The organism is Halomonas sp. BDJS001 (assembly GCF_026104355.1).
Taxonomy (GTDB): domain Bacteria; phylum Pseudomonadota; class Gammaproteobacteria; order Pseudomonadales; family Halomonadaceae; genus Vreelandella.
The window spans coordinates 4724055-4837860 of record NZ_CP110535.1 but is presented as its reverse complement, the minus strand read 5'-3'; the positions used below and the strand labels follow the sequence as shown (position 1 = coordinate 4837860).

111 protein-coding genes and 3 pseudogenes (2 of these 114 only partly in view) are annotated in these 113806 nt (G+C 55.0%); 82 read left to right on the top strand and 32 right to left on the bottom strand.

The window, feature by feature from the left end; all coding sequences use genetic code 11:
- The 3 genes from OM794_RS22555 to OM794_RS22545 all read left to right on the top strand — a co-directional run.
- Nucleotides 1-533, top strand: the 3' portion of a protein-coding gene (locus OM794_RS22555) for a Bug family tripartite tricarboxylate transporter substrate binding protein (RefSeq protein WP_226249115.1). It extends 454 nt beyond the left edge of the window; the window shows 533 of its 987 coding nt (coding positions 455-987); its start codon lies off the left edge, out of view; it ends in the stop codon at nucleotides 531-533.
- A gap of 76 nt (nucleotides 534-609) precedes the next feature.
- Nucleotides 610-1116, top strand: coding sequence for a tripartite tricarboxylate transporter TctB family protein (locus OM794_RS22550; protein ID WP_226249116.1), 507 nt, complete (start codon nucleotides 610-612; stop codon nucleotides 1114-1116).
- Between the two features lie 27 nt (nucleotides 1117-1143).
- Nucleotides 1144-2649 carry a tripartite tricarboxylate transporter permease gene (locus tag OM794_RS22545; RefSeq protein ID WP_226249117.1) on the top strand — a complete coding sequence of 502 codons (1506 nt, stop codon included), beginning with the start codon at nucleotides 1144-1146 and terminating at the stop codon, nucleotides 2647-2649.
- Nucleotide 2650: 1 nt separating this feature from the next.
- On the opposite strand, the gene OM794_RS22540 is transcribed toward OM794_RS22545, so the two are convergent.
- The 6 genes and pseudogenes from OM794_RS22540 to OM794_RS22515 form a co-directional block, all read right to left on the bottom strand.
- A complete protein-coding gene (locus OM794_RS22540; RefSeq protein WP_226249118.1) occupies nucleotides 2651-3379 on the bottom strand; it encodes an SDR family NAD(P)-dependent oxidoreductase in 729 nt (242 codons plus the stop codon).
- A gap of 29 nt (nucleotides 3380-3408) precedes the next feature.
- Complete coding sequence (locus tag OM794_RS22535; RefSeq protein WP_226249119.1) at nucleotides 3409-4359, bottom strand: AEC family transporter; 951 nt, start codon at nucleotides 4357-4359, stop codon at nucleotides 3409-3411.
- 462 nt (nucleotides 4360-4821) lie between these two features.
- Nucleotides 4822-5541, bottom strand: a complete 720-nt coding sequence (locus tag OM794_RS22530; RefSeq protein ID WP_265154099.1) for a GntR family transcriptional regulator — start codon at nucleotides 5539-5541, stop codon at nucleotides 4822-4824.
- Nucleotides 5541-7051, bottom strand: a pseudogene (locus OM794_RS22525) (tripartite tricarboxylate transporter permease). The gene OM794_RS22530 and the pseudogene OM794_RS22525 overlap by 1 nt, the downstream one beginning before the upstream one ends.
- A gap of 12 nt (nucleotides 7052-7063) precedes the next feature.
- A complete protein-coding gene (locus OM794_RS22520; RefSeq protein ID WP_226249122.1) occupies nucleotides 7064-7525 on the bottom strand; it encodes a tripartite tricarboxylate transporter TctB family protein in 462 nt (153 codons plus the stop codon).
- A 54-nt stretch (nucleotides 7526-7579) separates the two neighbouring features.
- Nucleotides 7580-8674, bottom strand: coding sequence for a Bug family tripartite tricarboxylate transporter substrate binding protein (locus tag OM794_RS22515; protein ID WP_226249124.1), 1095 nt, complete (start codon nucleotides 8672-8674; stop codon nucleotides 7580-7582).
- A 319-nt stretch (nucleotides 8675-8993) separates the two neighbouring features.
- Between OM794_RS22515 and OM794_RS22510 the strand changes: the two genes are divergently transcribed.
- The 6 genes from OM794_RS22510 (at nucleotide 8994) to OM794_RS22485 (ending at nucleotide 14488) form a co-directional block, all read left to right on the top strand.
- Entirely contained in the window at nucleotides 8994-9494 is a 501-nt protein-coding gene (locus OM794_RS22510; RefSeq protein WP_226249125.1) for a TRAP transporter small permease, read from the top strand.
- A complete protein-coding gene (locus OM794_RS22505) occupies nucleotides 9491-10771 on the top strand; it encodes a TRAP transporter large permease (protein ID WP_226249126.1) in 1281 nt (426 codons plus the stop codon). Before OM794_RS22510 ends, OM794_RS22505 begins: the two co-directional genes overlap by 4 nt.
- Nucleotides 10772-10839: 68 nt before the next feature.
- Nucleotides 10840-11853: a TRAP transporter substrate-binding protein DctP gene (gene dctP / locus OM794_RS22500; protein WP_226249128.1), complete on the top strand. Its 1014-nt coding sequence runs from the start codon at nucleotides 10840-10842 to the stop codon at nucleotides 11851-11853.
- Between the two features lie 14 nt (nucleotides 11854-11867).
- Nucleotides 11868-12572 carry an SDR family NAD(P)-dependent oxidoreductase gene (locus tag OM794_RS22495; RefSeq protein WP_226249129.1) on the top strand — a complete coding sequence of 235 codons (705 nt, stop codon included), beginning with the start codon at nucleotides 11868-11870 and terminating at the stop codon, nucleotides 12570-12572.
- Between the two features lie 48 nt (nucleotides 12573-12620).
- Nucleotides 12621-13505: an isocitrate lyase/PEP mutase family protein gene (locus OM794_RS22490; RefSeq protein ID WP_226249130.1), complete on the top strand. Its 885-nt coding sequence runs from the start codon at nucleotides 12621-12623 to the stop codon at nucleotides 13503-13505.
- On the top strand, nucleotides 13502-14488 hold the full coding sequence (locus tag OM794_RS22485; RefSeq protein WP_226249131.1) for a C-terminal binding protein: 987 nt from the start codon (nucleotides 13502-13504) through the stop codon (nucleotides 14486-14488). The genes OM794_RS22490 and OM794_RS22485 overlap by 4 nt, the downstream gene beginning before the upstream one ends.
- On the opposite strand, the gene OM794_RS22480 is transcribed toward OM794_RS22485, so the two are convergent.
- Entirely contained in the window at nucleotides 14478-15191 is a 714-nt protein-coding gene (locus OM794_RS22480) for a GntR family transcriptional regulator (RefSeq protein WP_226249133.1), read from the bottom strand. The genes OM794_RS22485 and OM794_RS22480 overlap by 11 nt on opposite strands.
- Before the next feature lie 107 nt (nucleotides 15192-15298).
- Here OM794_RS22480 and OM794_RS22475 point away from each other — a divergent pair, with 107 nt between their 5' ends.
- Complete coding sequence (locus tag OM794_RS22475; protein WP_226249134.1) at nucleotides 15299-16093, top strand: SDR family NAD(P)-dependent oxidoreductase; 795 nt, start codon at nucleotides 15299-15301, stop codon at nucleotides 16091-16093.
- A gap of 125 nt (nucleotides 16094-16218) precedes the next feature.
- On the opposite strand, the gene OM794_RS22470 is transcribed toward OM794_RS22475, so the two are convergent.
- The 5 genes from OM794_RS22470 to OM794_RS22450 form a co-directional block, all read right to left on the bottom strand.
- Complete coding sequence (locus tag OM794_RS22470; RefSeq protein WP_226249135.1) at nucleotides 16219-17097, bottom strand: shikimate dehydrogenase family protein; 879 nt, start codon at nucleotides 17095-17097, stop codon at nucleotides 16219-16221.
- Nucleotides 17094-18965: a bifunctional sugar phosphate isomerase/epimerase/4-hydroxyphenylpyruvate dioxygenase family protein gene (locus OM794_RS22465; protein ID WP_226249137.1), complete on the bottom strand. Its 1872-nt coding sequence runs from the start codon at nucleotides 18963-18965 to the stop codon at nucleotides 17094-17096. Before OM794_RS22465 ends, OM794_RS22470 begins: the two co-directional genes overlap by 4 nt.
- A 28-nt stretch (nucleotides 18966-18993) precedes the next feature.
- Nucleotides 18994-20259, bottom strand: coding sequence for a TRAP transporter large permease (locus tag OM794_RS22460; protein ID WP_009286280.1), 1266 nt, complete (start codon nucleotides 20257-20259; stop codon nucleotides 18994-18996).
- Nucleotides 20256-20753, bottom strand: coding sequence for a TRAP transporter small permease (locus OM794_RS22455; RefSeq protein WP_226249138.1), 498 nt, complete (start codon nucleotides 20751-20753; stop codon nucleotides 20256-20258). The genes OM794_RS22460 and OM794_RS22455 overlap by 4 nt, the downstream gene beginning before the upstream one ends.
- Before the next feature lie 87 nt (nucleotides 20754-20840).
- Complete coding sequence (locus tag OM794_RS22450) at nucleotides 20841-21887, bottom strand: DctP family TRAP transporter solute-binding subunit (protein WP_226249139.1); 1047 nt, start codon at nucleotides 21885-21887, stop codon at nucleotides 20841-20843.
- A 167-nt stretch (nucleotides 21888-22054) separates the two neighbouring features.
- Here OM794_RS22450 and OM794_RS22445 point away from each other — a divergent pair, with 167 nt between their 5' ends.
- The 9 genes from OM794_RS22445 to pcaG all read left to right on the top strand — a co-directional run bounded on the left by OM794_RS22445 (nucleotide 22055) and on the right by pcaG (nucleotide 30906).
- Nucleotides 22055-22720, top strand: a complete 666-nt coding sequence (locus OM794_RS22445; RefSeq protein WP_226249140.1) for a TetR/AcrR family transcriptional regulator — start codon at nucleotides 22055-22057, stop codon at nucleotides 22718-22720.
- A gap of 197 nt (nucleotides 22721-22917) precedes the next feature.
- Entirely contained in the window at nucleotides 22918-24246 is a 1329-nt protein-coding gene (locus OM794_RS22440) for an adenylosuccinate lyase family protein (RefSeq protein WP_226249141.1), read from the top strand.
- Between the two features lie 175 nt (nucleotides 24247-24421).
- Nucleotides 24422-25255: a CoA transferase subunit A gene (locus tag OM794_RS22435; RefSeq protein ID WP_226249143.1), complete on the top strand. Its 834-nt coding sequence runs from the start codon at nucleotides 24422-24424 to the stop codon at nucleotides 25253-25255.
- Nucleotides 25255-26028 carry a CoA-transferase subunit beta gene (locus OM794_RS22430; RefSeq protein ID WP_226249145.1) on the top strand — a complete coding sequence of 258 codons (774 nt, stop codon included), beginning with the start codon at nucleotides 25255-25257 and terminating at the stop codon, nucleotides 26026-26028. Before OM794_RS22435 ends, OM794_RS22430 begins: the two co-directional genes overlap by 1 nt.
- 26 nt (nucleotides 26029-26054) lie before the next feature.
- Complete coding sequence (pcaF, locus tag OM794_RS22425) at nucleotides 26055-27257, top strand: 3-oxoadipyl-CoA thiolase (protein WP_226249368.1); 1203 nt, start codon at nucleotides 26055-26057, stop codon at nucleotides 27255-27257.
- A gap of 11 nt (nucleotides 27258-27268) precedes the next feature.
- Nucleotides 27269-28438: an alpha/beta fold hydrolase gene (locus OM794_RS22420; protein WP_141440268.1), complete on the top strand. Its 1170-nt coding sequence runs from the start codon at nucleotides 27269-27271 to the stop codon at nucleotides 28436-28438.
- A gap of 66 nt (nucleotides 28439-28504) precedes the next feature.
- Nucleotides 28505-29437: a pca operon transcription factor PcaQ gene (gene pcaQ / locus OM794_RS22415; protein ID WP_226249146.1), complete on the top strand. Its 933-nt coding sequence runs from the start codon at nucleotides 28505-28507 to the stop codon at nucleotides 29435-29437.
- Between the two features lie 88 nt (nucleotides 29438-29525).
- Entirely contained in the window at nucleotides 29526-30257 is a 732-nt protein-coding gene (gene pcaH, locus OM794_RS22410) for a protocatechuate 3,4-dioxygenase subunit beta (protein ID WP_226249148.1), read from the top strand.
- A gap of 16 nt (nucleotides 30258-30273) precedes the next feature.
- Nucleotides 30274-30906 carry a protocatechuate 3,4-dioxygenase subunit alpha gene (pcaG, locus tag OM794_RS22405; RefSeq protein WP_226249149.1) on the top strand — a complete coding sequence of 211 codons (633 nt, stop codon included), beginning with the start codon at nucleotides 30274-30276 and terminating at the stop codon, nucleotides 30904-30906.
- Nucleotides 30907-30913: 7 nt separating this feature from the next.
- Here pcaG and OM794_RS22400 read toward each other — a convergent pair whose 3' ends face one another.
- From OM794_RS22400 to OM794_RS22345, 12 genes are all read right to left on the bottom strand, one after another.
- On the bottom strand, nucleotides 30914-31864 hold the full coding sequence (locus OM794_RS22400) for an AEC family transporter (RefSeq protein ID WP_226249150.1): 951 nt from the start codon (nucleotides 31862-31864) through the stop codon (nucleotides 30914-30916).
- A 33-nt stretch (nucleotides 31865-31897) separates the two neighbouring features.
- On the bottom strand, nucleotides 31898-32767 hold the full coding sequence (locus tag OM794_RS22395) for a shikimate dehydrogenase (RefSeq protein WP_226249151.1): 870 nt from the start codon (nucleotides 32765-32767) through the stop codon (nucleotides 31898-31900).
- Nucleotides 32767-33213, bottom strand: a complete 447-nt coding sequence (gene aroQ, locus OM794_RS22390; protein WP_226249152.1) for a type II 3-dehydroquinate dehydratase — start codon at nucleotides 33211-33213, stop codon at nucleotides 32767-32769. The genes OM794_RS22395 and aroQ overlap by 1 nt, the downstream gene beginning before the upstream one ends.
- A 32-nt stretch (nucleotides 33214-33245) precedes the next feature.
- Nucleotides 33246-35021, bottom strand: coding sequence for a sugar phosphate isomerase/epimerase and 4-hydroxyphenylpyruvate domain-containing protein (locus OM794_RS22385; protein WP_226249153.1), 1776 nt, complete (start codon nucleotides 35019-35021; stop codon nucleotides 33246-33248).
- Between the two features lie 80 nt (nucleotides 35022-35101).
- Nucleotides 35102-35845 (bottom strand): GntR family transcriptional regulator, encoded by a 744-nt coding sequence (locus tag OM794_RS22380; protein WP_226249155.1) that lies wholly within the window; start codon nucleotides 35843-35845, stop codon nucleotides 35102-35104.
- Between the two features lie 92 nt (nucleotides 35846-35937).
- The gene (locus OM794_RS22375) at nucleotides 35938-36894 is read right to left on the bottom strand and encodes a VOC family protein (protein WP_226249157.1); all 957 of its coding nucleotides are present in this window, start codon (nucleotides 36892-36894) and stop codon (nucleotides 35938-35940) included.
- 64 nt (nucleotides 36895-36958) lie between these two features.
- Nucleotides 36959-37966 (bottom strand): 4-hydroxy-2-oxovalerate aldolase, encoded by a 1008-nt coding sequence (gene dmpG / locus OM794_RS22370; RefSeq protein ID WP_226249160.1) that lies wholly within the window; start codon nucleotides 37964-37966, stop codon nucleotides 36959-36961.
- Nucleotides 37967-37977: 11 nt separating this feature from the next.
- Entirely contained in the window at nucleotides 37978-38919 is a 942-nt protein-coding gene (locus OM794_RS22365) for an acetaldehyde dehydrogenase (acetylating) (protein ID WP_226249162.1), read from the bottom strand.
- A gap of 10 nt (nucleotides 38920-38929) precedes the next feature.
- Nucleotides 38930-39130, bottom strand: coding sequence for a 4-oxalocrotonate tautomerase family protein (locus OM794_RS22360; RefSeq protein ID WP_226249164.1), 201 nt, complete (start codon nucleotides 39128-39130; stop codon nucleotides 38930-38932).
- Between the two features lie 2 nt (nucleotides 39131-39132).
- Nucleotides 39133-39900 (bottom strand): 2-keto-4-pentenoate hydratase, encoded by a 768-nt coding sequence (locus OM794_RS22355; protein ID WP_226249167.1) that lies wholly within the window; start codon nucleotides 39898-39900, stop codon nucleotides 39133-39135.
- Entirely contained in the window at nucleotides 39897-40706 is an 810-nt protein-coding gene (locus OM794_RS22350) for a 2-keto-4-pentenoate hydratase (RefSeq protein WP_319001067.1), read from the bottom strand. The genes OM794_RS22355 and OM794_RS22350 overlap by 4 nt, the downstream gene beginning before the upstream one ends.
- 14 nt (nucleotides 40707-40720) lie before the next feature.
- The gene (locus OM794_RS22345) at nucleotides 40721-41185 is read right to left on the bottom strand and encodes a carboxymuconolactone decarboxylase family protein (protein ID WP_226249171.1); all 465 of its coding nucleotides are present in this window, start codon (nucleotides 41183-41185) and stop codon (nucleotides 40721-40723) included.
- 372 nt (nucleotides 41186-41557) lie between these two features.
- On the opposite strand from OM794_RS22345, the gene dctP (OM794_RS22340) reads away from it, so the two are divergent.
- From dctP (OM794_RS22340) to OM794_RS22290, 11 genes and pseudogenes are all read left to right on the top strand, one after another.
- Entirely contained in the window at nucleotides 41558-42568 is a 1011-nt protein-coding gene (gene dctP / locus OM794_RS22340; protein ID WP_226249172.1) for a TRAP transporter substrate-binding protein DctP, read from the top strand.
- Between the two features lie 68 nt (nucleotides 42569-42636).
- On the top strand, nucleotides 42637-43191 hold the full coding sequence (locus OM794_RS22335; RefSeq protein ID WP_226249173.1) for a TRAP transporter small permease: 555 nt from the start codon (nucleotides 42637-42639) through the stop codon (nucleotides 43189-43191).
- Nucleotides 43192-44463: a TRAP transporter large permease gene (locus OM794_RS22330; RefSeq protein ID WP_226249174.1), complete on the top strand. Its 1272-nt coding sequence runs from the start codon at nucleotides 43192-43194 to the stop codon at nucleotides 44461-44463.
- Nucleotides 44464-44479: 16 nt separating this feature from the next.
- A pseudogene (locus OM794_RS22325) lies at nucleotides 44480-44735 on the top strand (protocatechuate 3,4-dioxygenase subunit alpha); the annotation flags it as partial.
- Nucleotides 44736-45161: 426 nt separating this feature from the next.
- A complete protein-coding gene (gene tssI, locus OM794_RS22320) occupies nucleotides 45162-47126 on the top strand; it encodes a type VI secretion system tip protein VgrG (RefSeq protein WP_226249175.1) in 1965 nt (654 codons plus the stop codon).
- 3 nt (nucleotides 47127-47129) lie between these two features.
- Complete coding sequence (locus tag OM794_RS22315; protein WP_226249176.1) at nucleotides 47130-48488, top strand: DUF4123 domain-containing protein; 1359 nt, start codon at nucleotides 47130-47132, stop codon at nucleotides 48486-48488.
- Nucleotides 48485-50416, top strand: a complete 1932-nt coding sequence (locus OM794_RS22310) for a hypothetical protein (RefSeq protein WP_226249177.1) — start codon at nucleotides 48485-48487, stop codon at nucleotides 50414-50416. The genes OM794_RS22315 and OM794_RS22310 overlap by 4 nt, the downstream gene beginning before the upstream one ends.
- 172 nt (nucleotides 50417-50588) lie before the next feature.
- A complete protein-coding gene (locus tag OM794_RS22305) occupies nucleotides 50589-51323 on the top strand; it encodes a hypothetical protein (protein ID WP_265154083.1) in 735 nt (244 codons plus the stop codon).
- Complete coding sequence (locus tag OM794_RS22300; protein ID WP_226249179.1) at nucleotides 51320-51583, top strand: PAAR domain-containing protein; 264 nt, start codon at nucleotides 51320-51322, stop codon at nucleotides 51581-51583. The genes OM794_RS22305 and OM794_RS22300 overlap by 4 nt, the downstream gene beginning before the upstream one ends.
- 141 nt (nucleotides 51584-51724) lie before the next feature.
- Nucleotides 51725-52234 (top strand): DUF3592 domain-containing protein, encoded by a 510-nt coding sequence (locus tag OM794_RS22295; RefSeq protein WP_226249180.1) that lies wholly within the window; start codon nucleotides 51725-51727, stop codon nucleotides 52232-52234.
- 183 nt (nucleotides 52235-52417) lie between these two features.
- Nucleotides 52418-53233: a hypothetical protein gene (locus OM794_RS22290; protein ID WP_226249181.1), complete on the top strand. Its 816-nt coding sequence runs from the start codon at nucleotides 52418-52420 to the stop codon at nucleotides 53231-53233.
- A 281-nt stretch (nucleotides 53234-53514) separates the two neighbouring features.
- Here the strand turns inward: OM794_RS22290 and OM794_RS22285 are convergent, their stop codons facing one another.
- From OM794_RS22285 to OM794_RS22275, 3 genes are all read right to left on the bottom strand, one after another.
- The gene (locus OM794_RS22285; protein WP_265154082.1) at nucleotides 53515-54537 is read right to left on the bottom strand and encodes a TRAP transporter substrate-binding protein; all 1023 of its coding nucleotides are present in this window, start codon (nucleotides 54535-54537) and stop codon (nucleotides 53515-53517) included.
- Between the two features lie 81 nt (nucleotides 54538-54618).
- A complete protein-coding gene (locus OM794_RS22280; RefSeq protein WP_226249182.1) occupies nucleotides 54619-55587 on the bottom strand; it encodes a PDR/VanB family oxidoreductase in 969 nt (322 codons plus the stop codon).
- Nucleotides 55584-56651, bottom strand: a complete 1068-nt coding sequence (locus OM794_RS22275; RefSeq protein WP_226249183.1) for an aromatic ring-hydroxylating oxygenase subunit alpha — start codon at nucleotides 56649-56651, stop codon at nucleotides 55584-55586. Before OM794_RS22275 ends, OM794_RS22280 begins: the two co-directional genes overlap by 4 nt.
- Nucleotides 56652-56792: 141 nt before the next feature.
- On the opposite strand from OM794_RS22275, the gene OM794_RS22270 reads away from it, so the two are divergent.
- Together OM794_RS22270 and OM794_RS22265 are read left to right on the top strand one after the other, a co-directional pair.
- Nucleotides 56793-57467 carry a GntR family transcriptional regulator gene (locus OM794_RS22270; protein ID WP_265154080.1) on the top strand — a complete coding sequence of 225 codons (675 nt, stop codon included), beginning with the start codon at nucleotides 56793-56795 and terminating at the stop codon, nucleotides 57465-57467.
- A 217-nt stretch (nucleotides 57468-57684) separates the two neighbouring features.
- Complete coding sequence (locus OM794_RS22265; protein WP_226249186.1) at nucleotides 57685-58878, top strand: DcaP family trimeric outer membrane transporter; 1194 nt, start codon at nucleotides 57685-57687, stop codon at nucleotides 58876-58878.
- 109 nt (nucleotides 58879-58987) lie between these two features.
- Here OM794_RS22265 and OM794_RS22260 read toward each other — a convergent pair whose 3' ends face one another.
- A complete protein-coding gene (locus tag OM794_RS22260; RefSeq protein WP_226249187.1) occupies nucleotides 58988-60796 on the bottom strand; it encodes a feruloyl-CoA synthase in 1809 nt (602 codons plus the stop codon).
- A gap of 142 nt (nucleotides 60797-60938) precedes the next feature.
- Between OM794_RS22260 and OM794_RS22255 the strand changes: the two genes are divergently transcribed.
- From OM794_RS22255 to OM794_RS22205, 11 genes are all read left to right on the top strand, one after another.
- Nucleotides 60939-61442, top strand: coding sequence for a MarR family winged helix-turn-helix transcriptional regulator (locus OM794_RS22255; RefSeq protein WP_226249188.1), 504 nt, complete (start codon nucleotides 60939-60941; stop codon nucleotides 61440-61442).
- A 153-nt stretch (nucleotides 61443-61595) separates the two neighbouring features.
- Nucleotides 61596-62255 carry a TRAP transporter small permease gene (locus OM794_RS22250; protein WP_226249189.1) on the top strand — a complete coding sequence of 220 codons (660 nt, stop codon included), beginning with the start codon at nucleotides 61596-61598 and terminating at the stop codon, nucleotides 62253-62255.
- Nucleotides 62255-63574, top strand: a complete 1320-nt coding sequence (locus tag OM794_RS22245) for a TRAP transporter large permease (RefSeq protein WP_226249190.1) — start codon at nucleotides 62255-62257, stop codon at nucleotides 63572-63574. Before OM794_RS22250 ends, OM794_RS22245 begins: the two co-directional genes overlap by 1 nt.
- Before the next feature lie 15 nt (nucleotides 63575-63589).
- Nucleotides 63590-64066, top strand: coding sequence for a DUF3237 domain-containing protein (locus OM794_RS22240; protein ID WP_226249191.1), 477 nt, complete (start codon nucleotides 63590-63592; stop codon nucleotides 64064-64066).
- A 57-nt stretch (nucleotides 64067-64123) separates the two neighbouring features.
- Entirely contained in the window at nucleotides 64124-65191 is a 1068-nt protein-coding gene (locus tag OM794_RS22235) for a TRAP transporter substrate-binding protein (protein WP_226249192.1), read from the top strand.
- Between the two features lie 55 nt (nucleotides 65192-65246).
- Nucleotides 65247-66077 (top strand): p-hydroxycinnamoyl CoA hydratase/lyase, encoded by an 831-nt coding sequence (locus OM794_RS22230; RefSeq protein WP_226249193.1) that lies wholly within the window; start codon nucleotides 65247-65249, stop codon nucleotides 66075-66077.
- 43 nt (nucleotides 66078-66120) lie between these two features.
- Nucleotides 66121-67572, top strand: coding sequence for an aldehyde dehydrogenase (locus OM794_RS22225; protein WP_413229653.1), 1452 nt, complete (start codon nucleotides 66121-66123; stop codon nucleotides 67570-67572).
- A gap of 55 nt (nucleotides 67573-67627) precedes the next feature.
- A complete protein-coding gene (locus OM794_RS22220) occupies nucleotides 67628-68674 on the top strand; it encodes a TRAP transporter substrate-binding protein (protein ID WP_265154079.1) in 1047 nt (348 codons plus the stop codon).
- 347 nt (nucleotides 68675-69021) lie between these two features.
- Nucleotides 69022-70047, top strand: a complete 1026-nt coding sequence (locus OM794_RS22215; protein ID WP_226249195.1) for a TRAP transporter substrate-binding protein — start codon at nucleotides 69022-69024, stop codon at nucleotides 70045-70047.
- Between the two features lie 12 nt (nucleotides 70048-70059).
- Nucleotides 70060-70587, top strand: coding sequence for a TRAP transporter small permease subunit (locus tag OM794_RS22210; RefSeq protein WP_226249196.1), 528 nt, complete (start codon nucleotides 70060-70062; stop codon nucleotides 70585-70587).
- Entirely contained in the window at nucleotides 70577-71866 is a 1290-nt protein-coding gene (locus tag OM794_RS22205) for a TRAP transporter large permease (RefSeq protein ID WP_226249197.1), read from the top strand. Before OM794_RS22210 ends, OM794_RS22205 begins: the two co-directional genes overlap by 11 nt.
- A gap of 6 nt (nucleotides 71867-71872) precedes the next feature.
- Here the strand turns inward: OM794_RS22205 and OM794_RS22200 are convergent, their stop codons facing one another.
- Nucleotides 71873-72775 (bottom strand): helix-turn-helix domain-containing protein, encoded by a 903-nt coding sequence (locus OM794_RS22200; RefSeq protein WP_226249198.1) that lies wholly within the window; start codon nucleotides 72773-72775, stop codon nucleotides 71873-71875.
- Between the two features lie 147 nt (nucleotides 72776-72922).
- Between OM794_RS22200 and pobA the strand changes: the two genes are divergently transcribed.
- The 19 genes from pobA to OM794_RS22105 all read left to right on the top strand — a co-directional run bounded on the left by pobA (nucleotide 72923) and on the right by OM794_RS22105 (nucleotide 90326).
- Nucleotides 72923-74107: a 4-hydroxybenzoate 3-monooxygenase gene (pobA, locus tag OM794_RS22195; protein ID WP_226249199.1), complete on the top strand. Its 1185-nt coding sequence runs from the start codon at nucleotides 72923-72925 to the stop codon at nucleotides 74105-74107.
- Nucleotides 74108-74528: 421 nt separating this feature from the next.
- Nucleotides 74529-75569, top strand: coding sequence for a TRAP transporter substrate-binding protein (locus OM794_RS22190; protein ID WP_226249200.1), 1041 nt, complete (start codon nucleotides 74529-74531; stop codon nucleotides 75567-75569).
- A 73-nt stretch (nucleotides 75570-75642) separates the two neighbouring features.
- Nucleotides 75643-76119, top strand: a complete 477-nt coding sequence (locus tag OM794_RS22185) for a TRAP transporter small permease (RefSeq protein WP_226249201.1) — start codon at nucleotides 75643-75645, stop codon at nucleotides 76117-76119.
- Nucleotides 76116-77405: a TRAP transporter large permease gene (locus OM794_RS22180; RefSeq protein WP_226249202.1), complete on the top strand. Its 1290-nt coding sequence runs from the start codon at nucleotides 76116-76118 to the stop codon at nucleotides 77403-77405. Before OM794_RS22185 ends, OM794_RS22180 begins: the two co-directional genes overlap by 4 nt.
- A gap of 83 nt (nucleotides 77406-77488) precedes the next feature.
- Nucleotides 77489-78646: an amidase gene (locus OM794_RS22175; RefSeq protein ID WP_226249203.1), complete on the top strand. Its 1158-nt coding sequence runs from the start codon at nucleotides 77489-77491 to the stop codon at nucleotides 78644-78646.
- Nucleotides 78630-79775 (top strand): acyl-CoA dehydrogenase family protein, encoded by a 1146-nt coding sequence (locus OM794_RS22170; protein ID WP_226249204.1) that lies wholly within the window; start codon nucleotides 78630-78632, stop codon nucleotides 79773-79775. Before OM794_RS22175 ends, OM794_RS22170 begins: the two co-directional genes overlap by 17 nt.
- Before the next feature lie 36 nt (nucleotides 79776-79811).
- On the top strand, nucleotides 79812-80156 hold the full coding sequence (locus tag OM794_RS22165; protein WP_226249205.1) for an IacB protein: 345 nt from the start codon (nucleotides 79812-79814) through the stop codon (nucleotides 80154-80156).
- Between the two features lie 36 nt (nucleotides 80157-80192).
- Entirely contained in the window at nucleotides 80193-81467 is a 1275-nt protein-coding gene (locus OM794_RS22160) for an aromatic ring-hydroxylating oxygenase subunit alpha (RefSeq protein ID WP_226249206.1), read from the top strand.
- 5 nt (nucleotides 81468-81472) lie between these two features.
- A complete protein-coding gene (locus OM794_RS22155) occupies nucleotides 81473-81958 on the top strand; it encodes an aromatic-ring-hydroxylating dioxygenase subunit beta (protein WP_226249207.1) in 486 nt (161 codons plus the stop codon).
- A complete protein-coding gene (locus tag OM794_RS22150; RefSeq protein WP_226249208.1) occupies nucleotides 81958-82716 on the top strand; it encodes an SDR family NAD(P)-dependent oxidoreductase in 759 nt (252 codons plus the stop codon). The genes OM794_RS22155 and OM794_RS22150 overlap by 1 nt, the downstream gene beginning before the upstream one ends.
- Before the next feature lie 16 nt (nucleotides 82717-82732).
- A complete protein-coding gene (locus OM794_RS22145) occupies nucleotides 82733-83689 on the top strand; it encodes a PDR/VanB family oxidoreductase (protein WP_226249209.1) in 957 nt (318 codons plus the stop codon).
- 24 nt (nucleotides 83690-83713) lie between these two features.
- Nucleotides 83714-84262, top strand: a complete 549-nt coding sequence (locus OM794_RS22140; protein WP_226249210.1) for a TRAP transporter small permease subunit — start codon at nucleotides 83714-83716, stop codon at nucleotides 84260-84262.
- Nucleotides 84255-85580, top strand: coding sequence for a TRAP transporter large permease (locus tag OM794_RS22135; RefSeq protein ID WP_265154078.1), 1326 nt, complete (start codon nucleotides 84255-84257; stop codon nucleotides 85578-85580). The genes OM794_RS22140 and OM794_RS22135 overlap by 8 nt, the downstream gene beginning before the upstream one ends.
- 61 nt (nucleotides 85581-85641) lie before the next feature.
- On the top strand, nucleotides 85642-86670 hold the full coding sequence (locus OM794_RS22130; RefSeq protein ID WP_226249211.1) for a TRAP transporter substrate-binding protein: 1029 nt from the start codon (nucleotides 85642-85644) through the stop codon (nucleotides 86668-86670).
- Between the two features lie 43 nt (nucleotides 86671-86713).
- Nucleotides 86714-86905 carry a 2-hydroxymuconate tautomerase gene (locus tag OM794_RS22125; RefSeq protein WP_088700097.1) on the top strand — a complete coding sequence of 64 codons (192 nt, stop codon included), beginning with the start codon at nucleotides 86714-86716 and terminating at the stop codon, nucleotides 86903-86905.
- A gap of 36 nt (nucleotides 86906-86941) precedes the next feature.
- Nucleotides 86942-87874, top strand: coding sequence for a flavin reductase (locus OM794_RS22120; RefSeq protein WP_226249212.1), 933 nt, complete (start codon nucleotides 86942-86944; stop codon nucleotides 87872-87874).
- Between the two features lie 50 nt (nucleotides 87875-87924).
- Nucleotides 87925-88491, top strand: a complete 567-nt coding sequence (locus OM794_RS22115; protein ID WP_226249213.1) for a nuclear transport factor 2 family protein — start codon at nucleotides 87925-87927, stop codon at nucleotides 88489-88491.
- 11 nt (nucleotides 88492-88502) lie between these two features.
- On the top strand, nucleotides 88503-89543 hold the full coding sequence (locus OM794_RS22110) for a ketopantoate reductase family protein (protein ID WP_226249214.1): 1041 nt from the start codon (nucleotides 88503-88505) through the stop codon (nucleotides 89541-89543).
- A complete protein-coding gene (locus OM794_RS22105; RefSeq protein WP_226249215.1) occupies nucleotides 89544-90326 on the top strand; it encodes a class II aldolase/adducin family protein in 783 nt (260 codons plus the stop codon). It abuts the gene before it with no gap.
- 59 nt (nucleotides 90327-90385) lie between these two features.
- Here the strand turns inward: OM794_RS22105 and OM794_RS22100 are convergent, their stop codons facing one another.
- A complete protein-coding gene (locus OM794_RS22100; RefSeq protein WP_226249216.1) occupies nucleotides 90386-91423 on the bottom strand; it encodes a TRAP transporter substrate-binding protein in 1038 nt (345 codons plus the stop codon).
- Between the two features lie 521 nt (nucleotides 91424-91944).
- Here OM794_RS22100 and OM794_RS22095 point away from each other — a divergent pair.
- The 3 genes from OM794_RS22095 to OM794_RS22085 all read left to right on the top strand — a co-directional run bounded on the left by OM794_RS22095 (nucleotide 91945) and on the right by OM794_RS22085 (nucleotide 95189).
- Nucleotides 91945-93051: an NAD/NADP-dependent octopine/nopaline dehydrogenase family protein gene (locus tag OM794_RS22095; protein ID WP_226249217.1), complete on the top strand. Its 1107-nt coding sequence runs from the start codon at nucleotides 91945-91947 to the stop codon at nucleotides 93049-93051.
- Nucleotides 93052-93075: 24 nt separating this feature from the next.
- Nucleotides 93076-94053: a 3-hydroxybutyryl-CoA dehydrogenase gene (locus tag OM794_RS22090; protein ID WP_226249218.1), complete on the top strand. Its 978-nt coding sequence runs from the start codon at nucleotides 93076-93078 to the stop codon at nucleotides 94051-94053.
- A 71-nt stretch (nucleotides 94054-94124) separates the two neighbouring features.
- Entirely contained in the window at nucleotides 94125-95189 is a 1065-nt protein-coding gene (locus OM794_RS22085) for a TRAP transporter substrate-binding protein (protein WP_226249219.1), read from the top strand.
- A 23-nt stretch (nucleotides 95190-95212) separates the two neighbouring features.
- Here OM794_RS22085 and OM794_RS22080 read toward each other — a convergent pair whose 3' ends face one another.
- Nucleotides 95213-96229, bottom strand: coding sequence for an AraC family transcriptional regulator (locus OM794_RS22080; protein WP_226249220.1), 1017 nt, complete (start codon nucleotides 96227-96229; stop codon nucleotides 95213-95215).
- A 169-nt stretch (nucleotides 96230-96398) separates the two neighbouring features.
- Between OM794_RS22080 and OM794_RS22075 the strand changes: the two genes are divergently transcribed.
- From OM794_RS22075 to OM794_RS22055, 5 genes and pseudogenes are all read left to right on the top strand, one after another.
- Nucleotides 96399-96875, top strand: coding sequence for a MarR family winged helix-turn-helix transcriptional regulator (locus OM794_RS22075; protein ID WP_226249221.1), 477 nt, complete (start codon nucleotides 96399-96401; stop codon nucleotides 96873-96875).
- Between the two features lie 430 nt (nucleotides 96876-97305).
- Nucleotides 97306-98808, top strand: coding sequence for an SLC13 family permease (locus OM794_RS22070; protein ID WP_226249222.1), 1503 nt, complete (start codon nucleotides 97306-97308; stop codon nucleotides 98806-98808).
- Nucleotides 98809-98850: 42 nt separating this feature from the next.
- Nucleotides 98851-99141: pseudogene (locus OM794_RS22065) on the top strand (3-keto-5-aminohexanoate cleavage protein); the annotation flags it as partial.
- A 74-nt stretch (nucleotides 99142-99215) separates the two neighbouring features.
- On the top strand, nucleotides 99216-99728 hold the full coding sequence (locus OM794_RS22060; protein WP_265154074.1) for a 3-keto-5-aminohexanoate cleavage protein: 513 nt from the start codon (nucleotides 99216-99218) through the stop codon (nucleotides 99726-99728).
- A 38-nt stretch (nucleotides 99729-99766) separates the two neighbouring features.
- Nucleotides 99767-100174 carry a nuclear transport factor 2 family protein gene (locus OM794_RS22055; protein ID WP_226249223.1) on the top strand — a complete coding sequence of 136 codons (408 nt, stop codon included), beginning with the start codon at nucleotides 99767-99769 and terminating at the stop codon, nucleotides 100172-100174.
- Nucleotides 100175-100207: 33 nt separating this feature from the next.
- Here the strand turns inward: OM794_RS22055 and OM794_RS22050 are convergent, their stop codons facing one another.
- Nucleotides 100208-101113: a LysR family transcriptional regulator gene (locus tag OM794_RS22050; RefSeq protein ID WP_226249224.1), complete on the bottom strand. Its 906-nt coding sequence runs from the start codon at nucleotides 101111-101113 to the stop codon at nucleotides 100208-100210.
- A gap of 203 nt (nucleotides 101114-101316) precedes the next feature.
- Between OM794_RS22050 and salA the strand changes: the two genes are divergently transcribed.
- The 12 genes from salA to OM794_RS21990 form a co-directional block, all read left to right on the top strand.
- Nucleotides 101317-102606, top strand: a complete 1290-nt coding sequence (gene salA / locus OM794_RS22045) for a salicylate 1-monooxygenase (protein WP_226249225.1) — start codon at nucleotides 101317-101319, stop codon at nucleotides 102604-102606.
- A gap of 385 nt (nucleotides 102607-102991) precedes the next feature.
- A complete protein-coding gene (locus tag OM794_RS22040) occupies nucleotides 102992-104110 on the top strand; it encodes a muconate/chloromuconate family cycloisomerase (protein WP_226249226.1) in 1119 nt (372 codons plus the stop codon).
- Between the two features lie 58 nt (nucleotides 104111-104168).
- Entirely contained in the window at nucleotides 104169-104459 is a 291-nt protein-coding gene (gene catC / locus OM794_RS22035; protein ID WP_226249227.1) for a muconolactone Delta-isomerase, read from the top strand.
- Nucleotides 104460-104525: 66 nt separating this feature from the next.
- Nucleotides 104526-105500, top strand: a complete 975-nt coding sequence (gene catA, locus OM794_RS22030) for a catechol 1,2-dioxygenase (protein ID WP_265154073.1) — start codon at nucleotides 104526-104528, stop codon at nucleotides 105498-105500.
- 89 nt (nucleotides 105501-105589) lie between these two features.
- Nucleotides 105590-106957 (top strand): Rieske 2Fe-2S domain-containing protein, encoded by a 1368-nt coding sequence (locus OM794_RS22025; protein ID WP_226251488.1) that lies wholly within the window; start codon nucleotides 105590-105592, stop codon nucleotides 106955-106957.
- 36 nt (nucleotides 106958-106993) lie between these two features.
- Nucleotides 106994-107482: a benzoate 1,2-dioxygenase small subunit gene (gene benB, locus OM794_RS22020; RefSeq protein ID WP_226251489.1), complete on the top strand. Its 489-nt coding sequence runs from the start codon at nucleotides 106994-106996 to the stop codon at nucleotides 107480-107482.
- A 24-nt stretch (nucleotides 107483-107506) separates the two neighbouring features.
- Nucleotides 107507-108529, top strand: a complete 1023-nt coding sequence (gene benC, locus OM794_RS22015) for a benzoate 1,2-dioxygenase electron transfer component BenC (RefSeq protein ID WP_264168029.1) — start codon at nucleotides 107507-107509, stop codon at nucleotides 108527-108529.
- Nucleotides 108526-109326, top strand: a complete 801-nt coding sequence (gene benD, locus OM794_RS22010) for a benzoate diol dehydrogenase BenD (protein WP_226251490.1) — start codon at nucleotides 108526-108528, stop codon at nucleotides 109324-109326. Before benC ends, benD begins: the two co-directional genes overlap by 4 nt.
- Nucleotides 109327-109400: 74 nt before the next feature.
- The gene (locus tag OM794_RS22005; RefSeq protein ID WP_226251491.1) at nucleotides 109401-110645 is read left to right on the top strand and encodes a benzoate/H(+) symporter BenE family transporter; all 1245 of its coding nucleotides are present in this window, start codon (nucleotides 109401-109403) and stop codon (nucleotides 110643-110645) included.
- Between the two features lie 521 nt (nucleotides 110646-111166).
- Nucleotides 111167-112141, top strand: a complete 975-nt coding sequence (gene catA, locus OM794_RS22000; protein WP_265154069.1) for a catechol 1,2-dioxygenase — start codon at nucleotides 111167-111169, stop codon at nucleotides 112139-112141.
- A gap of 200 nt (nucleotides 112142-112341) precedes the next feature.
- Nucleotides 112342-113514, top strand: coding sequence for an ABC transporter substrate-binding protein (locus OM794_RS21995; RefSeq protein ID WP_265154067.1), 1173 nt, complete (start codon nucleotides 112342-112344; stop codon nucleotides 113512-113514).
- Nucleotides 113515-113579: 65 nt separating this feature from the next.
- Nucleotides 113580-113806, top strand: the start of a protein-coding gene (locus OM794_RS21990; RefSeq protein ID WP_027958003.1) for a branched-chain amino acid ABC transporter permease. It continues 634 nt past the right edge of the window; the window shows 227 of its 861 coding nt (coding positions 1-227); it begins with the start codon at nucleotides 113580-113582; the stop codon falls past the right edge of the window.

The window sequence follows — 113806 nt, the reverse complement described above, 5'->3', positions numbered from 1 at the left end:
AGGAAGAGAACATGACCTTCAGCCACAGTGGCGTGGGCAGTTCCATCCATATGTCCGGTGAGCTATTCAAGACGTTGACTGAAACCAATATGACGGCAGTGCCTTTTGCTGGCAGCGGTGCGGCGCTTCCTGCGCTCTTAGGGGGCGATGTCGATGTCTCCTTTGAGAACATGCCAACCGTCCTGTCACATATTCGCTCGGGTGATTTGCGCGCTCTAGCGGTTACCTCTGCTGAGCGGTCAGAGTATTTGCCTGATGTACCCACGTTATCGGAAGTGGGCGAGTACAACCTCGACCAGTTCGTCACGACGGCATGGTTTGGCCTGGTGGCACACAGCTCTTTCCCTGAAGAAGCGCAAAGCGTTATGCAGGATGCCCTTGCTAAGGTGATGGAGCGTGAAGAGTTTTTGGACTTTGCTGATCAGCTGGGCGCCGAGCCGGGTCAGGTGTCTGGCGAAGAGTTCAAGCAGTTCATTGCCGATGAAGTAGAACGTTGGAAAGGCGTTGCACAGCAGGCCGGTATTAGCCAGTAATTAAGACGTCTTCCGTCAAACACAGAGGCGAGGGCCGCTACCCTCGCCTCTCTTGTGTCTCCAGGAGAAGGCCGCGATGACACCTTCGGGTTCCAAGCGCAGAGTAAAAATAAAAGATACCAGCGATCTTATCACCGGCATCGTATTGCTGGGGTTTGCCATCGTGTTGGTCTTTTATCTGGTACCCAACTATATAAACGAACCGCCGATCCTACAAAACCCAATGATGTCGCCGCGGTGGCTGCCGACGATTATCGGCTGGCTGATCCTGCTGTTTTCGGTTCTGCTTATTCTTCAGGCCTGCATTGTGGAACAGAGAGCCGAGGAGGATGAGCGGGCGATTGAGAAAGGCTCCACGCGGCGTTTCGTGCTAATGGTGTTGTCTCTGGTGATATATGTTGCCTTGTTTGAGGTGATAGGCGCCGTGTTCTGCGGTATTTTGGCAACGTTAGTACTTTTCGTAGCACACCCGGTTCGCACTTGGTGGGTATATAGCCTGGCATTTCTGTTTCCTATTATTGTGACGCTCTTATTTGTAGAAGTAATGAACGTGCCACTACCGATAATGCCGCTCGGTTTCTGATTCGCTACTTATTTTTCTAGGTGTCCTATGGAAAACTTTTCGGAAGTCGTTGGCATATTCTTTAGCCTGGATAACTTTCTGGCTATCGCCGTAGGTGTGGTGATTGGCGTAGTGGTGGGTTCCATCCCTGGTTTAACCGCCACCATGGCGGTGGCCTTGGCACTCCCGTTTACCTTCTCCATGCAGCCGGTTGCCGCTATCCTGCTGCTGGTAGGCATCTATAAGGGTGGGATGTACGGTGGCTCGATTACTGCCATTCTGATTAGAACCCCGGGCTCCCCCGCCTCGGCCTGTACGTTGTTAGACGGCTACCCGATGGCCCAGCAGGGGCATGCAAAAAAAGCGCTAAAGGCTGCGCTTTACTCATCGGTGATTGCCGATTTTATCTCCAACATAGCGTTGATCTTTTTTGCCGCCTACTTGGCCAAAATTGCGCTGAACTTCGGGGCACCCGAATTTTTCTGGCTGATCTGTTTTTCTCTCACCATTATCATCTCGCTAGCCAGCGGCTCTATGATCAAGGGCCTGATGGCAGCGCTGCTAGGCATTTTGTTATCCATGGTAGGGTTGGATGAGGTCTTCGGTTCCCAGCGGCTGACCTTCGACAGCTACAACCTGATGGACAGCATCTCCTTTATCCCCCTATTGATCGGCCTGTTTGCGATTCCAGAAATCATCGAGTTTTATCGTAAGAAAGCGATCCCGCATATTAAGGCGAAGGCGAGTGGTGCTGGTTTGGCTTTCTCTGAGCTCAAGCGTTGTATGAAAAGCATTGTGCGAGGTAGCTTAATTGGCGTGATTATTGGCGCTATCCCCGGCACCGGGGCGACGGCGGCAGCGTTCATCTCCTACAGCGATGCGCGTCGGCGCTCTCCCAGCAGAGCAAATTTCGGCAAGGGCGAGGTAGAAGGGGTGGCCGCGGCTGAGGCCGGTAACAATGGCGTTGCCGGGGCAACGCTAATTCCGCTGTTATCGCTCGGTATTCCAGGGGATGTCATTACCGCTATTATCCTGGGGGCTTTTATGGTGCACGGGTTAACCCCTGGCCCACTTATGTTCCAGGAAAACCTATCGCTGATCTATGCACTGTTTCTGGGGATTATGTGCAGCTCGGTCATCCTGCTGGTGGTGGGTAACGTTGCCATCAAGTACTTCTCGTTAATTGCTGATATCCCCAAGTCAATTCTCTTTCCTATCGTCTTGATGTTCTGTGTTTACGGCGCCTATGCGGTCAATAACGCCACGTTCGACGTGTGGCTGATGCTGGCTTTTGGGGTGTTGGGATATATCTTCAATCGTGTCGCCATACCGGCGGCGCCGTTTCTGATTGGCTTCATTCTGGGGCCGATGTTCGAAGACAACCTGCGCCGTTCTCTGCTTATCGGCTCCAACGACCTGTCGATCTTTGTGCGTGGGCCGATTACCTGGGCCTTCATCGCCCTGACGGTGGGATCTATCGGCCTGGCGGTTTATCGCTTTGCCGCATCGCGCCGTGGCGCGCGGGATAGCACTGACGAGTCACGCCAAAACTGATTTAACCGACCGTCACTCCGCCGCAAACAAACAGCGTCTGGCCGGTAATGAAGCCGCTGCGCTCATCGCAAAAGAAGCTAACCGCCTGGGCGACGTCTTCCGGCTGGCCCATACGCTGTAGCGGAATGTTATCGATGATACGGCGGGCGCGCTCAGAGTCAGGCGGGTTATTTTGCCAGAAAGCGCTGGTGGCGATAGGGCCGGGTGCCACGCAGTTGACCGTAATACCGTGCTCAGCAAGCTCCAGCGCCCAGGTGCGGGCCATGGATTGCAGTGCCCCCTTTGTCGCACTGTAAATAGTGCGCGCCTCTTTACCGAGCACCACACGGCTGGCATTCATGACGATACGGCCCATGCCCTGTGCCTTTATAGTGGGCAGTAGCGCTTGAGTGCAGACCAGCGCCGAGCGCACGTTCAGATGCATGAGCTTATCGAAGTCCTCAAGCCGTGCCTCTTCAAGCAGCGCTGGTGCCACAATACCCACATTATTGATCAGCCGGGACACCGCATATCGTTCGGCGATTTCCTCCATCACCCGGCGAGTCGCGTTGGCGTCGGCAAGGTCGACTTGGTAGGCGTCTTCTTGTAAAGAGTCGGCCTCCGGCGCGACGATGTCCGCCACGATAACGCGATAGCCATCCTGCTGGAGACGCAAAGCAATGGCTTGGCCGATGTTTCTCGCTCCGCCGGTTACCACGGCGCAGTCCTGCAGATCAGAGTGTTGGTACATGTTTGTTTTTCTCCGTACACCTTTGCTATTTAAAACGCCATGAGCCCTGACAGTGTCATTAGCCAGATAATCAAGCTAAGGGTAAAGAAAGAGGCTACTGTCGCCACCAGCATTGCCGCAGCGCTTACGCCGCCTAAACCATAGCGTTGGCCAAACAGGGGGTAAATGCTGATCATCGGCGCGGCAGCAAATAGCAATGCACCGGCCATATAAAGTGGATCAACGCCTGGAACAAAATAGAAGGCGATGAGGATGAGCAGGGGGTGAATAAACAGTTTGCCGATGACAATTTGACCTACATTGCTCGCCATACCTTTAACCTGCAAGCCAAACAGCGCGCCGCCGATCACAAACAGCGCCGCTGGGCCCGCCGCTTCGGCGAGCATATTGATGGCTTTAAACAGCGGTGCGGGAATCTTAACGCCGGAAACGGCCAGGCAAATGCCGATCATCAAGCCTACCAGCACCGGGTTTTTGATGAGGCTAAGGGCTGTCTGCTTAACTGTTTTCCATACGCTAGCACCTTGGTGGTTACCCATTTCGGCCAGAATCAGTGCTGCGGGAAGAACCAGCAAGTTCTCAACGAGCATATTGAGCGCTAACAGCACCGCCGCGGGCGAACCGATGATCATGGCGGCCACGGGGTAACCCACAAAGCCGCTATTGGCGGCCGCCATGCCGAGCGCCTGCATGGCGCTGGCGTTGAGTGGTTGGCGCTGTAGTTTTAAGCAGAGCAGTAACCCTGCACCGAAAACGGCGATAGAGCCCAGCCCGTAAGCCACCAGATAGTTGAGCTTGAAAACCTCTTCGAGAGGTCGCTGTGTGAGCGCGCGGATCACCAGCGCGGGCAGTGCGCAGTAGAGCACAAAGACGCCCACTCCCTGCATCTGTTCGCGCTGGATAATGCCACTCCATCTCGCTATATACCCTAAGCCAATAAGTAGGAATATGGGCGTGGTAATCCCAAGTATAGCGAGCATGGCGGCCCCTTAGCGCATGAAGGCAAATAATTAAGTTCGAATGACGAATAATTGTACGCTATTTCTCTGGCGCTTCATGGCATAGAGTGAGCAGAAGGCGAGACAAGTTGCTCGATATGGTGAGTACGCAGCGGTAAACATGTGGATCGATCTATTCAGTGGCGATGCAATCGGTGTCTTCAGCCCGCAAACGGTCAAGGCCAAACCGAAGCATCTTGAGTAATGCCGTCAGTTTCTGCTTCCAAAGGCTGTTGTGCGGTTACCGCACAAAGGCATTCGGAGCGCCCTGCCCTTGTACCCTTCACGCCGCACCAGCTCAAAGAAGAACGCCTGACGGCCGGGTTGGGTATACAGCTGATGGAAGTCACCGTCGCTGCCCTGATCAAAGAAAATGTGATCCGCTTGCATCTATATTGCGTTTCTAGAATATTACCGAGTAAAAAATGCATGGTTACCATGTCTCTACTTCTTTTCCTGAAGCGTTACACCTTTCAACGTTGGTTTTTTATTGCTGCTTTGGATAGCCAGTGCTTTCAGATAAACATTTTGTGTACGCATTATGTGTTCATGAAGTGTTTCTTCAAATTCAGATATTTTATTTTCTTTTAAGTGGTTAACCATTGATAAGTGTTCTCTAAAGCTTATTGTCCTTAGCTCACTTTGTGGAGAAGTGATAGATAATCGTAAAGCCGCAATGCGGCTATTGACTAAGTTGAACGCGTTGTTCAAGTACTTATTGTCACAGTATTCAAAAAACGTTTGATGATACGATGTGTCTAGATTTGAATATTCCGAGGTGTTATTGCTATCCATGGCAATGTGCATTTTTTGAGCAATATATGATAGTGACTTTATTAATTTTATCGGGTTTTTATAAAAACTACGTTTTGCCGCTTGTAGCTCTACCATAAACCGAAAATCACAAATATCTACTACATCTTGATTGTTTGGTTTGAACACAAAGCTGCCCCGTTTAGGTTTTACGGTGACGAGGCCAACGGTCTGAAGCCTTGCTAGCGCATCCCTAATAGGGGTTCTACTGACGCCTAGTTTTAATGAAAGTGCCTCTTCAGAGATCTTTTCACCTAGGGCGAAATCACCATTTATAATAGCTAGTTGAAGCTTCTCAGTCACTATGTCAGTTAATGATTGAACGGCTCCGATATGGAGTTTTTGGCTCATTATAAGCACTCGCTACGTTGCGTGTTTCTGTACTTCCGAAAAAGCCCAAGCAGTAAAGGTAGAAACCATACGCAAAGTGTAATGACGCCAAGTGTTGCTGCTATAGGGCGTGAGAAAAATTCAAGAAAATTACCATCACTTTTTATGAGAGAGGTAATTAAGTTGCTTTCAAGCATTGGCCCCATAACAATACCCAGGATAGCAGGTGCGACAGGAAAACCATTCTCTTCCATAAAGTAAGCTAGCAACCCTAATAACAGCATAATCACAATTCCTGTATAGGTGTTGTCGATAGCATAAGAGCCAGCAATAGCAAATATCAAAATGAAAGGTATTAAGATTGACTTTTGTACCTGTAAAAGGCGACGTGAAATTAAGATGGCAATCAGGCCGAGAGGAATGATTAATAAATTTGCAACTATGAAAGTGATAAATATAGCCGTTACTTCTACACCTTTAGTAATAAATACCAACGGTCCAGGGTTGAGTCCCTTGGCATACAGAACGCCGATGACAATTGCGGTGATTGAATCCCCAGGAATACCGAATACCATCGCGGGCACATAAGCACCAGAAAGTGAAGAGTTATTAGCTGAGCACGCATCGACTAATCCTTCATCATGGCCTGAGCCGTATTTTTCGGGATGCCGAGACATCTTTTTGGATACAGCGTATGAGATCCAGCTTCCAATGTCGGAACCAGCACCAGGCAGAATACCGACCGCGTTGCCTATCGCGGAGCCACGCACGATATTAAGCTTATACTTATATAGTGTTTTGCCTAGCCCAGAGAAGAGAGAGCGCACACTGACATGTACCGGTGCTTCTGGGCTTGAGTCTTTATAAACGATTGTGCGAATAATTTCAGGAATAGCAAACATGCCAATTAAGGCAGGCACAAAGGCAACGCCGGAAAGAACCGCATCTATGCCAAACACAAAGCGTGGATGTCCCGCGGTTGAGTCGAGGCCAATGATGGCAATAAAAAGTCCTATGCCTAGTGAAAGCAAACTTTTCAGTATTGATCCACTACCTAGCATCACCGCTGCCGTCAACCCGAGCAGTGCCAGCCAAAAATACTCTGTAGAGGTAAAATTTAACGATACTAAGGCAAGCTTAGGTGCCGTGAAAATGAGTATTAATGAGCCAAAGACACCACCAAAAGCAGCACAAAAAACCGATATGCCAAGGGCATGACCTACTTTACCTTTAACGGCGAGACCATTCATGTCATTAACATAGGCAGCGGATGCAGCTGTGCCAGGAATTCTTAGTAAGGCGGTAGGAATGTCAGACGCAAAAATTGCCATAGCAGCTGTTGTAACAATGGCAGCGATGGCTGGCACTGGATCCATAAAAAAGTAATGGGTACCAATATTGCGGTCGCCATTGTGGCTGAAAGGCCAGGAATAGCACCAACGAATAGGCCAAATAATGCACTAGCGAAAATAACGCTGAGAGTTGTGTAGTTAAAGACTAAGGGGAAGGCGCTCGCAATATTATCAATCATTTTTAATATTCTCTAAATAAATGATCCCGGGGGAAGAGGAACATGAAGTTGATGCGATAGCAGATAATAAACCAGCATCACAAAAGCCGCAGAAACCCCAAGGATGAATGGCTTACGATGCCCTTCTAACCATAGTAATGCGATGACCAGTATGATTCCCCCTAATACAAAACCAATAGTTTCAATCCAAAGAGCGAATAACATGCTACCCACGATGACGACTGAGAAGCTTAGTATGCGTGCTTTTTTAAACCATCCTTCATTGATTTTTAATAAGGGCGTTTTTTTACTCGATCTGAAATGTCGAATAGCAATTAAAATACCTCCAAGAAGAAAGCCACTACCAATTAAAGTCGGGAACGTAGAAGGGCCTACCATTTGGCCTGGCATCTCGGGGAACGTGTTAGCATGATAAATGATTAACAAGCCAAAAAGAATAAATGCTGTTCCCAGTATTGCATCATTGAATTTCATACGATGATTACCCAAGATTAAAAAGGGTACATTAAATTTAATGTACCCTTCGTGTTATTCTATAATGCCCAAGGATTTTAATGTATTGCCTATGTTTTGGTCAGAGGCTTCCATAAAACCTACGAAGTCATCGCCTTCCAGCCATAAGGTTTCATAGCCGCGATTTTCCATAAACTCCAGATAAGTCGGGTCGCTTACCACGGCGCTCATACTTTCTTGCAGTTTTTCAATGATCGCCTCGTCGACCCCGGCGGGTGCCACTAAACCGCGCCAAGAGCCAAAAGACCAATCCAGCCCTGTGGCTTCTTCAAACGTAGGCAGGTCAGGTGATGCCGGAGATCTTTCGGTATTAAGTAACACGAGCGGCTTGATGAGCCCTGCGTCCATCAGTGCACGTGCCTCTGGCATTGAAGCGGCAGCAAAGTCAATGCCTCCTGCTGCGAGATCTTGGAGACCCGGTGCAGCACCCTCAGACGGAACCCAGGCAACCTTATCAGCAGGTATATCCGAAGCTAACAGCATCCCTGCAGCCGCAATATGATTGACGCCCCCTTGTGCGGAGCCACTGGCTTTCAATTCGCGATGGCTGGATGAGCGAATAGTGCTTAATAAGTCTTCGATGTTTTCATAGGCACTTCTGGATGAGACAAAAATGGCAGCAGGGTCAGCGTTATAAAGCCCAATAGGTGAAAAGTCTTGATAAGTGAGTTCAGTCAGGCCTTGATAATGCATGCCGCCGATCTCTAGCGTGGCGACCCCGATGGTATAGCCATCGGCTTCAGCATTGGCAATCGCTGAGTGGCCCACAACCCCAGAGCCGCCCGTGCGGTTAATGACGGGAACCGGTACGCCCAGATTTTCTTTTAGCAATACGGCAATCATACGTGCCGTGGCGTCCGTACCGCCGCCTGCTCCCCAGGGAACAATTAGGTTGATTGGCTTATCCGGCCAACTATCGGCTTGCAGTGGTGATGATGCAAGAACCATCAAGGAGGCAAAACTGAGTACTTGGCATAGGCGGCTTTTCTTGAAACGAGTCATCACATGCTCCCACGTTGTTATCGATATTTTGTTGTATGTAACACGCAACACTTCAGTGCAAAAGGCGACGCGCGTCAAGCTTTTATGGCTGTTTTCTGCCTTATTCAAAAGTATATGCTCTGCATAAAATATTGTTTTTTATAAATTTTTAATTTCATGTTTGCGGTCATTGATAGATTTCGTTGTACTGCATTGCGCTTTACGTGCAGCACAGCGCTCTCCCCACGCCAACAACCAGCCTCCCTACTTCCCCATCAAGCCGAATAGGCGCGAGCGTCAGTATTGCTATCGCCTGGCTAAGTTTTTCAGCGCTAGTAAAAATTTTTCTTGACGGTGTCTGTCTCTATTGTTGTATGTTGTATGTAACATTTTACAAAAACAAAATGACAGTGTGCTTCAGGCACCTGTTCTTGGATTTGGAGGAGCTATGTCCAAAGCAGTCGATCTGATTTTCCGCGCAGTCGATGTCGCGCTCGTGGCGTTGCTCGCCGGTATGACGGCAATGGTGTTTCTAAATGTGGTGCTGCGCTACGGTTTTGGGTCTGGCATTGATGTCTCCGATGAGCTCTCGCGCTTCTTCTTTGTCTGGCTGATCTTTTTAGGGGCTGTTGCCGCCATGCATCGCAATATGCATATCGGTTTTGATCTGGCGATTATGCTGGCACCGGTGCCGCTGCGAAGAGCGATGCTGGCATTGGCCAATGGGCTGATTGTGGCGGTTTGCGCGCTACTCATGACGGGGTCGATACAGCAATTCAATATCAATGCTACGAATATTGCCCCTGTGACGCGTCTACCCATGATCTGGGTGTTTGGTGCGGTAATTCCGATGTCCGGGGTTATCGGGTTAATCGCTGCTCTTCGCATGGTGGGCTATGCGAGTGGTCGCTTGACCCACTTGCCACGTGCTGGCGAGGTAGCGTCATGATTCTGGGGATTTTTGTTGGAACCTTGGCAGCTACGCTTGCACTGGGCGTTCCTGTCGCCTTCGCACTGCTGATATGTGCGGCAATGATGGGGTGGGCGCTTGATCTATTTGATCCGCAAATTATTTCACAGCAGTTGGTGCTGGGAGCCAACAACTTTTCGCTGTTAGCCATTCCGTTCTTCTTATTGGCGGGTGAGCTGATGAACGCGGGCGGTATGTCTAAGCGGATCATCGCCTTTGCAATTGCCTTTGTTGGTCATTTGCGTGGTGGCTTAGGGATCGTGGCCATCTTTGCGGCCATTATTTTGGCCTCATTGTCAGGCTCTGCCGCCGCCGATACGGCTGCTTTAATCGCCATCATGTTGCCTATGATGCGCGCGTCAGGGCACCACGAGGCACGCTCCGTCGGGCTTTTGTCGGCGGGCGGCGTTATAGCACCGATTATTCCCCCCTCTATTGCCTACATTATCTTTGCGGTTGTAACCAACCTGTCGATTACTCAGCTTTTTCTCGCGGGGATTGTTCCGGGCATCATGATGGGGCTAGGCGCGATGGTGGCTTGGCTCATTGTGGCGCGACGCGACAATGTTGAGCCGTTGCCGCGACAGGGCTGGGGAGTGCGCCTGCGAGAGACTCGCCGAGCTATTTGGTCACTTGGCATGCCTGTCATCATCCTGGGTGGCATTCGGTTTGGCATTGTCACCCCTACCGAGGCGGCTGTTATTGCTGCTGTTTATGCCGTCTTTGTCGGCATGGTTATCCACCGTGAGTTAAAAGTTAGCCAGCTATTTGAGGTCTTCCGTAATGCGGCGCTCACCACCGCTGTAGTGATGCTGTTGGCCGCCGCTGCGCTGGCAACCGCCTGGTTTATCACCATCGCTGATTTGTCAGGCCTTGTGCTGGATTTGGTGGGTCCCCTGGTGGAATCGCCGCGCCTTCTATTAGTCGTGATCATGGTCGTAGTACTTCTCGTCGGCACCATGTTGGATATGGGCCCAACAATTCTTATTTTGGCACCGGTGTTGCTACCCGTTGTCGTTGAGGCGGGAATCAATCCGGTTTACTTCGGCGTTATTTTTGTGGTCAACACCGCCATAGGGCTAGTGACACCTCCCGTGGGGATCGTACTGAGCGTTGCATCGGGTGTCTCTGGCGTGCCGCTGCACCACGTGGCGAGGGGGGCCGCGCCTTTCTTGGCCGCACAAGTAACGGTGTTGGCACTGCTGGTTGCTTTTCCGCAAATCGTGCTCTGGCCGCTAGAGTGGTTGTCTCGCTGACACCGTCAACGCAACCTAGAAGTGGTAAGTAAATACCTAGTAAAAACAATTAATAAGGAAAAATTGTTATGAAAAAGCTAACTTTTTTAGCCTCCTCTGCGCTGGTAGGCATTACAGCGCTAACGCCTGCCATGGCTCAAGATTTTGGTAGTCATACCTTCCGTGTATCGAACGGCGCGGCGCAAGACCACCCGGTGTCTACCGGCATCGATGCGATGTCCTCTTGTTTGCAAGAAGGCTCGGGTGGGCAGATGAAGCTACGCGCCTTCTATTCAGGCCAGTTGGGGGATGATGCCCAGGCGACGCAGTCAGTGCGCTCAGGCTCTATTGACATGGTGGTCGCAGGGGCTGATGCGTTGGCCGGTATTGAGCCAGCAATGGGTGTTTTCAGCTTACCTTTCCTATTTGATAATTTTGACGAGGTTGATCAAGTCATGACCGGTTCCTACGCCGATGATTTGGCGGAGAAAATGGCCGGGCACCAGTTGGTGATGTTATCCATTTGGGAAAATGGTTTCCGCCATGCCACCAATTCAGTTCATCCCATTGAGAGCGTCGCAGATTTTGATGGCTTGAATATCCGCGTGATTCAAAACCCGATCTATCTGGCTACTTTCCGTGCGTTGGGTGCCAACCCTGTGCCGATGTCTTTCGGTGAAGTGTTTACCGCGCTGGAAACCGGGGCAGTCGATGGTATGGAAAATCCATTGCCATTGATTCAGTCGCAGCGTTTTTATGAGGTTCAGGACTATGTCACGTTGACCCAGCATGCCTACTCGCCCTTGCCGGTGCTGATCTCAGAACGCAAATGGAATGAGCTAAATGAGGCTGAGCAAGCATTGATGCGCGACTGTGCCGTCTCAGCCCGTGAGCCACAGGTTCAACGCGCACGAGAAGCCGTGGATGAAGCACGTGCTGCGCTGGAATCAGAAGGCATGTCGTTTACCAAACTCAGTGATGAGGCGATGGCCGAACTACGCGATAGCGTGCGGTCAGTTTATCAGACCAGCCGTGACAGTTTAGGCGGTGACAATGTTGACCAGTTAATGGAGCAGCTGAATACGATTCGGTCAGGTAACTGATGCAGGAGAAGATGATGGTTCAACCCACTGTACTCATTACAGGAGCTGCCGCTGGTATTGGTCGTGCTATTGCAACGCGCCTTGTTGAACGAGGGGCAAGGGTGCTGCTCTGGGATGTATCGGCCGATGCCTTGGAAAAGGCTTGTATCGAGCTAGGCGCTGCGGCACGTGGAGAGGTCGTCGATATTGCCGATGCAGCCTCCATTGCTGAGGCGGATCTCGTCACTTGGCGTCCAACGCACCTCGTCAATAATGCCGGCATTTTGGGCCAAAAGCGCGACTGGGCTGGTCTGGAGGCGAGTGAAATTGATCGCTTGCTGCGCATCAATGTGACGGGGCCGATGCTGGTGACAAAGGCCTTTCTAAAGGCGCGGGATGAGGGCGCTACCGGTGCAATCGTCAATATGGCCTCCATCGCTGGTGAGAACGGTGGTGCGCCTGGCTTTGCAGCTTATGGTGCTTCCAAAGGCGCGCTGTTGGCACTGACCCGTGCCATGTCACGCGACTTAGCCCCCGACATCCGTGTCAATGCATTAGCGCCCGGCATTATTCAGACGGCTATGCAAACAGGGGCTCCAGGCGGTGCCGCGAGTGCTGAGTCAATACCCTTGGGGCGTTCTGGCAGTGCCGACGAGGTGGCCACTGCCGCTGAATGGTTATTGCTGGATGCCCCATATACCACCGGCGAGGTGCTGCGCATTGCCGGAGGGCGGCGCTAACACTGACACGCTGCCACAAAAGCCCTTTACGAAAAAAAAGGTATCCCAATGACGGAAAAAACACCGATCACTCGGGCATCGCTGCTTAAATCAATGATTGCCAGGGGCGATATTATCGCTGCTCCTGGTGCACCAGACTCTCTATCGGCGCGCTTGGTCGAACGAGCAGGCTTCCCCGCTATTTATATGACGGGCTTTGGTGCCACTGCCAGTCGTTTGGGGATGCCCGATATTGGGCTTTTATCCCAGACTGAGATGACCGAGCACGCTCGTAATATGGTGCGCGCTGTCAATATCCCTATCATCGCCGATGCCGATACCGGCTATGGCGGGCCAAACAACATTTACCGCACCGTGCAGGAATATCTGCAAGCCGGGGTCGCCGCGATCCATTTGGAGGATCAAGAGGCGCCTAAACGCTGTGGCCAGCGAGCGGGTGTACGCTTGATCGATGCCGATGCCAATGTACGACGTTTAAAAGGCGCCATCGCCGCACGTGGTAGCCAAGATATGCTGATCATTGGTCGCACTGATGCGATGCCTGCCGCAGGATCCGAGGAAGCGATTCGCCGGGCGAAAATGTATCAGGATGCTGGGGTCGACCTGGTGTTTGTCGATGGCATTAAAACCATCGCTGAAATTGAGGCCGTCGCTAAATCTGTCGAAGGGCCTAAGGTAGTGTCGATCGTGGATGGCAACGAAACGGTCAAGCTGAACCAGGCGGTACTGCAGGAGATGGGTTTCTCGGTCGTTTTCTATGCAGTCACCCTGCTGTTTACGGCGAGCAAGGCCATGGAAAACGCGCTGGTTCGCCTGCGCGAGGATGGTACCCCAGCAAATGTCGGTGATCAGCATAATTACAGTCAGTTCACCGAGATCGTGAACCAAGACTTCTTCAACGCTTTTGATGACCAATATGGAGCGCGTTCATGACCCCCAAGATTGTTGTTACCGATTTTGAATTTCCCGATTTAGCGCCTGAGCGAGCGGTCATTGAAGCGGCTGGCTTCCAGTTAATTGAAGCTCAGTGCAAGACAGAAGCCGAGGCCATCGCTGCCTGTGCTGATGCGGATGCCATCATTAATCAGTATTGCCAACTGTCTGCTGGGGTGATCGACAAGTTAGAGCGTTGTCAGGTTATCTCGCGTTACGGTATTGGGCTGAACACTATTGATGTACCTCGTGCGACCGAATCTGGCATTTATGTTGCCAATGTACCCGACGGCTCATTGGAAGAAGTATCGGATCATGCCATTGCACTTATGATGGCGCTGAAAAGAGGCATTGCTACCTATGATCGCGCCTTGAGAGCAGGTACATGGGACTACACCGTTGCCAAACCACTATCGCGGTTACGTGGGCAAACATTGGGATTTCTTAGCTTCGGCCAAATTGCCCAGCGTATGGCTCACAAAATGGCGAATTTTGGGCTGCGTATTATTGCGCATGACCCATACACCGATGCCGCTGTCGCCAAGGCCGCCGGTGTTGAGCTGGTGGACTACGACAAGCTAATCGTTGAATGCGATATCTTGTCAGTACATGTTCCGCTAACGGATGAAACCCGGCACATGATTTCAGATGCACAGTTTGCGGCGATGAAGCCCACGGCACTAATACTGAATACCGCCCGCGGCCCAGTGGTTGACGAGGGTGCGCTGGTGCGTGCACTGAAAGGTGGCCAAATTGCAGGTGCAGGGCTCGATGTGTTTGAAGTCGAACCGATTGGTGCTGATCACCCGCTATTATCGCTGCCCAATGTTATTACTAGCCCGCATTGCGCTTGGTATTCGGAAGGCAGCGAGCTCGAGATTCGCTCGAAGACTGCGCAGAATATCGTCGACGTATTGCAGGGACGTGAGCCGACTTATCTCGCTAATCCCTCCGTCCGCGATATTCTTCGCGCTAAAGCCTGACGGAGGATCGAGCCGGCGCAGAGGCATCATGATTCGTTTCGGATAAGCGTTCGACGGCAACGAGTTGAGTGCGGTGAACATGCGTTTTCAGCACTCTCTCAAACCTAGCCATATCCTGTTGTTTTAGCGCCTCGATGATGTCGCCATGTTCAGTAAAGCTGGCCTCACGGCGCTCTTCCCTGGCTGCTGTCAGTACGGTGCGGATTGTTGCTAGCCGTGCTTCGACCAGCGTATAGGCGTCCTGTACCAATGCGTTGGAACAGTGTTGGAAGAAGGCTTTGTGAAAAGCGGTATCTAGCGCGGCATAGCGTCGGGTGTCAGCGTTTTTATGAGCGATGGCCATTTCATCGAACAGCCCTTGAAGAGCTTGAATCAACGTCTCACCGCCGCCGCGCATGGCAAGGGTGCAGGCTTCACGCTCTAGCATTTCGCGGTATTCGCATAGCTGGCCTATGTCGATGATCGTAGGGTTAAACACAAAACTGCCTCGCTTGGGACGTATTTCAACCAAGCCTGTAAATTGCAGTGCATTTAATGCATCGCGCACCGGCGAACGGCTGACACCAAACGTTTCGGCGAGCGATTCTTCTGAGATTTTCTCACCTAAGGTGAACTCACCAGACACAATAGCATCACGAATCCGTTCCATAACAAGTGTTGCCAGGGACTGAGGGCGCTGAATCTTAAGAGGTTTGGGAGCCATAGGTATTCCGCACTGTGGTGGTGACTGCATCTAGTATGTAAAGTACCACACACAGTAAATCTAAATATAGTTGCGTGATGTTTGCTTCATAGTGGGATCCATTTTGTATGAATACTATAGATAAAGAGCTAAACAATATGGTTGCCATCATTACCGGGGCCGGTGGTGGCATTGGCGAGGCACTTGCTTATGAGTTAGGTCAGTGTGGCGCGCGTATGGTGCTGGGCGACCTAACCTCCCCCGAGGAGTTAGCCGTTAAACTCCGAGCGTTTGGAATTGAGTGCCGTGCCTGTGTGCTAGATGTGACAGACGCAGCCTCCATCGCATCGGTCGTTGAGGCTGAGGAGCGGGTCGATATTTTAGTTAATAATGCGGGGATTATGCAGCCAAAGATCGCCGATCATCATGAGCAGGATGTGGCCTTACTGCCTCGCATGCTGGATGTGCATGTTGGCGGTGCATCGCTGATGGCTTCGGCTGTATTGCCCGGAATGAGTCAGCGCGGTAGTGGGCGAATCATCAATATTGGCTCGGTCATCGGGCACGTGGGCCTACAGCGTCGCACGGCCTACTCGGTAGCTAAATCAGCGATTGGAGGGTTAACGCGCGGCTTAGCGCTAGAGTATGGGCGCCGAGGTATTACCGTCAACACTGTTTCGCCCGGCTATACACTAACTGAACCCCTACGTCGCAAGATGGCGGCAGGCACGCTGGATTATGCGCTTTTTGCAGAACGAAGTGCAGTGGGCCGTTGGGCTGATCCGACGGAAATCGCTCGTGTCGTTAGGTTTCTAGCGGAACCGAGTTCTGGTTTTATCACCGGCGCTGATTGGCTGGTTGATGGTGGCTACGCAATCAATGGTAATCCTGGTGAGTCCCTTGGCCCTCTGTCAATACAGTAGCTCTATTTATCAGCTTTTCTGATAGTCAGCTCCTGCCAACTGACTATCAGTGTGAATGAGCTATAGTCGCTCAACATATACGTTATTTCAGCGCTTATGTTGAGAGCCATCACATGGCAACAACTTCATGTTATGGAGCCAGTCTGTGGTACGACTAACTGCTCGATATAGTGCATACGCAGCGGTATCACATGCGGATCGATCTGTTCAGGAGTGATGCAATCGGCGGTGAAAAAACGAAACGCATCCACGCCCTGGAACACAAATAGATCAACACCCGAAAGTGTTTTGGCGCCCGCCTGGTGTGCGGCGCTTAACAGCTCGGTGTGGGCGGGGATGTAGACAGCATCGAAGACCCAATGTTGGGCACCCAACCCGGCGGTATCGATGGGGCAGCCGGGGTGGTTGATATGGCCAATGGGGGAGCAGTTCACCACGCCCTGCCAATGAGGCAGTTCCTGCTGCGCCTGCTCTGGGGTAATACGCGCTGCGTTGATGCCCATGGCGTTAAGGTCGCGGCTGAGGCTCTCTGCCCGGGCAGCGTCATGTTCAAGAATATGGATGTGGCTAACGGCAAGCTCTCCCAGCGCGCACGCCACTGCACGCCCAACGCCACCGGCACCAATCAGCAGTACCTCACCCGCGGGCTGTTCGCCGAAAGAGTGGCGGTAGGCGCTGATAAAACCGGTGTAATCGGTGTTTTCAGCGCGTAGACCGCTCTCATCGAACAGCAATGTGTTGGCGGTACCTACCCGGCGCACCCCTTCACCGCGGATATCGGCCAGCTGTGCGGCTTTCTCCTTAAAAGGGAAGGTGACATTGGTGCCCCGGTAGCCCTCACTGCGCAGTGCTTGAATAGCGCTGGGAAAGTCAAAACCCGTCACCCCCAGGCTATCGACTAAATCGTAGCGTACCGGCACTCCCAATGATGCCCCCAAGCGCTCATGGAGATCGGGAGATTGTGATTTTGCGATACCCTCGCCTACCAGTCCCAGTTTGATCATGCTTGGCTCTCTCCCTTGTCTTGATGACGACTGCTAATAGCCGCTTCCAAACGCTGTTGTGCGGTGACGCGCACAAAGGCATTCGGCGCACCCAGCCCTTGGTAACCTTCACGCTGCACCAGCTCGAAGAAGAACGCTTTACTGCCGGGCTGGGTGTACAACTGATGGAAGTCGCCGTCGCTGTCCTGATCAAAGAGGATGTGGTGTTCTTGCATCCATTGCAGGGTTTGCGCCGGAAGGTCGAAGCGCGCGGCCAGGTCGCGGTAGTAGTTGCCGGGAATCGGCAGTACCGGCGTGCCCGCCTGCTGCAGTGCTGCGCTGGTATCGCGCATGGCGTTGGTGCGCAGGGCAACATGATGAACCCCCGAGCCACCGTACTGGCGTACAAAACGGTTGCTGGCGGTATCCGGTGAGGCGCTGGCGTTAAGTGCAAGGCGAAAGCGGCCGTTGTCGTTCTGCAGCACTTGGCTCTGGATCAGCCCGCGGGGATCGGTGACATCGAAGGAGGGCGTTGGCGCCAGCTGGAAAATAGCGCGGTACTGCAGCATCAGCGAGAGGTAGTCGTGGTAGGAGAGCGCCACGCTGATATGGTCGATATCCACCAGCGAACCTTGGGGAACCGGCTGTACATCGACAGGGAACTCGCGATCCCAGGTACGACTTAGCTGCGAGTCGTCGATAATATAGGAGAGGCTGCCATCCACATTGCGCAGCGCACTCATGCGGTGGCTGGCGCCCACTTCTTCAGGTTCGACAATATCGTAGCCAAGTTTGTCTGCACGTTTAAACGCTTCGTAGGCGTTGCCCACGCGCAGACCAATCGCCGTTACTGCGGTGGCATCACGTCCTGGCGTACGGCCGGTAAAGCTCGATTCGGCATTGAGCACCAGGTTGACGTCGCCCGCGGCCCAGCGTTCGGCATTAAGCGTGTGGTGACGCCCTACGCAAGCCATGCCCAGGGCGCTGAGCAGCTCGCGCAGCGTCGCTAAATCCGCAGGCTCAACGGCGATCTCCAGAAAGGCGACCGACTCGATTGGCTGCGGCGCGGGGATACCGCTATCGCCCTGCATGCTGCGTAGCAGGTTGTAGGAGCGCAGCCCGTCACGAGCAGTCTGGTCGCTGTGGCCCATGCGGAAAACATCGTTAAAGATCTCGTGGGAGAGCGGGCCGTCGTAGCGGGTCTCCTCCAGCATGGCCATGAATTTATCCATCTGCAGCTCGCCCTGGCCAGGGAAGCAGCGGTAGTGGCGACTCCACGACAGGTGATCCATAGAGAGACGCGGCGCATCGGCGGTCTGCACCAGAAATATGCGATCCCCCGGAATGCGGCCAACGGTGCCCAGCTCGGTCTGGCGTGAAAAGATATGAAAGGTATCCAATACCAAGCCGACATTAGGGTGAGCAGCACGGCGCACCACTTCCCAGCTGTCGCGGTAGTCATGAATATGGCGGCCCCAGGCCAGCGCCTCATAGGCCACGCGCAGGTTACGCCGCGCGGCACGCTCGCCGAGCTCATAGTAGTCATCAGCGGCGCGGCTCAATCCCGGTAGCGAATCAGGGTGGACGGTACTGCACGCCATAAGCAGATCCGTACCCAGCTCCTCCATCAGGTCAAACTTATGCTCGGCGCGATCGAAAGCCCGCTCCCGTGCGCGGCCCTGCAGGCCTTCAAAATCACGAAACGGCTGAAGTGTGACCAGCTTAAGGCCGCGGGCGCGAATCAACTCACCTGCCTCCCGCGGTGTACCGGTGAACGCCGTTAGGTCATTTTCAAACAGCTCCAGCCCCTCAAAGCCTGCCTGGGCAATGGCATCTACCTTCTCTTCCAGCGAGCCGCTTAAGCAAACCGTGGCAATGGATGAGTACATGGCATTACGCTCCTTGCATTGAGTAACATCAGTAACCCGCCAGGCGTGGCAGGAAGGTGACTAGCGCGGGGACGAAGGTAATCAGCAGCAGAATCAAAAACTGCACGCCCAGCATCGGCAGAATGCGGCGAATAATCGGCCCCATACCCACGCCGGAGACGGAGTCGGCGACAAATAGGCAGAGACCCATGGGCGGCGTGATCAGCCCCATCATCAGGTTGAAGATCACCACGATGCCGAAGTGTAGCGGGTCGATACCCAGTGCCATGGCGATGGGGTGGAGAATCGGTACCAGTACCAAAATGGCCGCGATGCCTTCCAAAAACAGCCCCACCACCAGTAGCAGAAGAATGACGGCAATCAGGAATGTCCACTGGGTATCGATGCTCATCAGCGCCCACTCGGTGAGCATGTTGGGCACTCGCTCGAAGGTTAGTACCCAGTTGGCGGCCGCAACGGCCCCCATGATGACCATAATCACTGCGCTGTCGCGCATGGCCCGGGCGAAGATACCGGGCAGGTTAACCAGCTTGATATTGCGGTACAGCACCACGCCTAGAATCAGCGCATAGACCACGGCAAAGGCCGCCGCCTCGGTGGGCGTGACGATACCGGCAAGAATGGCACCGACCACAAACACCGGCATCAGCGCGGGCAGCAGGCCGTGGAGAAGGGCGTGGCGGCGCGACTGCTGTTTTGACTGGGTGGCGCCAAGGTCACCGGCGAAAAAGTAGACGTAGATGGAGAGCCCCAGCGCCAGCAAAAAGCCCGGCACGATACCGGCCAAAAACAGCCCCGGTACCGACACGCCAGACACTGTGAGTGCGTAGATAATCACCGGAATACTCGGCGGAATAATCGGGCCAATCACCGACGAAGCAGCGGTAAGCGCGGCGGCAAAATCCCGGGGGTAGCCCTCTTTCTCCATCGACGGTATAAACACCCGCCCAAGCGCGGAGGTATCGGCAATCGCCGAGCCGGAAAGACCCGCAAAAATCACCGAGGCCCAGATATTCACGTGCGCCAGCCCGGCTTTAAGACGGCCGACGATAGCGGTGGCCAGGTTTATAATCCGGTGGGTGATACCCGCTTCGTTCATCAGCTCGCCGGCTAGAATGAACAGTGGTATGGCCAGTAGTGGGAAAGACTCCATGCCGCCGAAAAACTGCTGGGAGACGATGCGGATGTGGTAGGGCAAATCGCCGGTGCTCATCAGCACCGTCAGCGAACCGAGGATGGCAAAAGCAAACGGCACGCCAAGCAGCACAAGGGCTAAAAGCAGTATAAAAATCATGAGGAGACCTCCTCACTGGTGTGCTGGCTCAAGCGCTGAGCGCCCATTACCAGTGCAGAGAGGCTGAGCAGCCCGCCGCCAATCAGCATGGAGGCTTGAAACAGCCACATCGGCATTCCCGTACTTGACGAGGTGCGACCTCCGCGCGCGGCGATAAATTCAACGGCTGACCACATCAAGCCAATGCCCACCACGAGCACCACCAGGTCAACGGCCACGGCCTGCCAGCGCACCCAGCGCGGCGGCAGTAAACGTCGAATAAGGTCAAAGCCGATATGCTTGTCCTGAAGGTATGCCCAGGACATGCCAAACATCAGGCCGTAAATCATCAAATAGATGGCGGTGTCTTCTCCCCAGGTAATGGAGCCGCCAAAGGTGTATCGCGCAAAGGCATTGCCTGCGACCAGCAGAAAAATCAGCACCATGGCAAGCCCTGCCAAGCTGCCATTGAACAGGATCAGACCGCGGTGTAACCGGGCGAGAAGAGGAGACATAAGAGCACCTTCGATCGATAGTCAGGCACGCAGGGTTGCGAGTGAACCTTCGAAGGCCCACTCGCAAGCGCTTTGGTTCGGCGGGGATTAGAAGCGTGCGGAAGCCTCTTCCACAGCGGAAGAAAGGCGCTCGATCCACTCTGCGTCATCGCCAAGTTCTTCGGTCAGGTACGCCTGAACCGGTGGCTGGGCGGCTTCGCGGAAGGCCTCCATCTGCTCAGCAGTGGGCTGGGTGATCTCCATACCCTCTGCTTCCAGTTTGGTGATCCCCTCTGCCGAATTGAACTGCTGAATGGCGCGGCCGGTAGTGCCGGCGACCACAGCGGCGCGCTTCACCGCGGCTTGTTCCTCTTCGCTAAGCGACTGGAATATCTCATCGTTAATCAACAGGTGATCGACACCGTAAACGTGGCGATCCAGGGTCAAGTAATCCTGAAACTCATAGAAGTTATTGCCGTAGATCACCGAGATGGGGTTCTCCTGGCCATCGACTACGCCGGTGGCAAGGGCTGTGGGTACTTCACCCCAGGCGATGCCCTGAGGCTCTCCACCTAAAGCACTGACCATTTCCAGGTAGAGCGGAATAGTCTGCACGCGGAACTTAAGCCCCTGCATATCCTCAGGCGAGTTGATCGGGCGCACGGAGTTGGTGAAGTGGCGGAAGCCGGTTTCGCCGTAAGCCAGCGTGCGTAGGCCCGTCTGTTGCAAGCAGTGTTCGGCCAGTGCGGTACCAAACTCGCCGTCCATCACCTGCCATGCTACTGGCGCGGACGGAAAGGTGTACGGTATATCCGTCACAGCAACCGCTGGGCAAAAATTGGCGTAGGCGCCGGAGACCATTGCAATACTGATGGTGCCATCCTGGGCGCCTTCAATCAGCTCGGTTTCTCCCCCTAGCGAGCCCGCGGGATAGAGCTCTACGGTGAGATCCGTTTCGGCTTCCACCAGGTTTTTAAACACTTGTCCCGCCGCGCCTTTTTTCGAAGTAGTCCAGTCATCTGGGTCAACGTGGGCGAAGCGGAGCGTCTGCGCAGAGGCGTTTGCGGCAGTCACTAGCGCGGCAGCGGCGATGGCGGCTGCTAGCGTGCGCTTCATGGACGTTTGTTTTAGTGCAAACAGTGGGTGTAGAGACATTGTTGTTGTCCTCTTATCGGGCCGTTGTCATGGGGCTGGAGAAGCCTTCAGTCTTGGCGTGCTTGGCTCTTCCATCCTTTCCCGAGCAACAATGTACGAAATGGTACGTTCAGTCAAGCTATGGCATACTAGACAAAAGACGACCACGACAATAAAAGGCACGCTCTATGACAGCCCCTTCGACCAAGACCAGCCCCTCTGCCACTCGGCGACGGCGTAAAAATGACCCCGAATCCGTGCGCGCCGATATTCTTGCGGTGGCTACCCGGGAATTCTCAGAAAAAGGCCTCTCTGGCGCCCGTATCGATGAGATCGCCGAGAAAACCCGCGCCTCCAAGCGCATGATTTACTACTACTTTAATGATAAAGAGACGCTCTACCTGCACACTCTGGAGGCCGCCTACCAGAAAGTGCGCCTGCAGGAGGCTGAGCTGGATCTTGACCACCTGGCCCCGCTTGAAGCGCTAAGCAGACTGGTGCGGTTTACCTTTTGTCATCACGCCAAAAATCCTGACTTTATTCGCCTGGTCATGATTGAAAATATTCATCATGGCCGCTTTTTGGCGCAGTCAGCGTTGATTCAATCACTCAATGCTGGGGTGATTGATGTGCTCACCAACGTTTATAGCCGCGGTGTAGAGGAGGGTTGTTTTCGCGAAGGCCTGGATCCTCGGGAACTGCACTGGCTGATTAGCGCGCTGTCTTTTTTCAATGTCTCAAACCAGCATACTTTTTCGCGGATTTTTGATTGGCACCAAGCCGCGCCTGAGAACCAGCAAAAATTAGAGGAGCATGTTACCGAGATGGTGCTGCGTTACGTGCGCCCTGACTAGTCACGCCTTAATTGCGTGCAAAAGACCGCTCATGTGGATCCACAAGCATACCTTTCGAAATAGGGCGACGTTGGTGAGTTCACACCTACCTACTTAACGTATAGTTCGAATAGCGAACATGTGTACAAATTTTGTCTTGAGCCATGCTTATAAGCTATTTTTGAGCTCTGGATAGCGTTAATAGGAAGCCTACCGCCATGCCCTCTGCATTTTTAAAACACCCCTTTATGAGCCAGCGAGCCGTTGCCGAGTGCGACGATGACGCCATGGTACGTGCCATGTTGACCTTTGAGTTGGCCCTAGCGGAAGTGCAAGAAGCCAGCGGAGCCGTACCTGACGGGATTAGCCAGCAAATGCGTGAGCAGCTTGAGCACGCCAACTTGTCTGTTTCTGAGATCGCCGATGGCATCGCCAGCGGTGGCAATGTAGCGATTCCTTTCGTCAAGCAGAGTCGTGCGCTGCTTGCCGATGAGCACAAACGCTACTGGCACCAGGGGGCGACGAGTCAGGACGTAGTCGACTCCGCGCTGATGCTGCTGCTTAAGCCACGCTTGGCGGCGCTGGATGAGTTACTGCTGCGCTGTCGATCGGCGGCGTTAAAGCTAATGGACACTCACATCGACACGCCCATGGTGGGGCGCACCCTGATGCAGCAGGCGCTGCCGATCACCTTTGGAGTGAAGGTAGCCCACTGGGCAATCGCCCTGGAGCAGAGCCGTCGCCGTTTAGGTGAGGTGGAGCTGCCCGTTCAGTTTGGTGGTGCGGTGGGCGTGCACTCGGGGTGGGATAATCTCGGGCTAGAGTGGATGGATGCGCTGGCCGAACGGTTAGGCTTGGCGGTGCCGGTGTTGCCCTGGCATACCGACCGCTACCCCATTCATGCCCTTGGCACGGCATTAGACGCGGTCGCCGGGGCTGCCGAGAAAATCGCCCTGGATGTGTCTCTGCTCACCCAAACCGAAGTGGGTGAGGTGGCGGAGCCTTCGGCGCCGGGGATGGGGGAGTCCTCCTCCATGCCCCATAAGCGTAACCCGGTACGCAGCGCGCTGATTCGTGGCGCCGCGCGGCAGGTGCATGGCCACACCAGCGTGTTGATCAACGCTGCCGCCCAGCCACTGGAGCGTGGATTGGGCGAGTGGCATGCGGAGTGGGCGCCGCTGCTGGAGAGCGCTCTGCTGGTAGAGGGTGCGCTAGAGCAAGTGGCGATGCTGCTGGAGGGGCTTGAGGTATACCCCGACAACATGTGGCGCAACCTGGCGGCCACCGGTGGCGGCATTATGGCCGAGCCAGTCGCACGCTTGCTGGCGCCTATACTAGGCGTGGAGAAAGCCAAAGCGGTTAGCGCGGAAGCGGCAGAAACCTCACGCCGGAAAGCACGCCCCTACTCAGAGGTGTTGGCCGAGCATCCTGATGTAAAAGAGGCCGTAGACCCCGAGGCGCTGCGTAATGCCTGCGACCCCGCTTTATACCTTGGTAGCAGCGCCGCCCAGGTCACTCGTGCCAAAAAATGGTTAGCAGCGCAATAAGCGTATTTAAAAACAAAGCGTTAAGTTTAGGTTTGGCGTGGTGGGTGGATTCAGCAGGGTAATTAGGTAAGCACCAATGGGTTTGACCCTATTAGCGTTCAGCAGTAGATTGTTCGTATAGAGGATCTATGTTCGCTTAGCGAACATTTCTGCTAACCGTTAAGAGGCACCCATCATGGCCGAGTTTCTCAGCTTGCATGACGCGGTAGCGCGCTACGTCGAAGACGGCGCCACCGTGGCCATGGAAGGTTTTACCCATCTAATTCCGTTTGCCGCCGGTCACGAAGTGATCCGCCAGAAGAAGAGTGACCTGACGCTGATCCGCATGACCCCCGATATTATTTACGATCAAATGATCGGTGCAGGTTGTGCCAAACAAGTCATCTTCTCCTGGGGCGGTAACCCCGGTGTCGGCTCGCTGCACCGCCTGCGTGATGCGGTTGAGAAGGGCTGGCCGCGCAAGATCGAGATTCTGGAGCACAGCCACGCGGCCATGGCCTGCGCCTTTGAAGCGGGCGCCGCCGGACTGCCGCTGGCGGTTTTTCGCGGCTATATCGGCAGCGAGCTGCCCAGCGTCAACGATCAAATAAAATTCATCGAGTGCCCGTTTACCGGCGAACGCTTGTCCGCCGTGCCGTCGGTGCGCCCGGACGTCTCGATTATTCACGCCCAGCGGGCGGATCGTCAGGGCAACGTGCTGGTAGAAGGTATCGTTGGTGTGCAGAAAGAGGCGGTACTGGCGGCCAAACACAGTATCGTCACGGTGGAGGAGATCGTCGATGACCTCAACGCCCACCCCAACGCCTGTGTGATTCCCAGTTGGGCTATCAGCGCCATCGCGGTAGCCGAGAAAGGCGCGCTGCCCTCCTATACCCACGGCTATTACGGCCGCAGCAACCGCTTCTATAAAGAGTGGGATGCCATCGCCCGCGATCGCGACACCTTTACCCAATGGCTCGACGACAACGTCTTTAACGCTGTCCAAAATCATGCAGGGGAGAACAGCTAATGAGTCTCGAATATACCTCTTCTGAAATGATGTCGGTGACCGCCGCGCGGGCGCTGGAGAATGGCATGACCTGCTTTGTGGGTATCGGGCTGCCCTCGGAAGCCGCCAACCTGGCACGGCTGACCCACGCACCCGATGTAGTACTGATTTACGAGTCCGGCACGCTGCAGACCAAGCCCGATATTCTGCCGCTCTCCATCGGCGACGGTGAACTATGTGAATCAGCGCTGACCACCGTGGCGGTGCCGGAGATGTTCCGCTACTGGCTCCAGGGCGGCAAAGTCGATGTGGGCTTTTTAGGTACCGCGCAAATCGACCGCTTTGCTAACCTTAACACCACGCTGATCGGCGATTACAAAGCGCCCAAGGTTCGTCTGCCGGGCGGCGGCGGTGCGCCGGAAATTGCCACCAACGCCGGTGAAGTCTTTATCACCCTGAAGCACTCCAAGCGCGCTTTTGTAAAAGATGTCGATTTCGTCACCACGCTAGGCTTTGGCCGCGACGGCAAAGGGCGCGATAACGTACCTAATATCGGCAAAGGCCCCACCCGGGTAATCACTGACCTGTGCGTGATGAAGCCCGACCCTGAGACTAAAGAGCTGGTAGTCGTCTCTCTGCACCCTGGCGTTAGCCGTGAAGACGTCATTGACGCCACCGGCTGGGAAATCCGCTTTGCCGAGCAGCTTGAGAGTACCCCAGAGCCCAGCGAAAACGAGCTGACGTTTTTGCGCGAGCTCAAAGCACGCACTGAACGGGCCCACGCGGACGCATAAAGGAGCTAGTTATGAGCGATGTTGTGATGCAAGACGTCTTTCTATGTCATCCCCGCCGCACCGCCGTGGGACGTTTTGGTGGCACTCTGGCCAGCGTGCGCCCGGATGATTTCGCCGCGATGATTTTTAAAGCCGTACTGGCAGAAGCGCCGGATCTCGACCCTGCTGCCATTGAAGAAGTCTTTATGGGCTGCGCCAACCAGGCCGGTGAAGATAACCGCAATGTAGCAAGGATGTCGTCGCTGCTGGCGGGCATTCCTACCTCGGTGCCCGGCACGACCATGAACCGCCTGTGCGGCTCGGGTATGGACGCGGTGGGTACCGCGTTTCGTGCCATTAAAGCCGGTGAAATGGAGTTGGCGCTGGCAGGGGGCGTGGAGTCCATGTCCCGCGCGCCCTACGTGATGGGCAAGGCCGATAGCGCTTTCGCCCGTAGTCAAAAACTCGAAGACACCACCATTGGCTGGCGCTTGGTCAACCCGCTGATGAAGAAAACCTACGGCATTGATTCCATGCCGGAAACGGCAGAAAACGTCGCCGAGCAGTTCTCTATCTCTCGTGAAGACCAGGATGCTTTTGCCCTGCGCTCCCAGCAGAAAGCCGCTGCCGCTCAAAAGGTGGGGCGTTTTGCCCAGGAAATCACCGCCATTGAGATTCCCCGCCGTAAGCAGGAACCGCTGATCTTTGACCAGGATGAGCACCTGCGGGAAACCACCCTGGAAAAACTGGCCGGTTTACCTACTCCCTTCCGGGAGGGCGGCAGCGTGACCGCAGGCAATGCCTCTGGCGTCAACGATGGCGCGGCAGCCATGCTGGTAGCCAGTGAAGCAGCGGTCAAACAGCACGGTCTTAAACCGATGGCGAAAATTATCGGCATGGCCACGGCTGGCGTCGAGCCGCGCATCATGGGCTACGGGCCGGTGCCAGCAGTGCAGAAACTGCTTAAGCGCACCGGCATCTCGATGGATGAGATTGATGTATTCGAGTTTAACGAGGCGTTTGCCGCCCAGGCGCTGGCCTGTATGCGCGACCTGGGCCTTAAAGACGATGATCCCCGCGTGAACCCCAACGGCGGCGCGATTGCCCTGGGGCACCCGCTAGGCATGTCCGGTGCGCGTCTGTTGATGACCGCTGCCCATGAGCTGCAAAACAGCGGCAAGCGCTATGCGCTGTGCACCATGTGCGTGGGTGTGGGGCAGGGCATCGCCACACTGATTGAGCGCGTTTAACGGAGGTAGTCATGGCATTTCATACCATCAATGGCCGCAGTGTGGCTTACCGCCTGCTCGGCGCAGAAGTGAACCCGCTGGTCGTGCTGGCGCACCCTTTGGGCATGAGCCAGGCAGTATGGGATGACGTGATTCCCGCACTGCTGCCCCGCTATCGGGTGCTGACCTGGGATCTCCCCGGCCACGGTGCCAGCCAGGCGGTTAGCGGTGAGCAGATCACCCCCGCTGATTTAGCCGCTGAGGCTCTGGCATTGGTAGAGCTGGCGGGCGCGCAGCGCTTTCACTTTGCCGGTACGTCCATTGGCGGTGTGGTGGGGCAGCAGTTGATTGCCGAGCATAGCGACCGTCTGTTCTCTGTCACATTGACCAACACTGGCGCGGTGATTGGTAATCCTGATCTGTGGAATACCCGCGCGGGTCGTGTACGTCAGGAAAGTTTGGCGGCAATGTCTGAAGAGATCGTACCGCGCTGGTTTGCCCCGGCAGCCTTTGAGGCCAGCCCGGCGCTGAAAGCAGGCTGGTGTACACAGATGGGCCGTGGTGACGATGAGTCTTACGCCCAGCTGTGTGAAATGCTTGGCCGCGATACCTTTACTGGCAAGCTCTCAGGTAAGAGCACGAAAGTGCAGCTGTTTGGCGGCAGTGAGGATATGGCCACGCCGCCTGCAACGCTGGAAGCCCTGGCGGCAGAACTCGATGGCGCACCGCTGGAGATTTTTGACGGCGTCGGCCACGTGCCTGCGGTAGAGGCCCCCGCGCTGTTCGCACAAAAGCTCCTCGCCGTGCTGGCAACGGATCTGGGCGATGTGGCCAACCATGGCGTGGCTTACGCCACTGGCCTGGAAACCCGCAAGCAGGTATTGGGAGAAGAGCATGTAGCGCGCTCTACCGCCAACGCCAACAGCCTGGACGCTCCCTTCCAGCAGATGATTACCCGCTTGGCCTGGGGCGAGCTGTGGAGCAACGACGACTTAACCCGCCGTGAACGCAGCATGATCACTACCGGGATTCTCGCTGCCCTTGGCCGTGAAGAGCTAACGCTGCACTTAAAAACCGCTAAACGGATTGGCCTAACGGAAGCCGAGCTGCGCCAAGTACTGATGCACGTGGCGATTTATGGCGGCGTTCCGGCGGCCAACCACGCCTTTGCCCTTGCCAAAGAGCTGGGTTGGGGCGAGTAAAGCACCACTCGCTGTACGTGTGCGGACAGGGTATCCTCATAACCAAAGGGTTATTGTGAGGGTGTTATGCTCAACGCGCGGATAAAGCTACGCCACTTGCAGGCGTTTCTCGAAGTGGCGCGGCAGCGAAGTTTTGCCCGCGCCGCTGAAAGTCTCGCCATTACTCAGCCGGGTATCTCCAAAACCATTCGTGAGCTGGAGGATACCCTCGCTGTCCAGCTATTCGAGCGCACTCCCCGTGGTGTTTCCCTTACCCAGGCTGGGCTGACACTGCTGCGACATGCAGGCCCCGCAGTGCGCGCCCTGGAGGAGGGCGTGGATGCTATTCAGGCCGTTCAAACCGGCTCTCATTGGTTACGCGTAGGCACGCTATCAACGGTTGAGAGTCGTCTTTTACCTGAAGCTCTGCGCCGTTGGCAGAGGAGTACCATCACCGAACGAGGTGCACAGGTGGTTACCGGCACCAGCGCCTTTCTGCTTTCGCGTTTGCGCCGCGGTGAGCTGGATGTGGTGGTAGGCCGCATGACAGAAGCGCGCGAAATTCATGATCTGAGCTTTGAACACCTTTATTACGAACGTCTCCAGCTAGTGGTTCGCGCAGACCACCCGTTACTGTTTGAACAGGCGCCAGGTGCCGATAAGCTCTGCGCCTACCCCTGGATTGTGCCGCCGCCGCAAACCACGCTCCGCCAACAAGTCGATAGCTTTTTTGTACGTCATGGGCTCACGCTGCCTGCCAAGCGCATTGAGACACTGTCGCTAGCGCTGGGACAGCGTTATGCGCTTACCGGCGATGCTATTTGGGTGGCGCCGGAAGAGGCGGTGCGCTCAGCCCTAGGGCGCAGAGAGCTCTGCGAACTCGCCCTGCCCTTAGAGCTCCATGGCGGTTCCGTCGGGGCATGTATCAACCGTTCACTGCGTCCTACTCTGGCGACTGAAACGTTCTGCGAAGTGTTACGGGAAGTGGCTGCCGACGTTGTCAAAGGACATAACCTATAGGTTATGAGGGGTGGATAAGTTATTAATTGGCAGGTGGTGGATTAACCATGACACTAATACCGTCTGTTTCAATCCTTGAGATACCTGTATGCCAAATGACAATAAACGCTTTGTGACCCGTGACCGTAACTGGCATCCGCCTGCCTACGCGCCCGGTTATAAAACTTCGGTCGCGCGCTCCCCCCAACAGGCGCTGGTGAGCATGCAACAGCCCACCGCATCTGAGTTGACCGGCCCGGATTTCAGCCACCTGCGCATGGGACCCCACGATAATGACCTGCTGCTGAACTTTCGCCAGGATGCGAGCCAGGGCGGGCTCCCCCAGGGTGAGCGAATTATCATGTTTGGCCGGGTGGTCGATCAGTTTGGTAAGCCGATACCCCACACCCTGGTTGAGATGTGGCAGGCCAACGCAGGCGGCCGCTACCGGCATAAAAACGATAAGTACCTGGCACCGCTAGACCCTAACTTTGGCGGTGTAGGGCGTTGTTTAACCGATGAACAGGGGATGTACCGCTTCCGTACCATCAAGCCCGGCCCCTACCCTTGGCCCAACGATATGAACAGTTGGCGGCCTGCGCATATTCACGTCTCAGTCACCGGGCCTTCAATTTCTACCCGGCTGATTACCCAGATGTACTTTGAAGGCGACCCGCTGATTCCTCTCTGCCCGATCGTGCATACGCTGAAAGATCCGCTTGCGGTGGAAACCATGATTGGGCGGCTCGATATGGCCCACAGCAAGCCGATGGATTGCCTCGCCTATCGCTTTGATGTGGTGGTGCGCGGCGAACTGCAGACCTATTTTGAAAACCAATAAGGGCAGGGGATAGATGATGAATCAGCCTAACAGCCAGCCGACCAGCGACCTGATGCTACGTGAAACCGCCTCGCAAACCGCTGGCCCCTATGTGCATATCGGGCTTGCGCTTGCCGCTGCGGGTAACCCCGTGCGCGATGAAGAGATCTGGAATGAGATGGCCAAGCCCGATGCCAAGGGTGAACACATCGAAGTGGTAGGTACCGTGATCGACGGCAACGGCGATCTGGTGCGTGATGCCTTTATTGAGGCGTGGCAAGCCGATGCCAACGGCGACTATCAGGTCGATTACGACCTTAAAAAACCGTTCAACAGCTTTGGGCGCACCGCCACAACGTTTGATCGCGGCAGCGAGTGGTCGCTGACCACCATCAAGCCGGGGGCGGTCAAGCACCCCAGCGGCCAGCTAATGGCGCCGCATATCAACCTCACCCTGTTTGCCCGTGGAGTGAATATTCACCTGCAAACGCGGCTTTATTTCGACGACGAGGCCGAAGCCAACGCCCAGTGCCCGGTGCTCTCGCGCATTGAGTCACCTGCGCGCCGCCAAACGCTCATCGCCAAACGCGAAGAGGCCGACGGCAAGGTGCGCTATCGATTGGATATCCGCTTGCAGGGGGAGGGCGAAACGGTATTTTTTGATTTTTGATCGCCTGTTAACCTACAAAGTATTGACTGTGCTGCATTAACCAAATTGCTAAGCTGAGGGTGAAAAAGGAAACAAGGGTGGCCGCCAGCAAAGTAGCTGCGGTGAGGCCTTCCTGGCCGAAGCGTTGGCCGAAGATAGGGTAGATACTAAGCATAGGGGCGCAGGCGATGAGCACGGCAGCAGTTACCAGAGGCGGGTCGACCGCAGGTAACAGCATAAACATCGTTAGGATTAGAAGCGGGTGAAGGATTAGCTTGCCGATCACCACCTGACTGATGTCGGCTGTCATGCCATTAGCCTTGAGACCGTGCAAGTTGCCTCCGATCACGAACAGAGCCATGGGGGCAGCGACTTGGGCCAGCAAATCGACCACCCGGTAAATTATCAGCGGCAAACCGGCACCGCTTGCCGAAAGGCTGGTGCCTATTAAAATGGCGAGGATTATCGGATTGAGTGCAAGCCGCATAGCGGTTTGCCTGAGAATCGTTAATGGCCGGGTGCCTGATTGGGAACCGGCCTCGGCGAGCGCTAGGGCGAGAGGGATCATTAACAGGTTCTCAATGATCATGTTCAGCGCCAAGGCCACCACGGCAGGCGAACCCAGTACCATCGCCGCCACCGGATAGCCGATGAAGCCACTATTGGCCACCGACATGCCTAGGGCATAAAGGGCACTGTCCGCTAGGGATTTGCGCCGCCAACGGCGAGCCACCCAGATAGCGGCGACGAACAGCACCAGCGAGCCAAGGCCAACGGCTAGAAAGTAGTAGAGGGAAAAAACCTCTCCCAGGGGACGCTGAGCTAGGGCGCGCAGGATCAGCGCCGGGATGGCAAACTGGATCACAAAAGTGCCGATGCCCTGAACCTGTGCCCGGTCGATGAGGCCTCTCGCTTTGGACAGGTAGCCCAGCCCGACCAGCATGAACAGGGGAGAGGTAATGCCAAAAATCTCCAGCATGGGCGCTCCTTGTAGTAGCAGCAGGTTGAGGCATTAGTCTTCCGGTGCGGCGAGCTGCTGAAAATGCGCCGCCATGCGGGCGACGTCGGCGGTTCTGCCGCTAATCAGTTCAAAGGCCTTAACCGCCTGAAACAACGCCATGTTGGTGCCGTCCATGGTGGTGCAGCCCAACGCACTGGCTTTGCGCAGCAGCTCGGTCTGCATCGGAAAGTAAATTATGTCGGCAACCCAGAGGTCAGCACGCAGCAGGGCTTCAGGAACCGGCATGCCGGGTAGCTTGGCCATGCCCACTGGCGTGGCGTTAACCAGGCCATCAGCGGTGTGCATTTCGGTGGTCAGGTCTTCGCCGAGACGAGCTCGCCCCACGCCAAAACGCCTCTCAAGGGAGACAATCAACTCGCTTGCCTTACGAGCATCGGTATCGAATATCACCAGAGTCTCGACACCCTGCTCCAGCAAGGCATTGGCGACGGCGGCTCCGGCACCGCCAGCCCCCGTTTGTACGACCCGTCGGCGTGGTTGCTGGCCCAGGTTGCGCTGGAAGGCTTCCCCGAAGCCGGTGCAGTCGGTGTTGTGGCCGATCAGCTTTTCCCCCCGGATGACCACAGTATTTACCGCGCCGATGGCGCTCGCTTCGTTCGAGAGCTCGTCGAGATAGGGAAGGATTGTTTGCTTGCAGGGGAAGGTAATATTGAGGCCGTCGAAGGCGCTCAGGCGCACGGCATGCAGTATCTCTGGTAGTGCCTCAGCCTTAAGCCTCAAGGAGTCAAGGTCGATTAGCTTGTAGACATAGGCCAGCCCTTGGCGGCGGCCCTCTTCCATGTGCAGGTCGGGTGTCTTGGATTGTTGGATGCCTGCGCCGATAAGGCCCACCAGTATGGAACGGCCGTTGATAGCGCTCATTAGGCGATCTCCTGCAGTCGCTTGGCGAAGTACTCGATGGCAAGCGCATAGCCGTGGGTGCCCAGCCCACAGATCACCCCGACGGCCACGTCGGAAACGTAGGAGTGGTGGCGGAAGGGTTCACGCTTGTGCACATTGGAGATGTGCACCTCGATAATCGGCAGCTCGGAGGCCAGGATGGCATCGCGGATAGCCACTGAGGTATGTGTCCAGGCTGCCGGGTTGAGCACTACGCCAGCCACCTGGCCTCGGGCTTGATGCAGCCAGTCGATCAATTCGCCTTCATGGTTAGTTTGGCGGAAGTCGATAGACAAACCACAGGCCTCGCCTTGACGCTGGCAGAGAGCACCTACGTCAGCCAACGTTTCGTGGCCATAGAGCTCTGGCTGGCGGGTACCGAGCATGTTGATATTTGGACCGTTGAGGATCAGTAGAGTGTCAGTCATGCGTATCTCCTGATTAGAAAAATGGTATGTCTTCAAGCGTTGAAGGCGCGGTATTCACCGATTTCAAGCATGAGGTGGTCATTGCCGGGAATGGCCAGCCGCAAGAATGTATAGTGACGATCCCCGCAGCGCTCGTATCGAAGGCCATGCTCTTCGAACAGGCTCCGTTCCCATTCGGGCAAAGCCTGGTGAGCCGCTAGGTCGTGGTAGTAGTTGGCGGACGTCTGTTCCGTAGCCACTCCTGCCGCCCTTAGGCGCTGGGAGGTGGCTACCACATCGTCAACCTCCAGGCGCAGTGCCACGCAAGTGCCCTGCTCTGCGAGATCCGCCGAGGGTATCAGGGCGCGACCGGTCGATGTGTCAGCATGGGTCGACGTCTCCAGAGCGATCTCCACCTCTCCGGCGGCGGCGTGCCAGCAGCGACGATTGACTACTCCCCGGGGCTCGTGACGCACGCACGAGCTTGCCGTGGGCAGGCCCAGCAGGTGGCGCCAGATGCCGGATTCACTCTCCAGCAGGCTACGGGGCAAGGCAAAGGCTGCCCCGCTCAGCCGACAGTCCGAACTCATTGGGCGTGGGGCGGATTCGAAGCGCCCCTCAGTGCTGGTTTCTGGGCCAAAGCGCAATACAATGCCTGCGGGGGTCGTCAATAGGTACCCGCCCCCGGCATCGTCACCCCGAGTAGCCTGACCGAAGTCTTCCAGGCGCATTAGCAGGTGCTGGGGGCTGGCGCAGTCGAGGCCCAGCACCTGCACCGTGACGGCCTCTGCGTCGTGCGTCTCATGCAGGTAGACATAGAACCCCTTTCCGGCGAAACGGGTGATGGGGGCTTGGCGATGCAGGCTTGCCTCGGCTAAGCCCAGGATGCCGAATAAGGTTTCAACGGCCTTTAAATGAACCGGTGGTACGGCGAGTTCGAGTCTGGCGAAACCGCTAAGGGAAGGGGGCTCTGGCGGTTGAAACAGCGGACGCCCGGTCTTATTCGGCACCTGGGCGTCGGCCTGCAGTCGCTCCTCTAACCACAGCAGCGACTGGCGAGCGGCCCGGGCAGTGGGGCCAGACGGAGCGGCGCGGAATTCATCGTTGAACATCTCCAGTGACAGCGGGCCACTGTAGCCAGCCTTGAGCACCGCAGCGACAAATCCGGTTATGTCGTATTCACCGAGGCCGGGAAAGGAGCGCCGCGCGCGGCTGTACCAGGGGGGGCGGGTACTTTCCCGCGGTGCGTCAGAAAGCTGTAGAAAGAAAATTTTCTCTCCGGGCAGCTTGGCGATGGGGGTGATGTCGTCGTCCAGAGCCAGGCTGTGGTAGCTGTCGAGGATCAACCCGAGGTTGGGGTGATCAGCGTCCTTGATGGCGGCCCAGGCTTGGCTGAAGCGGTCGATAGCACTGCCCCAGGAGAGTGCCTCGAAGCCCACCCGTAGCCCTCTGGAGGCGGCCCGCTCGGCCAGGCAGTGGAGCTGCTCGCTCACCACCGCCGGGTCACCGGAGACGCCGGGCTGGGCGTTGGAGCAGACCAACATTAGTTCCACTCCGAGCTGTTCCATCAGGTCAAACTTGTGCTCGACGCGCACCAGATTGCGCTCCAACTGCTCGGGGCTGACACCCTCGAAGTCACGAAAAGGCTGGAAGATTTCGATCGTCAGACCCAGATCTTCGGCCATTTGGCGGATCTCGGCGGGACGGCCAGGGAAGCCTAGTAGGTCGTTCTCGAACAACTCAAAGCCGTCGAAGCCTGCGGCGGCGATGGCCTGGAGTTTTTCCGGCAGCGTACCTGAGAGGGATAGTGTGGCGATGGAGTGGCGCATGAGGATCTCCCTGCAGGCGGGCTAAAGCCCGTCCGCATCGTGGGTGTTGGTTACAGAGAGTGCCGCCTGGTGGTAGAGGCTCAGTCCGGCTGTACGTTGAGCTCTTCGTCTCGCTGCCGGGCCAGCATGGTGCGAATGTTATCCGTGGTGCGCTGAGTATGCTGGGCCAGCAAGACACAGGCTAGATCGGCATTGCGTTCCAGGGTGGCCTCTACGATTGCCGCGTGTTCGCTGCGCGTATCCCGGTCGAAAGGATTTTTCTTGAGGTAGAGGCGGCGGTAGCGGTCGTTAAGGTCGTGAAGCGTTCGGCAGTAGTTGATTAGCAGAGGCATGTCACAAGCTGCGAGCAGCTTGAGGTGGAATTGACGATGGGCCTCCTCCCATACCTCCTGCTGGTCTAAGGTCATGCCATCGGTGCGCTTGATGCTATCCAGCTCGTACTGGGCGGCTATGATGCCTGCCTCCCAGCGGCGGTCGCCCTTGTTGATCGCCTCGCGCAGTGCCAGTCCTTCAAAATGGATGCGCAACTTGGCGATCTCTTCAAGGTTCTTCTCAGACACCGGCATGACTCGATAACCACGCTTGTCCTCAATCAGTACCAGACCCTCGGCACCCAGGCGCGACAACGCCTCACGCAGCGGGCTCCGGCTGATCGACAGGTTCAACTTTTTACGCAGAGCATCCAGTCGCAGTTTGTCACCCGGAGGAAGTTCACCACTCAGTATGGCACCACGCAGTCGTTGAACTAATGAGGTGGCCAGGGTTACTCCTTCCTCTGGCTCTGTCATGCTGTTCACCATATGAAACTCCGACGTCACTGGCATGATGATGCTCCGATAGAACAAAAATTACGTTCACTATACCGTACCTAGCCACCGGTCTTTAACGAGATGCCTTTTGGGGACGAGGATGCACTTCAGAGCGGTGGCGTAGCATGCTGATGGAAGCTTGGCGGGCACTCCAGCCCCCAAGCGGTGGAGCGACCTTTCGTTTCGGTTCCCCAGGTGACTGGTTTCCAGTCCGGTTCGAAGATATGGAAACCACCGGAAAACACCTCGATGCGGTTACCGCCCGGCTCGTAGACATAGAGAAAGAAGCCCTGCGTGCGTGAGTGCTTGGCCGGCCCGAACTCAATGAAAACATCGTTCTCCATGAATATCTCGGCGGCGCGTAGTACGTCTTCGCGATTTTCGGCCATGTAGGCCAAGTGATGAAGACGGCCGCTAACACCTGCCGCGGGTTCCTTGGTGATCGCCAGGTCGTGGGCCTTGTTCATCAGGCTCATCCAGGCGCCCACCTCCTCGCCCTGGCCCCCCGGAATCAAGTGCTCACGCAGCTTGAAACCCATGGTTTCGGCGGCGAAGCTACGCATCTCGACCACGTCTTGGGCAAGCAAATTGATGTGGTCGATGTGGGCCACGGCCACTCCACGGCCGTGAAATTTTTGGGGCTGATTGGGCAGATAAGAGCGTTTCTCCTCCGGGGCCTGGTACTTCTCGGACTCGAAGTAGAGTTCCATCTCATGGCCGCCGACGCCGTTGAAGCGATAAGCCTTACCGTGGCCCACGTCACCATCAATCCAGCGCCCCTGAATGCCTTGGGCCTCCAGGGCGGCGACACGGCGCTCCAGGGCTTGTGGGCTCATGGCTCTCCAGCCCACGTGACCGAGCCCGGCTTGAGGGGAGGCGGTGAGCTTCAGTGTGGTGAGGTCATGGTCGCCCCAAGCGCGCAGGTAGGCGCTGTCGCCTTCGGTGGCAACCAAATCGAGGCCGTAGACCTCGGTGAAAAAGTGCAGGCTTTCGTCAAACTTTGGGGTGAGCAGTTCGGCGTGGCCCAGCTTGGCGACATCGTGGATGGGTTCCTGATAGCGCATCTCTTCTCCTCCTGTAATGTGGTAGGTCATTCGTCTTATTATTGTTAGCAAACTTGCCGGGCAATTATTGACGGGACATGTCCAATGCTACGTCGACGATCATGTCTTCCTGCCCACCAACCATCTTGCGCCGTCCCAGCTCCACCAGGATGTCCACGGTTTTTAGGCCGTAGCGCGCCGCGGCTACCTCGGCGTGGCGCAGGAAGCTGGAATAGACGCCAGCATAGCCCAGTGCCAGAGTCTCTCGGTCGACGCGCACCGGCCGATCCTGAAGGGGGCGCACGATGTCGTCGGCGGCGTCCATCAAGGTGTAGAGATCGCAGCCGTGCTCCCAGCCCAGGCGGTCGGCAGTGGCGATGAACACTTCAATCGGCGCATTGCCAGCACCGGCACCCATGCCGGCCAGGCTGGCATCTACCCGGTCGCAGCCCTCCTCCACGGCGACGATGGAGTTGGCTACGCCCAAGCTCAAATTGTGGTGAGCATGAATACCTGTTTGGGTCGATGGGTCTAGCGAATCCTTTAGGGCCCGCACACGATCGCGTACTCCATCCATGGTCAGCGCACCACCGGAGTCCACTACGTAAATAGTTTGGGCCCCGTAGCTCTCCATCAGTTTGGCCTGCTCGGCCAACCCTTGGGGGGGCTGCATATGGCTCATCATCAGAAACCCCACCGTGTCCATACCCAGTTTGCGAGCATGCTCGATATGCTGGCGTGAGACATCTGCTTCCGTGCAGTGAGTGGCTATTCGAGCTCCCCGGGCTCCGGCGGCGTAGGCGGCGTCCAGGTCGTGCACCGTGCCTATCCCTGGCAGCAGTAGCGTGGTAATCATTGCGTGATCAACCACCTCAGCCACTGCTTCGATCCATTCAAGGTCGGTGTGTGCGCCAAAACCGTAGTTGAAGCTAGAGCCCTGCAGACCATCACCATGGGCGACTTCGATTGAGTCGACCCGTGCCGTGTCAAGCGCACGGGCGATGCGCCGGGCATCGTCGAGACTGTACTGGTGGCGCACAGCGTGGCTGCCGTCACGCAGGGTAACGTCGGAGATGTAAAGTTTCTTGCTCATAGGTGCTCTCCTCAGGCGGTGGTAGCCAGCAGACGGGTCTCGGCTAGATGCTCAGCGCAGGCTTTGGCGGCGGAGGTCATGATATCCAGGTTGCCAGCGTAGGCGGGCAAGTAGTGGGCGGCCCCTTCGACTTCGAGATAGATCGAGGTCTTGAGGCCGCTGACCTTACCGATGCCTGGTACATTGAGCGGAGACTCGGTAGGAATCACCTCGAACTGTACCTGTTGCTTGAGGCGATAGCCGGGGACATACCGCTGCACGGTAGTGACCATCTGCTCGATGGAGGCCTTGATAGTGGCTTCGTCTGCGAGCTCGGAGAGCACGAATATGGAGTCGCGCATCAACATCGGCGGCTCGGCGGGGTTAAGGATGATGATCGCCTTGCCACGCTCGGCCCCGCCGCACACTTCGATCGCTTTCGAGGTGGTCTCGGTGAACTCGTCGATATTGGCTCGGGTGCCAGGCCCGGCGGAGCGGCTGGACATGGATGCGACGATCTCGGCGTAGTGCACACGGGCAACCCGGGAGACGGAGGCGACCAGGGGAATGGTGGCCTGACCACCACAGGTGACCATGTTGATGTTAGGGGCATCCAGGTGCTCGTCCAGATTGATGGCCGGTATTACATAGGGGCCAATGGCCGCCGGAGTCAGGTCGATCACCTTGATGCCTCGGGCCTTTAGCAGCTCGCTGTGTAGCTTATGGGCGCCAGCGGAGGTGGCGTCGAAGGCGATCTTGATGGCATCGATGTTGTCCATGGACAGCAGGCCTTCGATGCCTCCGTCAGTGGTGGGCACGCCGAATGCCTCGGCGCGCGCCAGGCCGTCGCTGGCCGGGTCGATGCCGACCATTGCCCCCATCTCCAAGAACTGGCCGTGGCGGAGGATCTTGATCATCAGGTCGGTGCCGATGTTGCCGGATCCGATGATGGCGACCTTGATTTTCTGACTCATGATGGTGACCTCACTGCTGCCGTGCGCGGCGTTGCTGCATGGTTTCCCCACTGACACCCCAGTGGGTGGCAGGGTACTCCTGAACCAGCACCCGAACGCTCTCCAGAGGGGCGTCCAGGCTCTCGCTGATGGCGTGGGAAACGCTTTCGATTAGCTTTTGCTTCTTCTCTGCGTCGCGGCCTTCGATGATGTTGATGGTGGCGATTGGCATGGTTACTCCTCTACGTGGAAACCGAGGCTACCCAGTTGCTGCATCTCTAAGCGCACGTATTGGCCGGGCTTAAGCCACTCGGCGGCGGTGGCGCCGCCGGCCAGTACGATGTCTCCAGCGCGCAGTGGTTCGCCAGCCTGGGCGGCCAGGCGCGCCGCGGCGACCAGCGAACGGATGGGGTTGCCGAGGATGGCGGCGGTAGAGCCGACATGGCTGGCCTTGCCGTCGAAGCTCATGGCCAGCCCCAGATTGGTAAAATCGAGCCTGGGGTCGCCCCAATCGCCCACCACGAAGCCGGTGGAGGAGGCGTTGTCGGCGATCACGTCGGGAAGCGAGAACTTGAAGTCGCGGTAGCGTGAATCAATGATTTCCAGTGCTGGGGCGATGGCCTCAATGGCCCCCAGGGCCTCGGCGGCGGTGACCCGCTCCGGCAGATCTCGACGAAGCAAGAAGGCTAGCTCCGGCTCTACTCGCGGGTGCACATAGTTGGCGAGACTGATAGTTGTGTTCTCTTCAATGCGCATGGCGCTGGTCAGGCGTCCCCAGATCACGTCGTCGATGCCCATCTGGATCATTTTGGCGCGGCTGGTAAAGCCCATTTTCATGCCCACCCGAGTCTCGCCGCGCTGCAGGCGCTGCTGGATTGACGCCGCCTGAATGGCATAGGCCTCTTCCAGCGATATTCGCGATTCGGGGTCGATCTGTTCCACGGCGCTGGCGGTGCGGGCCGCTTCGTCGAGCCGAATTGCGTGCTGTTGAATCTCGCTCATGCCGCCACCTCGTCACTCATTGCTTGTTCAAAGACGGCCTGAACGCTGCCAAGACCGTTGATGCGGGCCTCAATCACGTCGCCTGGCTGCACCGCCACCATGGGGCCCAGGGCACCGGAGAGCACCAGGTCGCCAGCTCTCAGTGGCTGACCAAGCTCGACCATCTTGCGGGCCAGCCACAATACGGCATTGAGCGGGTTGCCCAGGCAGGCCTGTCCGGCACCTACCGAGACCGGTTCACCACGACGCTCCATGACCATGCCACACATGGTCAGGTCGAGGTCTTCCAAGCGGCGGGGGGTTGTGCCCAGCACATAGGCTCCGGACGAGGCGTTGTCGGCTATGGTGTCGACAATACCAATGTTCCAATCGGCGATACGACTTCCAACTACCTCGATGGCAGCCACGGCGTGGTCAATGGCGCGAATTACATCCACTTGAGTGGGATTGGACATGGCCAGATCCTGGCCCAGTACGAAGGCGACTTCGGCCTCCACTTTGGGCTGGTGAAGGCGTGACCAAGGAATTGGCTCGCCGTTGCCATAGCCCATGTCATCAAACAGGACGCCGTAATCAGGCTGGTCAACACCCAGCTGAGCTTGAACTGCTCGTGATGTAAGGCCGATCTTTCGGCCGACAATGCGCTGTCCAGCTGCGAGTCGTGCCTCGGTGTTGTGCTGCTGGATGGCATAGGCCGAGGCGATGTCGAGACCCTCGAACCGCTCACGCAGCGGCTCGATAAAGTTGCCGCAGGTGGCAGCATTGAGCAGTTGATGGGCAATCTGCTGCAGAGTTTCCGGCGTCATAGTGCGCTCCCGGCTTATTGCTCGTTAATAGAATCTGTGGCCTGTTCAGCCTCGTGGGCGGCTACGCTGGCCAGCATGTGGGCACCGCGATTGGCGGCTGGTAGGCCGCGGAACAGAAAGCAAAGATTGATCGTGGCCTGGAGTTCATCCCAGCTGGCACCACACCGGCGAGCAGCGATGCAGTGGGTCTGAGCGGCATCGTTGCCAGCCATCAGCAGCATGCCGAACAGGATGACCTGAACCATCTTCGGCTCTAGGTGTGGAGTATCCATAGCGTAACTGCGCATTTTCTCCTGCATCTCGACCATGGCGGGATCCATAACACCGGTAGTGCCGAAGCGGGCTTCAATGCGTGGGGGCACAAAGCCGAGCAGGTCGAGATAAGGCTGTTGGTGGGTATTGATGGCATCTTTTTGAGCGGCGCTTGCCAAGCCCATGGCTTGACCAATGACGTCCAAGTCGAGTCGAGGTGATGTCATTACTGTGACTCCCGTGGGTGTAAAAAAGCGGCAAAAATATATTTGCATGCAAATGGATGTTGATTAGAAATTAGCGCTATGTTCCCAGAGTGTCAATGGTATTTTATAAAAGTAGTATAGGAGCGTAATAAAAAGCCATATAAACAACTTGTTGCGCGGAAATACTGTTTTTTGAAAATGAAGTAGGCAGAAGGGCTAGACAATAGTCTATGTGATGTTGACCTTTCAGGCGTTGAGGACTAGGTTTTTCGTTATCGTTATTTTTGCTTTTGCATACAAAAAATCATAAAAGCAATTGATGATGATTAACTCTACCCTGGCAGACCATTCGCCCGGGGCCGACGGTTCATAAAAACAATGAGGAAGAAGACGATGAAATCAATGCTCTGGAAAACGGCCATGCTGGGAACCAGCTTGATGCTTGGCGTGAGTGCAGCAGCCCAGGCCGACGCTATTCGTTTCGCGCACGTAGATCCCGACGATTGGCAGAGTTCCAAGAAGGGAGCAGCCGCGCATATGTTCAAGAATATCGTCGAGGCCGAGACTGACCACACAGTGGACATCTACCCAGCAGGCTCGCTAGGCGATGAAAATGAACTGGTTCAGCAGGCCATGGATGGCATGACTCAGGTAGTGATGGTTTCGGGAGGTATGTCGCAGATCTGTCCGGCCGCGAGTGTGCTGGATATTCCCTATATCTTCGAAACCCCGTTAGTCGCCTGGAAGGTGCTTGATGGTGAGTTCGGCGATGCCCTCGCCCAACACTGCCTGGATCAAACCGGGCTGCGAACCCTGGGTTACGGTGAAACCGGCGTGCGACACTTCACCAACAGTGTGCGAGAGATCCGCACCCCGGATGATATGGCGGGCCTTAAGTTCAGGGTTCAGGATATCCCGCTCTACGTTGAGATGGTAAAGGGACTGGGTGGTGAGCCGACACCAATCGCCTGGTCCGAAGTACCAACAGCCCTCTCTACTGGTGTTGTCGACGGTCACGAGAATCCAGTTGGCACCATTTACAACAACAACCTGCATGAACTCCAGGATTACATGACTCTGGATGGTCACGTCTACGCAGCTGATTTTCTGGTAATCAATGACGATTACTTCCAGGGGCTTTCTAAAGAAGATCAGGAAATAATTACTCGAGCGGGTGTGATGGCCGGCATCATGGGACGCTCTATCCAGCAGTTCACCACTGCTCAGGGACTAAAGGCAGTGCAGGAAGAGGGAATGCAGGTCTATAGCCCGACACCTGAGGAGCTTGAGCTATTCCGTGAGCGAGCACAGCCACCGGTCATCGAATGGCTCGAGAGCGACTTGGGTGATGATGCCGAGTGGGTCACGCGACTGCAGGAAGCTATCGCCAACGCCACTGAGTAAGCACGCTTACCGTGCCGGCTTCGGGTCGGCACGGCTTTATGACCCGTAACTATGGAGTAGCTATCGTCATGGCTATCCTCTTTCGAACCACACTTTGGCTGGTGGCGAGACTCCTCGCGTTCGGTGCCGGCCTGTCGATGGTCTTACTCTTCTTGATCGTTCTCCTGAACGCGCTGAGCCGTTATGTGCTCGGCTCGTCACTACCCTGGGGTGACCAAGTCCCCGTATTCCTGGGAATCTATGGGGTCATTTTCGGCATGGCATTGGCTTATCTGCAGGATCGCCATGTGCGCTTGGGCGTGATCTTAGACTTCCTGCCAAACCGTGTGAAAGAGCGCCTGTTCCTGGTCGTTGATCTAGCGGTGATTGTGGTGGGGCTGTTACTGGTCTGGTCCGGCTATCAATTCATGTCCAGCCGAGGTGGAATGCGCATTTCGGGGCTTAGCAGTACGGTGAGGAGCCTGCGCGAAGTTACAGGGCTGGAATTACTCAATGTCTTTGGCACGCTAGCCCCCTACCAGTTCGCTATCGTCCTCGGCGGTGCTCTATTAGCCGTGGCGGCGCTGCTCAAATTCATTGAGCGCATTGTCTGCCTGCGTTCCCCTACCTCTGAGGTGCCATAAATGGTTTATATCCTCCTGCTAGGCAGTCTCGCGATCGGCATGCCTATCGCCTTCGCCATCATCGCGGCGTTGTTCTATTTCATGGCCGTGGGTGAGATGCCATACCAGCTGGCCACCGTACCTACCCAGATGTTTTCGGGGCTTAACTCTTATGCGCTACTGGCGATCCCGCTGTTCATCCTGGCCGGAGAACTGATGAACGAGAGTGGAATCACCGGCCGCATCATTGCTTTCTCCAAGATCCTGGTAGGCCGGCTCAAAGGCGGCTTGGCTCATGTGAATATTTGGGCCTCGGTGATCTTTGCTGGGCTTTCCGGCTCGGCTGTGGCGGACACCTCGGCGCTGGGTCGAGTGTTTATTCCCGAGATGGAGAAAGAGGGCTACCCTAGAGATTTTGCCGCGGCACTAACGGCGGCCTCTTCGGTAATCGGGCCAATTATTCCGCCGAGTATTCCGGTCATTATTTATGCGTTGATCGTGAGCGGGGTGTCGGTGCCTGCGCTATTCCTGGCCGGTATTGTGCCCGGCCTGCTGCTGGCCATCTTCCTGTCTGGCTATGTAATGATCTTTGCTGGCCATTATCAGAAGCGGAGCCTACCTATACCCCGTGAGGAAAAGCGCACCATTCTGGTCGACGGCATTATTCCGCTGTTGATGCCAGTGTTCGTGGTGGGCTCCATACTGCTAGGCATCGTCACCCCCACTGAGGCTGCCGCCTTTGCTGTGGCCTATGCACTCTTTGTGGGCACGGTACTGTTCCGCAAGATCGGCTGGCGGGATCTGCCGCGTATCTTCTCGCGGACTATGGTCGACAGCGCGGTGATCATGATCATCATTGCCGCGGTCTCGGCGGCCAACTGGCTGCTCACCTTCAACCGCGTGCCCAACATGCTCACTGACCTTACTCTGGCCTACATTTCAGTGGATTGGACGTTCCTGCTGGCGGTAATTGTTCTCTTCCTGATCGTGGGACTCTTTCTGGAGGGCATCGCCGCTATGCTGGTGCTAGTGCCGATTCTGCACCCCATCGCAGTGAGCTTGGGCGTGGATCCGGTGCACTTCGGCATCATCGTCATTTTCAACTTGATGATCGGTCTGATCACGCCCCCCATGGGGCTATGCCTGTTCGTGGCAGACTCGGTGGCGAACGTGGGGCTGGCCCAGTTGTCGAAGCGGATTTTGCCACTATTCCTGGTGGAAATGCTGGTATTGCTTCTTATAACTTTCGTGCCAGTAACAGTCACTGGCTTGCCGCGGCTACTGGGGTACTGATAACACTAAATCAGATCTTAGTAATCCCAGCGCCGAGGGTGAGCATATCGAAGTGGTGGATATCGTCATCGACGGTAACGGAGACTTGGTGAGCGATGCCTTTGTGGAAGCGTGGCAAGCCGATTACGATCTAAAAAAACCGTTCAATAGCGTTGGCCGCACCGCAACGCCAAACGCTGATCGCCAAGCGCGAAGAGGTGGGTAGCAAGGTGCGTTACCGGCTGGATATCCGCCTACAGGGCGAGGGCGAGACGGTGTTTTTTGATTTCTAAGTCGTTATTTTCGCCACTGCAAAAGAGCGCTGTGATGTTGTCATGGCGCTTTTTTTGTATGGCGGTTGAGATGAGCAATCTAAGTAGTAAGTGCTATTTGAGGGGCTTGTCGCAGTGGTTTGTAGCAGTAGTTGGTATCAGGATTCTAAGCAGCAACCTGATGATTAAATGACTCTGTCAGGAAATTTTTTTGTAAGCTATTTCGGAAAATTTTGTAAGAAATATCTTACAAATATGCAATGGGTAATAAGCATATTTTATTTAAGCTGTTGATTATATTTGGTTAAGGTCGATTTTTTGGGCTATTGAGTAATCGATCGGCATCCCAGCCATCGCCACGGCACCTCTGCACACGGTTGCGCCTTCACGGTATCTCGCTACGCTAAGCCCCTCTTATTAGCAATGGTCGATCCAAGGAAAGAGGCGATGGCGAACGGCAACGGTTTGTCTTTTACGCTCACACTACCCGGCGTAGACGATGTCGCCGTGGTGGATTTTACCCACCGTGAGTCCCTTTCAAGCCCCTTTGAGCTAACGCTCAACTTTGCCAGCCGCAATGGTCAACTCAATGCCGCCGAGCTACTGGATCGTGACGCCACGCTCACTGTTTGGCACAGTGGAGAAGCGCTACGTCACATCCATGGCATTGTTAGCGAATTTTCCCAGGGTGATCGCGGTCATCGCCGCACCTTCTACTCCTTAGTGCTACGTCCCGCCCTTTGGCGTCTTTCGCTGCGGCACAACTCGCGTATTTTCCAACAAGTCACGCCCATCGCGATTATCACTACCCTCTGCCAGGAACGCGGCATTAGCGACATAACGTTTGATGTTACCCGCGAGCCCGTCGAACGTGAATATTGTGTTCAGTATCGCGAGACCGACCTCGCCTTTGTCGAACGCCTCGCGGCTGAAGAGGGGCTGTTTTACTACCATACCTTTGAAGCAGGATCCTACCGCCTGGTCTTTAGCGACGATCCTAAAATGCTCAGCAGCTTGGGCGAGCGTACCTATCACAGCCGCGCGGGGGGAACGCCGCCCACCCGCCATGTGCGCAAACTGCGCCAGACCGCGCGAGTGGCCAGTTCCTCTGCCATGCTCAAGGACTACACCTTCAAGAACCCTGGCTATGCACAGTTGCATGAGCATCAGGGCCGCGATATTGAGCAGCACGGCCAACGCGCCGACTATGAACACTACGACTACCCGGGGCGTTATAAGCGGGACGCATCCGGCAAGCCGTTTACCCGCACGCGACTTGAATACCTGCGCCGCGAAGCCATCACCGCGCACGCCGAGAGTGACCTACCCGAGCTTGCCCCAGGGGCGCGCTTTACCCTCACCGATCACGACGCCGACGCCCTCAACCGCGACTGGCAGCTTATCGAGGTCACCCACTACGGCGAACAGCCCCAAGCGCTAGAAGAGGACAGTATCTCCAGTAGCGATAATGGCGGGATGACCCGCTACCACAACACCCTGGTACTGGGGCCTGGTGACACGGCCTGGCGGGCAACCCCTAATCCCAAGCCGCGGGTGGACGGCCCTCAGGTGGCGTTTGTGGTGGGGCCGCCAGGGGAAGAGATTTACTGTGACGAGTATGGCCGGGTCAAGGTGCAGTTTCCCTGGGATCGCTACGCGGAGCCTAATGAGAAAGCCAGTTGCTGGGTGCGGGTATCCCAAGGTTGGGCAGGGGCGGGCTACGGAAGCATCGCCATACCGCGGATAGGGCATGAGGTCACGATTTCATTCCTTGAAGGCGATCCGGATCAGCCGCTGATCACCGGGCGCACTTATCATGCCGCTAATACAGCGCCGTACCTACTCCCTGAGCACAAAACCCGCACCACCATCAAAACCCAGACCCACCAAGGCGAAGGCTTTAACGAACTGTGTTTTGAAGATAAGGCCGGGGAAGAGTTTATCTACATGCATGCCCAGAAGAATATGGAGCTGCATGTCCTCAACTCCCGTCAGAAGCGAGTCGAGTTCGACGACACCGCCACCATTGGCAATAACTCCCACTTGGCGGTCGCCAAGGATCGCGTCGAAACCATCGACGGCAATCGCGATATCACCGTGCACACTAACCACACCGAGCAGGTGGACGGTGATCGCGGGCTAACGGTCGGCGGCAGCTACCAGACCCACGCCAATGGCGATATTACTTTCAAAGCCGATGGCGAGCTGATACTTGATGCCAGCAAAATCACCCTGGTCGCCGGTGGTGCTGCGCTGGTGGTCGGCGGTGGCAGCGTGGATGTCACCCCGGTACTCAATGTTGGCTCGGCATCGCCCAGTGCGGCGGCGCTGCCCAGCATCCCCGCCGTGCTGGAAGCCGCCGCAGGGGAGGGCAGCCCGTTTGTCTCCCACTGCCCGCTTGAAGAGGAATAACCCATGGCCATGGCCGACTACTGGCTCGCCCGCTGCCATGTGATGGCCTACTCCCCCAGTGCCCGGCGCTGGGAAGAGGCCGCTGATGAAGCTGTCACCGTGGTCGCGGTGCTGGCCGAAGACGCCGACCAGGTCAGGGCGCTGCTACAGCAGCAGTGCCACGCTGACGGCCTGGGGCTGATCCGCCTCGATGCCATTGAGACCCTGCTCCAGCGTTGCCGCCGAGAAGGTATCGCCCACGGGCTGGTGGAACTGGCCCACACCACCTCGTCGCAACACCCGGTGGCGTATGGCGAGATGCTGCCCCTGTTGCCGAAACCCGCGCCTGAACCTGAACCAGCAGCGGTTCTCCCGCCGGTGAATTATCAAGAGACCGTCTGGCAAGCGCTGTTTGCCCCCCATCAGCCACCGTTATGGGCGGTCATCGACGGTGTTAATTGCCGTGATGCCATGGCCCGCCTTAGCCAAGCCGATGACCAGCACACCTGTCTCTACGCCTCCACGGACACCGCCACCCAGGCCAACGCCCCGTGGCTTGTGCGTATTGACGCCGATAGCGAGATTCGCACCTGGCTGGAAGGCCTGCCCCAGGATCAGCACTGGGGGATATTGCTGCAATCCAGCGCCACCCTAAAGCAACTGCGCAGCCACCTGCGCAAGTTCACCATGCTCTGGACGCCCGCCAACGACCAGGCCCCGGTCTACTTCCGCTTCTACGACCCCCGGGTGGCGCTGGATATGAGCCAAGCCCTGGAACCCTGGAAGCTGGCGGCTTTTATGGCGCCACTCGAAACGGTGATAGTGCCTGCCTCGCCTTTAATGGTGTTTCCCACTGAACTGACACTAACCCCTGAGATTGAGCTCGACACCGATGCCAGCGACGTACAGGGAAGGCTAGTACGCATTGCCCTCAGCGACGATGCCCGCGCCGCCAACGGCCAGGGGCGGCAGTTTGCGATAGGGCAGGCGGAGTATCAGCGCTTTGGGGAGCTTGCCCAGTCACGGGCAAGCCAAGCCCTCGCGCGGTCACTCAAAGAGCGCTATCCCCAGGTATCCGAAGGCGAGCGGATGCGTGCGGTGATCGACGCCACACAACTAGGGGAGCGGTATGGGCTTGCCTCTAAAAAACAGATCCAAACCCTGGTCATCTGTGTGCTGGAGATGGGTGCCGATTTTGCCCAGCTGCATCCCGATGCACAGCGGATCCTCGGCAACGCGAAACTAGCTGGCTGGCGGAAGTGCCAGTTACTGGAAGAGTGGCTACCCCGAGGGCGTATCCGGCATGCGCTATTGGCCCCCTATCAAAAAGCCGGTCAGCATGAAGACAACTATCGGCCCATCGCTGACGAGGAACGTCCATGAGCTATCAACCCAGTATTGAAGACATTGCGTATTTAGCAGAACATCAACCAGAGCACTTCTCCAGCCCCGATACAACGCTAAGATCGATCCAGAATGCTATGCAGGCTAATGATCATATACAGCGTGATGCATTTGAGGCGATCACTACCCAAACCCATTACAACGACTTTTTGGCCAACGGTGGTCAAGAGCTGGCCGAAAGCCCGATTCCCTCTATGCCTCTACCCGTACTTGAAGGGAGACCCCAAGCCCAAGATCCCGAGTTCGGTGCCGTTTGTACTGTGTGTGCATCACAAACCCCCTGTATCGAAAAAGTTGAGGTTGTTTGTCATTCAGGCGGTAATAACCGAGTGACTCTGCAAGGTGAAAATGAACTGGTAGATACCGATTGTAAAATTTACTTTGTAGCGGATAAAGCGGTATCAGGTGAGCTGAGTTTCGAAGGATTCTTGCAGGGCACAACATTTAAGGACGAAGGTACTGTCACCATAACGTTAGCCGATGACTGCCCCCATGACGCTCATAGGCTGTACTGGACTGAAGCGCTGAACGGTACGTCCATTACCTCGGGTGCCGAAATACCCTTTACCGTAGAGACAAACCCACGCCCGACCTTGCTCAATATACCTCGTTTGGGCGATTACGGTCTTGCCTTTGAAGCCGCCACGATTATTCTCGATATCATCATGAACCGAGCCGTTATGGTGAAAGAGGAACAATTCAAGATTAGCTACGATGGTACACAGGATTTTTTCTTTACCTCTGTGACTGTGCCGAGCCTGAAGTTCGCGGGAAAAGTGAGCTTACAGCCGCCTCAAATAGGCACCGAGAATATCCCGCGCAGTGAGGCAAGGCGGCTGCGAAGTGAGCATGGTATGGGAAGCAACCCCCGCCAGGTCACGCACGAACAGGGCTGGCAAATCGATGCCCAGATAGATGTGACCTGCGGTAGCAATACGAAAAAGATAGAAGTCGGTAAATACCGTAGTGAAACTACTACCTACGACAGTGCGCCATCGCTTCGGGATCAGGATAGGAGTCGCCAACAAAGTAGCTCTGTTGACCGGTTTATTGGCTCATTGACCAATAGTGCCAAAAGCCTGGCTAAAAATTTGAGTACTGAACACGATAAAAATAAGTTAACCAATATTTTCACGGTGGGGCCCAAACTAGGCATCAAGGCTGGGACAGAGCAAACGGAAGAAAACAATGGCCCGGGGCTGACATGGAAACTCGAGGTAGGGCTTTCGGTAGATTTTGCGTTTGGTGTCAAAGTTGATATCTACTTGGCATTGAAACGTGCATTAAGAAGATTGCCCATAATGACCCCTTTGGGCGCGGCAGCCCATACATTGCTGACATTTCTAGAGGACGCTGAGAAGGGCAGAAGCATATTGGGGGCGGTCGAATATCAACTCACTCCATCCTTGTATATGGAGATAGCCTTGGGAGCGGGGTTCAAGTCCTCTGGAGATACCACTTCTGATGAGGCGCTCAGCGGCGTTTACGATTTTTTCAACAATGAATTTGAAGAAGAAACAATCCAAGGACAGGTCGAGATTAAACTTACCGCCAAGGCGGGGGGCGGCATCATGGGGTATTTCGACTCAATCATCACTGAAAGGTATGTTTTTAGATATGAAGCGGAGATCGTCACTGAGGGTGGTATTCGCATTAAGACAGATAAAGGCCGTTGGGGTTATCAGCTTTACCATAAAGGCGCTTCTTTGAAGGTTAAGTCTTACAAGAAAGTGAATGTCGAGTCTGGTGATCGTCGGCCTGGTGCTGGTGGCCGTCCAGGCCCCAGTTCTAATTCACGACAAGCCGTACTAAACACCACGACGATCGAGTGGGTTGAAGATTCGGAAAATACCAACACTTACCCTCTTGCCGAGGGCTATACCGGGGAGTTTATACCTTTCTCATGAAAGCTCTAGCGGCGTTACTACTATCTTTTTTACTTGTAATGGAGACACAGGCGATGGCACAAGACATGGAGTACCAGTTTGGCGTGCGTTGGAGCGTTAATGGATTAGCATCGTCAATTGATATGCAAGATATTATGCTGAATTTTCAGGAGTGCCGGGACACCAGAATACGATGCTGCCAGCATCACAATATATACGTAATGGTCGTAATGAAATTCAATTTTATGCTTGGCCAGTACCCTCTGACCAACCATTTGACGAGCAGCATGAGTTGCGCCTTTCCATGGAGTATTGGAAGCCGGGGCAAAATCCCAATACTGAAGCCAAAACTGCCTTTGAGGTTGTTATACAGCCTGGTTTGGAAGATTTTAAGCCAGAAGTTGTTAATGTAGATGATCAAGCTCCATTAAGTGTGGTAGCTAGTGCCATCCGTTGGGATGATGACTATTTCAGACTGGAGGTGCCTTTTAATAATCGTCAGCCGATGCCCACTTGGTGCTGGGAGGAAGGCGACGTATTAAGAGACAGTAATGCTACCCGTGATAGCCTAACCCGTGAGTATCGCCGACTATATACGCTTTTTGAGGCGCAAGATAACGATGCGCTCATGAATGCCTCGAAAACCATGATTGAAGAGCTTGCTCAGGCTTCCGGTGAGCCCGAGGCCTACGTGCGCCAGCGAGCAAGCTTCACCATGTTCTTTGATAACCCAAACCTTTTCCAGCTAGACCCCTTCCCTGAAGAGCCGTTGACGTTAAATCTGGGGGCGGGTAATCGTGTGGCCTGGCTGACAACAGAAGGAGTTAATGTGCCCATTGCGTTTGGTCACGCAGGGCAAGAGTACCAAGCTAGTTTCGTTAGACTCTACTTTATTCAACGCGATGGTCAGTGGGAAATCTGCCGATGAAACCCGTTGCCCGTAAAGGCGATCTCCACCGCTGCCCCATTCCCGGCCACGGCACCAAGGAAATTATCACTGGTTCGCCCTCTTTTGTTGAGGGCCAGCCCGTGGCACGGGTGGGTGACAAAACCGGCTGCGGCGCTACCATTATCGAGGGCTCCAGCCACTCCAACCACGATGGTCGGCCTACCGCCTATTTGGGATGTAAAACCGATCATGGTGGCGAGATTATTACCGCGTCGAGCAGTGCCAAGGTTCAGCCGTAGCGCTTATGCGAAATGATGAAGATACAGGGAGAGGGATCTTGAAAGGAGTCATTGGCCGATTAGTGGCAGGCACTTCATTTGGAAAATAGGTCGCTGTTCGCCTTGCCACTTTAATATCGATATTCAAAGTATAGGCTGTTAATGGTTAGCTTTTTAAATGTTAAGAAAGGATGCGGTCTTTTCTTTATATTTGGCATCTGTGGTTTTTTTATCGGTCTATTCTTGTTTTTTGGTTTGGTGATGATCCCTTTTTATGATTACGGGCGCAGTATGTTCTGGGATAAAGTGCCCACTGTTATTTTAGAAAAGGATATGGTGAAAGTGTCAGGGGGAAGACGGCATTCATCTCCGAGTTACAGACCCGAGGTCAGCTATACGTATACATATGAAGGAATTCAGTACGTTAGTAATGATGTCAGTAACTATGACAATGTTTTAGCTAAAGATCCTAACTGGCTTGATCGCGAGCTTGAGCATTCTAGGCAAGGTGTGAATACATTCTTTGCTTGGGTTAATCCTTCAAACCCAAGCGAGTCCTATCTTGTGAGGAGTATTTGGAAGGGCACTACGTTTTTAGGCACCTTGATGGGCGTAGTGTTCGCTTTTGTGGGTCTGGTGTTAGTGCGCATGTCTTTATTAAAAGCTAATTAAATATAACGCTTTTTTGGTAATAATATTGCTAAGGGCGGTTGTCAAGAAATGACTGATTAATATGGTCATGGCAATTTTTCAAAGGTATAATTAGCTTCGGTCGGCTCGCGCCGTAAAGATTATTACTGCGGGAGAAATCGCACAACTGCTACGTTTCTTTTACTTGATTCAAAGGAGTGAATTTTGAATATATCACGCTGTTTTGCTTTCTCGTCTGTCCTGTTGCTTGCTGCATGTGGTGATAGTGTTCCTGAAGCAACTGATGAACAGCTGGTTTCATTGCTGGGTGAGCATGAAGAGGCCTATGGGCAGCCGTTGCCTCCCCGCATTTTGAGCAATACAGAAGACTGTGTACGCCTGCTTGCAGGGCTGGAAGATGAAATCGTCCAAGATATCCCAGATGAGTATCTTGGAAGGATCAAAGCTGACTGTCGCACGGATCTACGTGACAGGCTTCAAGACAGCGAGCTAAACCCAATGGGCATAGAGCTTTCACACTTTGAAAACAGGGAACTGGGAGAGAGAGTCAGCGAACTTGCACAACCATCGCGCGAAGCAGCTCGGCAGGCTAGAAATGAGGCAAGAGAAGCTAAGCAGAAAGCTGATGCCGAAGCGAGGGAAGCAGAGCAACAGGCAAAAATTGATGAAGCACAAGAAAAAATAGCGACTCTTCAATCCTCGCTGGATGATCGCCTTGAGGAGTTTGCGCAATTATGCGCTGAGTTCATGGAGTCGCGTCAGTCGGCACTCGACCAGGATATCACGGTGCCTAGCCATTTGAGGTGGTCTACTCCCAGTGTTTGTAAAAATAACTTTACACAACGATTAAGTTCACAGGTTGAAAATGTGAGCGAACGTCTTGCAGCTTTAGAGCCTGGTAGCGGGATGTTTGGGCCATCAATTCCATATTTTGGTATGGCTGACGCAGAGTACCTGGATGCTCAGAAAGAAGATCTTGAAAGCAAAGTTCAGGAAATTAATCAGTTATTGAGTGAGTGATTATCCTCAAGTAAAGGCCATGGTTTTGTTTGATAAAGCGAACCACCGCACCGTGATTCTTAGCGCCTCGAGTAGAACCAAGGAGCAGCCGTAGCGCTTATTCGAAACGCTGGATATACCAGGAGAGATGTCCTGAAAGGGGCCGTTGGGCGGTTAATGATAGGCATGCCATGTGAAGGATATGCTGCTTATCCATTGAGTTAATGCTAAGTAGGTAAGAACTCTGGGTGTAAGAACAATGGGCAGCCTACGTTGGCTGCCCTTTTGTTATAGCTTCAAATCTAAACCTGACAGCTTTGCTGTAAATCCATCGCGGTATTGTAGATTTCATTGGCAGCGCCGCCAATATCCTCCAAGTAATCATCAATGGTTTGCTGGAGCACAGGGCCCCATTCGGGATCTTCCAGGGCGTCTTCAATGACCACAAACTCATGCCCCGCTTCAACGGCTTCTTCACGCCCTTGGCGTATCATCTCGTCGTAAACCTCTGCGGCGCGCAGCGACCACTCTAAGCCGCTGTGGTCATCAATCACCTGCTGTAAATCGGCTGGCAGACTGTCGTAGCTGCGCTGGCTCATGGTGGCGAACAGGGAAAGGTCATACAGGGGGACTTCAGTATGGTACTGCGCCAGTTCGTTCAGCCGGAAGGTCTTCATGCCTTCCCAGTTGAAACTGAGGCCGTCGACGACACCACGCTGCATGGAGGTAAACACATCCGGCGCTGGCATGCCCACCGCCTGGGCACCTAAGCGTTCAAACATATCACCCACCACTGGCGTGGGGCGGCGTAGGCGAAGCCCCTCAAGATCCGCCGGTGTTTCAATCAGCTGGTTTTTGGTATGCAGGTAACCGGGGCCGGTGGTAAACAGGAACAGCGGGCGTGTATCGGCGTACTCCTGCTCAAAATGCCCCTGATCGTAAAGCGACTGGAGAATGCAGGCTCCTTGGCGGGCGCTTGCTGACACCCCCGGCAGCTCGACGACTTGCGTGAGGGGAAAGCGGCCCGCCGTATAACCTTGGGCAGAAGCACCAATATCGGCGATACCGCTGACAGTGCTTTCGTAGGTTTGAGCCGATTTCGCTAGCGTCTGGCTGGGGAAAACTTCTACTGTCAGCTGCCCATCAGACGCCTCCTCGACGCTTTCAGCCCAGGCCTGAAACAGTTCGCGGTCTATCATGGAGCCGCCCGGCCAGACATGCGCTATGCGCAGTGTAGTGCTGGCTTCCACGGCGGGGGCCACGAATGAAACGGCAAACACGCCAAACAGGGTCGCCTTGGCTAGGTGGGTGGGTATTTTTTTCATTGTCGATATCCTGATGTCTAGTCAACGGGGCACGTTTTTATGATTGTTTTTGCAACTTTTTTGAAACGGTGTTTGAGACGGTTAAAGATCCAACACAAGGGTTTTGCTCTTGGCTCTGGAGCAGCAGGGTGTGAATTGATCGTTGGCCGCGTGCTCATCGTCATCCAGGTATAAATCCCGGTGGTCGGGTTCGCCTTCGAGTACACGGGTGAGGCAGGTGCCACAGACCCCCTGCTCGCAGGAGACCATGATGTCGATGCCATTTTCAGCCAGTACTTGGTAGACGGTTTTATCGGCGGGCACGGTAAAGGCGGCGCCGCTGCTGGCAATGCGCACCTCGAAACTGCCGTCGTCTTCGCTGGCTGTTTCCGCACCTGCAAAGTACTCGGTGTGCAGTTGGTCGGCTGGCCAGCCGCACTGCTTGCCAGTGGAAAGGACGGCGTTAATAAATCCGCTAGGGCCGCAAACGTAGACCTGGGCGTCAGCCTCGGGCTCACTAAGCAGTTTTTCCAGATCGAGGGTTGGGGACGCAGTGTCGTCATCCAGGTAGAAGTGTGCTCTATCGGCGAAACCTGATGTGTTGATACGCTCACGAAAGGCCATGTGCTCGGCGGAGCGGGCGCAGTAGTGCAGCTCGAATTCCGCCTCGGTGCGCGCCAATCGTTCTGCCATACACAGCAGCGGGGTGATGCCGATCCCGCCCGCCAGCAGGTAAGTGCGCTTTGCGGGTTTAAGCGGGAAGTGGTTTTTGGGCGCGCTGATGAGTAGCAGGCTGCCTACTTTAATCTCATCGTGCATGGCGATGGAGCCTCCTCTGGAGGCCTCATCACGCAGCACGCCGATCAAGTAGCGATCCCGCTCTTCAGAGTGGTTGCACAGCGAGTATTGCCGGATTACCCCCTCTTTCACCTGCACGTCAATGTGGGCGCCAGCGCTAAAGGGGGGCAGCGGACGGCCATGAGGGTCCGCAAGCTCAAAGGTGGCAATGCCCAGCGCCTCCTCGTGACGAGCTTTTACCTCGACAATAAGCGATAGAGAGGGGGGGCTCATGCCGTTGCCTCCTGGGGTTGCTTGGCCTGCTCCTCTTTCAAGATGCGATCAATAATGCGGCGCGCCTGTACCCCCCCGCCGTCAATATTGAGTTTCAGCAGTTGACGGTCGGGGTATTTGAGCAGGTTGCGCTGTTGTGCCTCGAGCATCTCAAGGTCTTCTTCGAAGATCTTGCCCTGGCCCTCGCGGATCTTGTCGGTGAGGGCCTGATCTTCCGGCTTGAAGTTGCGGGCCATGCCCCAGAAGTACCAGATAGAGGTATCGCTCTCAGGAGTGATAAAGTCGACCACGATACTCGAGGCTCTCACATTCGCCGGCGCTTTTGCGCCGCCATTGCCCGCGTGGGCCACGCCGACGTCGATGTGCACATGGCTAGGGGGGGTAAAGCGGCAAATTTGCCAGCGGTCGACGGGGACGTCATCAGCGAGCCCGTTACCCCGTAAGGCGGCCTGCCAGAAAGGCGGCGCGGGGATATTCTCCATCTCACGGCTGGTGACCACCTCATCGCCGTTAACCGTTGTTTCTGGTGCGGCTTCCTCTATCTCTGGCTGGCCGATGCTGGAAGCGTGCACATAGGTCTCATGGGTAAGATCCATGAGGTTGTCGATCATCAGGCGATATTCACACTGAATATGGTAGAGACCGCCGCCATATGCCCAGTCCGGGTTATTGGCCCAGTGCAGCTCGGGAATCAGATCGGCGTCCGCTTTCTCGGGGTCGCCGGGCCAGATCCAGATAAAGCCGTGGCGCTCTTCGACGGGATAGGCACGATTGCTTGGAAAGCCTCGAACCCGCTGACCGGGCATGCTGTCGCATTTACCGCTGCAGTTCATTTCAAGGCCGTGATAGCCGCAGACCAGCTTGCCATCACGTACAAAGCCCAAGGAGAGTGGCGCGCCACGGTGGGGGCAGAAATCCTCCACGGCGGCCACGCGGTTTTCGTCACCACGGAAGAAAACTAGTTGCTTATTGCAAATAGTCCGCCCAAGTGGCTTATCGGTAAGCTCATCAGGGGTGCAGGCGACGTACCAAGTATTCACTGGAAAGGGGGTTTGTTGGGTCACGGTTAACTCCTTATAGTTTAGCGTTGTAATTATGCTTATTGGATCCAAAGTAAAGGCTAGGAAGGTTTTTGCCGTCAACCTATACTTTCGTAGAGTTCGCCAATGAAGAGCAAATCAGTGTTGATATGAGAGTAAAATTAAATGAGTAACAACGATAAAAGTGTCGTCAGTCGGCTGCGAAAACTGATTAGTGAGGGGGCATACGCTCCAGGGGAGCGCCTTGGTGAAGTCGCGGTTGCGGAGCAGCTGGGAGTTTCGAGAACGCCGGTAAGGCTGGCTTTTCGCACTTTGGAGCAGGAGGGGTTGCTGCAGCAGGCGGGCAAGCGCGGGTTTATGGTGCGGGAGTTTACACAGGCGGATGTGCACTGCGCGGTTGAGGTGCGCGGGGTGTTGGAGGGGCTGGCCGCTCGGCACCTGGCGGAGCAGGGGCTGCCGCCTGGCGTCGAGAAGGAATTGAATTTTGGATCAAAAGGAAAAAAGCTAATCGCCAAAGGCTACCTTGTAGAGTCCGATATCAATCAATGGAGTGAGCTTAATGCGCATTTTCACGGCATTATTATTCATTCTATCGGCAGCGGTGTCGTGGCGGATGCCATTGCAAGAAATAATCACCTGCCTTTCGCTGCCGCCGACTCAATCATCATTGATAGCGATGACTTAGAGCGAGAGTTTAAAAAGTTGCAATTAGCGCAGTTTCATCATGAGCTTATATTTCAGTCACTTAAGCAGGGTGAGGGGGCGAGGGCAGAAATGCTGATGCGTGAACATGCGCTGATTGGGTTGCGTTACCCTGAGCTACTGGCTGATTCTGAATAGAAAGGTGAATTATTTAGTTACAATATATAATTAAACCAAAGTATTAATGGTTTTAAGTTATTTTAATTCAATGTCTTATGTTGATATTGGAATGAATTACCTCCATTTTAATTGACAGATGGAGGTTTTTTTCGCAGCTTTGGTACGTAATGCGGATCAGCGTTCGCATTAAGAACAATTACAACTTAACCATTACGACCAAAAGCAGAGACAAACAATGAAAATTAACCACTTTGTTGCGTGCGCCCTTCTCGCTCCCTGTGCGCTTGCTGCCCAGGCCCATGCGTTTGATGTGGTAGAAGCCGGACAGCCTGTCGTGACCGGTGAGCCAAGCCGTGTAGGCCCACCCTGGAATCACCGATCAACGTTTAATATTCCAGGCACCAAAACCGATATCGCCTTTGGCGGGTACGTTAAGCTCGATGCGTTTTACGATTTCGACTACGACCTAGGTACATCAACGGATCCTTACGCCGTGATGAACCCAGGCAACCGAACCGATGGTCGAACCAGCTTTACGGCCTATGAGTCCCGCCTGAATTTCCGCACCCACACCGCCACTGACTATGGGCGTTTAACCACTTACTTCGAAGGGCATTTTGTGCCCGATGGTAAGTTTGGGTTGCGCCATGCGTATGGCGAGCTGAACGGGTTTCTCGCCGGGCAAACGTGGTCAAATTTTATGAGCTTCGTGGGCGGAACACGTACCCTGGCACTAGGGGATCCTAAGGGCTACGCCTTTGAGCGGCAGGCTCAGTTGCGCTATACGCAGCCTGTTGGGGAGGGGAGCTTCTCTGTTGCCTTGGAAAACCCCACCACGGTCATTGCCCGCAGTGATGCTTCAGTGGCTGATGGGGAGAGTCAGCTTCCCGATTTGACACTGCGTTATGAATATAAGCGTTTATTTGCGCTCTCGGGGATAGCGCGTCAACTTTCGACTAATAACATCACCAATACCATTGATGATGAAGTCACCGGTTATGGGGTGCAGGCGCAGTTCAATTTGCCCTTTAATACCTCAACCAGCTTGAAAGGCAGTGCCACCTACGGTGAGGGTATCGGTAACTATATGGGCAACCCTGGCAATGTCGGGCACCGCAACGCACCTGATGTCTATGTGCAGGGTAATAGCCTTGAAGCGATTGAAACCCAGGCGTTTGGTCTCTCACTTAATCACTACTGGACGGATAGTTGGTTCAGCTCTGTGGGCGTTTCGCGGCTTGAGCAAGACCTACCCGCCGCCTATGGCAATCATTTCGAAACCCTCGACTATGGGTTTGCCAATGTGATTTGGGATGTTACCGAGCGCATGTCAGTCGGTCTTGAGTACCAGTACGCTGATATCGAGCAGGTGAATGGGGTCTCCAACGATGCGAGTCGCCTCCAGGCGAGTGCCACCTTCCAGTTCTAGCGCTCTACGCGTTGCAGTGAAAGTGCTTTAGTGCTGTTTCGATCACGTTTTAGGCTGGCACTTTGCCAGCCTTTTTTGGGCCTCGTATGGCTGCCTAAAAGTACCGCAGTTAAGGCGCTGGGTTCGCAGAGGGTAAGATAATGCGTGGATCCTTGGGTGACTCAGCGTATAGGCGCGCCACGAGATCCGAGTAGCGCTCGCGCACTAGCCGCTGGTTGACCGAGCCCTTGTCGGTCAATTCGCCACGGTCAACGGAGAGCGGTTGGTTGAGCAGTAGCAGGCGCTCTAAACGCATGGAGCTTGACTGGCCGCGGCAGTGGGCTGCCAGGCGCTGGGCGAACCACTGATGCAGGCTGGCGTCTGTGGCCAGAGCATCAACGGGAGTGCCCACTTTGCCCAGTTGCTGCTCACAGGCGGGAAGGTTCAACACGACGATGCCCGTCAGGTAGTCGCGCCCTTCGCCGACCACCACGATGTCCTGTACCAGCGGGGAGAAGTGTTCCACAAGGTGTAGGCGCAGGGTGCCCACATTGACCCAGGTGCCGGTCACCAGTTTGAAGTTCTCGCTTAGTCGGCCATCAAAGATTAGCCCCCGTTCGGGGTGGTCGGGGTCAATTAGGCGCATGGCATCCCCGGTGCAGTAGTAGCCTTCGTGGTCAAACGCCTCACTGGTTCGCTGTGTGTCGCGCCAGTAACCTGGTGTGATGTTGAGGCCCTTAAGGCGCGCCTCCCACTTATCGTCTGTCGCCACTAGCTTCAGCGTCATGCCTGGCACGGGCTTTCCGATCAAGCCCGGTGTGTCGCTGGGCTCTTCGGTGCAAAAAGCCAGGCATGCTTCGGTGGAGCCCAGCCCCGTCAACATGGGAACGGCGGCTCCGCGCGTCTGCTTGCCTAACGCTTCCAGGGCGGTGCGCACATGGGCGGGTAGCACGGCGCCCCCGAAGTGCAGCATTTCCAGGTCGCGGAAAAAGGCCTCGCGCAGGGAGTCATCGTTGCGCAAATGCTCGACCAGCGCCTCGAACCCCTTGGGGACATTGCAGTAAAACGTGGGCGATACCTCGCGCAGGTTCTCGATGGTTCGCTGAACCCCCTGGGCGGTGGGGTTGCCATCATCAATATATAAAGCGCCCCCGTTGTGGATCGCCATCCCCAAAATCGTATTGCCGCCGAAGGTGTGGTGCCAGGGTAGCCAGTCGACTAACACCGGGGTGTGCTGCTCTAGAAAGCTCAGCCGTTTCGCTAGCATGGCTTGATTGCTACACAGCATACGGTGGGTATTGATCACCGCTTTGGGCATGCCCGTCGACCCTGAGGTAAACAGTAGTTTGGCGATAGTGTCAGTCGTTACGCGGGCGTGGGCACTCTCCACCGCGACAGTCGTTGGCGTCGCGGCGAGGGAATCAAATGTCAGGGCTCGCAGAGTTGGCACCTTGGCCACACAGGTGACGTCATTATCGCAAACGGCCGCCAACGCCCGATTAAAGCGCGCCTCCTCATCGACAAATAGCATTCCTGGGGTCACCAGTTTCACCACATGCCGAAGCTTAACGAAATCTTCTGATAGCAGTGCGTAAGAGGGGGACACCGGCACGTAGGGAATGCCCACATGCATGGCGGCACAGGCAAGCAGAGCATGTTCGATGCTATTTCCCGACAGTACCATCAGCGGGCGCTCCGTCGACAGACCATGATGAATCAGTGCTTGTGCCAGGCGGATCACTTGTGGCATTGCTTCACCAAAGGTGAGCGTCCGCCACCTGTGCTGGCCCTTTTCGCGCTCGGCCAAAAAGATATTCATGGGTGTTTTGTTTGCCCAATGGGCAAGGCGCTGGGTCATGCTGTGTGGGTAAGAGGGGACATCGCCGCCGTGTAGTCGGAACTCTTGTAAGGTGTCAGTCAGCGGAGGGGGGAGGGACATGAATTGCTCCATAGCGAAAATTTTGGTTTTGTTGTGTGCTGTCATCTTGGCGAATATAGTTATAGTTGTTAACTAGATGATTGGCTAGGATGCTGGTTTAAGACCATAGTTGTAATTATTTAAATGAGACAGGAATTAACGCATGGCCATATCTAAAAAGAGCACGTCTATTCAGCAAGTTGAGCCTGACGAACAAGAGCCGACTTCTGTCGCCGGTCTGGTGCTTGAAAATCGCCTTGGTTACGCCTTAAGAAGAGCGCAGCTGGCTGTTTTTAAACATTTTAATGAGGCCATGCAGGAGTATGAAATACGCCCTGCCCAGTTCTCTTCGCTCGTGGTGATTGAAGGGTATCCCGGTATCACCCAGACCACTTTAGCCAAGGTGCTGGACATCGATCCGCCTAGAATTGTTAGCTTAATTAATAATCTAGAGGAGAGAGGGCTGGCTCTGCGGGTACGCTGTAAGCGAGACCGGCGCTCCCACGGGATTTTTCTTAGCAAAAAAGGCGAAGCCTTGACCGAGCAGCTAAAAGAGCTGGCTGAGCAAAGTGATATCAATGCAACTCAATCACTTAGTGATATTGAACGGCGTCAGCTGCTGTCTCTGCTAGTGAAAATATACGCACCGGAAACCAGCGAGGAATAAAACTTTAGGCGTATTTTTGTCGGCAGCGCTTGCATGCTCTCTCAAAGACAATTACTTATATTAAGTAACTAGTTTGGTTGTGACGGTCTCGCGGTGTATAGCGCAAGGTAGGTTTCAGCCATACAGCGAACTCCAAAAACAAGAGACGAAACGATGAGCAGCTTAGCGACGGTACCGACAATCGGCACTGCATTGATGCGCCGTAGCCTTGAGATACCCTGTAGGGTTGCCGCGATAAGCGGCGGATTAATGATCACAGCACTCGCTCTCATCACCGTCGTTAGCATTCTTGGCCGGTGGGTAGCCAGTGCACCAGTGTTAAGCGATATTACCCTGCTGGCGTGGGTGGGCCCCATCACTGGTGATTATGAGCTGGTGGAAATGGGCACTGCCATTGCCGTTTTTCTGTTTTTACCTTACTGCCATCTTCGCGGCGGGCATGTCACGGTGGATCTACTGGTCATGCACGCGCCGGCCTTGGTTCAACGCCTGCTCGCCGTTGTCGCCGAAACGCTGTTTTTGGTAGTCGCAGGGTTAATGACCTGGCGCCTCTATCACGGCTTGCTCGATAAACGTCGCTATATGGAAACCAGCATGCTGCTGGATATACCGCTCTGGTGGGGGTATGTCGGCGGTCTGGTGGGGTTCGCGCTATTGACGCTGGTGTGTCTCTATCGCACCTGCGATGCGTTTACTTACGACCCGCCACAGTCAGGTTTTAAACAAAATAGTTCGAATCAAAATAGCGCGACTCAAAGCAGCTCGGCTCAAGACGGTTCGGCTCCAGAAAGCTCGGCCCAAGGAGATCTGTGATGACAACTCTCACGTTGGGCGCCAGTGGCTTTGTGGTGCTGCTATTTATGATGGCGGCGCGTATTCCTATCGGCCTGGCCATGCTGGTGGTGGGTGCCGTAGGGATGATGCTGATCACCGGCCCGATGGGCATTTTAAATGGCTTAAAGTCACTGCCTTATGAACACTTTTCCAGCCATACGCTATCCATCATCCCACTGTTCCTGCTGATGGGGCAGTTCGCGGCGAGAGCCGGGCTCTCCCGGGCCATGTTCCAGGCGGCCAACGACTGGCTGGGCCACCGTCGCGGTGGGCTGGCGATGTCGACGATTGGCGCCTGTGGTGCTTTTGGGGCCATTTGCGGCTCGTCGCTGGCGACCGCCGCCACCATGACCCAAGTGGCGCTACCTGAAATGGAGCGCCAAGGCTACCGCGGCAGCCTGGCAACCGGTGCCTTGGCCGCTGGCGGCACCCTGGGTATTTTGATTCCCCCCTCGGTGGTGTTGGTCATCTACGCCATCCTGGCCGAACAGAACATTAACGAAATGTTTGCCGCTGCCCTGGTGCCGGGCTTGTTAGCGGTGTTCAGTTATATGCTGGCCATCTCGCTTTACGTGCGCTTTTTTCCTGACAGTGCACCGAGCAAGGCAAAAGCATCCCGCGGCGAGCGCTGGCGTTCGCTGCTGGATGTATGGCCAGGAGCGGCGATCTTTATCGTGGTGATTGGGGGCATCTATACCGGCATCTTTACGCCTACCGAAGCTGCTGCCGTCGGTGCGGTCTCTACCGGTGCCTTGGCAATAACGCGAGGCGGGCTGCGTTGGAACGGCCTGCGGGAGTGCGTCCTTGAAACCGCGGTGACCTCGGCGATGATCTTCTTCATCGTACTGGGCGCCAGTGTTTTTAATAGCTTCCTTGCGCTTACTCAGTTACCCCAGCTTACCGCTGGTTGGATTGTGGGGCTGGAGATCAGTCCCTGGGTCGTGCTGGCGGGCATTCTGTTTTGCTATTTGGTGCTCGGCTGCTTTATGGACAGCCTCTCGATGATCCTGCTTACCGTGCCTATCTTTCTGCCCATCGTCACCGGGATGGACTTCGGCATGCCCGCCACCGATGTGGCGATATGGTTCGGTATTTTAGCGCTGGTGGTCGTTGAAGTCGGCATGATCACGCCGCCGGTGGGGCTGAACATCTTCATTATCCACTCCATGGCCCCGCGTATTCCCTTAACGGAGACCTTTAAAGGCATCCTGCCTTTTTTAGCGGCCGATCTTATTCGCATTATTTTGCTGGTGCTCTTCCCCGCCATCTCGCTTGGCTTCGTCTACTTAATCAATTGACCAAGGGAGTTGGATATGTCCCATGACGCGACTCAACGAATGCCGACAGCCACTTTTATCGCGCGCTTAACGGTTGACGTCGATGCCCCGCTGGAGCTGGGTGAAAACGCTCAAGGCAAGCGTCGCTTCATTGCCATCACCGGCGGCCAGGTGTGTGGTGAGCGGTTGAACGGCGTGGTACTGCCTGGCGGTGGCGATTGGCAGACCCTGCGTACCGATGGGGTGGCCGAACTGCATGCCCGCTACTTTCTTGAAACCGATAGTGGCGAGCGCATCGAAGTGGAGAACACCGGATTTCGGCATGGTTCGGCTGAGGTCATGCAGCGTCTTCAGCACGGGGAGCCCGTTGCGCCTAATGAGTATTACTTTCACACCACGCCGCGCTTTTATACCTCCAGCCCGGACTACGCCTGGCTAACACGCACGATCTTTATCGGCGCTGCCGAGCGTACCCGTGAGAACGTTTTGATTGATTTATTCGCGGTGAATTAAGCCTTTTGACTCAGCCGCTTAGACAATAACCACAACAAACACAACGAGGTATTTTTTATGCCCCAGCAGACTGCTTCAAGACTCAACCGGCGTTTACTCGCATTCGCTATCGCTTTACCACTTGTGTGGAGTGCTGGGCAGGCAAGCGCCCAGGAGGCCGAGTATACGCTTAGGCTGCATCATTTCTTCCCCTCTTCAGCGCCCGTTCACCAGGAGTATTTTATTCCCTGGAAAGAGGCCATTGAGGAGGAGTCCAACGGGCGTTTAGAGGTGGAGCTCTACCCCTCAATGCAGCTGGGCGGCACGCCCCCGTCGCTCTATGACCAGGCGAAAGATGGCCAGGTGGACATTATCTGGACGGTGCTGGGCTACAACGCTGGTCGCTTCCCTAGGGCAGAGGTCTTCGACTTGCCGTTTATACCCACCACCGGTGCGGCAACAAGCCAGGCCGCCCATGAGTATGCAATGACGTACATGCAGGATGAGCTAGCTGGTGTCTACCCCATCGCTGTCCATACCCATAGCCCTGGCGCGCTGCACACCAAAGAGACACGTATTGAATCACTCGACGATATAGAGGGGCTCAAGATGCGCGGCCCTAGCCGGTTGGTGAATCGCTATCTAGCCAAGTTGGGTGCTGAGCCTATTGGTATGCCCGTGGCCCAGGCACTGGAGGCGCTATCACGGGGAGTACTGGATGGAACAGTAATCCCTTTTGAAGCGATTACCGCCATGGGGTTAGCGGATATTACCACCGAACATACGGTATTCAGCGGTGATCATGCGCTCTATACCACGATGATGATCGTCGCCATGAACCAGCGTAAATACGACGCGCTGCCCGCCGATCTACAAGCGATTATCGACGCTCACTCCGGCATCCAAGAGGCCCGCAAAATAGGCCAGATCATGGATGACGCTGACCAGGTGCAGATCCAGGCCATTCAGGATGGCGAACAGCCCGGCACGATTACCCAGCTAGATAGTGAAGAGACTGCCCGTTGGCAAGCAGTGGGACAGGAAGTGGCTGATGAGTGGATCGCCGATGCCGAAGAGAAAGGGCTCGATGGTGAAGCGCTATATAACGACGCCCGACAGTTAATCGACCAGTTCACCGCTGAGTAGATGCTTAAACATTAACGTTTGAATAAGCCGTTTGATAAAACCCAAGGAGCAAGAGATGAGTAACTACCAAGATCGCTGGCAAACCGTAAAAGTTAACGTTGAAGAGGGTATTGCCTGGGTGACGTTGAATCGGCCTGAAAAGCGCAACGCCATGAGCCCAACGCTTAACCGTGAAATGATCGATGTGCTGGAGACGATCGAACTGGATCAAGAGGCCCATGTGCTGGTGCTGACCGGCGAGGGTGAATCCTTTTCCGCCGGTATGGATCTCAAAGAGTACTTCCGCGAAATCGATGCCAGCCCCGAGATCGTGCAAGTCAAGGTGCGCCGCGATGCCTCTACCTGGCAGTGGAAGCTGCTGCGCCACTACGCCAAGCCCACCATCGCGATGGTCAATGGTTGGTGCTTTGGCGGGGCTTTCTCGCCACTGGTGGCCTGTGACTTGGCGATTGCCGCTGATGAGTCGGTTTTTGGTCTCTCTGAAATCAACTGGGGTATCCCTCCCGGTAACCTGGTGAGTAAAGCCATGGCCGATACCGTGGGCCACCGGGAAGCGCTCTACTACATCATGACCGGGGAAACATTTACCGGCCTCCAGGCAGCCAAAATGGGGCTGGTTAATAAAAGTGTACCGCTGACCGAGCTACGCGAAACCACCCGCGAGTTAGCCGCTACGCTGCGTGATAAGAACCCCGTTGTGCTGCGTGCCGCCAAGATCGGCTTCAAAATGTGCCGCGAACTGACCTGGGAGCAGAACGAAGAGTACCTCTACGCCAAGCTCGATCAGGCACAGCAGCTTGACCCGGAGCAGGGTCGCGCCCAAGGGCTTAAACAGTTCCTCGATGACAAGAGCATCAAGCCGGGGCTGGAGAGCTACCAGCGGTAAGGGCTTTATACCAATACTCGACCACCCTTTTGAGGAGAGTCAGATCATGGATCTTCAGCTTTTAATTGGTAGTGAGCAGTGTGCTGCTCACCAAGGCGCGACCTTTACTCGAACCAACCCTCTCACCGGCGATGTTGTCACTCAGGCTGCGGCGGCATCCGCTGGCGATGCGGTTCGGGCGGTTGAAGCGGCTGCACAGGCATTCCCCGCCTGGTCTGCGACGGGCCCCGGTGAAAAGCGCGCCAAGCTGCTCAAGGCGGCAGAAGCCATGGAAGCGCGCCAGGCCGATTTTATCGAACGCATGGTGGACGAAACCGGCGCTACGCCAGGCTGGGCGGGCTTTAACGTCATGGTCGCCGCCAGCATTCTGCGCGAGGCGGCGTCGCTGACCACGCAAGTGAATGGCGAGGTCATCCCTTCCAACGTGCCTGATAACCTGGCGATGGGCGTGCGGGTTCCCTGCGGCGTGGTGGTGGGGATCGCTCCCTGGAACGCGCCGATTATTCTGGGTACCCGGGCCATCGCCACACCGCTGGCGTGCGGCAACACGGTGATTCTTAAGGCCTCGGAACAGTGCCCCGCGACCCACCACCTGATTGGGGAGGTGCTGATCGAGGCTGGTTTGGGTGATGGCATCGTTAACGTAGTGACCAATGCGCCCCCTCAGGCTGCCGAGGTCGTCGAGGCACTGATCGAGCATCAAGCCGTACGGCGTATCAACTTCACCGGCTCTACCCAGGTGGGGCGCATTATTGCCGAAAAAGCCGCGCGTCATCTTAAGCCGGTCTTGCTGGAGCTGGGCGGTAAAGCGCCGTTCGTGGTGCTTGAAGATGCCGACTTGGACGCTGCCGTAGAGGCCGCTGCCTTTGGCGCTTTCTTCAATCAGGGCCAGATCTGTATGTCTACCGAGCGGCTGATCGTGGTGGATGCGGTCGCCGACGCCTTCGTCGAAAAGCTGGCCTGCAAGGCGCAAACGCTGCGCGCGGGCGACCCTCGAGGTGAAGGAAACGCGCTGGGTACGCTGATCAATCGCGAATCAGGCGAGAAGCTCAATGCCCTGCTGGATGACGCCCAACAGCATGGCGCTCGCCTGGCCTGCGGTGGCAGGGCCGAAGGCGTCATTATGCAGCCTACCGTGGTGGATGGGGTTTCCAAGGCGATGCGTCTGTATGGCGAAGAGTCGTTTGGGCCGGTAGTCGCGATGATGCGCGTCAAGGATGAAGAGGAAGCCCTGCGCGTGGCAAACGATAGCGAATATGGCCTTTCGGCCGCCGTCTTCAGCCGCGACACCGCCAGGGCGATGCAGTTTGCGCAGCGCATTGAGTCGGGTATTTGCCACATCAACGCACCCACCGTGCACGACGAGCCCCAGATGCCCTTTGGCGGCGTTAAGTCGAGCGGCTACGGACGCTTTGGCGGTAAGGCCGGGATTGAGGAGTTCACCGATCTGCGCTGGATGACCCTGCAGCTTGGCCCGCGCCATTACCCCATTTAGATAAGCGCCTGACGCTATTTCTTTTAATAAGGCTATAAGTAAGGAGGTTACTACAATGACAATAAAACCCACACTCGCCAGCCTCACGTTGTTAACTGGCATGCTCCTCAGCAGTAGTGGCTACGCCCAGGACACGGTGACCCTGCGTTTGCACCATTTTGCTGCCCCGGCCACGCCCGTGCAGACCGAGTATCTGGAACCCTGGGCCAAGCGGATCGAAGAGCAGTCTGAAGGGGCTATCAAGGTGGAAATCTTCCCAGCCATGCAACTGGGAGGGGCGGCGCCATCGCTCTACGACCAGGCCAAGGACGGGGTAGTCGATATTGCCTGGACGCTACTCAGCTATACGCCGAATCGCTTCCCCGAGTCTGAAGCATTCGATCAACCCTTCCTGCCCACTACGGGCGAAGCCACCAGCATGGCGGCCCATGAGTTTGCAACAACGCATATGCAAGACGCCTTCGAGGGTGTTTACCCCATCGCCGTATTCGCGCACACGCCGGGCAAAATTCATACCAGAGGTGCGTCGATAGAGAGTGCCGAGGGCTTGAGAGGGTTAGCCATGCGCGCGCCCTCAAAGACCATGAATCGCTACCTGGGGCTGCTCGGCGCTCAAGCAGTGGGTATGCCGATGCCACAAATTCCAGAAGCGATTTCCCGTGGGGTGATCGATGGGCTGACGCTGCCCTTCGAAAGTGCGGCGGCATTGGGGGTGCTGGATATCGCCCAAAACCACACCTTTTTCGAGGGTGAGCAGGGATTATACACCGCGATGATGGTGCTGGGCTTAAACCAAGCTAGCTATGATGCACTGTCGCCGGAACTGAAACAGGTGATTGACGATAATGCCGGGCTTCAAGAAGCGCAGCGTATCGGCCAGGTCATGGATCAGGCGGAAGAGAAGGCGATTGAAGCCATTGAAGCGAGTGGTGAAGGTGAAATGTTCTACATCGCTCAAGACTCACTGGCGCCCTGGCAGGCAGCGGCTGAGACGGCCACGGCCCAGTGGATTGACGACATGGGGAGCCGAGGCTTTGATGGTCAACTGCTCTATGATGAGGCGACCCGATTGGTAGAGAAGTATACCGAGCAGACAATGTAGCCAGTATTTGCTCTTATCAGTAAGCCGTCTTCGTACTAGTGAAGGCGGCTTTTTATTTTTGTATCGGGAGATGGCTAATCGCGTGGTTATTCGGCAATTCGACTATAGTCGTGAAGCGATATTGGAAAAGTCCAATTTTTTGATGCTATTTTGCTTTTGGGGCGGGGTAGCAGGCTGGAACAGTGGTTACCTGTGATCGTGCGGGTATAAAGGCTCGCTGTGGCGCTTAAACATAGACGAATGTCGATTAGCCTTACGCCTGATAGTGGACTAATGTGGTTGCTTAAAGCGAACTAGTATTCGCTATGCGAACTTACAATAGTCCAAGAAAAGTCCTGGAGGCTCCCATGAAAATTTCCTTATCCCGGTGTGTGTTGGCAGCGGCGATTGCTGGCCTGGCCATTAGCTCTGCCCAGGCAGAGACCACCCTGCGTATGGCTCACTTTTGGCCTGGCCCTTCAGGCGTTAATCAGGATGTTTTGCAGGCATGGGCCGATACCATTGCCGAAGAGTCCAATGGCGATCTAACCATTCAAATGTTTCCCGCAGGTACCTTAGCCAAACCAGACTCCATCTATGAAGCCGCGGCCAATGGTATTGCCGATATTGGTGCCACTGCCCAGGGCTATACGGCTGGCCGTTTCCCGCTGTCGCAAATTGTTGAGCTACCGGGTGTAGCCAGCACCGCGACACAAGGGGCGTGTGTGCTACAGACGCTCTACGACGACGGCCATTTGGATAGCGAATACGAAGATACTCGCCCGCTATTTATGTTTACCACGGGCCCAGGTGGCATCCACACCATCGACACCGACGTACAAACGCCCGCTGATCTCCAAGGGCTGCGCATTCGCCGCCCTACGGCGGTGGCGGGTGAAATGCTGGAAAACATGGGGGCAAGCCCGGTGGGCATGCCTGCGCCTGATATTTATACCTCCATGCAGCGCGGCGTTATTGATGGCCTGAGTTTTCCCTGGGAAGGCTTAAAAGGCTTCCGTATTAACGAACTCGTCAACTACCACACCGAAGTACCGTTCTACACGTTGATCTTTGTGGCCACCATGAATCAGCGCAGCTATGACAGCCTGACCCCAGAGCAGCAGGCGGTAATCGATAATAACTCAGGTATGAAATGGGCTGAAAACGCCGGTGCAGTGTTTGACCGCCTAGATGTAGAAGGTAAACAGGAAGCGACTGATGCTGGCCATACCATTCGCGAAATTGAAAATCCGCTAGCGCATCCGGATTGGCAAAAACCGCTCGAAACCGGTATTGAAAACTACCTAACGCAGTTGGAAGAGCGCGGTTTGGATCAGGCGCGCGACGTCTATCAGGCGGCGTTGGCAGCCAGTGAGTCTTGCAGCACCCAATAGGGGTAATGTGTCATGCAGTCTACTCTTTACCGGGCCAGCCATTGGCTGGCCCTTGTTTGTCGCTTGGTGGCTGGGGTCGCTTTGATTGGCCTGCTGGCGGTTACCATTGCTGATGTCAGCACACGCTACCTTTCCCGGTTGACGGAGGGCGCGATTGCGCTGCGCGTATCGGGGAGCGTGGAGGTGGTTAGCTACTTGATGCTGTTCGCGCTATTGGCGGCGATGGCGGCAAATGTCGAAAAAAGCCAAGTGGTGGTGGAAGCGTTCTCACATCGCTTACCACAAGCCATCAAAAATCGCGTGCAAGGCGTCTTTTTGCTCGGTTTTATGGTGCTGGGGCTGATCCTGTTTGTGGGGTTACTGGATTCTGCTGCCGCTGCTACGCGGCACGGGGAAATAACTCAAGACCTGCGACTGCCCATGGGGCCGATTTACCAATTGGCAGCGGTGCTCAGTTTACTATTGGGGATACGCAGCTTTATTCACGCCTTGCTAGGCATGATTTATGCGGCGGGTGAGGAGGCAGCTCATGGGGAGTGAAGCGATTGGTGCCATGGGGCTGGGGCTTTTATTGGTGCTGATGATTCTGCGCGTACCGGTTGCCTTGACCATGCTGATTGTCGGGGTGGTGGGGTTCGCCCAGGTCATAAGCTGGGACGCAGCCGTTGCACAGTTAAAAACTGTCCCGGTCGAGGTGCTCTCTAACTACAGCTTCAGCGCCGTGCCTATGTTTATTTTAATGGGCGTACTGGCTGCCCACTCGGGGATGGCCGGTAAGCTGTTTGATTCAACCCGCGTCATTTGCGGAGGCTGGAAGGGCGGCCTGGCGATTGCGGCGGTGGGCTCTTGCGGCATCTTTTCCGCAATTTCCGGTTCATCGCTGGCGACGGCGAGTACCATGACCCGGGTGGCGCTGCCGGAGATGGAGCGCTATGGCTATAACCGTGGCTTAGCCACCGGTGCGCTTGCCGCTGGCGGCACGCTGGGCATTATGATTCCGCCCAGTATCGCGCTGCTGATTTACGCCATCCTTACCGAACAGTCCGTGGGCGATATGTTTATGGCGGGCTTGATCCCTGGCCTGCTGGGGCTGGTGATGTATTCACTGACCATTACGGTAGTCATGTACCTGCGTCCCTCCCTAGCCGTGGCGGGTGAACCCACTGCTTGGAAAGAGAAGCTGCTCTCGCTGACCGGCTTAGTGCCCTTCTTTGGCGTTTTCCTGGTGATGATTTTAGGTATCTATTTTGGTGCCTTTACACCGACGGAAGGGGCCAGTGTCGGTGCGTTCGCCACGCTGCTCTACGCCTTGGCAAAAGGCATGCGCGGTACCCAGCTATGGCACAGCGTACAAGAGACATTGGCGCTCTCCGCGGTGGTGTTCTTTATGCTGGTAGGGGCTGAAACGCTGGGTTACTTCATCTCAGTGTCGCGCATTTCGTTCTCCATCACTGACCTGCTCTACGGCATGGATCTCACGCCCATCGTTGTGGTGCTGTGCATCCTGGCACTCTACTTTGTGCTTGGCATGTTTATGGACTCCATCGCCATGCTGGTGATCACCGTGCCGGTGGTTTACCCGATTATTCAGGCAATGGGCATCGACCCGGTATGGTTCGGTATTTTGACCGTACTGACCGTTGAGTTGGGACTCATGACCCCGCCGGTGGGGATGAATGTGTTCGTGATTAAAGCGATGGCGCCGCATGTCGGGCTAGGGGAGATCTTCAAGGGCGTGACACCCTTTGTAGTGTCTGACTTGCTCCGCTTGGCACTCTTAATCCTCTTTCCGGTGCTCTCGACCTTCTTTTTGCTCTAAGGAGTGTTAACGCCCTTGCGATTGACGCAGCCGAAACTCCCGCGGTGAAAACGTAGTATTACGCTTAAAAAAGCGCGTGAAATAGGCCGGTTCAGAGAAGCCTAAGCTGTCGGAGACCTGACCAATGGTCATATTGGTATAGGTGAGCTGACGCTTGGCTTCCAGTAGCAGGCGTTCGTGTAGCAACTGCAGGGCGCTGCGACCGGCGAGTTGGCGGCAGAGCAGGTTCAGGTGCGCGCTACTCACCCCGATCTGCTCGGCTAACTGCTCAATACTTGGCTGCTCGCGATAGTGGGCTTCGATCAGCGCTTGATAGTGCTCTAAATGCTGTCGTCCTTTGTCGCTTTGGCGGGGGCTATAGCGTTTTGCCGTGCGGCCTGCATAAGCACAAAGACGCGATAGCTCGACTACCAAGGCTTGGGTAAGTGCTTCGAGTAGGCTGTTGCGCCCAGGGGCGGGCTGGCGGTACTCCTGGTCGATCTGAGCCACCAGCGTGGCAATTCTGTCGGTCTGGTTTGGCTGGAGCAGCGGATAGAAGTCAGCTTTTTTTAGCGTACTGTTTTCACCCATTAGTGCATGTAAGTGGTCGGCCAGCGGTTTGGCCAGGGTGATAATGTGTCCTTCCACATCCGGTGAAAAGAGAAAGCCGTGAATAGCCATCGCGGGCACAACGATAGCGCTGGGACTCTGAAGCTGATGGCTTGTTCCCTCCAGTTCCAACTCAACGCTACCGTGAGAAACAAATAGAATATGCACCAGGTCGGCGTGGCGATGCGGGCGTATACGCCAGTCATGTAACTGGCTGCGCTCAGGAATGGATTCGCAGTGGAGCAAGTCTGGCGTGGGCCAATGCTGCGTCTCGCCATACAGCTTAAATACCGGAACGGACGTTGCCGACGAGGCTGGCATCACCTACATCTCCTATTCGACTAAGGTTGAGTAATAACACGCTAAATGTCCAATAATTGATCTAGATCATGCCTTATTATGCGGCGTGTTTCATTGAAAAATACAAGTCATAAATTATTTGATAATGACAACGATGAGACATCCCCTATGAAGACACAGGTCGCGATTATTGGCGCTGGCCCTTCTGGCCTACTGCTGGGGCAGCTACTCCATCGCCAAGGCATTGATAATGTGATTGTTGAGCGGCGCAGCGGTGAATATGTATTGAGCCGTATCCGCGCCGGTGTCCTTGAACAGGGCATGGTGAACTTATTGCGCGAAGCGGGTGTTGACCAGAGGATGGATGAGGAGGGCTTACCCCATGACGGTTTTGAGCTTGTTTTTGATAACCGCCGCGTGCGGGTTGCGCTGGATGAACTGACCGGCGGCAGCAGAGTGATGGTATACGGCCAAACCGAGGTCACGCGGGATCTGATGGAGGCCCGCGCCGCCGCTGGCGCGACAACGCTCTACGAGGCGGAAAACGTTCAGCCCCACGACCTGGATAGTGACCACCCCTATCTAACCTTTGAGCACAACGGTGAAACGGTCAGGCTTGAGTGCGACTACATCGCCGGGTGCGATGGTTACCATGGCGTCTCCCGTCAGGCGATCCCTCAAGAGCGCATAAAAGAGTTCGAAAAGGTTTACCCGTTTGGCTGGTTGGGCTTGCTATCGGATACCCCGCCGGTCTCGGATGAATTGATCTATGCGAGCCATAAGCGTGGCTTTAGTCTGTGCAGCATGCGTTCCGCCACCCGCAGCCGTTACTACCTTCAAGTACCCTTGGATGAAAAGGTAGAAGATTGGTCGGACGAGCGTTTTTGGGAAGAGCTCAAGCGCCGCCTACCTGACGAGGTGGCCGCCAAGCTTGTCACCGGGCCTTCCATCGAGAAGAGCATCGCACCGCTGCGCAGCTATGTGGTCGAACCCATGCAGTACGGGCGGCTGTTCCTGGTCGGCGATGCGGCGCATATTGTACCGCCCACCGGGGCTAAAGGGCTTAACCTGGCCGCCAGCGACGTCAATACGCTCTATCGGCTAATGGTGAAGGTCTACCAGGAAGGCCGCACGGATTTGATCGAGCGCTACTCGCAAACCTGCCTGAAACGCATCTGGAAGGCGGAGCGCTTCTCCTGGTGGATGACCTCCATGCTGCACAACTTCTCTGACCAGGAGGATTTCAACAGCCGTATGCAGTTGGCCGAGCTGGACTATGTGACCAGTTCTAAAGCGGGGTTGACCACCATTGCGGAAAACTATGTGGGGCTGCCCTACGAGCCGTTGGAATAGCGTCTACCCTTTGTCCATTTATCCTCCTTGCCCAGGCTGACGCTTGGGCTTTTTTGCGCCTTCCCGCTCAGTTTAAACAGCGTTTTCGTGGGCTATTTCCGTGGTCTAAGTGAGTAATGGCGGTGGAGGCTTCCGCTTGAGCGTGGCGAATTAAAAGCGAGCAGATCCGCGCCAGTGTGCACAGTATTGGTGCGCTGTGATACTGACCAAGACATTCGACTATTTGTCTAGCCGACTAGTTATTATTAATAAATATATCTATATCATTGATAATAGTTGCTTTAATTTTAGACGGCGAGTTTTTTGCTAAATAAAAAATAGACTTACGTCTGGGTATTTACTTTACTTTTCATGTGATGTTGAATGTTTTCTGCTAGGCTTACCTGACATTCAACACAAAAACAAATAGGGCTAATGACCAATGACCAGCCAAAAAAAGCTGTGGCTCGAAACTTCTCGCCGACTGACACGCTTGAGCGGCGTATGCGCTGGGGTGTTACTCAGCACCAGTGCGTTAGCGGATAATATCAACCTCAGCTATGCCTTCTTTGCGCCTTCTCAAACCTTTCCCGCCGTGCAGATGGAGCACTGGGCGAAAGAGCTTAACGAAAGAACCGATGGCCAGGTAAACGTCAACACCTTCCCAGGCGGAACGTTGCTGACGGCTGCCAACATGTTCGATGGCGTCTTAAACGGTGTTGCCGATATCGGCCTTTCTGCTACTTCATACGAGCCGGGACGTTTTCCGTTACTCAATTTGGCCGGAAATCTAACGGGTATCGACGTGAATTCGCAGACTGCCAGCCAGGCAGTGTACGAACTGATCAAAGAGTTTCCTGCGGAGACGCTGGGCTTGGAAGATTTCAAAGTCATTACGGCATTCACCTCCGAGCCAGGCTACCTACATACGCAAGAATCAGTGACGTCGCTGGAGGATCTTGAGGGCCAAGAGATCAGGGTGCCAGGTGACAGTACGGCCGTTGTTCAAGCCCTTGGTGGCGTGCCTGTGGGTCTCACCCAATCGGAAACGGGGGAGGCCCTTCAGGCGGGTATCGTTAATGGCTATGTAGGTTCCCGTGAGACGCTGATGGATCTGCAGTATGCCCGCAATGTGAGCTATATCACTGACTATCCTTTGACCAACGTTGTCTTCGTTGCGGTGATGAATCAGCAGCGGTGGGACGCTTTACCTGAAAACGTTCAGCAGGAGATCGATGCATTGGGTGCCGAAATGGCCTCCTATGCAGGTAAGTACCTAGATGAACACATCCAGGAATCCTTGACGTGGGCTGCCGAGAACCATGACCTTGAGCAGCTCACCTTGTCCGAGGAGGAGGCTGAGCGCTGGTCTACCTTGCTGGAGCCCATCAATGAGCAACGGCTGGAAGAGGTGGCTGCTCAAGGGCTTCCTGCCTTTGAGTTGCGCGATCGGTTTATTGAGCTGATCGAACAAAACCAATAGTGCCTACGCTCTTTGTCTGGGCGCATATCTTTGCGCCCAGTAAGCGCCATGTTGATAGATCTAGGTAGTTACCATGAATAAATTTAATTGGGTAATTAGCCGTCTCTTACTCTATGTAGCCGGTTCGGCATTGCTGATGATGGTGTTTCTGGTGGTCGGTAATATCGTAATGCGCCAAGTTAGCTCTTCATTTGGTGGCACCACCGAACTGGTTGGTTGGCTAACTGCGGTGGTAGTTGCACTATCGCTCGCTTACTCCCAGCTTACCAAAGCCCATATCGAGCTGGACTTGCTGGTCGAACATTTGCCCTCCCGTCTGCAAAGCGTTCTCTACGTCTTGGTCTCAGGCGCAAGTTTTTTATTCTTCTCCATGGTGGCGTGGAAACTCTGGGAGTATGGCTTTAGCGCTATGCAAAGAGGCTCTTTATCGCAAACACTGCGTATTGCTTTTTATCCCATTGTTTATCTAGTGGCACTAGGGTTTTCTGCTTTTTGCTTGGTTCTTTTAGCAGACTTTTTGAGTAGTCTAAAAAAGGTGGTAACACAATGAGTATGACGCTGGTAGCTTTGTTAGGCGTACTCTGTTTGTTTCTTCTTATTTTGTTAAAAATGCCGATTAGCTTCGCCATGTTCATGGTGGGTTTTTTTGGCATGCTTTACATGACGAGCCCTATTGCCGCGTATAACGTGATTAGCTCAGGCATCTGGGAACAGCTATCGGGTTACTCTCTTAGTGTCATACCCCTATTCATTTTTATGGGGGAATTACTGTTTCGCTCTGGGATAACGGAAAAGATATTTGCAGCTGCCTATGCCTGGATAGGCCATTTCCGCGGCTCCATGGCCACAACGACGATCCTTAGCAGCGCAGGTTTTGCAGCGGTTAGCGGTTCGAACACCGCCACAGCAGCCACTGTCGGCACCATTGCGCTCCCCGAAATGAAGAAATTTGGCTATAACCGTGCGCTCAGTGCTGGCAGTGTCGCGGCGGGGGGCACGCTGGGAGTTATCATCCCACCAAGCTCTGTGCTGATTGTTATTGCGCTGCAAGCCGAGCTGGCTATTCGCGATCTGTTTCTGGCCAGTATTGTCCCCGGACTTATTCTGGTCGTGCTGTTCATCGCGACGATTGGACTGCTCTGTCGCCGTCGCCCCGATATGGGCCCCGCAGGTGTGCGTTCGAGCTGGTCTACAAGGTGGCGTTCGCTGAAAGGTGTTATCGAAATTGGTGCCCTCTTTACACTGGTATTGGGGGGGCTATTTGCGGGCTGGTTCACCTCAACAGAAGCTGCTGCGGTGGGCTGCATTGGTGCAATGATCATCACCTTGATACAAGGAAAGCTCACCTGGACCGTCTTGAATGAGGCCATCGCGAATGCACTCAAGTCATCGGCCATGATCTTGATGTTGGTTGCTGGAGCGGTCATTTTCGGGCGCTTTCTTACCATCACAAGACTGCCTTACATGGTGGGCGAGTGGGCGGCGGCACTGCCCTTGCCAGCCATAATGGTAATGGCCTGTATTCTGCTGATCTATGTGATCGGTGGAGCGCTAATGGATGCGATGGGGTTTTTGATTATCTCAATCCCGATTTTCTTTCCCGTAGCGCTTGCCTTGGGTTACGACCCCGTTTGGTTCGGTGTGGTGGTCTGTATCGTTACCAGTATGGGGGCGATTACCCCGCCGGTGGGGGTGAACGCTTTTATTGTAAAGAGTCTGGATGCAGAGTTACGAATGGGTGAGACATTCCGTGGAGTGGGGTACTTCATACCTCCTTATCTGCTGTGTATTGCCTTGCTGTTAGTGCTCCCTCAGATCGTACTGTTCGTCCTTTAGCATTCACCCGTTTAGATGAGTAGTTATAAATTTTATGCCTATTTGCTTGAAATTTCATGTGATAAGTCTAGGGAGGTGCTGAGGTGACTATATTGACATCGAGGTTAAGCCTGGGGCAGGGGCCGCACAAAGTGGTCGTCAAAGATACGATCGATATCGCCGGTTTCCCCACCTGCGCAGGCTCCGCGGCCCTTGCTGACGCGCCGCCAGCCGTGACTCATGCAGAGATTGTCGAGCGAACCCTCAAAGCGGGATACCACATTGTAGGGAAGGCCAATCTGCATGAGCTGGCGTTTGGTATGACGGGCATCAATGCCTGGGCTGGCACGCCAGAGAATCCGCGCTACCCCACCCTTATCCCTGGCGGTTCTTCCAGTGGTTCGGCCGCCGCGGTGGCCGCGGGTCTTGCCGATATTGGTATTGGTACAGACACCGGCGGTTCTATTCGCGTCCCCGCCGCTTGCTGTGGTGTTTACGGTTTTAAGCCCACCTTCGGGCGCTTGAGTCGCCAAGGGGTTATGCCAGCGGAAAGTAGCCTCGATTGCGTGGGTCCCATGGCTCGCGATCTCCACGTACTAATGGCTTTCATGAGTGCGATTGATCCTTCCTTTCAGTCGCCAGTGAAGGGTTCTGCACCTGTTCTGGGGTGTATCAGCGTGAATGCTGAGTCGGCCATTTGGGCAAGTATCGAAGGCCAGCTAAGCCGGTCTGGACTGGCGCGTGGGGATGTCACCTTGCCGCTTATGGCCGAGGCGTTTGAAGCTGCCATGGTGGTTATCAATCGCGAAACTTTCCGTGCTTGCGAGGCGTTACTTGCCACGGGCAAGGTGGGCGCGGATGTTGATCAGCGTTTGAAAGCCGCTGCCGCGACGACCGATGCCGAGCTAAAGGAGGCGGAGCGCGTACGTCGTGCCTTTACCGCCGAAGTCGACGCAGTGCTAGAGCGGCATGATGTCCTGGTGCTGCCAACGTTGCCGCATTTTCCCATGACCGTTCAGGATGTGTTTTCGGGCCATCAGGATCTGAAAATATCGTCCCTTGCGCGCCCCTTCAACCTTTCAGGGCATCCCGCCTTATCGATCCCTCTTGAGTCTCAGCAAGCACTCCCTGTCTCCGTGCAATTGATCGGACGTCGTGGCGATGACGCAGGCGTTTGCCGGGCGGCTTCGCAACTTATGGGCCGGGTTTCGTTGGCGGGAGAGGAACAAAAAAAAGGAGCAAATCATGCAACGACACATTGATAAATCACAGTGGGGAGGCGAGGAGCGTTTTGATGCGCTGCTCGCGTCAATCCGATCTCGGCGCAAAGAATTCGAGAAGTTGCGCCATATTCCCATGGATATCATTGATGAGTTCAAGGCCATTGGCGTCTATCGCGCCATGGTACCCGCCACCTACGGTGGGGATGAGAAGTCGCCCGCCGAGTTCCTGAAAATGGTTGAAGCGATCTCGGCGGCGGATGGCTCCTCTGGCTGGGTAGCGAGTTTTGGCATGAACCCCGCCTATTTGGCCGCGTTACCCGAGGAGACCCTAAAGGAAGTGTGGCGGGATTCTCCTGATATCGTCTTCGCTGGCGGGATTTTTCCGCCCCAACCCGCTGAGCGGGTCGATAACGGTTTCCGTATCAAAGGACGGTGGAAATTTGCCAGTGGTTGTATGGGGGCTTCGCTATGTGGTGTGGGCATTCTCCCCGCCGAAGAGGGAGCGCTGCCGCGCATGGCAGTGCTGCCCCGCGACCAGGTGAAGATCGACCCGACCTGGGATATGTTGGGCATGGTAGCCACCGGCAGCCACGACCTGGTTGTCGAGGACGCCTATGTTCCAGAAGCCTGGACCTTCGTGCGCGGCGGCAAACCCAACGTCGATTCCCCCTTCTTTCGCTACCCATCGCTCTCCTTCGCCGCTCAGGTGTTGGCAGTGACAACACTGGGTTTGGCCCGCGAGGCATTGGATGTCGTCCGCGCCACGGCCGGTGGGCGGAAATCGGTCACTGGCGCCCCCAACCTGGGTGAGCGTGAGTATGCCCAGATTGCCCTCGGCAAGGCCGAGGCCAAAGTTCGCGCCGCCCGGGCCTTCTTCTATGAGAGTACTGAGGCCGCCTGGGCGAGCATTCTGGCCGGGGGCGAACCAAGCCGTGAGCAGGTCAACCTGCTGCGCCTCTCTACCACCCATTTGACCCATGAGTGCGCTGAGGCGATTCGCAGCGTATATCAGATCAGCGGTATGACTGGGGCCGAAAACGGCCACCCTCTCTCGCGCATTCTGCGTGACTCGCAGTTGTGCACCCAGCACGCCTTTATGGGCGAGATCACCTGGAAGAACGCCGGCGCGATCTTCTTCGGCCATGACCCTTTACCGGGTTACCTATAACCACCCTACGTAGTTTAACCAACGGAGATCGACATTATGCATCGCGTACTTTTCTGCATCGGTATCAACCAAAACTTCATGAATGCAACCGCTGAGGAAGGCAAGCAAGTCTGGCAAGCCTTCAGCCAGATGATGCAAGGCATCGATGAACTCCCCGGCGTCACTATCCTGGGGATCATGGATGACGACCGCATCATGGTCGGCCCTTCCGCCACCGCCCCCTGGACCGCCTACATCATGGCCGATGTCCCTGATTACGAGACGGTTGTAGCCGCCTGCAACTTCTTCCGCACCATCCCGGTGGGGGACGGCACCTATAAGCTCTGGAAATACGCCCGTGTCGAATCGCGTATCGGCCGTGAGTTGGTGGTACCTGAATAAAGACAGCATTAGCTGGCTAGGCATGAGGAGAACAAAATGAATCAATTAATCGACGTCAAAAACATCGCGCTCGATCCAGATCAACTGGTTCATAACGATAAGATTGCGACCCCGATGTACACCAGCTCAGAGCTATTTGAGCAAGAGCAAGAGAAGATTTTTCGTAACACCTGGGTATGGGTCGCGCATACCAGCGAGATCCCCGATAAGGGGTCTTTTAAGCTGTCCAAAGTAGGTCGTGAACCGGTCATCGTGGTACGTGACCGTAAGGACAATATCCATGTAATGGTTAATCGCTGCCGCCACAGGGCAGCGACGGTGTGCGAGGTTCACAAGGGCAAGACCTCATCTTTCCAATGCCCTTATCACGGTTGGGGCTATGGACTCGATGGCAGTCTGCGTGCTTTGCCGAATCCCGAACAGTATGGCGATGATTTCGATAAGTCACAGCATGGGATGCTCAAGCTACGCGTTGAAAGCTATCAAGGGATGATATTCGCCACTTTCAACGAGAGCGTTGAGCCATTGGAAGACTTCCTGGGGGCTGCCAAGAAGTGGATCGATCTGTTTATGAAACAGGGTGGTGGATACCCCGTAAAAACCCTTGGCGAACATCAGTTTTCGGTGCCAATGAACTGGAAAGTTCAGCTCGAGAACACCACCGACGCCTATCACTTTCCGATCGTGCATAAATCCTTCCTGCAATCCCTCGATGAGGAAGCTGAAAAGACGTTCACCTTCCTTGATGGCGAAGGCTTCGTTGAAGACCTGGGTAACGGTCACTCCGTCATGGTCATGATCCCCGAGCTCGTCGACCTAGAGGAAGATCTCGAGCGCAAGATTCCTGAGCGTTTCGAAGAGCTGGCGCAGGCGCTGCGCGACGAAGGCTACCCGGAAGATCAAGTCCGCCGCATTGTGCGCGCGGTAGGTGGCTCCGGGTTCAACCTCAATCTGTTCCCCAACGTGGCGTGCTCAATGGCCTTCTTCCGGGTGTTGACGCCTGTTGCTGTCGATAAAACCGATATTCGCCACATTGCCATTGGGATGGAGGGAGGTCCCGACATCGCCAATCGCGTACGCCTGCGCTTGCATGAACACTTTCAGGGCCCCATGGGCTTTGGTTCTCCTGACGATGCCGAGGTCTGGGAGCGAATCCAGCGGGGGGTCGATGGCGGTGCCGAACTGCCGATTCTGGTCAATCGCGGCATCGAGAAGGAAGTGCCGGGCGAGGCAGGGCCACGCGGTCATGTATCGGATGAAACGGGCATGCGTGCCGCCTATGCGATGTGGAAACGGATGATGCAGGAGTGAATGAAATGAACACAATCGACAATGAAAGCCTGCTCTGGCAGGTCACGCAGTTTATCTGGCACGAAGCGGCGATTCTGGACGCAAAAGAGTATGACGCTTGGCTCGATCTGTGGCAGCCAGAGGGCTTGTACATCATTCCTATCGAGGACGCCGACGATTACGCGGCAGTGCTCAACCTATGTTACGACGATGACAAGATGCGCCGGGATCGTATCAAACGCTTCCAGGATGGCTTCTCGATCTCTTCGGCACCCCCTGCCGTCACCGTACGCACCTTGTCTCGTTTTGTGATCGATGCCGTCGATGGCAATACGGTTGTCGTTTCATGCGCTGAGCACCTGGTTGAAGACAAGTTTGGGCGTCAGCGCATTTGGGCCGCCAATGTGCGCTACACCCTCACGTCCACTGATACCGGCTTCCGTCTTCAGGAGAAGGTGGTTCGTCTACTCAACTCTGATGGAGTGCTGAATTCGTTCAGCTATTTGTTCTGATGAGCGTACCACTACCCGACAAAATTCAGACCGCAGTGGTGACCGGCGGCGCACGTGGACTCGGGGTGCACATCGTACGCGCACTGCATAAGGCGGGGTTTCGTGTCGTTATCACCGATATCTACACCGAACCCGCCGAAGCGCTGGCATCCGAACTCGACCTGGCCGGGGAAACCGCGGTCACCGCGACCCTCGATGTCGCCAAGCCAGAGGATTTCCAGTGCGTGCTGGACAAGATTGTCGCGCGCTGGGGCAGTTGCGAAGTGCTGGTCAATAACGCAGCCCGAACCGCGGTACAGGGGGTGTTCGATATTGACCCAGCTCACTTTAACGAAGTGATGACCATCAACGCTGGCAGTGTCTTTGCCGGTTGCCAGATCTTTGGTCGCCACTTCCGGGAACGTGGCTATGGGCGCATCGTCAATCTGGCGTCGCTGGCAGGGCAGAACGGCGGTACCGCCACTGGCGCTCATTACGCTGCCTCCAAGGGCGCCATTCTGACCTTGACCAAGATCTTTGCCCGCGACTTGGCGGCGGACGGGGTGACCTGTAACGCCATTGCGCCGGGGCCTCTGGATACCCCGATGGTGCGTGAGGTACTCGGTGACAATCTGGATAAAGCGCTTGCCAATATTCCCGTAGGCCAGTTGGGTTCCCCTGAGCTGGTCGCGCAAATGGTGAGCTTTTTGGCCAGCCCTCAGGCGGCTTTTGTAAACGGTGCCTGCTGGGACGTCAATGGCGGCATTTACATGCGCTGAGCATCTGGAGATGACCATGCAAGATGACATCATGACCCTGCGCGTTGTGCGCCGCGATATTCAAACCAATGAGATCGCAGTGATCGATCTGGCTGCTGAGAGTGGGGCTGATCTGCCTGCCTTTGAAGCAGGCGCCCACATTGATATTCACCTTGATGAAGGGCTGGTGCGCCAATACTCGCTGAGTAACCCCCCAGGGGAGCGCCATCGTTATCGGCTCGGAGTGCTCCTCGACCCCGCTTCGAGGGGAGGATCCAGAGCGGTACACGAACGCCTACACGAAGGTGTTCAGGTGAAGGTGAGCGCTCCCCGCAATCTATTCCCACTGGATGGATCGGCGCCGCATAGCCTATTGGTGGGCGGCGGCATCGGTATTACGCCAATGATTGCCATGGCGTACGAGCTGCACGATGCCGGACGCTCCTTCGAGTTGCATTACTGCTGCCGTGGGCGTGAAAAGGCAGCTTTTATTGACGAGCTTGAAGCCGCCTTTGGCGATGCGTTAGTGATGCACTTCGATGATGGGGAGGCCTCTCAACGGTTGGAAATAGAGACGTTGCTGGCGTCTCAACCCGCCCAGACCCACCTCTATGTATGTGGCCCCACCGGTTTTATGGACTGGGTAATGAATGCTGCCCGTCAGGCGGAGTGGCCTCAGAGCCGTGTGCATTCAGAATACTTCTCTGCAGAAGTGGATACCAGCGGCACCGCATTTGAAGTAGAAGCGGTTGCCAGCGGCGTCACCGTTCAGGTGGAAGAGGGCATGTCCATCGCCCAGGCGCTCAAAGCGGCTGGCGTCAAGGTCAATGTTTCCTGCGAAGAGGGGGTTTGCGGCACCTGTATCTGCGAGGTGCTGGAGGGCACCCCCGATCACCGTGACCACTTTCTCAGCGAAGAAGAAAAGGAAGATAACGACCAGATTGCCGTGTGCTGCTCCAGGGCTAAAAGCGCACGTCTCGTCATTGACCTTTGATCTGCCAGCGTAAAGGGAAACCGCATGCACACCGTCAAAACAAGACTATGTGAGCCGATTCTGAACCTGTGTGGCCTCTGTCTGTTACTGATTGCCTTTGTCATCGGCGCGGGGGTGTTGATGCACCTGTTTGGAGTGTCGCAACTCATTGCATTTGAAACACCCCATTGGCTGGTGGGGGGAGCCATTACGTTCAACTCTTTGATGGGGTTACAGGTGCTGCTTTTTGCAGTAGCCATCATGATGGCTATCGCCCCAGTCTTACTGCTGGATCGGCACGTTAGGGTTGATGTGTTTCACTCCCGTTTATCGGCACGCTACCGGCGTGGGATCGATATTGTCGGGCATGCACTGTTCGGTATTCCTTTCTTTGCGTTGCTACTGCTGCCCGCTTATCGGTTTGCCGAGCGCGCCTACCTGACCAGTGAGCGTTCGACAGATGGGGGGCTGACGGACATATACGTTATCAAAGCCGCCCTGCCTATCGGTATCACCCTGGTTTTGGTGGTGCTGGTGTACCTGTTAGTGAAACAAACTTGGTTATTTCTGTCAGGGAGCTCGGATCATGCTTGAATTCTGGCTGCCTCTCTCCATGGTGCTGCTGCTATTCGCGGGTATTTTGTCGGGCTATCCGGTGGCACTGGTGTTGGGTGGGGTGTCGGCAATATTTCTGCTGTTTTCAGACCTCCCCTTGGCCTTCTCCAACCTCATGTTGACGCGTGTGTACGCGAACGCGTTGAGCAACTGGCTCTACGTTGCTATACCGATGTTCATCATGATGGGGTTGCTGTTGGAGCGAACCGGCTTGGCCCGTGATGCTTTCCGCGTCAGCGAACGCTTGCTGCGCAGGCTTCCTGGCCATCTCGCGCTGACGGTGCTGTTCATTGGCGGATTGATGGCCGCAACCACAGGTGTTGTTGGCGCTTCCGTTGTCCTGCTTGCGGTATTGGCGTTGCCCCGAATGCTCAATGCTGGCTACTCAGCATCGGCGTCGGCGGGGCTCATTTCAGCCTCGGGCACGCTCGCCATTCTGATGCCGCCTTCCGTTATGCTGATCATTCTATCCAGCCTGGTATCGGTACCCGTCGGCCATCTGTTCAAGGCTGCTTTGATCCCGAGTGCTTTGTTGCTACTGCTCTACACCCTCTATTCGCTTGCCCTTGCATGGGGGCAGCGGCGTTCGCCATTAACGGATATCAAACGCCCAGATGAGCAGCAAGGTGGTGGCGTTTGGCGCAACCTGCTGGCGTTGTTCCCCTTCCTCGTACTGATCCCCGTCGTGCTTGGCACCATCGTCTATGGGGTGGCGACGCCTACGGAGGCCAGCGGTGTTGGCGTGCTGGCGGTGTTGGGGTTTGCCGGTGTCATGCAGAAAATAGATGTGGAATCGGTAATGACAGCGGCGAGAGAGACCGTGGTATCGACTGCCATGATCATGATGTTGGTTATTACGGCGACCTGCTTCTCGCTAATTTTTAAAGGGGTCGGCGGTGATGGCTTAATTCGCAGTAGCTTGGGGCTGATGGGGGGAGGCAGTTGGAGCGTGTTAATCCTCATCCTATTGCTGGTCTTCGTGCTGGGGTTCTTCCTGGACTGGCTGGAAATATCCTTGATTCTGATGCCTATCTTTGTGCCTATCATCACCCAGTTGGAACTGTCGAATGGGCTTACCGGTGGAGCGCTGCTGGTGTGGTTTGCCATCCTGTTTGCGATCAATTTGCAGACTTCCTTTCTCACTCCCCCGTTCGGCGTATCACTCTTCTATTTGAAAGGGGCCGTGGGTGATCGCGTTGCCACCCTGGATATTTATCGAGGCGTACTGCCCTTCATCGCCATCCAACTGTTCGTCTTGCTATTGATCCTGCTGTTTCCCGGGCTGCTCATGCTGTAAGCCGTTGCATCAACAATCACCGCACAGAACTTACGAAACAAATAGAACAGGAGTTAACACCATGAAGTTGTCTTTGAAGAACACCATTATCGGTACTGGCGCATCGCTACTCGCCTCCACCGCGATGGCCCAGAATTTGACCCTGCAATCCGCTTTTCCCTTCAGTCTTGAGGTCATCGATACCTCAATACATCGCTTTGTCGAGGATGTCTCCACGGCGACCAACGGGGAGCTGACTTTCACTCCTTATGATGCCGGATCCTTTTCGCCCCCCTTCGAAATTCTGGAGAACGTCGGTAACGGCAGCCTGGACGCAGGTTGGTCGGCCGCCAGCTACTGGGCAGGTCAGATTCCAGCCGCCGCGCTGTTTCAAAGCATTCCCTTCGGCCCCGATGTGCCGAAGTACCTGTCCTGGCTATATGGCGGCGGCGGTCTCGAACTGTGGGAGGCGCTATACGCACCCCATAATGTCGTACCGATTCCCTGCGGCAGCATGATCTCTGAAGCGGGCGGATGGTTCACCGAGGAAATCACCAGTGTTGAAGACCTCAATGGCATGAGTATGCGCATTAGTGGTCTGGGTGGAGAGGTGATTAGTCGCTTGGGAGTGTCGCCAGTTTCCATTCCTGCTGGCGAGACGTTTCTCGGGCTTGATACGGGGCGCATTGGTGCCGCTGAGCTCAGCTTTCCCACCATTGATACCAGTGCAGGCTTCTTTGAAGTTGCCAAGCACTACTACTTCCCTGGCTGGCATCAGCCCGGCAGCCTCAATGAACTGCTGGTTAACGCTGACGTATGGGCCGGCTTGGCAGAAAGCCAGCGCTTGGCCGTGCGCAATGCCTGCAGTGATTTGAGCATTCGTATGTTTGCCCACGATATGCAGGCTCAATCCGCCTCCCTGGAAGAGTTTCGCAGCGCTGGAGTAACCGTTGAACGCTTCCCTGAAGAGGTGTTGGCTGCCTTGCAGTTGGCCACAGAGGAGGTGCTGGAAGAAGCGGCTCAGCGTGATAACGACTTTGCCGACGTCATTGAGTCGTATCAAAACTTTAGCGAGCGCTATGACGAGTACCGCGAGCTAACCGCTTTTTAACCACCCCGAGCCAACCGCTCAAATACGCATAATGAGGATTGCGATGCCTACCGTTCACGTTTACATGATGTCAGGCCGGACACAGCAGCAGAAGGAGTCACTGATCAGCGAAGTCACGGATGCTGTGGTCTCTTCGCTGAGTGCGCCCAAAGAGAATGTTCGGGTAATTATTAGTGAGGTGCCCAAGAGCGAGTATGGAATTGGTGGCGTCACCGGCGAGAAGCTAGGGCGCTGATACTCCTCTGCATAAATAGTACAAGAGAGACAGTTTATGAGTATTGATACCAGAGATTTTAGAAACGCCCTGGGAAAGTTCGCCACTGGCGTAACAGTGATAACCACCCGTGATACGGGAGGTGAGCACTATGGTGTAACGGCAAGCAGCTTTAATGCCGTCTCCATGACACCGCCGCTGATTCTATGGAGCATCGATAAGAGCGCTTATAGCCTGGATGCCTACTGCCAGGCAGAGCACTTCGTGGTCAATGTACTGGGCAGTGATCAGGTGCCCATCTCTAACCGTTTCGCACAGCGGGGTGAGAACAAGTTCCAGGGGATCGACCTTGAAGAGGGGGTTGGGGGCGGCGCACGAATAGTGGGCGCTGTGGCCCATTTTGAGTGCCGCACCTGGCAGGTGTACGAAGGCGGAGACCACTTCATCATCGTCGGGGAGGTACTGAAGTATGACTACCAGGATGGTCGGGGGGCTTTAGTGTTCCACAATGGGCGCTATGCCCTGCCTGAGCCCCACCCGATGACGATTCCTCAAGAAGAGGTCGAGACGGGAGAGGGGCTTCTGGGGCATCACTTTCTTTATCTGTTGCGCCAGTCCCTGTCTGCCTATCGTAAGGATTTCTATCCTCGCCTCGAGCACATGGGCGTGGATGAGAAGGAGTGGCGAGTGCTGACCCTGCTGCTTGATCGAGGAGCGCTGCCCCTTGAAACCATTGCGCAACGTGTTGCTCAGCCCATCGAAGACCTGAAGGACACTTTAGGCGGTCTGACCCGCCGAGGGCTGGTAAGTGACCGTGATGATAACGCCTCTACCGTTGCCCTGACGAATGAGGGAGGCGAGTTGGCGCGCAAGCTGCTGCAAATGGCGCGGGAGTATGAGCAGAAGGTATTTGAAGGCGTGAGCGAGGAGGAGATGAGCATTCTGAAAGGGGGACTTGAGCGTGTTATTGAGCAGCTAGGAACCCCCTGATGAGTCACGGCGAAGAGTAGAAAATAGCGCTATCAACGGAGGAAAATGATATGACAGAAGTGTCTGCAGCAGCGTTTCAACGACTTATGGATCGCGTTGATACCCTAGAGGCCGAGTCCGAAATTCGTCGGATTCAAACCCGGTATATGTTTCTTTGTGACACCCCTATGCCGGAGTACGGTATCGAGAACGATGAGCAGCGCATTAATCAAATCATGGCGCTCTATACTGAGAATGCGATTTGGGAGGGGGTCGGTGAGTATTACGACGGACAGTTTGGACGTCTAGAAGGTGCTAAGGCTATTCGACGCCACTTCGAAAATTTCTGGGGACAGAAAAAAGATCCTAAATTACTCCTGAATGTGCACTACCTGACCTCTGAACAGATTCACGTCAAGGGCAATACAGCGACTGGGCAGTGGGTGCACTGCCAGCCGTGGATTTTTTCTGATGGGAGCTCGCTTCTGCGTTCATCACGGCTTAATAACGCCTTTCGAAAGCAGGATGACGGGCGCTGGTTAATTACCCGTACACGGACGGAAAATGTGTTTGTAGCCCCCTTGAAAGAGGGGTGGGCAACAGACTTTCCTGCTGCGTCGGTGTTAATGAAACCCTAAAGAGGAACCTAATGCTAGCCTCCATTGCTTCCCCAAGAATAGCTATCGTGGGTGCCGGTGCCATCGGTACTACCCTAGCGGCGCGCCTTGCAGTGGCAGGGTATACCGTCAGCGTATTGGCTCGGGGTGGCACGCTGGCGGCCATCAAGCGAAAGGGTGTTTGCCTCATCGATCGGCAGGGGCAACACACCGCCAATGTCATTGCTTCGGATAATTGTGGTGAACTGGGTGAGCAAGACTTCGTATTTCTGTGTACTAAAGCTCACTCTGTACCCTCCCTGTTGCCACAACTACAACCCCTGTTCGGCCAACATACATGTTTGGTGCCTATGGTGAATGGCACGCCGTGGTGGTTACTCATGGATGCCGTGGAGCCTCGTTCCGTTGAGCCGCCTCACATAGAAGCCGTAGACCCTGGGGGCAAGCTGGTGAACTGTCTACCTGCCAGCGCCATTGTAGGGTGCGTTGTCTATATTGCGGCACAGCTAAAAGCCCCTGGGGTCGCCTGCTCGAATACCCCTCTTAGGCTAGTGGTGGGGAAGATTGGCACCCCATCAAAGTGCACTGATAGCCGTTTGGCAGCGCTTATCGAGGTGCTGGAAAGCGCTGACATTGGTACGCGCCACTCTCAGCGTATCCGCGATGCCGTATGGAGCAAGGTCGCTGCGAACCTGACTTCCAACCCGCTCTCCGTGATAACAGGTGCTACGCTGGCACAGCTATATAGCCATGCTTCACTGCAGAAGGTGGTTGGCCAACTCTTCGACGAAACGCGCCTGACGGCAGAAGCCTATGGCAGTCAGCTTGAGATGACACTCCAGCAACTTTTGGAGTTGGGCGAGAACATGGGGGCTGTCAGTACTTCCATGCTTCAGGATCATCGACAGGGCCGAGCTCTTGAGCTCGCAGCGATCGTCGAGGGAGTGATCGAACTGGCCGATAGCAAGCGTATCCCCGTCCCCACCATCAAGTTGATTCTTCACCTGACACGATACTTCGAAGACACCGGTCTTCGCCCCTCATATGCCTGCGATGGCAAGGAGAAGTGTTAAATGACGATTAAGCCGTTAGCTATGCCAGACACGGTGGTCAAACCCGATGGTTGCAGCGAAGAGGAGTGGCAGCAGCGCCTAAAACTCGCCTACTGCTACCATCTAGTCGATTTCTTCGGCTGGACGGAGACCATTTTTAACCATATCTCAGCCCGAGTGCCGGGCTCAGACAATCATTATCTGGTGAATCCCTTCGGACTCACCTACACCGAAGTGACACCGCTGAATCTGTTGAAGGTCGATCTGGATGGCAACAAGGTCGAGTCCTCTGAGTACAGCGCCAATCCCGCGGGCTTTGCTTTGCATAGCGCTGTGCACGGGGCGCGTGAGGATATTCACTGCCTGCTGCATACCCATACTGTTCCCATCTCGGCCATCGTGCAGAAGAAAAAAGGGTTTACCCACCATGATTTCTACGGTGCCCAGCTCTATGGTCGTGTGGGTTACCATGATTTTGAAGGCATCACGCTTTTTGCTGACGAGAAAAAGCGCATGCTGGAGAGTCTGGGGGGCAAGCACATTCTGGTACTACGTAACCATGGGATCGCCGTAGGCGAGTCCTCGATTGAGAAGGCGCTGTTCCTGTTGTGGACCGTCCAGCGGGCGGCGGAAAACCAGTGCGCAGCAGGGGCTTTGGGTGGCGAGGATGTGGAAATCGACACCTCAATTAGTCAGAAGTGTGCCGACCTTACCGCCGAACTGATTCGCGAAAGCGGTTTCGCCAATGAGTTCTTTGCTGCCATGGTGCGCAAGCTTAAGTCCGAACGTCCGCTCCCTTTCTAAAATAGATATGAAGATGGGCTGCCTATTTCTGACGATGGGCGGCCCACCGACTATTCACGTTACTGCTGGTATTGCTCGATTAATGCCAACATGCGGTCGTATAGTGCCGCTGCCGGTAGGCCCTGCGCCGCAACCTGCTTGATACGTTGCTCATTGAGCGGTTCAATACGCCCCGCCCAGCGCTTCTGTTCTTCTTCGCTCAGGGTGACAACCTCCAAGTCGTGGTTATCCTGCGCCCAGGTGATGGCTTCGCGAACATGATTATCAAGATAGTGCCCGGCGTACTGAGAGGCTTCAGCGCCGAGCTCTTCAATGACCTGTTGGACATCTTCTGGTAACGACTCCCAGCGCTGTCGGCTCATCACTGCCAGCATCACAACATTGGATAGGGGATAGTCCACGATATAGTCGAGATAGCGTGCGTACTGAAGATCCATCAGGGTTTCGCGGGAGGAAGCTACCCCTTGAACAATGCCGGCCTGGAGCGCTTCGCCGGTTTCAGCTTGAGACATGCCAATCGGCACGGCCCCGAGTGTGCGCAGAGTGTCGGACTCGCCCGGCACACGAATTTCCAGGCCGGATATATCCTCAAGTGTGCTCACCTGTTCTCGCGTCTGGAGATACCCCGGTTCGGAGGTAAACACAGTAATCACTTTGAAATCCTCAAGACCGAACTGCTCCTGGGGAAACTCGCGTACCAATTGGTAGGCAACTTGGCTTGCCACTTCAGAGTTAACATCGATACCGCTGAAATCACCGATCAGGTTCAGTAACGGAAAGCGTGCAGGCTCGTAGGAGGTTGTCGTAAGGCCAATATCGGCGACGCCATTGAGTACGCCATCCAGCATGTTGCTGGCGGTGAGCAGGGTGCCACCTGGAAAGGTGTTGACGGTGACCTTGCCCTCAGTGCGTTTTTCAAGTTCATCGGCCCAGAACTGCATCTGCACACCAGGAAACGTCTGAGCGGGAGCAAAGAAAGCGTAATTGAGACTGATATCACTAGCCAGCGTCGCTGAACTTAGCATCACACCCGCCACGAGACTGCTTAAACGCAGCAGTGAGGGTCGGTGCTGCAAAAGCGCGTGTTCTTTGTGCATGTTGATCGCCATGGGGAACATCCTCTCTATTTGTTGTTTGTTGAATGCCGGTCATGAAGCAGCGTATAAACATTCAACATCACATGAAAAGTAAAGTAAATTGTTAAGTTAACAGCCATCATTTGGAAACGGTGCAAGTTGAGTTCCAGTTGTTTAAAAACACCTAAATTATTATTTACTTAACGCGAGCCGAAGGTTGCTATGTGAGTCTAGATAAGCACGCATTTCGTCACTTCTTACTGGCAAGGCACCACTCAAGCGCAACTTGGTGAATAAAGTGCATGTCTTGGTGCATTCATACTCACTACCCCATAAGTTCGACGCCTCGACTCGAATAGTGGTTAACAACGCTCACTTCCATGAAAGGAGGGGGTTGGCTGTAACGATAGATGGCCTGTTTCAGCGAGCCGTTATTAGTTGCGTTTTTTGAATATCGGTTGCGCATTGTGGATATCCGTCAGTAACCCGATGGCTATACCGTTTAACGACCCTGAAGGCGTTAACAAGAAACGGAGATAAGCATGAAAGTCAGCGTTATTGGCGGTGGACATGGTTGCTACGCCGCAGCCATCGAGATGGTGGAGAAAGGTTTCGACGTGACATTGTGGCGTCGGGATGGCAATGCTCTGCAAGAGTTGCATCAATTGGGCTATTTGGACGTCAAGGATGCGCAAGGTGAACGGCGTATTCAGATTGGCACTCAAAAGGATCAACTATCTCTAACAGATAGCCTGGCGGAGGCGACGCAACAGGCGGAGCTGCTGATTGTGCCCTTACCCGCCACGTCTCATGACACCCTAGCCGACCAGTTGGGTTCGCTACTACGGGATGATCAGGTGGTCTTTCTACCCCCGGGTACATTCGGCAGCTACCTGTTCCACCGAGCGATGCGAAAAGCAGGCAACGACAGCCAAGTGGCCTTCTGTGAAACGGGCACGCTTCCTTATTTGGCGCGTAAGCACGGTGCTAATAAGGTAGTCATCAGCGTTTATGCAACCCGGCTCCCTACCGGCGTCTTCCCCAGCGAACTATCAGCACATGCCTTCTCTGTATTGCGGGAGGCCTACCCCAGCGTTGAACCCATCGAGGATGGACTCAGTGGCGCCTTAATGAACGCTGGCCCTATTATCCATCCGCCTTTAATTATGATGAATGCGGGGCCGCTGGAGCATTTTGATGCCTGGGATATTCATAACGAAGGAACCCAGCCCTCTATCCGAAGCGTGACCACCGCGCTAGATAATGAGCGTATCGCGGTGCGCGAAAGGCTGGGTTACAAGCCCTCCCATTTTCCTCTTGCTAACCACTACGCCTCCGAAGGCGAGGAGTGGATGTATGGTCGTGGCGCCCACGGCAAACTGACCGATAGTGGCGACTGGCGAGAGAACATCGACCTTCATAGCCATCGTTACATGCTGGAGGACACCCGAATGGGGCTCTCCTTCATTGTGTCGGTTGGCCGCTGGGCGGGGCAGCCCACGCCAGTGGCGGAGGGGCTGTTGAGCATTGCTTCGGCGATCACCGGCCAAGATCTCTACGCCCAAGGCCGAACGCTGGAAATGCTGGGACTGGATTCGCTCTCCCAGGCGCAGATGCGCTCTTTATTGACGTACGGTATTCAGGCCTGACCTACCGATAGAGGAGACCGCATCATGCAGGACAACATTATCGTCTTGGGGGCCGGAAGAATGGGAGAAGGTATTGCCCTCTCATTTATTCTGGCTGGCAAGGAGGTCGTGCTGATCGACTTTAAGTCACGCAGCCCTGAAGAGCGTCAGCACTATTATGAGCAGGCTCGCAGTCGACTAGTGACGGAGCTTAAGTATCTTCAGGAGAAGCGGCTCATTCAGGAAGAGCAGATCGCTTCAATGGTGAAGCAACTTCGTATCGTGGATGACCAGCAGGTGCAGATGGTGGCGGGAAGCCGTCTGGTTTTCGAGGCGCTGCCTGAAGTCAGCGAGATTAAGCAGCAAGGGCTGGCCTGGGCAAGCCGCCATTTGGATAAGGAGGCTGTTATCGCCTCAACGACGTCCACTTTTCTGGTCACCGAACTCGCTTGCATGGTTAGCCATCCGGCCCGTTTCATGAACGCCCACTGGCTTAATCCTGCTCATTTGATGCCCTTAGTGGAGGTAAGTCGGGGCAAGGATACCGAGCAGCGCTATGTCGATGCGCTGTTCACGGTGCTTAAAGGGGTAGGAAAAGTACCGGTGCTGTGCGAGGCGGTGCCGGGCTACATCATTCCCCGCCTGCAGGTGCTGCTCATGAATGAAGCCGCGCGCATGGTCGAGGAGGGCGTTGCCAGCGCCGAGGATATCGATGTGGCCATCCGGGTTGGGCTGGGGTTGCGCTATTCGGTGCTGGGAGTGCTGGAGTTCATCGATTGGGGCGGTGGAGATACGCTTTTCTACGCGTCCAACTACCTGTGCGACAAGCTGGATAACCGCTTCAAGTCACCAGAGGTTATTACCCGAAATATGCAAGAGCAGCGTCGAGGCTTCCAAGATGGCGTGGGCTTCTTCGACTACTCAGGGGTCGATCTGTCGAACTACCGAAGGCAGCGCTCCGACGCTTTTCTAAAGCGTCTTGAGTTGCTTGAGCTGATGCCGACAGTCACTACCCGTTATTAATCCTTCACAGCCTATAAAGCGCCTATAGGAAACCATGCTGTTCCTGTAGGCCTTCGCCGAGGATAGCCATAATGAAAACCAGTACACAGGTGGGAACGTTAACGGTACTAATAGCTGCAATGGCGTTGGTGGGGTGTAGCGATGCGCAGGAGGAGGTAGTCGATGGGCCTAGCGACGACGCCCAAGTGATTACCCTCAGCTATGCTTTCTTTGCCCCAGCGCAGAGCTTCCCTGCTGTTCAGATGGAGCACTGGGCGAAAGAGCTCAGTGAACGTACCGATGGGCGTGTCGAGGTCGACCTCTTTCCCGGAGGCTCCTTACTCACGGCCAGCAATATGTACGATGGGGTGCTGAATGGTGTTGCGGATATAGGGCTTTCCGCCACCTCTTACGAGCCGGGCCGTTTTCCCCTGATCAACTTGGCCGGTAGTCTGACCGGCCAGGACGTCAATTCAGAAGTCGCCAGCCGCATGACTTACCAACTGCTTCAAGAGTTTGGAGACCAGATGCCCGAACTCGATGAGTTCAAGGTCATCACGGCCTTTACCTCAGAGCCTGCTTATTTCCAGACCATTGAGCCGATTCGTCAATTGGAAGACCTGGAGGGGTTGGAAATCAGAATTTCCGGCGATAATTCCAGGGCGCTGGATGCACTGGGGGTAACCGCAGTAGGCATGTCGCAGGCTGATGCTGGAGAGGCACTTCAGTCCGGAATTATTGATGGGTATGCAGCTTCTCGCGAAGTGTTAATGGATATGCAGTTCGCGCGTTTGGCTAAGTACGTGACCGATTACCCCTTAACTAACACCATTTTTGCAGCGCTGATGTCGCGAGAGAAGTGGGAGGCGCTCCCTGCTGATATACAGGCGGTGATCGAGGAGTTGGCGCCGGAGATGGCAACCTTCACCGGCCAATATCTCGATGAGCATATACAGCGTTCACTCGAGTGGGCGCAGCAGGAAGAGGGGGTTGAAGTGATAACGCTTGACGATGATGAGGCTAGCCGTTGGGATGACCAGCTCGCGCCGGTCAATGAAACTATCCTGTCGGATGCAGAGCAGCAGGGCCTACCCGCGTATGCTTTTGCAGAAAGAATGCAGGAGTTGATCGAGGAGTATCGTACTGAGGCTGAATAAAAGGAGCAGAGACGACAGTAGGCTCAGAGCAATACGTTGGCCAATCCGTTACCAGTAGTATGTTCGCGGTTTGAATGTAGTGTTTGCACGGGGGTCACCCCATAGACCTCCTTGTACTGTGCGGCGAAGTGGCCCGGGCTGTTGATGCCATGCTGCATGATGACATCGGTGACACGGTGGCCACGAGGGGCATCAATCAGCGCCTGGTGCACACTCTTTATGCGTTGCTGAGTAAAATAGGCTTTGGGTGAGAGCCCGACAAATTGCTGGAAGCCGTACTGCAACGTGCGCTTTGACACCCCCACCATCGAGGACAGTGTCTCGAGCTCGATAGCCTGCTTGAGGTTCTGGTCAATAAGCGTTTTGGCTTTTTTTACATAGTGCGGAAGGGGAGAGGGGTTACCACTCAAGCGCTGACTGTAATTGTTCATGAACAGCCCCAGCAGGCTGTCATATAAGTAGTCTTCCATCAGCTTGATTTGCTGGCGCGGAGCATTTTGCTGGTGAAGAGAGTCGGTGAGACGGGCAAAATACTTGATGGTATCCAGAAGAAAGACCGTGCCGGGGTAATGTTCGGGAAAGTAGTGGTCAAAGATGATTGGAAGATCAATGCGTTGGTCGAGCCGACATGACAAGCGTTGCTCCAACTGATGGCGCGGTACTCGAACGATGATGTTATGGCAGTTCGGAGAGGTTTGAATGAGCGCGCCTTGATAGGGTGATGTAACGGTAACACCTCCTTGAATCATACTGACCTGACGGTCAGCGTATACGATGGTTCCCTGGCCTTCGAGAGTGATACGAAACAGGTAAACGTTTGACTCTTCAACAGGATCAATTTCGACATTGGCACCATATTGCAATTCGATAATAGCCAATTGGTCGAAGCTAACGGCGCTCAAACGTGAGGCAAGTCGCGGGCCGTCAAATAAACGCATGCGATGTGGGCATAGATAGTGGGTAACATGCTGACGAATGACCTCTTGTGAATCTGTGCGCAGAATAGCGTGCTTCTGCAGCAGAAACGGTGTTGTACCCATGGTTCACCTCAACAATGCACTAAGCAGGTGATGGTTTTGGGGTGTGAAGCCGAGGCAATATCGGCTGAGCCATTAGATGGCACGCGCTATCCCTAGAGGCTCCAGGCGCTTACACTCGAATGGATATATGCTAGAATAATCCACTATTTTTTTGGATGGCGTGCTTCTTATGGTCGACAAGGATGAATTATCGTCTTCCTTTTTTCCTCTTGCCGATGAATTTCGCTCGCGTGATTTTCCTTTTTATTGGGTCGCGAGGCTGAATGCTAAATACAGCGCTGATGTCGATACGCTACTGAAACCGCACGGGCTTAGTTCGTCTAAGTGGCGCATTCTCATGATCCTACATGAACATGGGCGCCTTAGCATGTCGGATATATCAGTACACGCTGTTGCAAAATTGTCAACTGTCACCAAAATCGTATACCGAATGCAAGAGTCGGGTTTACTGAAAACAGAAGCCAGCCCGCAGGATGGTCGCGTCACTGAAGTAGAGCTTACTGAGGCAGGTGAGGCGAAATTGGATATTGCTCGGCAAGTTACTAGCCGTCTAGTGGAAAAAGCCTTTGCCGATTTCAGTAAACAGGACATTATTCACATAAATCAGTGCTTGAGTCGGATGTTTCATAACTTAAACGCGATTTAAGGTCTATCGGCACGCTTGAGCCACTCTCTGCGTGGCAAATCACGGACATTTTTCCTATGGGCAACCTAATAGCTCAGTTCCTTCCTGAACGACTCCTTTTCTGTTCAAGCCTCCCCCTGGCTCTTTTGCTTTAGTGTCATGCAAGTAGTTCAATTTCCACGCTTGCGCAGTAGCCCATCCATTAGTCGTAAACGATACGTGTAATTAAGCAGGATATTCCCTATCCCTTGTGAGAATTACGAATAGGTGAAGCACGGGAATAGTCGCTATTTTATAGTTAAATAACTGATTTTATTGGTTATTTGGGTTTTTCTGTATTCATATCAATTTGCTCAATTAGGTATACAAATCAACCTGATAGGTATTGGTAGCGCGTTACTTCAAACGTAACACTCACCTGCACTGTTATTGCTCTGCGGGTAAAATGATCATGTCGCAAACCACAGGGGCCGTTGAACAAGCGCCCTACGCTGAAGCCTCTGCTTTCAAACCGGTCTCGCTTGTACTGGGTATCCTTATTGGCCTGGGTGTTTTCTTCCTTTTGCCTGAAACGCTGGCCTTCAATGCTCGTCTAGTGGCGGGCATTGCGATGCTGATGGCCACCTGGTGGATGACAGAAGCGATCCCTATCCCTGCCACGTCGCTGTTGCCGCTTGTACTGTTCCCTTTTTTCGATATTGCCTCGGTCGGTGAGACCGCCTCGCCCTATGCTCACAGCATTGTCTTTCTAGTATTGGGTGGCGTACTGCTGGGCTTGGCAACGCAGCGCTGGAATTTACATCGCCGCTTCGCGCTACTGACGGTGCTCACCGTGGGCACCAAGCCGGCTCAAATAGTCTTCGGTCTGATGTTCGCTAGCTGGTTTATTACCATGTGGGTGAGCAATACCGCCACCGCTGTCATCATGGTTCCGATCGGAGGCTCGATCATCGCGCTAGTGAAGTCACTGGGTAACGGTGATGACACGCCCAAGTTTTCGGCCGCTGTGCTACTGGGCATTGCCTATGCCATCACCATCGGCTCCATGGCCACATTGATCGGCCAGCCGCCGATGGCGCTAATGCGCGCCTACATGGAAGACACTCACGGGCTTAGCATCGGATTTGGCCACTGGATGCTGGTGGGTGTGCCGTTCTCATTCACTATGCTAATGCTGGCTTGGTTTGTGCTTAACAAACTGGTGTTCCGCTCGGAAGTCGAGAGTATCCAGGGTGGCCGGGCGATGATCGAGACAGCGCTCAAGGGGATGGGCCGACTATCGCCTGAAGAGTCACGTGTATTGATGGTTTTTGCCGGGGCAGTATTCTGCTGGGTATTCCTGCCGTTAATCGCGAGAATTCCTGTCGTGCAGAGTGCGCTGCCTTGGTTGGGTAACATCAACGATACCAGTGTGGCGATTCTCTCGGCGATTCTGATGTTTGTGATTCCTGCCTCTAATGGAAAAGGGGCGTTGCTGGCGTGGTCGGCTACCCGTGACGTGCCCTGGGGAGTACTGATTTTGTTTGGCGGTGGCCTAACACTCTCAGCCCAGTTCACCGCCACTGGCTTGAGTGCCTGGGTTGGCGAGAGCGTCTCGGGATTATCGGGGTTACCTCCGATCCTCATCCTAGCCATCACTGCTATCGTTATTATCCTATTGACCGAGCTAACCAGCAACACGGCGACCGCGGCTGCCTTCTTCCCGATTATGGGATCTATTGCCGTGGGGCTGGGTATCGAGCCCTTCCTGATGACCATCGTGGTCACCTTTGCTGTGAGCTGTGCCTTTATGTTGCCCGTGGCGACACCTTCCAATGCAGTGGCTTTCGCTACCGGCGATCTTCCCATCAAGAGCATGATCCGGGCAGGTATCTGGCTCAATATCATCGGCTTGCTGGTGATTATGGTCGCGCTCTACACCATCGTTCCCCTGGTATTCGATGTCTCTTTCTAAAACGTGGCTGACAACTTCGTTGGCAGCCAGTCTGATTTGACGATGTCAGATATCCGGCCTAAGTTGTTCGTAATAAAAACTAGTGTTCGCAATGAGAACAAAGAGGCTTCCATGTCCCAGCCCTGCATTATCTGTGTCGCTATCACCGGCAGTCTGCCACGCAAAGAGAACAATCCTGCCGTACCGATTACGGTTGAAGAGCAGATTGAGAGCACCCAGGCGGCGTTCGAAGCAGGGGCTACCATCGCCCACTGCCATGTGCGCAACGATGACCAAACCCCCTCATCTGACCCAGAAAAGTTTGGCCGCCTGATGGAAGGGCTTAAGAAGCACTGCCCCGGCATGATTATTCAGCTCTCCACCGGCGGTCGCTCCGGGGCAGGAGAAGCCCGGGGTGGGATGCTCCCGTGGCCAGCCTCTCGGTGGGCTCCAATAATTTCCCCAATCGTGTGTACGAGAATCCACCGCAGTTGGTGGAGTGGTTGGCCGATGAGATGCTCAAGTACGGCGTCAAGCCTGAGATCGAAGCGTTTGATCTGTCGCATATCCACCAGGCAGTGAGTCTTTCCAAGCAAGGCAAGCTAAAGACGCCGCTCTATGTGCAGTTTGTCATGGGCGTCAAGAATGCGATGCCAGCAGACAAGCCAACGTTTGATTTCTATATCGAGACGCTCAAGCGGCTGGCGCCGGATGCGCAGTGGTGCGGTGCGGGCATTGGAGCCAATCAATACCTGCTTAACGAGTGGTCGATTGCTGCAGGCGGTCATACGCGTACCGGGCTTGAGGATAACGTTCGCCTGGATAGCGAAACGCTGACGCCTTCCAACGCGGCGTTGGTCGAGCGCACCGTCGCCCTATGCGAAAGGTATGAGCGGCCGGTGGCTACCTGGCAGCAGGCCCGTGAGATGCTTGGGTTATAACAGTACAAAACCGACAAGTAATAAGCAGGAGTAAAGAGATGACGAATATCACTGTCGTGGGTGATGCGCCTGAAATAGACGAGATCAAACGGGTTGTACAACTCTATGTGGATGGCTTTCAAGGCGGTATAGAAAAGCTTCAGGAAGCCTTTCATAAAGAGGCGTGGATTTTTGCTCTGGACGCTGAGGGCGCCTTGGCAACTGACCTGATCAGCGATCGCTTCGAGCGCTGGGCGAATAGCCAGCGAGCGGTGAAGAGTCGTTTTATTGCCATCACCCAGGCCGGAGAGGTCGCCAGCGTGCTGCTAGGCTTTGATAATAGCGAAAACCTTGAGGACTCTTGGGTGGATGTGATTGCACTGCTCAAGGTTCAAGGTACCTGGAGAATCACCAATAAGACTGCTGCCCACAGTACGCGCGCGGCGTGGGCCAAGCCCAGCGCCTAGGGCCTGCTGACGTTGGTTCTATTCAGGTCGGTTCTATTCAGAGAACATTGAAAACATAAGCCCTCTTAACCAACGGTTGCCGGGATCTTGATGAAAGCGACGGTGCCAGAAGAGATTGATGGAAATCTCTGGAAAGGCTAGCGGGTGCTCACGAACAATAAGCCCAAATCGTTCACACGTCGCCTCGGCCAGCTTACCCGTCACTGTCACCACTAAATCGCTGCTGCTGACAATGTAGGGGACGGCCGCGAAATGCGGCAGCGTTAATCTCACCGGGCGCTTAATACCAGCGTTTGCTAGCTGTTCTTCTACTATCCCGTGGCCGGTTCCCTGGGCAACGACAACAGCGTGATGGGCTGAGCAAAACTCCTCTAAGCCAAACTCTCCAGTGGCGAGAGGGTGGTCATGGCGCATAAGGCAGACATAGCGCTGCACAAATAGACGCTGCTGATAAAAGCCAGCGCCAAGCTGTGGAATCAGCCCGATGGCTAGATCGATTTGCCCCTCTTCCATCTCATATTTCAGCTCATTGTTGTGGCTGCGAGCAGTGTGGAGTGAGATTCCTGGTGCTTTTTGAGAAAAGTGCTGCAACAAGCGTGGTAGAAAAACGATCTCACCAATATCGGTCATGTTGAGATTAAAGGTGCGCTCACTCAGGACTGGGTTGAAATCATCACGCAGGTTCAGGGTGTCATTCACTCTGGCTAATGCGTCCGCAATGCCGGGGTGAAGCTGGCTGGCGCGAGGCGTTGGCTGGAGCCCTTGCGAAGTGCGTTCGAAGAGCTCATCACCCAATAAAACGCGCAAACGCTTTAACGCATGGCTGACCGCAGGCTGCGTAATACCAAGACGTAGTGCGACCCGCTGCGTGTTCTGCTCCTGATAGAGCAGGTCAAACACAACCAGCAAGTTCAGGTCGATATCGGCAAGTTTGACCATCAGGATGCGCTCTGTTGGGAGTTCGACAATAGTCTATTGTCGTCGCAGAAAGTGACTTCATCTCTTTGATTCATATTGTTATTAGTACCGTTTATAGTTCAAATGAAAGGGGCTGTGTGGTGGACGTTGTTTCATCCTAATAGCGTTAGGGGCAGAGCGTGAAGCTCACCATGATAACGATAACCCCCCGAGCGGAGTGGAACATGCCATCTAAACATACACAGCAAAAACGTCTCTCGATTGGTATTGTCGGTGGCGGTATCGGTGGCGTAGCCTTCGCCGTCGCGCTATCCCGGGACAACGGTCTTGATGTTCAGCTTTTTGAAGCCGCCCCCCAGTTCTCAGAAATTGGCGCCGGGGTCTCCTTTGGCCCCAACGCGGTGAAAGCCATTCAACTGCTGGGGTTGGAAGAGGCTTATCAGCGTATTGCCGACTCCTCACCAGCCCCTTTTGAAGATGTGTGGTTTGAGTGGCGGCGGGGTAGTGATGATGGCTACTTAACCGCCAGTTTAGCCCCTGGGGTGGGCCAATCTTCAGTACACCGTGCCGATTTTCTGGATGCCATTGTCGCCAATCTACCAGAGGGGATCGCTCACTTCGGTAAGCGTTGTGTCGAGGTTAAGCAAGGTACCGATAGTGCCACCGCCTGCTTTGACGACGGCACGCACTTTACCGGCGATGTGATTATCGGCTTTGACGGCATCAAGTCCGCGGTGCGCCGTCATGTTCTGCCCCCAAAGAAGTACGGCGAGATATCCCCGCTCTGGAGTGGTACCTACGCTTACCGCGGCATGATCCCAACTAACCAGTTGGAGGCTGCCCTGGAAGCAAAGGGGAGAGAGAAACGCCTAGCGCTGGTGCCCCAGATGTACCTAGGCAAAGACCGACACATTCTGACCTTCCCGGTTAAACAGTCGCAACTGGTTAACGTGGTTGCCTTTATCACCGACCGCTCAACACCTAATCCTGCACTACCTGAAGGTGAAGAGTGGGTACAAACCGTCACCCAACAGGAGATGCTGGATGTCTTTGATGACTGGAGCCCAGCTTGCCAGGCAATTCTTGAATGCATTTCTGAGCCAACCCGCTGGGCGCTGCATGAGCTACCGGAGCTGGCCCACTACCACCGTAATCGTGTGCTGATTGTCGGCGATGCTGCCCACGCATTAGTACCCCACCAGGGGGCTGGGGCCGGTCAGGCACTTGAAGATGCCTATGTGCTCGCCACTCTGCTGACGGATGCCAGTTGCCACCGACGCAACGTAAGCGGTGTGCTAGCCGCTTTTGAGCAGGTGCGCCATGCACGTACCTGCAAGGTGCAGCGCACTTCTCATGAGGCAGGCGACGTATACGAGTATGCGGGTGTGGATATTGGCAGTGATGAGACCAAACTCATCGAGAACCTGAAAAACCGCTTTGATTGGCTCTGGAATCATGATCCTCGTGACGATGTAAGAGCGGCGCGACAGGTTAGGAAAGCGCTAACCAATTAGCTTATAGCCACACAGGGTTAACTAACTGCCACTGTTAATGATCAATTCAGCCGCGCAGCTCCCTTAATAGTTAGTAGCAGAGTTTGTGCGCTGAAGACATCGCTATAGTTTGCCGTTGGTTATTCATCTACTGTTGGATAAATCGTCATCTAAACGAGACTTTATTCTTCAAGTTATTAATAAATATAAAAATATTAGTTCGATAAAGAAGATAAGTAGAGGGGGAGTCAGCTAAGTGATGATTGCTATTAGATAAAAACTAAGCTCTCACCGCCCGGTCATGATACCTCCACGGTATGGCTAAGCACCTAAACAATATTGGTTCCCTCTTGCTCACGCAATCAAACTGACATCAAGTCAACGATTGCCAGACGCTGGAGCCTGCATGTCAACTGTCATCCAACATATTGAGACGCTATTGGTCGACCTACCGACCATCCGTCCTCACAAACTCTCCATGACCACCATGGCCTGCCAAACCATGGTGATTGTGCGCATGCGCCACTCCGACGGTATCGAAGGGCTCGGCGAAGGCACCACCATTGGCGGCCTGGCCTACGGTCCAGAAAGCCCGGAGAGTATTAAGCGCAATATTGATACTTACCTAGCCCCTCTGCTGGTCGGCCAGCCTTCCAACAATATCCACCAGTTGCGTGCCCGGCTTAACCGCCATGCTCGCGGCAATATGATCGCCAAATCTGCATTAGAAACGGCTCTGTTGGATGCTCAGGGCAAACGCTTGGGGTTGAGCGTCGCCGAGCTGCTTGGCGGTGCACGCCAGGATCACTTGCCTGTGCTATGGACGCTAGCCAGCGGTGATACCGCCAAAGATATTGATGAGGCCATGCTGCGCTTAGAACAGCGTCGGCACTGCGACTTCAAGTTAAAAATTGGTGCTAACCCTGTGGATCAGGACGTGCGCCATGTGGCTGCGATCAAGGAAGCGCTGGGTGATCGAGCCAGTGTGCGCGTTGATGTTAATCAGGCCTGGGATGAGTCGACTGCGGTGCGTGGTATTCAGGCGCTTCAGGATGCCGGTATTGAGTTAATCGAGCAGCCCATTGCTGCCCGTGAACACGCCGGTCTAGTTCGTTTGGCTAACCGCTTCAATGTGCCAATACTCGCTGATGAGGCGGTTCAGGATGCCCGCGACGGGCTTGATCTCGTATGCGGTGGTTTCAATGGTGCCTTTGCCCTGAAGATCGCTAAATCCGGCGGTATTTACGGGGTACTAGAGCTAGCCCACGTCGCCCAAGCGGCTGGAATTGGCCTATATGGCGGCACATTGCTAGAGGGCACCATTGGCACCGCTGCCTCTCTACACGCCTGGGCAACGCTGCCCGCAATGGCCTGGGGGACAGAAATGTTCGGCCCGCTGCTGCTGAAAGATGACATTGTGGTTGAACCTCTTAACTACACCAGCTTTGGGGTTGAGTTGCCGCAAGGGCCAGGACTGGGCATCACCTTAGATGAAGATAAGTTGGCTCATTATTCACGTAAATGAACGCCACGGTAAATAGAGCCAACGTTTGCGCTCGCCCGCGATACAAGAGGAGACACATATGCTGTTTCAAGTAGAGATGACCGTTAAGTTGCCGCCCGACATGCCCGCCGAGCAGGCAGCCAAGATCAAGGCAACGGAAAAGGCGTATTCCCAAGACCTGCAGCGCCAGGGCAAATGGCGCCACTTGTGGCGGGTAGCGGGTAGCTACTCGAACGTTAGTATTTTCGACGTGGAGGACAATGCTGAGCTGCAAGAGCTGGTCAGCAATCTGCCGCTCTTCCCTTATATGGAGATCGGCGTCAAACCGCTGTGTCGTCACCCCTCTTCGGTGCGCGACGACGACAGCTAATTATTTACTTAACACGCCAGTTCATATTGATAAAACAACATCCTATAACAAACAGAGGGTTTCACCATGACCGTAAAAATATTCGATACCCCCGAAGTTCAAGACTTCCTAAAAGCCGTTGCGGGCTTTGACCAGACCGGCGGTAACGATCGCGCCAAGCAAATCGTCCATCGACTGGTCAGCGACCTGTTCAAGCTGATCGACGACTTCGATGTCACTGAAGAAGAGTACTGGGCGGGCGTTAACCTGCTCAATGCCCTGGGTAGCCAAACCCAGTTCGGGCTGCTCTCGCCAGGACTAGGGTTTGACCACTTTCTCGATATGCGTCAGGACGCGATCGATGCCGAAGCCAAGCGTGCCGGCGGCACACCGCGCACCATCGAAGGCCCGCTCTACGTGGCTGGTGCCCCGGAAGCAGAAGGCTTTGCCCGTCTGGACGACGGCAGTGATCCCGATGCCGAGGTGATGTGGCTGACCGGTCAGGTGCGAGATGTCGACGGTACCCCGATCCCTGGTGCCAAAGTTGAAATCTGGCACTGCAACTCCAAAGGGGGCTACTCGTTCTTTGATCCCTCCCAGGACGAGTACAACATGCGCCGCACGATCTACGCAGACAGCGACGGCCGCTACACCGCGCGCAGCATTATTCCCTCCGGCTACGGTGTACCCGAAGGCGCCCCCACCGACGTGGTGCTCAAGTCCCTGGGCCGCCACGGCGAACGTCCGGCGCATATTCACTATTTCGTCTCCGCGCCAGGCCACCAGCATCTGACCACCCAGATCAACTTGGCGGGTGACCCCTACACCTATGACGACTTCGCCTTTGCCACCCGGGAAGAGCTGGTGGTGCCCGCCGAGCGCATTGAAGACCCGGCTGAGATCGCCAAGCGCGACCTGGACAGTCCGTTCTCCCACGTAGTGTTCGATGTGGAGCTGGCTCCAACCGACGCCGCCGAGCTGCAAGTGCGTCACGCCCGCCCACGGGCCAAAGAAGACGAGCAGGATCTTGCCAGCCAACTCGCCGGTACTGCCAAGGTTTAACACTTATGCCTTGAGCAAAGCGGGCCCTCCCCTTGGCCCGCCTGAGCAAGACATAACAGCGCGACATAAAAAATACGAGGAGAGAGATCATGACCACACAGCTTGATCAGCTCGAAGCCCGCGTGCGCGGTGCCGTCCAAGACGACCCCGCCCAGGGCATCTTCCGCTGCCACCGCAGCATGTTCACTGACCCCGCCTTCTTCGAACTGGAGCTAAAGCACATCTTCGAAGGCAACTGGCTGTTCCTGGCCCACGAGAGCCAGGTCGCTGAGCCAGGTGACTACATGACCGTCACCATGGGCCGCCAGCCGGTGATCATCACACGCGACAAGCAGGGCGAACTGCACGGTCTGATTAACGCCTGCGCCCACCGCGGCGCCACCCTATGCCGCCGTAAGCGCGGCAACAAAGGCACCTTCACCTGCCCGTTCCACGGTTGGACGTTCAAAAACGACGGCCAACTGCTCAAAGCCAAAAACGAGAAGAACGGCGCCTACCCGGATAACTTCAAACAGGACGGCTCCCACAACCTCAAGCGCTTGCCCCGCTTTGAGAACTATAAAGGCTTCCTGTTCGGTAGCCTGAGCAATGATGTACAACCGCTCGAACAACACCTGGGCGAAACCACCAAGATCATCGACAACATCGTTGACCAAGCGCCTGAAGGACTGGAGATCCTGCGTGGCACCTCGTCCTACACCTACACCGGCAACTGGAAGCTCCAGGCCGAAAACGGCGCCGACGGCTATCACGTCAGCTCCGTGCACTGGAACTACGCCTCCACCATGGAGCGCCGCAACTACGACGCGGGCGGCACCAAAGCCGTCGATGCCGACGGCTGGTCGAAGAGCAAAGGCGGCTTCTACTCCTATGAAAACGGCCACATGATGCTGTGGACCCGGCTGCTTAACCCGGAAGTGCGCCCGGTCTATCAGCATAAGGACTGGATCCAGGAGCAGCTGGGCGAGGCCCGCGCCGACTCCATCGTCAACCAGACGCGCAACCTCTGCCTCTACCCCAACGTCTACCTGATGGATCAGTTCTCCACGCAAATCCGCGTGATCCGTCCGATCGCCGTGGACAAAACCGAAGTCACGATTTACTGCTTCGCGCCCAAAGGCGAGTCCGCCGAGGATCGGCGTGTGCGTATTCGCCAGTACGAAGACTTCTTCAACGTCTCCGGCATGGGCACCCCCGATGACCTGGAAGAGTTCCGCGCCTGCCAGGAGGGGTACAACGGCGCCCTGGCCGAATGGAACGACCTCTCCCGCGGGGCTCAACAGTGGATCGAAGGCGCCGATGAAACGGCTCAAGCCATCGACATGAAGCCCCTGCTCAGCGGCGCCTCGCCGGAAGACGAAGGGCTCTACGTGCTGCACCACAAGCACTGGGTCGACGAAATGCTGCGCGCCATCGACAAAGAGCGCAGCCAGTTTATCGCCACCGCGTCCACCTAAGCGTCCAGCGCCAAAAAAAGAGAGGAGAGAAGTGCCATGAGCATTAGCTATCACGATATCCAAGCTTTCCTGTACCGCGAAGGCCGCTTGCTGGACGACCGCCAGTGGGATGAGTGGCTCACGCTGTACCGCAAAGACGCCGAGTTCTGGATGCCCGCCTGGGACGATGATGACCAGTTGACCCGCGACCCGCACAGCGAAATCTCGCTGATCTACTACCCCAACCGGGAAGGGTTGGAAGACCGGGTGTACCGGATCAAGACCGAGCGTAGCGGTGCAAGCACGCCCGAGCCGCGCACCACCCACCAGGTGACTAATCTAGAGATCCTGTCCCAAGACGGTGACACGGTGGAGCTGCGGTTTAACTGGCACACGCTGAACCACCGCTACAAAAAGACCGACAGCTTCTTTGGCACCTGCTTCTACACCCTGGACGTGTCAGGTGAGACCCCGCTGATCACAAGAAAAGTCGTGCAGTTGAATAACGACTATATCCATCAGGTTATCGACGTGTACCACGTGTGACCTGAGGAGAGAGGAGAGTTAATCATGAGTTATACCATTGCCCTCAACTTCGAAGATGGCGTCACCCGCTTCATCGGCTGTAAAGAGGGAGAGACCGTTCTCGACGCTGCTTACCGGCAAAAAGTTAACCTACCGATGGACTGCTCTGACGGCGTATGTGGCACCTGCAAAGGCCACTGCGAACAAGGCGAATTCGATATGGGTGACGAGTATCTGGAGGATGCGCTTTCCGATGAGGAAGCAGCTGAAGGCCAAGTGCTTACGTGCCAGATGGTGCCTTCTTCGGATTGCGTTATTCAAGTGCCAGTGGCATCCACGCTGTGTAAAACACAGGTGGGCAAGGTTGAGGGTAGGGTAGCGGCAGTGGAGCAGCTCTCCGAGGATAGCATTGAGCTGGCCGTCGATTTAGCGCAGGAGAGCCTCGCCTTTTTACCGGGTCAGTACATCCATATCGATGTGCCCGGTACCGAGGTGCACCGCTCCTACTCTTTCAGCTCGCTGCCGGGGGATAAGCGCGCCACCTTTTTGATTCGCAACATTCCCAATGGGGTTATGAGCGGCTATTTGACCGAGCGGGCGGCGGTGGGCGAAAAGCTTACTCTGACCGGCCCGCTGGGGAGCTTCTATCTGCGTGAAGTGACACGCCCGGTGCTGATGCTTGCTGGCGGCACGGGGCTGGCTCCGTTTCTCTCCATGTTGGCGCAATTGGTCGAAAAGGGCTGTGATGCACCGATTCATATGATTTATGGCGTCAATAAAGATGACCATCTGGTCAAAACCGACGCGTTGGATGCTTTTGCAGAAAAGCTTCCTGGTTTTACCTACGCCACTGTGGTGGTCGACGAAGCAAGCGAACATCCACGCAAAGGGTATGTAACGCACCACATGGGCGCCGAGGTGATGCATAACGGTGATGTAGACGTTTATCTGTGTGGCCCACCCCCGATGGTGGATGCGGTGTTGAAGTACTTCGACGCTGAAGGCATCGAGCCCCAGAGCTTCCACTATGAGAAGTTCACCCCTAATCAAGTGGGAGAAGCTGCATGAGTTACTCAGCCGTTAACAGTGCGCGTTTTCAAAAACGGGTAATGGTGGTCACTGGAGCTGCCCAAGGGATTGGGCAGCGTGTTGCCGAGCGTGCCGCCGCCGAAGGTGCCCGCTTGGTACTGGTCGATCGAGCTGACCAAATCCACGAGGTTGTCGCTGAAATAAGCACGCAAGGGCGGGACGTGATTGCGGTACAAGCCGATCTGGAAACATGGGAAGGTGCGGAACAAGTGATGCAGGCGACGCTGGCTCACTTTGGTCGTATCGACATTCTGGTGAACAACGTTGGCGGCGCGATTAACTTCAAGCCATTTACCGAGTTTAGCGAAGCCCAAATCGCCGCAGAGATCAACCGCTCCCTAATGCCTACGCTCTGGTGCTGCCGCGCCGCGCTACCCACCATGGTGGAGCAGGGAAGAGGCGTCATCGTCAATGTTTCTTCAGCGGCTACCCGGGGTATTCACCGCATTCCGTACTCGGCAGCTAAAGGTGGCATCAACGCGCTAACCGCATCGCTGGCATTTGAGTATGCCGAGTATGGTATCCGGGTAGTCGCCACGGCGCCTGGGGGTACCGAAGCCCCGCCAAGGAAAATTTCGCGAGGAACGCCTAAGCCAAGTAACGAGACAGAGCAGGCGTGGTTTCAGGCGCATATTGATCAGACCAAGCAGAGCTGTTTAATGAGCCGCTACGGCACCCTGGATGAAATGGTCGCGCCTATTCTATTCCTTGCGTCCGATGAGGCCAGCTATATAACCGGGAGCGTACTGCCCGTGGCAGGCGGAGATCTTGGCTAACAGTAGATGAAACCAATAAATCTAAATAAGCGTTAATTATAACTTTAAGCATAATAATCCCCCTGGAGAAAACCGTGAAACATATTGAGAAAGGCGTCAGCCTAAGGCATGCGCCCCGCGATTTCCTGCGCGACCTCAATGTCGATAACGCCAGTACTGGCCTAGTGGCGGGAATCTTAGGGCTCAGCGTAGGGGTCGTTCACATTAGCGCCGGCACCTCAGCCGGCCTCGACTCCTCCTTCATCATGATTTGGGTGATCAGCTACCTGATGATCAACGGTCTGTTCGGGCTATTTATGCCAGCCTACTACCGATTGCCGCTACCGATGGCCAACTCGATCCCCGGGGCGCTGATGTTCGCAGCGGTGATTCCTGTGATTGGCCTGGAGGCTGCATTAGGCGCAAGCTTGATTGCCGGAGTGATTACGTTGGTCGCTGGGGTGACTGGCGTGATGGGTATCGTTATGCGTTTGATACCGATGCCGATAGCGATGGGCATGGTGGGCGGTATGCTGCTTAGTTTTGGTCTCAATATGGTTAAGCCGTTGGAGAGCGCTATAGTGCCTGCCTCCATCATGATCCTGGCTTTCTTCATCTCCGCCCGCCTTTTTCGTAAAATTCCCCCTCTGGTTGTCGCGATGCTGGCAGGTATTCTCTATCTGACCGCGACTGGCGTTGACCTGTCAGGTATCGAGGCAACGGTTCGTTTCCCTGAGTTCATTCTCCCGGAATTCACGTTAGGCGCTTTCCTAACCTATGGTTTACCTCTAGCGATCATCTTGGTGGGTATGGAGACGCCTGCGGGCGTCGGCCTGGTGAAGGGAATGGGCTATAAAGAAGTGCCTGCTAATGCGATCACCGCAGTGGGCGGATTAGGCACCATGGTGTCGGCGTTTTTCAATCTGCACAGCACCTGTATTGCCGCCCCCATGACCGGTGTCTGCGCCTCACCGGAAGCCGGGGCTCATGATAAACGCTGGGTAGCGGCGGTGATTGCCGGGGCTATCTTTGTGGTTGCCGCCCCTTTCTACGGTTATGTGGTTAGCCTACTGGAAGCCACGCCGCGCTACTTTATCGCCATTATTGCCGGACTGGCACTTATGCGCGTGATCACCTCGTCAATGGCTATAGCCTTTTCAGGCAAGAAGCATGAGATAGGCGCGCTGTTTGCCTTTTTGATTGCTGCATCCGGAATTCAGATTCTTGGGATAGGCGCCACGTTCTGGGCATTAGTGCTGGGCGTGATTGTGTCGGCCATCTTTGAAACTAAAGACTTCGAGTTTATTTTTACCCGTGAAATAGCCAAAAAGAGCGGCTGATCACACGTATCTGCTTCCGCTTTACTCGTCGCTATCCTCCTTGACCCGCCTCTGCTTATGCAGGGCGGGTTTTTTTTCATTGTGCATCTGACTCTCCCTTTATCCTTTTGTCGTAAGTTGGGCGTAATGGCTACTACTTTTGAGAGGGGCAGATGAGTGTTCTGCCTCACAAAAACCACTTTATCGGTTTAAAGCCTGAGTTAATGAGGAGTTCAGCTGAAAGTTATTAGCATATTTAACATTAGTATTTTTTATTTTTTCTTTATAAATAGAAAGTTAGCTGTTTTTTCTGATTGTATTTAGGGAGGAAATATTCAACATAACTCCCCTCTGAGATACCTATCAAGTATGGAAAGGAACTCAAACGATATTGGTCTGGAAGTCACGGCATGGTCGATATTAGTGGCGAACATAAAAACAACTGTCGTCTTTAGGCCCTTGATAGGCACTTACTCCTCAAAACGTACTGCCACTATCGCCGGGCTCCAAGACAACAAGAAAACCAACGATAGGGTTTCACCATGACCGTGAAGATCTTCGACACCCCCGAAGTACAAGACTTCATCAAAACCGTTGCTGGCTTTGACCAGGCAGGCGGCAATGACCGCGCCAAGCAAATCGTCCATCGACTGGTCAGCGACCTGTTCAAGCTGATCGACGACTTCGATGTCACTGAAGAAGAGTACTGGGCGGGCGTTAACCTGCTCAATGCCCTGGGTAGCCAAACCCAGTTCGGGCTGCTCTCGCCAGGACTAGGGTTTGACCACTTTCTCGATATGCGTCAGGACGCGATCGATGCCGAAGCCAAGCGTACCGGCGGCACACCGCGCACCATCGAAGGCCCGCTCTACGTGGCTGGTGCCCCGGAAGCAGAAGGCTTTGCCCGTCTGGACGACGGCAGTGATCCCGATGCCGAGGTGATGTGGCTGACCGGCCAAGTGCGCGACGTGAACGGTACGCCGATTGCCGGTGCCAAGGTCGAGATCTGGCACGCCAACTCTAAAGGCTGCTACTCGTTCTTTGATCCCTCCCAGGACGAGTACAACATGCGCCGCACGATCTACGCAGACAGCGACGGCCGCTACACCGCGCGCAGCATTATTCCCTCCGGCTACGGCGTACCCGAAGGCGCTCCCACCGACGTGGTGCTCAAGTCCCTGGGCCGCCACGGCGAACGTCCGGCGCATATTCACTACTTCGTCTCCGCGCCAGGCCACCAGCATCTGACCACCCAGATCAACTTGGCGGGTGACCCCTACACCTATGACGACTTCGCCTTTGCCACCCGGGAAGAGCTGGTGGTGCCCGCCGAGCGCATTGAAGATCCGGCTGAGATCGCCAAGCGCGACCTGGACAGTCCGTTCTCCCACGTAGTGTTCGATGTGGAACTGGCTCCAACCGACGCCGCCGAGCTGCAAGTGCGTCACGCCCGCCCACGGGCCAAAGAAGACGAGCAGGATCTTGCCAGCCAACTCGCCGGTACTGCCAAGGTTTGATTGGCTGAGCGTCCTTCCGTTAGGAGCGTCGGAGGAGATCGAGTCGTGCAATTGAACAACGACTATATCCATCAGGTTATCGACGTGTATCACGTTTAATCGGCACTGATGTGACAGGGATGTCGCTGAGTTTGATAACGCCTTTGGCGATATTGGATAGCAAAACAAATTAACAACAACTGAACCCTGGTGAAAATATAATGAAAACATTTAAAAAGACCTCTCTTGCCACGCTCCTAAGCGCTACGGCCATGCTGTCAGCAGGCAGTGCCATCGCCAATGAAGATCCGGTGAAACTCGGTTTGATGCTCCCTTACTCAGGTACCTATACGGCACTTGGAGAAGCCATTACTAACGGCCTAAAGCTTGCCATTGAACAAGAGGGCGGTCAGCTAGGCGGTCGTGATGTGGAGTACGTTGAGCTTGATTCAGAGGCTGACCCCTCCAAAGCACCTCAGAACATGAGTCGTCTAGTTAACGGAGACGATGTTGACTTCGTCATTGGGCCCGTGCACTCAGGTGTAGCCATGGGCATGCTGAGAGTGGCTAAGCAGACGGGTGCTATAACAATTATTCCCAACGCGGGACTGGGTGCCGCTACTAATGAGTTGTGCATGCCGAACGTCTTCCGTACCTCCTTCAGTATGTGGCAAGACAGCTATCCCATGGGCAAAGTGGCCTACGATCAAGGGCATCGCAAAATTGTGACGATTACCTGGGACTATGCCGGTGGTAAAGAGGATCTGGCAGGTTTCGAGGAGGCGTTTACCGCTGAGGGCGGTGAAATCGTCGAGCAAATTTTAGTACCATTTCCCAGTACGGAATTTCAAAGTTACCTGACGCAAATTGCCAGTCTTGAGCCTGACGCGGTTTACACCTTCTTTGCGGGCGGTGGCGGTGTCAGCTTTGTTCGGGATTATGCCGCCGCCGGTCTAAAAGAGACCATTCCGCTGCTAGGGTCGGGCTTTCTTACCGAAGGCAATTTGGCAGCATTAGGCGATGCAGGCGAAGGCGTGATGACTACGCTGCACTATGCTGAGACCTTAGAAAATGATGCCAACCAATCCTTCCTTTCAGCCTACGAAAATGCCTACGGTGAAATGCCGGATACCTATGCCGTACAGGGTTACGATACGGGCATGATGTTAGTGCAAGCGCTCAATATATTAGGGGGCGATACCTCTGATCAAGAGCGCCTGATAGACGTATTAGCCAATGTTGAATTGGCAAGCCCTCGTGGGCCTTTAAGCTTCTCTGACTCCCACCACCCTATCCAAAATGTTTACCTTCGCGAGATCCGCGACGGCAAGCATGAAGTCGTTAGTATCGCCGCCGAGAATCTCGAAGTTCCCGATGAAGCCTGCCAGATGTAACGGCACCGCTACTCATTATGGGGCGGGTGTAGCCCGCCCCTCACTCTGATTCTCGGAGGGATCTTATGGATCTCGCATTTTTCAGCGTACAGCTACTTAATGGTTTGCAGTACGGTCTGCTGCTTTTTTTGATTGCCAGCGGTTTGACGTTGATTTTCGGCATTATGGGAATCATCAACCTGGCCCACGGCGCTATGTATATGATTGGCGCCTATTTGGCTTACGATCTGACCCTGCGCTTGGGCAATTTTTGGCTGGCCATTCTGGCGGCTATCCCCATCGCTATTGCACT

Coding starts and splice junctions, on each gene's coding strand:
- OM794_RS22550 (WP_226249116.1), top strand. CDS start 610: ATGACACCTTCGGGTTCCAAGCGCAGAGTAAAAATAAAAGATACCAGC.
- OM794_RS22545 (WP_226249117.1), top strand. CDS start 1,144: ATGGAAAACTTTTCGGAAGTCGTTGGCATATTCTTTAGCCTGGATAAC.
- OM794_RS22540 (WP_226249118.1), bottom strand. CDS start 3,379: ATGTACCAACACTCTGATCTGCAGGACTGCGCCGTGGTAACCGGCGGA.
- OM794_RS22535 (WP_226249119.1), bottom strand. CDS start 4,359: ATGCTCGCTATACTTGGGATTACCACGCCCATATTCCTACTTATTGGC.
- OM794_RS22530 (WP_265154099.1), bottom strand. CDS start 5,541: ATGAGCCAAAAACTCCATATCGGAGCCGTTCAATCATTAACTGACATA.
- OM794_RS22520 (WP_226249122.1), bottom strand. CDS start 7,525: ATGAAATTCAATGATGCAATACTGGGAACAGCATTTATTCTTTTTGGC.
- OM794_RS22510 (WP_226249125.1), top strand. CDS start 8,994: ATGTCCAAAGCAGTCGATCTGATTTTCCGCGCAGTCGATGTCGCGCTC.
- OM794_RS22505 (WP_226249126.1), top strand. CDS start 9,491: ATGATTCTGGGGATTTTTGTTGGAACCTTGGCAGCTACGCTTGCACTG.
- dctP (WP_226249128.1), top strand. CDS start 10,840: ATGAAAAAGCTAACTTTTTTAGCCTCCTCTGCGCTGGTAGGCATTACA.
- OM794_RS22495 (WP_226249129.1), top strand. CDS start 11,868: ATGGTTCAACCCACTGTACTCATTACAGGAGCTGCCGCTGGTATTGGT.
- OM794_RS22490 (WP_226249130.1), top strand. CDS start 12,621: ATGACGGAAAAAACACCGATCACTCGGGCATCGCTGCTTAAATCAATG.
- OM794_RS22485 (WP_226249131.1), top strand. CDS start 13,502: ATGACCCCCAAGATTGTTGTTACCGATTTTGAATTTCCCGATTTAGCG.
- OM794_RS22480 (WP_226249133.1), bottom strand. CDS start 15,191: ATGGCTCCCAAACCTCTTAAGATTCAGCGCCCTCAGTCCCTGGCAACA.
- OM794_RS22475 (WP_226249134.1), top strand. CDS start 15,299: ATGAATACTATAGATAAAGAGCTAAACAATATGGTTGCCATCATTACC.
- OM794_RS22470 (WP_226249135.1), bottom strand. CDS start 17,097: ATGATCAAACTGGGACTGGTAGGCGAGGGTATCGCAAAATCACAATCT.
- OM794_RS22465 (WP_226249137.1), bottom strand. CDS start 18,965: ATGTACTCATCCATTGCCACGGTTTGCTTAAGCGGCTCGCTGGAAGAG.
- OM794_RS22460 (WP_009286280.1), bottom strand. CDS start 20,259: ATGATTTTTATACTGCTTTTAGCCCTTGTGCTGCTTGGCGTGCCGTTT.
- OM794_RS22455 (WP_226249138.1), bottom strand. CDS start 20,753: ATGTCTCCTCTTCTCGCCCGGTTACACCGCGGTCTGATCCTGTTCAAT.
- OM794_RS22450 (WP_226249139.1), bottom strand. CDS start 21,887: ATGTCTCTACACCCACTGTTTGCACTAAAACAAACGTCCATGAAGCGC.
- OM794_RS22445 (WP_226249140.1), top strand. CDS start 22,055: ATGACAGCCCCTTCGACCAAGACCAGCCCCTCTGCCACTCGGCGACGG.
- OM794_RS22440 (WP_226249141.1), top strand. CDS start 22,918: ATGCCCTCTGCATTTTTAAAACACCCCTTTATGAGCCAGCGAGCCGTT.
- OM794_RS22435 (WP_226249143.1), top strand. CDS start 24,422: ATGGCCGAGTTTCTCAGCTTGCATGACGCGGTAGCGCGCTACGTCGAA.
- OM794_RS22430 (WP_226249145.1), top strand. CDS start 25,255: ATGAGTCTCGAATATACCTCTTCTGAAATGATGTCGGTGACCGCCGCG.
- pcaF (WP_226249368.1), top strand. CDS start 26,055: ATGCAAGACGTCTTTCTATGTCATCCCCGCCGCACCGCCGTGGGACGT.
- OM794_RS22420 (WP_141440268.1), top strand. CDS start 27,269: ATGGCATTTCATACCATCAATGGCCGCAGTGTGGCTTACCGCCTGCTC.
- pcaQ (WP_226249146.1), top strand. CDS start 28,505: ATGCTCAACGCGCGGATAAAGCTACGCCACTTGCAGGCGTTTCTCGAA.
- pcaH (WP_226249148.1), top strand. CDS start 29,526: ATGCCAAATGACAATAAACGCTTTGTGACCCGTGACCGTAACTGGCAT.
- pcaG (WP_226249149.1), top strand. CDS start 30,274: ATGAATCAGCCTAACAGCCAGCCGACCAGCGACCTGATGCTACGTGAA.
- OM794_RS22400 (WP_226249150.1), bottom strand. CDS start 31,864: ATGCTGGAGATTTTTGGCATTACCTCTCCCCTGTTCATGCTGGTCGGG.
- OM794_RS22395 (WP_226249151.1), bottom strand. CDS start 32,767: ATGAGCGCTATCAACGGCCGTTCCATACTGGTGGGCCTTATCGGCGCA.
- aroQ (WP_226249152.1), bottom strand. CDS start 33,213: ATGACTGACACTCTACTGATCCTCAACGGTCCAAATATCAACATGCTC.
- OM794_RS22385 (WP_226249153.1), bottom strand. CDS start 35,021: ATGCGCCACTCCATCGCCACACTATCCCTCTCAGGTACGCTGCCGGAA.
- OM794_RS22380 (WP_226249155.1), bottom strand. CDS start 35,845: ATGCCAGTGACGTCGGAGTTTCATATGGTGAACAGCATGACAGAGCCA.
- OM794_RS22375 (WP_226249157.1), bottom strand. CDS start 36,894: ATGCGCTATCAGGAACCCATCCACGATGTCGCCAAGCTGGGCCACGCC.
- dmpG (WP_226249160.1), bottom strand. CDS start 37,966: ATGAGCAAGAAACTTTACATCTCCGACGTTACCCTGCGTGACGGCAGC.
- OM794_RS22365 (WP_226249162.1), bottom strand. CDS start 38,919: ATGAGTCAGAAAATCAAGGTCGCCATCATCGGATCCGGCAACATCGGC.
- OM794_RS22360 (WP_226249164.1), bottom strand. CDS start 39,130: ATGCCAATCGCCACCATCAACATCATCGAAGGCCGCGACGCAGAGAAG.
- OM794_RS22355 (WP_226249167.1), bottom strand. CDS start 39,900: ATGAGCGAGATTCAACAGCACGCAATTCGGCTCGACGAAGCGGCCCGC.
- OM794_RS22350 (WP_319001067.1), bottom strand. CDS start 40,706: ATGACGCCGGAAACTCTGCAGCAGATTGCCCATCAACTGCTCAATGCT.
- OM794_RS22345 (WP_226249171.1), bottom strand. CDS start 41,185: ATGACATCACCTCGACTCGACTTGGACGTCATTGGTCAAGCCATGGGC.
- dctP (WP_226249172.1), top strand. CDS start 41,558: ATGAAATCAATGCTCTGGAAAACGGCCATGCTGGGAACCAGCTTGATG.
- OM794_RS22335 (WP_226249173.1), top strand. CDS start 42,637: ATGGCTATCCTCTTTCGAACCACACTTTGGCTGGTGGCGAGACTCCTC.
- OM794_RS22330 (WP_226249174.1), top strand. CDS start 43,192: ATGGTTTATATCCTCCTGCTAGGCAGTCTCGCGATCGGCATGCCTATC.
- tssI (WP_226249175.1), top strand. CDS start 45,162: ATGGCGAACGGCAACGGTTTGTCTTTTACGCTCACACTACCCGGCGTA.
- OM794_RS22315 (WP_226249176.1), top strand. CDS start 47,130: ATGGCCATGGCCGACTACTGGCTCGCCCGCTGCCATGTGATGGCCTAC.
- OM794_RS22310 (WP_226249177.1), top strand. CDS start 48,485: ATGAGCTATCAACCCAGTATTGAAGACATTGCGTATTTAGCAGAACAT.
- OM794_RS22305 (WP_265154083.1), top strand. CDS start 50,589: ATGCTGCCAGCATCACAATATATACGTAATGGTCGTAATGAAATTCAA.
- OM794_RS22300 (WP_226249179.1), top strand. CDS start 51,320: ATGAAACCCGTTGCCCGTAAAGGCGATCTCCACCGCTGCCCCATTCCC.
- OM794_RS22295 (WP_226249180.1), top strand. CDS start 51,725: ATGGTTAGCTTTTTAAATGTTAAGAAAGGATGCGGTCTTTTCTTTATA.
- OM794_RS22285 (WP_265154082.1), bottom strand. CDS start 54,537: ATGAAAAAAATACCCACCCACCTAGCCAAGGCGACCCTGTTTGGCGTG.
- OM794_RS22280 (WP_226249182.1), bottom strand. CDS start 55,587: ATGAGCCCCCCCTCTCTATCGCTTATTGTCGAGGTAAAAGCTCGTCAC.
- OM794_RS22270 (WP_265154080.1), top strand. CDS start 56,793: ATGAGTAACAACGATAAAAGTGTCGTCAGTCGGCTGCGAAAACTGATT.
- OM794_RS22265 (WP_226249186.1), top strand. CDS start 57,685: ATGAAAATTAACCACTTTGTTGCGTGCGCCCTTCTCGCTCCCTGTGCG.
- OM794_RS22260 (WP_226249187.1), bottom strand. CDS start 60,796: ATGTCCCTCCCCCCTCCGCTGACTGACACCTTACAAGAGTTCCGACTA.
- OM794_RS22255 (WP_226249188.1), top strand. CDS start 60,939: ATGGCCATATCTAAAAAGAGCACGTCTATTCAGCAAGTTGAGCCTGAC.
- OM794_RS22250 (WP_226249189.1), top strand. CDS start 61,596: ATGAGCAGCTTAGCGACGGTACCGACAATCGGCACTGCATTGATGCGC.
- OM794_RS22245 (WP_226249190.1), top strand. CDS start 62,255: ATGACAACTCTCACGTTGGGCGCCAGTGGCTTTGTGGTGCTGCTATTT.
- OM794_RS22240 (WP_226249191.1), top strand. CDS start 63,590: ATGTCCCATGACGCGACTCAACGAATGCCGACAGCCACTTTTATCGCG.
- OM794_RS22235 (WP_226249192.1), top strand. CDS start 64,124: ATGCCCCAGCAGACTGCTTCAAGACTCAACCGGCGTTTACTCGCATTC.
- OM794_RS22230 (WP_226249193.1), top strand. CDS start 65,247: ATGAGTAACTACCAAGATCGCTGGCAAACCGTAAAAGTTAACGTTGAA.
- OM794_RS22220 (WP_265154079.1), top strand. CDS start 67,628: ATGACAATAAAACCCACACTCGCCAGCCTCACGTTGTTAACTGGCATG.
- OM794_RS22215 (WP_226249195.1), top strand. CDS start 69,022: ATGAAAATTTCCTTATCCCGGTGTGTGTTGGCAGCGGCGATTGCTGGC.
- OM794_RS22210 (WP_226249196.1), top strand. CDS start 70,060: ATGCAGTCTACTCTTTACCGGGCCAGCCATTGGCTGGCCCTTGTTTGT.
- OM794_RS22205 (WP_226249197.1), top strand. CDS start 70,577: ATGGGGAGTGAAGCGATTGGTGCCATGGGGCTGGGGCTTTTATTGGTG.
- OM794_RS22200 (WP_226249198.1), bottom strand. CDS start 72,775: ATGCCAGCCTCGTCGGCAACGTCCGTTCCGGTATTTAAGCTGTATGGC.
- pobA (WP_226249199.1), top strand. CDS start 72,923: ATGAAGACACAGGTCGCGATTATTGGCGCTGGCCCTTCTGGCCTACTG.
- OM794_RS22190 (WP_226249200.1), top strand. CDS start 74,529: ATGACCAGCCAAAAAAAGCTGTGGCTCGAAACTTCTCGCCGACTGACA.
- OM794_RS22185 (WP_226249201.1), top strand. CDS start 75,643: ATGAATAAATTTAATTGGGTAATTAGCCGTCTCTTACTCTATGTAGCC.
- OM794_RS22180 (WP_226249202.1), top strand. CDS start 76,116: ATGAGTATGACGCTGGTAGCTTTGTTAGGCGTACTCTGTTTGTTTCTT.
- OM794_RS22170 (WP_226249204.1), top strand. CDS start 78,630: ATGCAACGACACATTGATAAATCACAGTGGGGAGGCGAGGAGCGTTTT.
- OM794_RS22165 (WP_226249205.1), top strand. CDS start 79,812: ATGCATCGCGTACTTTTCTGCATCGGTATCAACCAAAACTTCATGAAT.
- OM794_RS22160 (WP_226249206.1), top strand. CDS start 80,193: ATGAATCAATTAATCGACGTCAAAAACATCGCGCTCGATCCAGATCAA.
- OM794_RS22155 (WP_226249207.1), top strand. CDS start 81,473: ATGAACACAATCGACAATGAAAGCCTGCTCTGGCAGGTCACGCAGTTT.
- OM794_RS22150 (WP_226249208.1), top strand. CDS start 81,958: ATGAGCGTACCACTACCCGACAAAATTCAGACCGCAGTGGTGACCGGC.
- OM794_RS22145 (WP_226249209.1), top strand. CDS start 82,733: ATGCAAGATGACATCATGACCCTGCGCGTTGTGCGCCGCGATATTCAA.
- OM794_RS22140 (WP_226249210.1), top strand. CDS start 83,714: ATGCACACCGTCAAAACAAGACTATGTGAGCCGATTCTGAACCTGTGT.
- OM794_RS22135 (WP_265154078.1), top strand. CDS start 84,255: ATGCTTGAATTCTGGCTGCCTCTCTCCATGGTGCTGCTGCTATTCGCG.
- OM794_RS22130 (WP_226249211.1), top strand. CDS start 85,642: ATGAAGTTGTCTTTGAAGAACACCATTATCGGTACTGGCGCATCGCTA.
- OM794_RS22125 (WP_088700097.1), top strand. CDS start 86,714: ATGCCTACCGTTCACGTTTACATGATGTCAGGCCGGACACAGCAGCAG.
- OM794_RS22120 (WP_226249212.1), top strand. CDS start 86,942: ATGAGTATTGATACCAGAGATTTTAGAAACGCCCTGGGAAAGTTCGCC.
- OM794_RS22115 (WP_226249213.1), top strand. CDS start 87,925: ATGACAGAAGTGTCTGCAGCAGCGTTTCAACGACTTATGGATCGCGTT.
- OM794_RS22110 (WP_226249214.1), top strand. CDS start 88,503: ATGCTAGCCTCCATTGCTTCCCCAAGAATAGCTATCGTGGGTGCCGGT.
- OM794_RS22105 (WP_226249215.1), top strand. CDS start 89,544: ATGACGATTAAGCCGTTAGCTATGCCAGACACGGTGGTCAAACCCGAT.
- OM794_RS22100 (WP_226249216.1), bottom strand. CDS start 91,423: ATGCACAAAGAACACGCGCTTTTGCAGCACCGACCCTCACTGCTGCGT.
- OM794_RS22095 (WP_226249217.1), top strand. CDS start 91,945: ATGAAAGTCAGCGTTATTGGCGGTGGACATGGTTGCTACGCCGCAGCC.
- OM794_RS22090 (WP_226249218.1), top strand. CDS start 93,076: ATGCAGGACAACATTATCGTCTTGGGGGCCGGAAGAATGGGAGAAGGT.
- OM794_RS22085 (WP_226249219.1), top strand. CDS start 94,125: ATGAAAACCAGTACACAGGTGGGAACGTTAACGGTACTAATAGCTGCA.
- OM794_RS22080 (WP_226249220.1), bottom strand. CDS start 96,229: ATGGGTACAACACCGTTTCTGCTGCAGAAGCACGCTATTCTGCGCACA.
- OM794_RS22075 (WP_226249221.1), top strand. CDS start 96,399: ATGGTCGACAAGGATGAATTATCGTCTTCCTTTTTTCCTCTTGCCGAT.
- OM794_RS22070 (WP_226249222.1), top strand. CDS start 97,306: ATGTCGCAAACCACAGGGGCCGTTGAACAAGCGCCCTACGCTGAAGCC.
- OM794_RS22055 (WP_226249223.1), top strand. CDS start 99,767: ATGACGAATATCACTGTCGTGGGTGATGCGCCTGAAATAGACGAGATC.
- OM794_RS22050 (WP_226249224.1), bottom strand. CDS start 101,113: ATGGTCAAACTTGCCGATATCGACCTGAACTTGCTGGTTGTGTTTGAC.
- salA (WP_226249225.1), top strand. CDS start 101,317: ATGCCATCTAAACATACACAGCAAAAACGTCTCTCGATTGGTATTGTC.
- OM794_RS22040 (WP_226249226.1), top strand. CDS start 102,992: ATGTCAACTGTCATCCAACATATTGAGACGCTATTGGTCGACCTACCG.
- catC (WP_226249227.1), top strand. CDS start 104,169: ATGCTGTTTCAAGTAGAGATGACCGTTAAGTTGCCGCCCGACATGCCC.
- catA (WP_265154073.1), top strand. CDS start 104,526: ATGACCGTAAAAATATTCGATACCCCCGAAGTTCAAGACTTCCTAAAA.
- OM794_RS22025 (WP_226251488.1), top strand. CDS start 105,590: ATGACCACACAGCTTGATCAGCTCGAAGCCCGCGTGCGCGGTGCCGTC.
- benB (WP_226251489.1), top strand. CDS start 106,994: ATGAGCATTAGCTATCACGATATCCAAGCTTTCCTGTACCGCGAAGGC.
- benC (WP_264168029.1), top strand. CDS start 107,507: ATGAGTTATACCATTGCCCTCAACTTCGAAGATGGCGTCACCCGCTTC.
- benD (WP_226251490.1), top strand. CDS start 108,526: ATGAGTTACTCAGCCGTTAACAGTGCGCGTTTTCAAAAACGGGTAATG.
- catA (WP_265154069.1), top strand. CDS start 111,167: ATGACCGTGAAGATCTTCGACACCCCCGAAGTACAAGACTTCATCAAA.
- OM794_RS21995 (WP_265154067.1), top strand. CDS start 112,342: ATGAAAACATTTAAAAAGACCTCTCTTGCCACGCTCCTAAGCGCTACG.